This window comes from Candidatus Poriferisocius sp. (genome assembly GCF_965214065.1).
Taxonomy (GTDB): Bacteria; Actinomycetota; Acidimicrobiia; order Acidimicrobiales; family Bin134; genus Poriferisocius.
Genome location: NZ_CBDCAT010000028.1, coordinates 1,197,648 through 1,312,396, shown reverse-complemented (window position 1 = coordinate 1,312,396; position 114,749 = coordinate 1,197,648). Strand labels below are relative to the sequence as shown.

General features: G+C 64.1%; 106 protein-coding genes, 2 tRNA genes and 1 pseudogene (2 of these 109 cut by a window edge). 49 read left to right on the top strand and 60 right to left on the bottom strand.

All coding sequences use genetic code 11. From position 1 onward, the window contains the following. Positions 1-1,115, bottom strand: the 5' portion of a protein-coding gene (locus ACOOGG_RS17535) for a xanthine dehydrogenase family protein molybdopterin-binding subunit (RefSeq protein ID WP_420437415.1). 1,195 nt of this gene lie to the left of the window's left edge; 1,115 of the gene's 2,310 nt are visible here — the first part of the coding sequence; its start codon is at positions 1,113-1,115; its stop codon lies beyond the left edge, outside the window. A gap of 248 nt (positions 1,116-1,363) precedes the next feature. Here ACOOGG_RS17535 and ACOOGG_RS17530 point away from each other — a divergent pair, with 248 nt between their 5' ends. The 5 genes from ACOOGG_RS17530 to ACOOGG_RS17510 all read left to right on the top strand — a co-directional run bounded on the left by ACOOGG_RS17530 (position 1,364) and on the right by ACOOGG_RS17510 (position 7,657). Next, entirely contained in the window at positions 1,364-2,761 is a 1,398-nt protein-coding gene (locus tag ACOOGG_RS17530; protein WP_420437413.1) for an amidohydrolase family protein, read from the top strand. Between the two features lie 153 nt (positions 2,762-2,914). Further along, a complete protein-coding gene (locus ACOOGG_RS17525) occupies positions 2,915-4,042 on the top strand; it encodes a BMP family protein (protein WP_420437411.1) in 1,128 nt (375 codons plus the stop codon). A gap of 111 nt (positions 4,043-4,153) precedes the next feature. Beyond that, positions 4,154-5,608 (top strand): ABC transporter ATP-binding protein, encoded by a 1,455-nt coding sequence (locus ACOOGG_RS17520; protein WP_420437409.1) that lies wholly within the window; start codon positions 4,154-4,156, stop codon positions 5,606-5,608. Further along, a complete protein-coding gene (locus ACOOGG_RS17515; protein ID WP_420437407.1) occupies positions 5,601-6,725 on the top strand; it encodes an ABC transporter permease in 1,125 nt (374 codons plus the stop codon). The genes ACOOGG_RS17520 and ACOOGG_RS17515 overlap by 8 nt, the downstream gene beginning before the upstream one ends. Beyond that, positions 6,722-7,657, top strand: coding sequence for an ABC transporter permease (locus ACOOGG_RS17510; RefSeq protein ID WP_420437405.1), 936 nt, complete (start codon positions 6,722-6,724; stop codon positions 7,655-7,657). The genes ACOOGG_RS17515 and ACOOGG_RS17510 overlap by 4 nt, the downstream gene beginning before the upstream one ends. Here ACOOGG_RS17510 and add read toward each other — a convergent pair. The 4 genes from add to ACOOGG_RS17490 are packed head-to-tail and all read right to left on the bottom strand — an operon-like array spanning position 7,639 to position 13,531. Then, the gene (add, locus tag ACOOGG_RS17505) at positions 7,639-8,640 is read right to left on the bottom strand and encodes an adenosine deaminase (RefSeq protein ID WP_420437403.1); all 1,002 of its coding nucleotides are present in this window, start codon (positions 8,638-8,640) and stop codon (positions 7,639-7,641) included. The genes ACOOGG_RS17510 and add overlap by 19 nt on opposite strands. Then, entirely contained in the window at positions 8,637-9,875 is a 1,239-nt protein-coding gene (locus ACOOGG_RS17500) for an acyl-CoA dehydrogenase family protein (RefSeq protein WP_420437401.1), read from the bottom strand. The genes add and ACOOGG_RS17500 overlap by 4 nt, the downstream gene beginning before the upstream one ends. Before the next feature lie 31 nt (positions 9,876-9,906). After that, on the bottom strand, positions 9,907-11,718 hold the full coding sequence (locus ACOOGG_RS17495; RefSeq protein WP_420437649.1) for an adenine deaminase C-terminal domain-containing protein: 1,812 nt from the start codon (positions 11,716-11,718) through the stop codon (positions 9,907-9,909). Between the two features lie 43 nt (positions 11,719-11,761). Continuing rightward, positions 11,762-13,531 carry an adenine deaminase gene (locus tag ACOOGG_RS17490; RefSeq protein ID WP_420437399.1) on the bottom strand — a complete coding sequence of 590 codons (1,770 nt, stop codon included), beginning with the start codon at positions 13,529-13,531 and terminating at the stop codon, positions 11,762-11,764. Between the two features lie 63 nt (positions 13,532-13,594). Between ACOOGG_RS17490 and ACOOGG_RS17485 the strand changes: the two genes are divergently transcribed. After that, a complete protein-coding gene (locus ACOOGG_RS17485; RefSeq protein WP_420437397.1) occupies positions 13,595-14,965 on the top strand; it encodes an amidohydrolase family protein in 1,371 nt (456 codons plus the stop codon). A 60-nt stretch (positions 14,966-15,025) separates the two neighbouring features. Here ACOOGG_RS17485 and ACOOGG_RS17480 read toward each other — a convergent pair whose 3' ends face one another. From ACOOGG_RS17480 to ACOOGG_RS17470, 3 genes are read right to left on the bottom strand one after another with little or no spacing between them, the layout of a single operon-like run. Continuing rightward, positions 15,026-15,922, bottom strand: a complete 897-nt coding sequence (locus ACOOGG_RS17480; protein WP_420437395.1) for a VOC family protein — start codon at positions 15,920-15,922, stop codon at positions 15,026-15,028. After that, positions 15,919-16,800, bottom strand: coding sequence for an alpha/beta fold hydrolase (locus tag ACOOGG_RS17475; RefSeq protein WP_420437393.1), 882 nt, complete (start codon positions 16,798-16,800; stop codon positions 15,919-15,921). The genes ACOOGG_RS17480 and ACOOGG_RS17475 overlap by 4 nt, the downstream gene beginning before the upstream one ends. Positions 16,801-16,819: 19 nt before the next feature. After that, a complete protein-coding gene (locus ACOOGG_RS17470; RefSeq protein WP_420437391.1) occupies positions 16,820-18,007 on the bottom strand; it encodes an acyl-CoA dehydrogenase family protein in 1,188 nt (395 codons plus the stop codon). A gap of 183 nt (positions 18,008-18,190) precedes the next feature. Here ACOOGG_RS17470 and ACOOGG_RS17465 point away from each other — a divergent pair, with 183 nt between their 5' ends. The 4 genes from ACOOGG_RS17465 to ACOOGG_RS17450 all read left to right on the top strand — a co-directional run bounded on the left by ACOOGG_RS17465 (position 18,191) and on the right by ACOOGG_RS17450 (position 22,003). Then, positions 18,191-19,078 (top strand): TauD/TfdA dioxygenase family protein, encoded by an 888-nt coding sequence (locus ACOOGG_RS17465; protein WP_420437389.1) that lies wholly within the window; start codon positions 18,191-18,193, stop codon positions 19,076-19,078. A gap of 28 nt (positions 19,079-19,106) precedes the next feature. Further along, positions 19,107-21,392, top strand: a complete 2,286-nt coding sequence (locus tag ACOOGG_RS17460; RefSeq protein WP_420437387.1) for an arylsulfatase — start codon at positions 19,107-19,109, stop codon at positions 21,390-21,392. A gap of 120 nt (positions 21,393-21,512) precedes the next feature. Further along, entirely contained in the window at positions 21,513-21,794 is a 282-nt protein-coding gene (locus ACOOGG_RS17455) for a Rieske 2Fe-2S domain-containing protein (protein ID WP_420437385.1), read from the top strand. Next, entirely contained in the window at positions 21,692-22,003 is a 312-nt protein-coding gene (locus ACOOGG_RS17450; protein WP_420437383.1) for a hypothetical protein, read from the top strand. Before ACOOGG_RS17455 ends, ACOOGG_RS17450 begins: the two co-directional genes overlap by 103 nt. Positions 22,004-22,065: 62 nt before the next feature. Here ACOOGG_RS17450 and ACOOGG_RS17445 read toward each other — a convergent pair whose 3' ends face one another. The 10 genes from ACOOGG_RS17445 to ACOOGG_RS17400 form a co-directional block, all read right to left on the bottom strand. After that, positions 22,066-22,506 carry a hypothetical protein gene (locus tag ACOOGG_RS17445; RefSeq protein WP_420437381.1) on the bottom strand — a complete coding sequence of 147 codons (441 nt, stop codon included), beginning with the start codon at positions 22,504-22,506 and terminating at the stop codon, positions 22,066-22,068. After that, positions 22,506-22,727, bottom strand: a complete 222-nt coding sequence (locus ACOOGG_RS17440) for an AbrB/MazE/SpoVT family DNA-binding domain-containing protein (RefSeq protein WP_420437647.1) — start codon at positions 22,725-22,727, stop codon at positions 22,506-22,508. Before ACOOGG_RS17440 ends, ACOOGG_RS17445 begins: the two co-directional genes overlap by 1 nt. Positions 22,728-22,866: 139 nt before the next feature. Next, positions 22,867-24,078 (bottom strand): cytochrome P450, encoded by a 1,212-nt coding sequence (locus tag ACOOGG_RS17435; RefSeq protein ID WP_420437379.1) that lies wholly within the window; start codon positions 24,076-24,078, stop codon positions 22,867-22,869. Between the two features lie 138 nt (positions 24,079-24,216). Continuing rightward, complete coding sequence (locus ACOOGG_RS17430) at positions 24,217-24,597, bottom strand: type II toxin-antitoxin system VapC family toxin (protein WP_420437377.1); 381 nt, start codon at positions 24,595-24,597, stop codon at positions 24,217-24,219. Next, on the bottom strand, positions 24,594-24,851 hold the full coding sequence (locus tag ACOOGG_RS17425; RefSeq protein WP_420437375.1) for a type II toxin-antitoxin system Phd/YefM family antitoxin: 258 nt from the start codon (positions 24,849-24,851) through the stop codon (positions 24,594-24,596). The genes ACOOGG_RS17430 and ACOOGG_RS17425 overlap by 4 nt, the downstream gene beginning before the upstream one ends. Before the next feature lie 44 nt (positions 24,852-24,895). Beyond that, on the bottom strand, positions 24,896-25,252 hold the full coding sequence (locus ACOOGG_RS17420) for a type II toxin-antitoxin system PemK/MazF family toxin (protein WP_420437373.1): 357 nt from the start codon (positions 25,250-25,252) through the stop codon (positions 24,896-24,898). Beyond that, the gene (locus ACOOGG_RS17415; protein ID WP_420437371.1) at positions 25,242-25,469 is read right to left on the bottom strand and encodes a hypothetical protein; all 228 of its coding nucleotides are present in this window, start codon (positions 25,467-25,469) and stop codon (positions 25,242-25,244) included. Before ACOOGG_RS17415 ends, ACOOGG_RS17420 begins: the two co-directional genes overlap by 11 nt. A gap of 132 nt (positions 25,470-25,601) precedes the next feature. Then, a complete protein-coding gene (gene katG, locus ACOOGG_RS17410) occupies positions 25,602-27,785 on the bottom strand; it encodes a catalase/peroxidase HPI (RefSeq protein ID WP_420437369.1) in 2,184 nt (727 codons plus the stop codon). Positions 27,786-27,827: 42 nt separating this feature from the next. Next, positions 27,828-28,274, bottom strand: coding sequence for a Fur family transcriptional regulator (locus ACOOGG_RS17405; protein ID WP_420437367.1), 447 nt, complete (start codon positions 28,272-28,274; stop codon positions 27,828-27,830). A 94-nt stretch (positions 28,275-28,368) separates the two neighbouring features. Further along, the gene (locus tag ACOOGG_RS17400) at positions 28,369-29,262 is read right to left on the bottom strand and encodes an NAD-dependent epimerase/dehydratase family protein (RefSeq protein WP_420437365.1); all 894 of its coding nucleotides are present in this window, start codon (positions 29,260-29,262) and stop codon (positions 28,369-28,371) included. 194 nt (positions 29,263-29,456) lie between these two features. On the opposite strand from ACOOGG_RS17400, the gene ACOOGG_RS17395 reads away from it, so the two are divergent. Continuing rightward, positions 29,457-29,621, top strand: coding sequence for a hypothetical protein (locus ACOOGG_RS17395; protein WP_420437363.1), 165 nt, complete (start codon positions 29,457-29,459; stop codon positions 29,619-29,621). Next, positions 29,618-29,845 carry a hypothetical protein gene (locus ACOOGG_RS17390; protein ID WP_420437361.1) on the top strand — a complete coding sequence of 76 codons (228 nt, stop codon included), beginning with the start codon at positions 29,618-29,620 and terminating at the stop codon, positions 29,843-29,845. The genes ACOOGG_RS17395 and ACOOGG_RS17390 overlap by 4 nt, the downstream gene beginning before the upstream one ends. Positions 29,846-29,904: 59 nt before the next feature. Here the strand turns inward: ACOOGG_RS17390 and ACOOGG_RS17385 are convergent, their stop codons facing one another. Further along, positions 29,905-30,777, bottom strand: coding sequence for a metallophosphoesterase family protein (locus ACOOGG_RS17385; protein ID WP_420437359.1), 873 nt, complete (start codon positions 30,775-30,777; stop codon positions 29,905-29,907). Between the two features lie 130 nt (positions 30,778-30,907). Here ACOOGG_RS17385 and ACOOGG_RS17380 point away from each other — a divergent pair, with 130 nt between their 5' ends. Continuing rightward, a complete protein-coding gene (locus tag ACOOGG_RS17380) occupies positions 30,908-31,843 on the top strand; it encodes an NIPSNAP family protein (protein ID WP_420437357.1) in 936 nt (311 codons plus the stop codon). Between the two features lie 73 nt (positions 31,844-31,916). Here ACOOGG_RS17380 and ACOOGG_RS17375 read toward each other — a convergent pair whose 3' ends face one another. Further along, on the bottom strand, positions 31,917-32,396 hold the full coding sequence (locus ACOOGG_RS17375; RefSeq protein ID WP_420437355.1) for a nuclear transport factor 2 family protein: 480 nt from the start codon (positions 32,394-32,396) through the stop codon (positions 31,917-31,919). Next, positions 32,396-33,058, bottom strand: a complete 663-nt coding sequence (locus ACOOGG_RS17370; RefSeq protein ID WP_420437353.1) for a nitroreductase family protein — start codon at positions 33,056-33,058, stop codon at positions 32,396-32,398. Before ACOOGG_RS17370 ends, ACOOGG_RS17375 begins: the two co-directional genes overlap by 1 nt. A 125-nt stretch (positions 33,059-33,183) precedes the next feature. On the opposite strand from ACOOGG_RS17370, the gene ACOOGG_RS17365 reads away from it, so the two are divergent. The 4 genes from ACOOGG_RS17365 (at position 33,184) to ACOOGG_RS17350 (ending at position 37,407) form a co-directional block, all read left to right on the top strand. Continuing rightward, on the top strand, positions 33,184-34,482 hold the full coding sequence (locus ACOOGG_RS17365) for an NAD(P)-binding domain-containing protein (RefSeq protein ID WP_420437351.1): 1,299 nt from the start codon (positions 33,184-33,186) through the stop codon (positions 34,480-34,482). After that, complete coding sequence (locus ACOOGG_RS17360) at positions 34,479-35,825, top strand: CobW family GTP-binding protein (protein WP_420437349.1); 1,347 nt, start codon at positions 34,479-34,481, stop codon at positions 35,823-35,825. Before ACOOGG_RS17365 ends, ACOOGG_RS17360 begins: the two co-directional genes overlap by 4 nt. Next, positions 35,813-36,862: a WD40 repeat domain-containing protein gene (locus tag ACOOGG_RS17355; protein WP_420437347.1), complete on the top strand. Its 1,050-nt coding sequence runs from the start codon at positions 35,813-35,815 to the stop codon at positions 36,860-36,862. Before ACOOGG_RS17360 ends, ACOOGG_RS17355 begins: the two co-directional genes overlap by 13 nt. A gap of 101 nt (positions 36,863-36,963) precedes the next feature. Beyond that, complete coding sequence (locus ACOOGG_RS17350) at positions 36,964-37,407, top strand: Fur family transcriptional regulator (protein ID WP_420437345.1); 444 nt, start codon at positions 36,964-36,966, stop codon at positions 37,405-37,407. 53 nt (positions 37,408-37,460) lie between these two features. Here the strand turns inward: ACOOGG_RS17350 and ACOOGG_RS17345 are convergent. Together ACOOGG_RS17345 and ACOOGG_RS17340 are read right to left on the bottom strand one after the other, a co-directional pair. Beyond that, positions 37,461-37,545, bottom strand: a tRNA-Leu gene (locus ACOOGG_RS17345). 82 nt (positions 37,546-37,627) lie between these two features. Further along, positions 37,628-38,515: a YceI family protein gene (locus tag ACOOGG_RS17340; protein ID WP_420437343.1), complete on the bottom strand. Its 888-nt coding sequence runs from the start codon at positions 38,513-38,515 to the stop codon at positions 37,628-37,630. A gap of 176 nt (positions 38,516-38,691) precedes the next feature. Between ACOOGG_RS17340 and ACOOGG_RS17335 the strand changes: the two genes are divergently transcribed. Then, complete coding sequence (locus tag ACOOGG_RS17335; RefSeq protein ID WP_420437341.1) at positions 38,692-38,889, top strand: cold-shock protein; 198 nt, start codon at positions 38,692-38,694, stop codon at positions 38,887-38,889. A 52-nt stretch (positions 38,890-38,941) separates the two neighbouring features. Continuing rightward, complete coding sequence (locus ACOOGG_RS17330; RefSeq protein ID WP_420437339.1) at positions 38,942-40,612, top strand: AMP-binding protein; 1,671 nt, start codon at positions 38,942-38,944, stop codon at positions 40,610-40,612. A gap of 28 nt (positions 40,613-40,640) precedes the next feature. On the opposite strand, the gene ACOOGG_RS17325 is transcribed toward ACOOGG_RS17330, so the two are convergent. Both ACOOGG_RS17325 and secG read right to left on the bottom strand, forming a co-directional pair. Further along, positions 40,641-41,747 carry an acyl-CoA dehydrogenase family protein gene (locus ACOOGG_RS17325; RefSeq protein ID WP_420437337.1) on the bottom strand — a complete coding sequence of 369 codons (1,107 nt, stop codon included), beginning with the start codon at positions 41,745-41,747 and terminating at the stop codon, positions 40,641-40,643. 21 nt (positions 41,748-41,768) lie between these two features. Next, positions 41,769-42,002 carry a preprotein translocase subunit SecG gene (gene secG, locus ACOOGG_RS17320; RefSeq protein ID WP_420437335.1) on the bottom strand — a complete coding sequence of 78 codons (234 nt, stop codon included), beginning with the start codon at positions 42,000-42,002 and terminating at the stop codon, positions 41,769-41,771. Between the two features lie 102 nt (positions 42,003-42,104). Here secG and ACOOGG_RS17315 point away from each other — a divergent pair, with 102 nt between their 5' ends. Together ACOOGG_RS17315 and ACOOGG_RS17310 are read left to right on the top strand one after the other, a co-directional pair. Further along, positions 42,105-43,115 carry a M23 family metallopeptidase gene (locus ACOOGG_RS17315; protein WP_420437333.1) on the top strand — a complete coding sequence of 337 codons (1,011 nt, stop codon included), beginning with the start codon at positions 42,105-42,107 and terminating at the stop codon, positions 43,113-43,115. 53 nt (positions 43,116-43,168) lie between these two features. After that, complete coding sequence (locus ACOOGG_RS17310; protein ID WP_420437331.1) at positions 43,169-45,034, top strand: flavin-containing monooxygenase; 1,866 nt, start codon at positions 43,169-43,171, stop codon at positions 45,032-45,034. A 50-nt stretch (positions 45,035-45,084) separates the two neighbouring features. Here ACOOGG_RS17310 and tpiA read toward each other — a convergent pair whose 3' ends face one another. The 4 genes from tpiA to ACOOGG_RS17290 form a co-directional block, all read right to left on the bottom strand. After that, complete coding sequence (gene tpiA, locus ACOOGG_RS17305) at positions 45,085-45,861, bottom strand: triose-phosphate isomerase (RefSeq protein ID WP_420437329.1); 777 nt, start codon at positions 45,859-45,861, stop codon at positions 45,085-45,087. After that, positions 45,854-46,981, bottom strand: a complete 1,128-nt coding sequence (locus tag ACOOGG_RS17300; RefSeq protein WP_420437645.1) for a phosphoglycerate kinase — start codon at positions 46,979-46,981, stop codon at positions 45,854-45,856. Before ACOOGG_RS17300 ends, tpiA begins: the two co-directional genes overlap by 8 nt. A gap of 11 nt (positions 46,982-46,992) precedes the next feature. Then, entirely contained in the window at positions 46,993-48,003 is a 1,011-nt protein-coding gene (gene gap, locus ACOOGG_RS17295) for a type I glyceraldehyde-3-phosphate dehydrogenase (protein WP_420437327.1), read from the bottom strand. 100 nt (positions 48,004-48,103) lie between these two features. Further along, on the bottom strand, positions 48,104-48,880 hold the full coding sequence (locus ACOOGG_RS17290) for an SDR family NAD(P)-dependent oxidoreductase (protein WP_420437325.1): 777 nt from the start codon (positions 48,878-48,880) through the stop codon (positions 48,104-48,106). 55 nt (positions 48,881-48,935) lie between these two features. Here ACOOGG_RS17290 and ACOOGG_RS17285 point away from each other — a divergent pair, with 55 nt between their 5' ends. The 4 genes and pseudogenes from ACOOGG_RS17285 (at position 48,936) to ACOOGG_RS17270 (ending at position 51,174) form a co-directional block, all read left to right on the top strand. Continuing rightward, positions 48,936-49,166 (top strand): type II toxin-antitoxin system VapB family antitoxin, encoded by a 231-nt coding sequence (locus tag ACOOGG_RS17285; RefSeq protein ID WP_420437323.1) that lies wholly within the window; start codon positions 48,936-48,938, stop codon positions 49,164-49,166. Continuing rightward, a pseudogene (gene vapC / locus ACOOGG_RS17280) lies at positions 49,114-49,467 on the top strand (type II toxin-antitoxin system VapC family toxin); the annotation flags it as partial. The gene ACOOGG_RS17285 and the pseudogene vapC, both read left to right, overlap by 53 nt. Further along, on the top strand, positions 49,404-49,568 hold the full coding sequence (locus tag ACOOGG_RS17275; protein WP_420437321.1) for a hypothetical protein: 165 nt from the start codon (positions 49,404-49,406) through the stop codon (positions 49,566-49,568). The pseudogene vapC and the gene ACOOGG_RS17275, both read left to right, overlap by 64 nt. A gap of 103 nt (positions 49,569-49,671) precedes the next feature. Further along, positions 49,672-51,174 (top strand): class I adenylate-forming enzyme family protein, encoded by a 1,503-nt coding sequence (locus ACOOGG_RS17270; RefSeq protein WP_420437319.1) that lies wholly within the window; start codon positions 49,672-49,674, stop codon positions 51,172-51,174. Between the two features lie 16 nt (positions 51,175-51,190). Here the strand turns inward: ACOOGG_RS17270 and ACOOGG_RS17265 are convergent, their stop codons facing one another. The 5 genes from ACOOGG_RS17265 to ACOOGG_RS17245 form a co-directional block, all read right to left on the bottom strand. After that, the gene (locus tag ACOOGG_RS17265) at positions 51,191-52,237 is read right to left on the bottom strand and encodes a hypothetical protein (protein ID WP_420437317.1); all 1,047 of its coding nucleotides are present in this window, start codon (positions 52,235-52,237) and stop codon (positions 51,191-51,193) included. Positions 52,238-53,010: 773 nt separating this feature from the next. Further along, positions 53,011-53,334 carry an AtuA-related protein gene (locus tag ACOOGG_RS17260; protein ID WP_420437315.1) on the bottom strand — a complete coding sequence of 108 codons (324 nt, stop codon included), beginning with the start codon at positions 53,332-53,334 and terminating at the stop codon, positions 53,011-53,013. After that, a complete protein-coding gene (locus ACOOGG_RS17255) occupies positions 53,331-54,659 on the bottom strand; it encodes an acyclic terpene utilization AtuA family protein (protein WP_420437313.1) in 1,329 nt (442 codons plus the stop codon). The genes ACOOGG_RS17260 and ACOOGG_RS17255 overlap by 4 nt, the downstream gene beginning before the upstream one ends. Continuing rightward, entirely contained in the window at positions 54,656-56,974 is a 2,319-nt protein-coding gene (locus ACOOGG_RS17250) for a xanthine dehydrogenase family protein molybdopterin-binding subunit (protein ID WP_420437311.1), read from the bottom strand. The genes ACOOGG_RS17255 and ACOOGG_RS17250 overlap by 4 nt, the downstream gene beginning before the upstream one ends. 4 nt (positions 56,975-56,978) lie before the next feature. Beyond that, complete coding sequence (locus ACOOGG_RS17245; protein ID WP_420437309.1) at positions 56,979-57,746, bottom strand: SDR family NAD(P)-dependent oxidoreductase; 768 nt, start codon at positions 57,744-57,746, stop codon at positions 56,979-56,981. A 135-nt stretch (positions 57,747-57,881) separates the two neighbouring features. On the opposite strand from ACOOGG_RS17245, the gene ACOOGG_RS17240 reads away from it, so the two are divergent. From ACOOGG_RS17240 to ACOOGG_RS17220, 5 genes are read left to right on the top strand one after another with little or no spacing between them, the layout of a single operon-like run. Further along, positions 57,882-59,138, top strand: coding sequence for an amidohydrolase family protein (locus ACOOGG_RS17240; protein WP_420437307.1), 1,257 nt, complete (start codon positions 57,882-57,884; stop codon positions 59,136-59,138). A gap of 9 nt (positions 59,139-59,147) precedes the next feature. Then, positions 59,148-60,227, top strand: a complete 1,080-nt coding sequence (locus ACOOGG_RS17235) for an LLM class flavin-dependent oxidoreductase (RefSeq protein WP_420437305.1) — start codon at positions 59,148-59,150, stop codon at positions 60,225-60,227. Next, positions 60,224-61,036 (top strand): acyl-CoA thioesterase, encoded by an 813-nt coding sequence (locus ACOOGG_RS17230; protein ID WP_420437303.1) that lies wholly within the window; start codon positions 60,224-60,226, stop codon positions 61,034-61,036. The genes ACOOGG_RS17235 and ACOOGG_RS17230 overlap by 4 nt, the downstream gene beginning before the upstream one ends. Position 61,037: 1 nt before the next feature. Next, positions 61,038-62,225: a CaiB/BaiF CoA transferase family protein gene (locus ACOOGG_RS17225; RefSeq protein WP_420437301.1), complete on the top strand. Its 1,188-nt coding sequence runs from the start codon at positions 61,038-61,040 to the stop codon at positions 62,223-62,225. Further along, complete coding sequence (locus ACOOGG_RS17220) at positions 62,222-63,421, top strand: CaiB/BaiF CoA transferase family protein (protein ID WP_420437299.1); 1,200 nt, start codon at positions 62,222-62,224, stop codon at positions 63,419-63,421. The genes ACOOGG_RS17225 and ACOOGG_RS17220 overlap by 4 nt, the downstream gene beginning before the upstream one ends. Before the next feature lie 3 nt (positions 63,422-63,424). On the opposite strand, the gene ACOOGG_RS17215 is transcribed toward ACOOGG_RS17220, so the two are convergent. Both ACOOGG_RS17215 and ACOOGG_RS17210 read right to left on the bottom strand, forming a co-directional pair. Continuing rightward, on the bottom strand, positions 63,425-64,360 hold the full coding sequence (locus tag ACOOGG_RS17215) for an LLM class F420-dependent oxidoreductase (RefSeq protein ID WP_420437297.1): 936 nt from the start codon (positions 64,358-64,360) through the stop codon (positions 63,425-63,427). Between the two features lie 39 nt (positions 64,361-64,399). After that, the gene (locus tag ACOOGG_RS17210; protein WP_420437295.1) at positions 64,400-65,389 is read right to left on the bottom strand and encodes an LLM class flavin-dependent oxidoreductase; all 990 of its coding nucleotides are present in this window, start codon (positions 65,387-65,389) and stop codon (positions 64,400-64,402) included. Between the two features lie 80 nt (positions 65,390-65,469). Here ACOOGG_RS17210 and ACOOGG_RS17205 point away from each other — a divergent pair, with 80 nt between their 5' ends. Genes ACOOGG_RS17205 through ACOOGG_RS17195 form a run of 3 tightly spaced genes read left to right on the top strand, consistent with a single transcriptional unit; the run spans position 65,470 to position 68,978 of the window. Continuing rightward, positions 65,470-66,654: a DUF1214 domain-containing protein gene (locus tag ACOOGG_RS17205; RefSeq protein ID WP_420437293.1), complete on the top strand. Its 1,185-nt coding sequence runs from the start codon at positions 65,470-65,472 to the stop codon at positions 66,652-66,654. A 26-nt stretch (positions 66,655-66,680) separates the two neighbouring features. Further along, the gene (locus tag ACOOGG_RS17200; protein ID WP_420437291.1) at positions 66,681-67,922 is read left to right on the top strand and encodes a sulfotransferase family protein; all 1,242 of its coding nucleotides are present in this window, start codon (positions 66,681-66,683) and stop codon (positions 67,920-67,922) included. A 57-nt stretch (positions 67,923-67,979) separates the two neighbouring features. Continuing rightward, the gene (locus ACOOGG_RS17195) at positions 67,980-68,978 is read left to right on the top strand and encodes an SDR family NAD(P)-dependent oxidoreductase (protein ID WP_420437289.1); all 999 of its coding nucleotides are present in this window, start codon (positions 67,980-67,982) and stop codon (positions 68,976-68,978) included. 24 nt (positions 68,979-69,002) lie between these two features. On the opposite strand, the gene rapZ is transcribed toward ACOOGG_RS17195, so the two are convergent. The 3 genes from rapZ to uvrC form a co-directional block, all read right to left on the bottom strand. Then, on the bottom strand, positions 69,003-69,875 hold the full coding sequence (gene rapZ / locus ACOOGG_RS17190) for an RNase adapter RapZ (protein ID WP_420437287.1): 873 nt from the start codon (positions 69,873-69,875) through the stop codon (positions 69,003-69,005). A 68-nt stretch (positions 69,876-69,943) separates the two neighbouring features. After that, positions 69,944-70,696: a class I SAM-dependent methyltransferase gene (locus ACOOGG_RS17185; RefSeq protein WP_420437285.1), complete on the bottom strand. Its 753-nt coding sequence runs from the start codon at positions 70,694-70,696 to the stop codon at positions 69,944-69,946. Next, positions 70,693-72,552 carry an excinuclease ABC subunit UvrC gene (gene uvrC / locus ACOOGG_RS17180; protein WP_420437283.1) on the bottom strand — a complete coding sequence of 620 codons (1,860 nt, stop codon included), beginning with the start codon at positions 72,550-72,552 and terminating at the stop codon, positions 70,693-70,695. The genes ACOOGG_RS17185 and uvrC overlap by 4 nt, the downstream gene beginning before the upstream one ends. A 225-nt stretch (positions 72,553-72,777) precedes the next feature. Here uvrC and nadA point away from each other — a divergent pair, with 225 nt between their 5' ends. After that, entirely contained in the window at positions 72,778-73,872 is a 1,095-nt protein-coding gene (nadA, locus tag ACOOGG_RS17175) for a quinolinate synthase NadA (RefSeq protein WP_420437281.1), read from the top strand. Here the strand turns inward: nadA and ACOOGG_RS17170 are convergent. The 3 genes from ACOOGG_RS17170 to ACOOGG_RS17160 all read right to left on the bottom strand — a co-directional run bounded on the left by ACOOGG_RS17170 (position 73,869) and on the right by ACOOGG_RS17160 (position 77,088). Beyond that, a complete protein-coding gene (locus tag ACOOGG_RS17170) occupies positions 73,869-75,035 on the bottom strand; it encodes an aromatic ring-hydroxylating oxygenase subunit alpha (protein WP_420437279.1) in 1,167 nt (388 codons plus the stop codon). The two genes, nadA and ACOOGG_RS17170, sit on opposite strands and share 4 nt — an antisense overlap. A gap of 66 nt (positions 75,036-75,101) precedes the next feature. Beyond that, the gene (locus ACOOGG_RS17165) at positions 75,102-76,646 is read right to left on the bottom strand and encodes an AMP-binding protein (RefSeq protein WP_420437277.1); all 1,545 of its coding nucleotides are present in this window, start codon (positions 76,644-76,646) and stop codon (positions 75,102-75,104) included. A gap of 67 nt (positions 76,647-76,713) precedes the next feature. Beyond that, the gene (locus ACOOGG_RS17160) at positions 76,714-77,088 is read right to left on the bottom strand and encodes a hypothetical protein (protein ID WP_420437275.1); all 375 of its coding nucleotides are present in this window, start codon (positions 77,086-77,088) and stop codon (positions 76,714-76,716) included. A gap of 242 nt (positions 77,089-77,330) precedes the next feature. On the opposite strand from ACOOGG_RS17160, the gene ACOOGG_RS17155 reads away from it, so the two are divergent. After that, the gene (locus ACOOGG_RS17155; protein ID WP_420437273.1) at positions 77,331-78,665 is read left to right on the top strand and encodes a hypothetical protein; all 1,335 of its coding nucleotides are present in this window, start codon (positions 77,331-77,333) and stop codon (positions 78,663-78,665) included. 65 nt (positions 78,666-78,730) lie between these two features. Here the strand turns inward: ACOOGG_RS17155 and ACOOGG_RS17150 are convergent, their stop codons facing one another. Continuing rightward, entirely contained in the window at positions 78,731-79,354 is a 624-nt protein-coding gene (locus ACOOGG_RS17150; protein ID WP_420437271.1) for a hypothetical protein, read from the bottom strand. Next, positions 79,338-79,517: a hypothetical protein gene (locus ACOOGG_RS17145; protein ID WP_420437269.1), complete on the bottom strand. Its 180-nt coding sequence runs from the start codon at positions 79,515-79,517 to the stop codon at positions 79,338-79,340. Before ACOOGG_RS17145 ends, ACOOGG_RS17150 begins: the two co-directional genes overlap by 17 nt. A gap of 125 nt (positions 79,518-79,642) precedes the next feature. Between ACOOGG_RS17145 and ACOOGG_RS17140 the strand changes: the two genes are divergently transcribed. Together ACOOGG_RS17140 and ACOOGG_RS17135 are read left to right on the top strand one after the other, a co-directional pair. After that, positions 79,643-80,836, top strand: coding sequence for a DUF222 domain-containing protein (locus ACOOGG_RS17140; RefSeq protein ID WP_420437267.1), 1,194 nt, complete (start codon positions 79,643-79,645; stop codon positions 80,834-80,836). A gap of 458 nt (positions 80,837-81,294) precedes the next feature. Continuing rightward, entirely contained in the window at positions 81,295-81,750 is a 456-nt protein-coding gene (locus ACOOGG_RS17135) for a VOC family protein (protein ID WP_420437265.1), read from the top strand. A 30-nt stretch (positions 81,751-81,780) separates the two neighbouring features. Here the strand turns inward: ACOOGG_RS17135 and ACOOGG_RS17130 are convergent, their stop codons facing one another. Then, entirely contained in the window at positions 81,781-83,310 is a 1,530-nt protein-coding gene (locus ACOOGG_RS17130; protein ID WP_420437263.1) for an alkaline phosphatase PhoX, read from the bottom strand. Between the two features lie 79 nt (positions 83,311-83,389). Continuing rightward, positions 83,390-86,248, bottom strand: a complete 2,859-nt coding sequence (gene uvrA / locus ACOOGG_RS17125; protein WP_420437261.1) for an excinuclease ABC subunit UvrA — start codon at positions 86,246-86,248, stop codon at positions 83,390-83,392. A gap of 80 nt (positions 86,249-86,328) precedes the next feature. Between uvrA and ACOOGG_RS17120 the strand changes: the two genes are divergently transcribed. Together ACOOGG_RS17120 and uvrB are read left to right on the top strand one after the other, a co-directional pair. Beyond that, on the top strand, positions 86,329-88,308 hold the full coding sequence (locus tag ACOOGG_RS17120; RefSeq protein ID WP_420437259.1) for an FAD-dependent oxidoreductase: 1,980 nt from the start codon (positions 86,329-86,331) through the stop codon (positions 88,306-88,308). A 79-nt stretch (positions 88,309-88,387) separates the two neighbouring features. After that, the gene (gene uvrB / locus ACOOGG_RS17115; protein ID WP_420437643.1) at positions 88,388-90,397 is read left to right on the top strand and encodes an excinuclease ABC subunit UvrB; all 2,010 of its coding nucleotides are present in this window, start codon (positions 88,388-88,390) and stop codon (positions 90,395-90,397) included. A gap of 2 nt (positions 90,398-90,399) precedes the next feature. Here the strand turns inward: uvrB and ACOOGG_RS17110 are convergent, their stop codons facing one another. The 6 genes from ACOOGG_RS17110 to ACOOGG_RS17085 all read right to left on the bottom strand — a co-directional run bounded on the left by ACOOGG_RS17110 (position 90,400) and on the right by ACOOGG_RS17085 (position 98,569). Next, complete coding sequence (locus tag ACOOGG_RS17110) at positions 90,400-90,543, bottom strand: hypothetical protein (protein ID WP_420437257.1); 144 nt, start codon at positions 90,541-90,543, stop codon at positions 90,400-90,402. A 189-nt stretch (positions 90,544-90,732) separates the two neighbouring features. Beyond that, positions 90,733-93,255, bottom strand: coding sequence for a leucine-rich repeat domain-containing protein (locus tag ACOOGG_RS17105; protein ID WP_420437255.1), 2,523 nt, complete (start codon positions 93,253-93,255; stop codon positions 90,733-90,735). Positions 93,256-93,270: 15 nt separating this feature from the next. Further along, the gene (rpsA, locus tag ACOOGG_RS17100; RefSeq protein ID WP_420437641.1) at positions 93,271-94,740 is read right to left on the bottom strand and encodes a 30S ribosomal protein S1; all 1,470 of its coding nucleotides are present in this window, start codon (positions 94,738-94,740) and stop codon (positions 93,271-93,273) included. Positions 94,741-94,907: 167 nt separating this feature from the next. Continuing rightward, complete coding sequence (gene polA, locus ACOOGG_RS17095; protein WP_420437253.1) at positions 94,908-97,643, bottom strand: DNA polymerase I; 2,736 nt, start codon at positions 97,641-97,643, stop codon at positions 94,908-94,910. Beyond that, entirely contained in the window at positions 97,636-98,286 is a 651-nt protein-coding gene (locus ACOOGG_RS17090) for an ANTAR domain-containing response regulator (RefSeq protein ID WP_420437251.1), read from the bottom strand. The genes polA and ACOOGG_RS17090 overlap by 8 nt, the downstream gene beginning before the upstream one ends. After that, positions 98,279-98,569, bottom strand: coding sequence for a hypothetical protein (locus tag ACOOGG_RS17085; protein ID WP_420437249.1), 291 nt, complete (start codon positions 98,567-98,569; stop codon positions 98,279-98,281). The genes ACOOGG_RS17090 and ACOOGG_RS17085 overlap by 8 nt, the downstream gene beginning before the upstream one ends. Positions 98,570-98,678: 109 nt before the next feature. Here ACOOGG_RS17085 and ACOOGG_RS17080 point away from each other — a divergent pair, with 109 nt between their 5' ends. Next, a complete protein-coding gene (locus tag ACOOGG_RS17080; RefSeq protein WP_420437247.1) occupies positions 98,679-99,785 on the top strand; it encodes a hypothetical protein in 1,107 nt (368 codons plus the stop codon). A gap of 186 nt (positions 99,786-99,971) precedes the next feature. Further along, on the top strand, positions 99,972-100,817 hold the full coding sequence (gene ppk2, locus ACOOGG_RS17075) for a polyphosphate kinase 2 (RefSeq protein ID WP_420437245.1): 846 nt from the start codon (positions 99,972-99,974) through the stop codon (positions 100,815-100,817). 8 nt (positions 100,818-100,825) lie between these two features. Here the strand turns inward: ppk2 and ACOOGG_RS17070 are convergent, their stop codons facing one another. Then, positions 100,826-102,370, bottom strand: a complete 1,545-nt coding sequence (locus ACOOGG_RS17070) for a carboxylesterase/lipase family protein (RefSeq protein ID WP_420437243.1) — start codon at positions 102,368-102,370, stop codon at positions 100,826-100,828. Next, positions 102,367-104,136: a uracil-xanthine permease family protein gene (locus tag ACOOGG_RS17065; RefSeq protein ID WP_420437241.1), complete on the bottom strand. Its 1,770-nt coding sequence runs from the start codon at positions 104,134-104,136 to the stop codon at positions 102,367-102,369. Before ACOOGG_RS17065 ends, ACOOGG_RS17070 begins: the two co-directional genes overlap by 4 nt. A gap of 108 nt (positions 104,137-104,244) precedes the next feature. Between ACOOGG_RS17065 and ACOOGG_RS17060 the strand changes: the two genes are divergently transcribed. After that, a complete protein-coding gene (locus ACOOGG_RS17060; RefSeq protein ID WP_420437239.1) occupies positions 104,245-104,376 on the top strand; it encodes a hypothetical protein in 132 nt (43 codons plus the stop codon). A gap of 182 nt (positions 104,377-104,558) precedes the next feature. Here ACOOGG_RS17060 and ACOOGG_RS17055 read toward each other — a convergent pair whose 3' ends face one another. Further along, positions 104,559-105,332, bottom strand: a complete 774-nt coding sequence (locus ACOOGG_RS17055) for an alpha/beta hydrolase family protein (protein ID WP_420437639.1) — start codon at positions 105,330-105,332, stop codon at positions 104,559-104,561. An 823-nt stretch (positions 105,333-106,155) separates the two neighbouring features. Here ACOOGG_RS17055 and ACOOGG_RS17050 point away from each other — a divergent pair. Together ACOOGG_RS17050 and ACOOGG_RS17045 are read left to right on the top strand one after the other, a co-directional pair. Continuing rightward, positions 106,156-107,157 (top strand): acyltransferase family protein, encoded by a 1,002-nt coding sequence (locus ACOOGG_RS17050; protein WP_420437237.1) that lies wholly within the window; start codon positions 106,156-106,158, stop codon positions 107,155-107,157. Between the two features lie 101 nt (positions 107,158-107,258). Next, on the top strand, positions 107,259-108,371 hold the full coding sequence (locus ACOOGG_RS17045; protein ID WP_420437235.1) for a hypothetical protein: 1,113 nt from the start codon (positions 107,259-107,261) through the stop codon (positions 108,369-108,371). Positions 108,372-108,409: 38 nt separating this feature from the next. On the opposite strand, the gene ACOOGG_RS17040 is transcribed toward ACOOGG_RS17045, so the two are convergent. Further along, positions 108,410-108,493: transfer RNA gene (locus ACOOGG_RS17040), tRNA-Leu, on the bottom strand. 137 nt (positions 108,494-108,630) lie between these two features. Here ACOOGG_RS17040 and fabD point away from each other — a divergent pair. The 5 genes from fabD to ACOOGG_RS17015 all read left to right on the top strand — a co-directional run bounded on the left by fabD (position 108,631) and on the right by ACOOGG_RS17015 (position 113,015). Next, on the top strand, positions 108,631-109,806 hold the full coding sequence (gene fabD / locus ACOOGG_RS17035) for an ACP S-malonyltransferase (RefSeq protein ID WP_420437233.1): 1,176 nt from the start codon (positions 108,631-108,633) through the stop codon (positions 109,804-109,806). A gap of 13 nt (positions 109,807-109,819) precedes the next feature. After that, positions 109,820-110,752 carry a beta-ketoacyl-ACP synthase III gene (locus ACOOGG_RS17030; RefSeq protein WP_420437231.1) on the top strand — a complete coding sequence of 311 codons (933 nt, stop codon included), beginning with the start codon at positions 109,820-109,822 and terminating at the stop codon, positions 110,750-110,752. Then, the gene (gene fabG / locus ACOOGG_RS17025; protein ID WP_420437229.1) at positions 110,749-111,471 is read left to right on the top strand and encodes a 3-oxoacyl-ACP reductase FabG; all 723 of its coding nucleotides are present in this window, start codon (positions 110,749-110,751) and stop codon (positions 111,469-111,471) included. Before ACOOGG_RS17030 ends, fabG begins: the two co-directional genes overlap by 4 nt. Before the next feature lie 67 nt (positions 111,472-111,538). Beyond that, positions 111,539-111,778, top strand: coding sequence for an acyl carrier protein (gene acpP, locus ACOOGG_RS17020; RefSeq protein WP_420437227.1), 240 nt, complete (start codon positions 111,539-111,541; stop codon positions 111,776-111,778). Positions 111,779-111,833: 55 nt separating this feature from the next. Continuing rightward, a complete protein-coding gene (locus ACOOGG_RS17015) occupies positions 111,834-113,015 on the top strand; it encodes a beta-ketoacyl-[acyl-carrier-protein] synthase family protein (protein WP_420437225.1) in 1,182 nt (393 codons plus the stop codon). Between the two features lie 24 nt (positions 113,016-113,039). On the opposite strand, the gene fabZ is transcribed toward ACOOGG_RS17015, so the two are convergent. From fabZ to trpA, 4 genes are all read right to left on the bottom strand, one after another. Continuing rightward, positions 113,040-113,462 (bottom strand): 3-hydroxyacyl-ACP dehydratase FabZ, encoded by a 423-nt coding sequence (gene fabZ, locus ACOOGG_RS17010; protein WP_420437223.1) that lies wholly within the window; start codon positions 113,460-113,462, stop codon positions 113,040-113,042. A gap of 19 nt (positions 113,463-113,481) precedes the next feature. After that, on the bottom strand, positions 113,482-113,946 hold the full coding sequence (bcp, locus tag ACOOGG_RS17005) for a thioredoxin-dependent thiol peroxidase (RefSeq protein ID WP_420437221.1): 465 nt from the start codon (positions 113,944-113,946) through the stop codon (positions 113,482-113,484). A gap of 27 nt (positions 113,947-113,973) precedes the next feature. Beyond that, entirely contained in the window at positions 113,974-114,252 is a 279-nt protein-coding gene (locus tag ACOOGG_RS17000) for an HU family DNA-binding protein (protein WP_420437219.1), read from the bottom strand. A gap of 113 nt (positions 114,253-114,365) precedes the next feature. Further along, on the bottom strand, positions 114,366-114,749 hold the 3' portion of the coding sequence (trpA, locus tag ACOOGG_RS16995) for a tryptophan synthase subunit alpha (protein WP_420437217.1). It continues 402 nt past the right edge of the window; the window shows 384 of its 786 coding nt (coding positions 403-786); the start codon falls outside the window, past its right edge; its stop codon occupies positions 114,366-114,368.

Genomic DNA, 114,749 nt, shown 5'->3' with positions numbered 1-114,749 from the left:
CGCTCGCGAATGAACGCCGCCTGGGTCTGACCGAATCCCCGATAGGCCCCAGTGGTCATGGTGTTGGTGGCCACCACCCGCCCTAGGCAGCGGACGGCATCCCAACGGTAGGGGCCGGGCACAACACCGAACACGGTAAACAAGGGGCCTCCGCCGAAAACTGTGAACCGACCTCCAGCGTTCCGAGAACCCTCCACTCGCAGCCCCCGCAGCGTTCCGTCATTGTCGAATGCCACCTCGATGTCGTGTATCTCATCGCGGGCGTGGGTGGTGGCTATGAGGGACTCGGATCGGTCCTCGACCCATTTCACCGGGCGGCCCAAGTCCATGGCCGCCGCGGCCACGATGACCTCGTCCTCATACACGTGGTCTTTCAGCCCGAAGCCGCCCCCCACATCAGGGGCGATCACCCGCACCTGGCGCTGAGCCATGCCCAGCGCCTCGCACAGTGAATCGCGCACCGAATGCGGTGCTTGCGTCGAGGTGTAGGCCGTGAGCTTCCCCTGGAGCCCGGGCACCGCGACAATCCCTCTCCCCTCAATGGCCAACCCGTGAACCCGCCCGATCCGCAACTTCATTTGCAGCGTGCGGTCCGCGGCCGCGAACACCGCCCCGGTGTGATCCTCTGAGTCGCCCGCTTCGAACGAGGCCAGTACATTCGATCCGAGCTCGGGATACAACAACATCGCGTCAGCAGCCATTGCTTCGTCGACCCCCAACACCGGGTCGAACTCTTCGATGTCTAGGCCAACTCGTTCGGCCTGGTCTTCGGCCAGATACCGAGAATCAGCGATAGCCACGGCGATCGGCTGGCCCACGTATCGCATTGTGTTGTCGATCACCGGGGTGGAGCGCTGCTGCTGGTCGTCCAAAATCCACAGAACGGGCAACTCGCCGGGAATGAGCTCTGCCAGCCGATCGGGGCCGAAAACCGTGGCCCGGCCGTCGTCGGCAGGATCGAATCCGATAAGACGCCCGTGGGCCACCGGACTCCGAACAATGGCGGCATGGACCATGTCAGGCAGCACGATGTCATCGAGATAGCGGCCCGTGGCGCGAAGCAGCCCGTCGTCGTTGGTACGGGGAACCCGCTGGCCGACCAACCGGTGCTTCATAGGTGCCGCGACATTAGTGGTGTGTCGCAAAAATAATCGCTCGTGTCCTGCTAGGCATCGACGCTCCTCGCGGCGTTGCGCCTCCTTGCCGTACGCTCCGGGTATGGCTGCGTCGGTGCGCCTTGCGAGGAACGCCGCTGCCGTCGCAATCCACGGCGCAATTTCTGCGACACACCACTAGCGAGCGATTGCGAAGCCCATCAGGGGCGATTGCGCTGTCACCGGCCCAAAGGCGAGACTCGCAGGAGATGCCAGACACATTGATCCGCAACATCGGCCACCTGGTCACCTTCGACGAGAGCGACCGGGAAATGGAAGGCGCAGACATCCTGGTGTCCGGCCAGCGCATTGCCGCCGTCGGCCATGGCCTTGAGGTTGATGACTCGGTCGAGGTCATAGACGGCCAAGGGCTACTGGTGCTGCCTGGTCTGATAAACGGGCACCAGCATCTCTATCAGGTGGGGCTGCGATCATTTGCCGAGCTGGAGCGGGCGCCCATTCACCCCTGGCTGACCGCGCTCCATGTGAAAACGCTGTATCTCTGGCGCCAGGGCCATTACACGCCGGCCTCGGTGGGCGCGGTCGCCCGAGCGGGGATGGTGGAGTCTCTGCTGGGCGGGGTCACCACGGTGGCAGACCAGCACTACGTGTTCGTCGAGGGCAAGACCGAGCCCTTCATCGAGGAGATGATCGAAGGCGCCCTCGAAACCGGCATCCGGTTGCACGCCGGCCGGGGCTCGATGACCAAGGGCAAGAACCGAGGCGGCGTCGTGCCCGACATCGCCTGTCAGTCGATCGACGAGGTCCTGCGCCACTCGCAGGAGCTCATCGACGGGTACCACGACCCCGATCCCCTGGCCCGTATCAGAATCGATCTGGCTCCTTGCGGGGTGCACACCGACGAGCCTGAGATGTACCGCGAGTTCGCCCAACTGGCCGCCGAACGGCCGGGAATTGGCATGCACACCCATCTGTACGAGGTCATCGACACCGGGTTCTGCGTCGACACCTACGGAGTCACGCCATGGAACTTCCTCGTCGAAAACGGCTGGGACAATGACCGGGTGTGGCTGGCCCACATGGTCGATCCGCCCCATGAGGAGATCCCAGAGTTTGCCCAGGCTGGGGTGGGCATAGTGCATCTCATCGCCCCGGACCTGCGCATGGGGTGGGGATTGGCGCCCTTGCGTAAGTACCTCGATGCCGGATGCAAGGTCGGGTTCGGGACAACGGGTTCGGCCTCCAACGATGGCTGCAATCAACTCGGCGACATCCGATTGGCGGCTCTGGCCCACCGCGACATGCATTTGCCCGCACACAAGTGGCCGAGGGCGTACGAGTTGCTCCGGCTGGCAACCAGAGGCTCAGCGGCGTGCCTGGGACGCCACGATCTGGGAGCCATCGAACCGGGGATGGCCGCAGACATAGCCGCCTGGGATATGACCACCGTCGACCGGGTGGGGGTCCACGACGCAGTAATCGGCCTGGTTCTCGGTGGGCTCTCTGATAGAGCCTCATTGGTAATGGTGAATGGCGAGATCGTCGTGAGGGACGGACGCTGCACGACGGTGGACGAAGATGCCATAGCCGAAGCGGCGCGGGACGCATACCCCGTGCGTCCAGACCCAAGGCGGCGACGCAGCTGACATCCCGGAGCATTCGTAATCGACGCTCCTGCGAGAAAGGGGTAATGTCGGTTGTTGTCCGACACGAGCGCTGTTCTGGTGGCAGCGCCGTACGAGGGGGAGGTACCCGTGTCACGACGTTCTTCGTTCCTATTCAGGATCTTCGCACTGCTGATGGTCTTCGGTTTGCTCGCCGCAGGGTGCGGCAATGATGACGACGGGGAGGCGGAACCGGCACCCGAACCGGCACCGGCCGAGACTGAGCCGGAGCCCGAACCCGAGCCCGAAGTCGAGGACGAGCCTGAGCCCGAACCGGAACCCGAGCCCGAAGAGGAACCCCTCAGGGTGGCGCTTCTGCTGCCAGGGGTCCGCAACGACAACTCGTTCAGCCAGGCGGCCTACGAGGGGTTGCGCGACGCGGTGGCCGAAGACGGCAACGTCGAGACCCAGGTTCTCGAGGAGATCATCGACCCCACCGATTCGCTCCCGGCCATTCGCGACTTTGCCAGCCAGGGATTCGACCTGATCCTGGGGCACGGCATCGAATACGTGGATCCGATCCAGCAGCTCTACGCGGAGTTCCCCGATGTGTCGTTCTCTATGACTGGCGGCATATTGGTGCCCGGCTCGGTCACGAGCGACAACGTGGTGGACTGGCTCTACAACGTGCAGGACATGGCCTATCCGAACGGCATTCTGGCCGCAAAGGCAGTGGTCGGCGACACCATTGGGATCGTCGGAGGCCCTGAGTTTGACTTTGTGAAGACCATGCACCAGTCGTTCCGCGACGCAGCTTTGTCGGTGAACCCCGACATCGAATTCCTCGAGGGCTTCGCCGGTTCGTTCGTCGACGTTCAGGCCGCCGCCGAGGTCACCCAGCAGCTCATAGACCAGGGCGCGGACTTCATCTACTGCTCTGGTGACGGAATCTGCATCGGTGCGGCCCAGACCGCATCAGCTGCGGGGATTCCAATCTCGGTTGGATTCGGCTCTCAGGAGCAGACGGCACCCGATGTCTATCTGGCCGCCACCGTCATTCGCATGAAAGACCTGTACCTGGATTTCTTCGCCCAGGTTCGCAACGGAACCTTCGGCACCCCCGACGGTGAAGTGCGCGCGGTGGGCGAAGAGGGATACGCGTTCTATCCCGGTGGCATCTTCAACGCCCAAGTTGAGGTCTTGCCAGTCAACACCAATGCAACGGTTGAGACCGCAGCGAGCCTTGACGAACTGCAAGCCGCGCTCGACGAGCTGGTCGCGTCTATCGAGGCCGGCGAGTTCTCGATTCCCTTCCCCGGCTAGCCGGCTGCACAATCATTGAATTCTGAGACTGGCGCGGCGCCCGCATCCGGCACTCCCCTGTCAGTTCGGGGTGTTTCTCGGCGGTTCGGGGTCGTCCAGGCCCTAGGGGGCGTGGATTTCACCCTTGAGGAGGGTGAGATTCACGCGCTGGTCGGCGAGAACGGCGCGGGCAAATCCACGCTAGCCAAGATTGTCGCCGGATCCATCCACTCTGATGCCGGGTCTATGACTCTGTTCGGCGAGCCCTACCAGCCGGTATCGCGCCGGGAAGGCGCCGCTGCTGGGGTCGCCCACGTAAGGCAGCAGCTCTCTCTAGTCCGAGGGCTCACCGTCGCCCAAAACCTGCAACTGGGACGACCGGATGCGCCTGCGGTTTTCAACGCGGGCGCGGCCCGGGCCGAGGTGGAGCGCTGGTCCGACGAATTCGGGCTGGGCGTCCCCGCCGAGACGCTCATCGATGACATGCCGCTAGCCGTTCGACAACAAGCGGAAATCCTCATCGCGGTGGCGTGGGGGGCACGGCTGCTGATCCTGGACGAGCCCAGTTCCGCACTGGGGCCTCTCGAAACCCAGGCCCTCATCGCACTGTGCCACCGTTTGCGCTCTGAGGGCACTCCGATCATCTACATCTCCCATCGATTGCCCGAGTTGACGGAGTTGGCCGACCGGCTCACGGTATTGCGAGCAGGCCGGGTCGTGGTTGAAGGGGCCGATGTGCGGGAGGCCGACCTCCGCGAGGTAGCGACGCTAATGATCGGCGACGTCACGCTGCTGGAAGTCAACCGGCCCGAGATCCAGCGGGGGTCAACTCGATTGACGGTGAGCGACCTCTCGGTTTCGTCCCCGCACGGCGTCGGATGCCACGGCCTCGATTTCGAAGTAGCCGCCGGTGAGATTCTCGGTGTGGTCGGCATCGCCGGAAACGGTCAGGAGTCACTGGCAAAAGCCCTCACCGGACAGGTCAAGCTGGCCACCGGCAGCGTCACGGTGGATGGCACAGACATTTCGGGATCGGCGGGCCAGGCGATAACGGCGGGCGTGGCCCATATCCACGAGGACCGCTCCAACGGTCTCGCTGCGTCATTCACGGTTGCCGACAACGCCACCGCCCGGCATATCGGCAATCGGCGATTCACTAGATTCGGCGTGCGTTTGGGGGACAAGATCGCCCTCCACGCCCGGGAACTGATCGAGCGATTCCATGTCCGCCCTCCAGAACCCGCAGCCATGGCCAGCTCGCTTTCGGGCGGGAACCAGCAGAAGCTGATGGCAGCCCGGGAACTGGAGCAGAATCCCGCAGTGCTTGTAGCCCATGGGCCGACCAAAGGACTTGACCCCGAGGCCGCCAAGGCCATGCGCGATCGCTGTTTTGCCGCGGCCCAGGCCGGGGGTGCCGTGGTGGTGATCTCTGCCGACCTCGACGAGGTGGCCGACCTGGCCCACCGGATCATCGTGCTGTACCGAGGCGTGGTGACCGATGCGTTCCCTTGTGAGGACATGACGCCCGAGCGCCTGGGCGCGGCTATGGCCGGTTTGAGCGAGTCCTCGGGAGCAACCGGTGACTGACATCGCAGCCGGGGGCGAGCGAGGCGAAATCAAGCACGCACCAGCGGGGACCAAAGAGCGCAGCCTCACCACTTCATTGTCGACGAGCAGCCTTGCCGTTCTCATCGCGGTGGTGGTTGGCGGGCTGATCATGCTCTTTTCGGGAGAGAATCCCCTCACTGCCTATGGGGCCATGCTCGACGGCGCCTTTGGGTCGAAGTTCGCGCTGGGGGAGACCTTGTCCCGGGCCGCACCTCTGGCCATCGTGGGGTATGGCACCGCGGTGGCGCTTCGAGCCGGGCTGATCACTATCGGCGCCCAGGGCCAGGTTGTCGCCGGTGCCATAGGGGCGCTTTTGACGGCCCAATTCTTCGAGACTGCACCGTCTTCGGTAGCCATTCCGGCCGCCGCCATCGGAGGCGCCATCTTCGGCATGGCCTGGGTGCTGATCCCGGCGTTGCTGCGGGCCTACTTCAGCGTGAACGAGATCCTCTCAACCCTGCTGTTCACCGAGTTCGCCGCCCTGCTCATCGAGTACCTCCTCAACAACCCGCTCAAGCCCCCCACCGCGATCACCCCGCAGTCCGACCCCTACCCGGACAACGGCATCCTCGGACTGGTCATCGACGGCACCCGCTTCCACACCGGGATCTTCGCCGCAGTAATCATCGGCCTCGCCTTCATCTGGTGGGTGCGCTCAGATCGGGGATTCAGCTACGACCTCTACGGTGAGAACCCGAACCTGGCCCAAAGCCTGGGCATCTCCAGCAATCGGGTCATCATCAACTCGCTCCTCATCTCCGGGGCCACCGCCGGTCTGGTCGGTTGGATCCAGGCCGCCGGCCTTCTCCAGCGGGTCTACGTGGGGATCGCATCCGACATCGGGTTCTTCGGCCTCGTCGTCGCCTTCCTCGGGGGCGCGACCGCGGGCGGCGTGCTGGTGGCCGCGCTCCTGTTCGGGGCTCTCCAGGCCGGCGGGCTGGCCATGCAGTCTTCCGAGGGCATACCTGCCTCACTCTCCGACATCATTCAGGCGCTCCTGTTGCTCGGGTTCTCAATCCGATATGCCCCCCAGATCATTCGCCTCACCCGCGGGGTCATGGCCAACTTCACCCTCGTCGGGAGGAGACGCCGATGAGCCAATTGCTGGAGGCCACGTTTTGGAGTGCCACGGTGGCAGGCGGCCTGCGGTTGGCCACCCCGCTGATCTACGCCTCCATCGGCGAGACCTTCGCCCAGCGGGCCGGCGTCTTGAACTTGGGGCTTGAGGGGTACATGATCATCGGCGCCCTGACGTCGCTCTATGTAGCCGACCCCACAGTGGCCCCGCTTGGATTCTTAGTGGGAGGCCTGGCCGGGATGCTGTTGGCCGCCTTCATGGTCTTGCTTTCGATTCGCCTGTACGCCAATCAGGTGGTCGTCGGTTTCGGCCTGACCATCCTCGGCATCGGGACAACCGGGTACATATTCCGGGTCACCACCGATGTCGGCGGAAGGGACCGCCAGGTGTCTTTGCCGTCAGAGGTCGACATTCCGCTCCTGTCCGACATCCCCTGGCTCGGCGACGCCCTTTTCGGCCACAGCTGGTACACGTGGCTGGCCTTGGGTCTGGTCTTGGTGACCGGATTCATCGCCTCTCGGACCATCTTCGGCCTCGAAGTAAAGGCAGTTGGAGAGGATCCCGATGCCGCGGCGGCCCGAGGCGTGGATGTGGTGCGTGTCCGCACCATGGCCACGCTGATGTCGGGGTTCCTCGGCGGGCTGGGCGGTGCTGCCTTGATGCTGGGCAGCGTGGGGCGGTTTCAGCCCTGGCTCACTGCGAACCGCGGTTTCATCGCCCTGATCGTCATAATCATGGCCAGCTGGAGCATATGGGGTGCCGCCGTGGGCGCCTTCGTGTTCGGTTTCTTCGAGGCGCTGGGGTTCAACCTGAACAATGTGTTCGTCGACGTTCCCGTCGAGGGGCTAAACGCCATCCCGTTCTTCGTGGCCTTGTTGATTCTCACCGCCAGCGCCCGCTGGGCCCGCATGCCCCGGGGGTTGGGCGAGAACTACGTCCCGACTGTTTGATCGAGCAGGGCTCGCAGGACCGCTCTGTCTTCATCCGAGCAAAAGGCGGCGTCAATGGCACGATGCTGGGCGGCGACCAGATCGGCCATGTCCCAGTTGAGATGTTCCACGGCCAGCATGAGCTCGCTGCACAGTGAGATGCCGAGCGTCTCGGGATCATCGGTGTTGATGGTGTAACGCACACCGGCGGCAGCCAACTCTTTGATCGGATGGTCGTCCAGGCTTGAGTACAGCAGGGTGCAGTTGGACGTGAGACAGACGTTCAGCGTGATGCTGTTGTCCAATACCAGGGCCAAAACCGCTGGATCCTCGGCACAGCGAACCCCGTGGTCGATGCGGCTCACGCCCAGAAGCTCGATGGCATCTCGGACACCATCGGCGCCCGACGACTCGCCTGCATGGGCGGTGCGCCCTAGACCGATTCGCGCCGCGTCGGCATAGGCGGGGACGAAACGAGGGCCGGTCCGACCGGCTGCATCCTCGTTGCCGTCTATCGATAGCCCGACAATCCGGGCCAACCCTGAACCCTCGATCCACTCGACCAGTTCTTTGGCTTCCCGCTCGGATTGCTGTCGCAGAATCGATGGGAGTAGGCGATAGTCGCCAAGCCCATCCGCCTGGGCCCGATCGAATCCCCGGGCACACGCGGAGAACAGCCCAGCCGTGGACAGTCCCGACCAGTGGGTGGGGTTCACGATAACTTCGGCGTAGACGATGCCCTGGTCATGGGCGTAGACCGCGAAGTCATAGGCCACCTGCTCGGCGGTCGGCCTGTCGCGTACCAGGCCGCAGACCCAGTCCAGGGTTTCCAGAAAATCGGCGAGATTGTCTGCCTCGAAGAGCCGGTCGACCGGTCGGGGGGGCTCTTCGCCGGCGATGGCAGCCAGTTCGGCGACCCTCGTGGGGCGAAACGTGCCCTCAAGGTGGATATGGAGCTCAACCTTGGGGACGGCGCGGACCTGCTCCGCGGTGAACAGCGTCATGTGTAGATGCCGGGGGGAGGATCCCATCCAGTGAGGACGTGCCGGCCGATCTCGACGTGCTTCCACTCAACCGGATCGTGAAGCGTGAGGGTGCGGACGTTCCTCCACCATTGATCAAACCCCAGGGGGCGACGAGCCGAGCGAGTGCCCATGAGCCCGTAGACACCTTGAGCGGCGGCCAACCCGGACCGGTCGGCCGCTGACCGGGCGGCATAAATGGGAATGGCCAGTTCGGTTCGGCTCATCTCGCCCCGCTCAAATGAATCAAGGGCGTGGCCACACCGCATGGTCAGCTCGTGGGCGGCCGCAAGATCGGCAACCAACTCCCCCATCGTCCGCTGAACCATGGGGTCCTCAGCCGCATTGTCCACCTCGGCTGAGGGCCATGGGCGGCTCTGCTCGTTGACGAAAGGCACTGCGGCCTGAAGCGCGCCGATGCCGATGCCCACGTTCACCGCGGCGAAACCGGCCTCGAACCGGACCCCGGAATGGGGCAGCGGCGCTCTACCGGGGATGCTGGCCACCCACTCGGGACCCACCCTCACTTTCTCAAAGCTGATGCTGCCCGAGTCGGTGGCGCGCTGTCCAAGGGCATCCCAGTCGCGGTGGACCGTCATACCCGGGTTGTCTTTGGCCACTAGGTTCAGTTGGAGTGCGAAGAATGGGTTCTCCGGCGTGAATCGCTCGGGATTGAAGCCCCACACCGCCACGTAGTCGGCCTCCGCGGCGCCGGTGGTGTAGATCTTCTGGCCGTTGACCACGTAGCCGCCGTCTTCTTGCTCGAGGGCCAACGTGGTGAACGGCTCGGCCACCGTCTTGCCCGCCTCAGCCACTGCCAAACCCAGAGTTGCGTTCTCGTCAAGGACCAGCGAGGCCAGGCGGGGCTTGAGGTCGTCGGCGCAGTAGCTGAAGATCTCTCTCACCAGTTCGTCGTGCACCTTGTAGACCTGTGCCACCGACGAGTCAGCCGTGGCCAGCCGCACCTGGGCGTGCAAGCTGGCGGTGTGAGATGCGCCGACGCCACCGAACTCCGCAGGGACGGCCAGCGCGAGGATTCCGCAGCCTTTGAGGGCGTCAACGGCCCGAGTGGGATACCGACCGGCATCGTCGTGCTCGGATGCCAGCGGCGCCACCACCTCGGCAATCACATCGTCCAGCGTCTCCAGAGCGCGCTCTTCATCACCGCTGAGCTGGGGGGGCGCGATCGCCGAGCCCAAGAACCGTGCCAATGTCATCGTTGTCTCCTCGTGGTTCGACCAGCCGGCTTCATCGTGTCACTCCCCCGCCATGATGAATGTGCTGGGGGCACCGACAGCACAACAGCACCGGTATGAACGACTGGGTCATGGTGTCGATGAGCCCCTTCTCGGTGAGGCCGTAGTCGGGCACGCCGGCCAACCCGACGAAAGCCAGGATCATGTAAGGCGACGCGATCTCGCAACCGATCGAGGCCGCGGCATGGTTGGCCTCGATCGACTGGTCATACACCCGCTCCCACGGCTGATCGCTCATTATGCCTCCGAAGGGAAGGGGGACGGTGGCCAGCACCTCGCCATCGGCCACACAGACGTAGCCCCCTCCAATCTCCTGAAGGGTGCGGGCCGCGTGGGCAAGGTCTTCGTCGCTGGTTCCCACCACCACCAGGTTCTGGTTCTCGCAGTTGCTGGTGATGCCCAGCGCGCCGCGGGCAAGGCCGAACCCCCGCACGAATCCCGTGGCCCGGGTGTCGGTTCCGTGGTGGCGATCGAACACCGTGATCTTGGCGATGTCGATTGCAGGATCGGGGATCACGTTGCCGTCCACCACCTGGAGCTCGGTCTCGATGGCCCGTTTGAAGTAGCCGTCGTACATCTCCATGGCCCGAACAACCGCCACTTCGTCGGCCGCGGCGTCGGCTTCCACCCGGAACAGTTCGGAACCGAAGTCCTCCGGCAAGTGCACAGTGTTGCGGACCCAATCCGGCATGGTGTCGGGGTTGACGAAGGTGGCCTCGCCGTCTCTACCGGCGATCTCGCCCCCCACGATGACCACCGACGGCCGCACATCGCTCAAATCGTCGAGGATCATCACATCAGCCAGTCGGCTGGGGGTGATCGAACCGAGAAGGTGATCGAGTCGGTAGTACTGCGCCGCGTTGAGCGTGCCCATTCGATAAGCCTCGATTGCAGGCACACCTTGGGCGATGGCGCTGCGCACGTGATGGTCGATGTGGCCCTCGTCCCGAAGATCCTCGACATGGCGGTCGTCGGCGCAGAAGCTCATGGAGTCGAATCCGCCGGACACCGCGGGCACGTCCTCGAAGACCAGAGGGACGTTGTCGTTCATCGACCCCGACATCACCGTGATCATGACGCCCAGGCGAAGCCGATCGATGACTTCGGCGGTGTTGAATGCGTTGTGGTCGTCGCTGACGCCGCCAGCCAGGTAAGCCCACAGCGGCTCATCAGCGATGCGGGCGGTGTGACCGGTGAGCCTCCGACCGGCGGCCATTGCGGCGTGGGCCTTACGGGCAGCCGAGATATCCAGATCGAAGGGGTTGCTCTCGCCCAGGGTGGCCACATTTGTGGCACTCAGGCGTTCGATCACGTCGGCCTCTGGCATGACCGCTCCGCCCAACTCCAGATCGGGAACGCGGGGAATCTTGTGGGAGATCTGCTGGAAGATGCGCATCGGTGTGCCCGTGGCGGCCATAGCGTCGGCACCCCGGGTTCCGACCACATTGGCCAAACAGTTGGGGTCGGCCAGCACGGTGGTTGTGCCTCGGGGCACGACCAGGCGAGCCAACTCTCCCGGTGTGAGCATGGTGTACTCGATGTGGAGATGGACGTCGATAAACGTCGGAGCGACAAACTGGTCCGTCGCATCGATCTCTGTGTCAGCCTCCAGGCGACCGATGGGCGTTACTGCGGCGATGTGCTCTCCGACGATCAGAACGTCGCGTTCTATGAGCTCGCGGTTGTGGAGCGCGAGCACCGTGCCTCCCCGGATGGCCAAGTCGGCAGTCTGCTCACCTCGGGCCACAGCCTGAAGCCGCAAGATCTGCTCGGGTTCGGGAACGAGGTTGGCGCCGATGAACATCTGGCTCACCGAAGTTCGAATTCGGAGACGGCAGGCAACCGGTTCACGACAACACGAGGTCGTCGACGAGTTGGCTCAATGTGCCGTCCACGACGCCGATGTCGGTCACATGCGGTCCCGTCAAACAGGCCAGGCTCATCAACATGACCGAAAACAGCGGTTGGGTGAGCGGCCCGGGCGGCAAGCCTATGGATTGGGCCGCGGCGCCGACCTCTGATTGCAGCCGAGCGACGTCGGTGGCCGGCAGAGGTGACAGAATCCCAGCCACAGGAAGCTCGAGGATCGAGACGACTTCGCCATTCTGGACCACTGCCACTCCTCCCCCGGTTGCGATCACCGCATTGGCTGCCACCGCCATGTCCGAGGGATCACGGCCGAACACCGAGAGGTTGTGGGTGTCGTGGCTAATCGTGGTGGCTACCGCGCCCGTCCAGTGGCCCCAGCCGCCGAGCAGCCCGGCAACCGGCGTGGCCGGAATCCGCCCGTGGCGGTGCACGACCACGTTCAGCAAGTAGCCGTCGGGAACGGTGACGACCCCCTCGGCCACATCGACCTCGGCCTCGCCCCACTCAGTCATCACGACACCCTCTACCACCTTCATGCGGTGGCGTCCGTCCGGAACACCGGGCAGGCGGAAAACGAAGTCGTCGGCAGTCACCGCCGACAGTCTGATCGTGTCGAGCGGCGGGTTCGACGGAGCCTCGGAGACCGATTCGAGCATCACTCCCCCATGGGCCACCTGACGGCCGTCGAAGAACACATCGTCCACCGCGACTTCTTCCAAGGAGGACAACACCACGATGTCGGCTCGGCGGCCGGCGGCAACCATGCCGAGGTCGGTGCGCTGGAGGCGATAGGCCGCGTTGTAGGTGGCGATTCTCAAAGCACGCGTCGGCTCTAGGCCATAGCGGATCAATCGGCGCAAGAGATCGTCGATGCCTCCTTCTTCCAACAGGGTGGCGGCGAACAAGTCGTCGGTGGCGGCAATGATGTGGGTGGGGAACTCCGGCAGCTTTGCCAACTCCTCGACCAGGAGCGGCAGCACGAAATCGAAGGCGCCCCGCAACTCCACGGTCATGCCGGCGCGGAGCTTCTCCATGGCGTCCACATGGGCGAAGACCTCATGGTCGGAGAAGATTCCCGCGCTGAGATAGGCCTGAAGCGCTGGCCCGGTCAACCCGGCCGCGTGGCCGCTAACCAACTTTCCGCTCTCGTGGCCGGCCGCCACGATGTCCACCATGCGGGCGTCACGGCCCAAGACCCCGCCCATGTCCATGACCTCGGCCAAGCCGCCGACCTCTTCCCAAGAGAGCATCTCGGCAATGTCGGCGGCGTGCAGGTCGTGACCCGATAGCTCCAAGCCCGGTAGCGGCGGGACGCAGGAGGGGGCCTGCACCACGAACCGGACCGGCAGTCCCCGGCTGGCGTCAACGGCGTACCTCACTCCCTCGACTCCGGCTATGTTGGCCAGCTCGTGGGGGTCTATGAAGACTGTCGTGGTGCCTCGAGGACAGATGGCGGCAGCGTACTGACCGGGGGTGAGCATGGAGCTCTCGAAATGCACGTGCATGTCGATGAACCCGGGCGCGATGTACCGGTCGGTGCAGTCAAAGGAGTCGGCAGCGTCGGTGCGGGAACCCGTCGGGTGGATGCTGGCCACGACCGGGCCGACGATTCCCACGTCGGATTGGCGCAGCTCTCCGGTTCCGACGTCGACCACGGTGCCGCCGGTCAGGATCAGGTCGAAGGGTTCGTTGCCGAGCGCGGCTCCAACTGCTCGAGCCCGGGTCTCCTCCTCAAGATGGCTGTACATGAAAAGAAACTAGCCTCTAGCCATTACCGTGACCCGCAGAGGCGGCTTTGAAAGGCAGGCACGGTGACCAGTTTCTTGTTGCGCGGCGGAACGGTGCTCCCGTTGGAGGGTTCGAAGGTCGTATTCGATCCGGGATCGGTATTGGTGATCGATGGCAAGATCGAATTGGTCGGCGGGGTCGCCGATGTCGACCAGCACCCCGCCGCGCCGAATGTCGAGGTGATCGACGCCACCGGCCATGCGGTGGTCCCGGGCTTTCACAACTGCCATCTTCACTCGGGCCTGCTGCGAGGCACGGCCGAATCGCTAGCGCTGTGGGAGTGGCTGGAGGACCACATTGATCCCGCCCACCGGGCGCTCACGCCGGAGATCGCCGAGGCGGCCTCGTGGATGGCCTACACCGAGGGGCTGCGGGGCGGCACCACGTCGGTATTGGACATGTGGCGGCACATGGAGGGCTCGGCGCGGGCCGCAGAGGCGATCGGGATTCGGGCCACGCTGGCTCCCTACACCGCCGATCTGTACGACTACTTCGAGACCTTGGAGACCAATCGGCGGCTGTTGGAAACGCATTTGGCGGCCGCCGATGGCCGGGTTCGAACGTGGGTGGGCCTAGAGCACATCTTCTACTGCTCACCGGACATGTTCCGGCAAGCGGCCGCGCTGGCCGAGGAGTTCGACACCGGGATCCACACCCACTCGTCGGAGTCCATCTGGGAGGTGCAGGAGTGCCTGCGCCAATTCGGCCGGCGCCCCATCGAGGAGTTCTACAACCGGGGAATCTTGGGAAGCCAGAGCGTGATCGCCCATGGCGTGTGGCTCGACGACCGAGAAGTGCAGTTGATGGCCCAGACCGGCACCAGCGTCACCCACTGCCCTTGCTCCAACATGAAGCTGTCGTCGGGTCCGGCCCGGATCGGCTTCTACCGGGAACAGGGCATGACGGTGGCTTTGGGCACCGACGGGGAGAAGGAGAACAACAATCTCGACATGCTGGAGGAGATGAAGTTCGCGTCGCTCCTTCAGAAGGTGAGCACCCTCGACCCCACCACCGGAGACCCCTGGGACATCCTCGACATGGCCACCCTGTCGGGTGCCCGAGCGCTAGGCCTCGACGACGTGACCGGCTCGCTGGAGGTCGGCAAGGACGCCGACATAGTCACCGTGGACCTGGGCGGGCTCCACTTCGTCCCGGTCATGCACGGCGACGACTTCAACATCGCCGCCCATCTGGTGTTCACCGCGTCATCCCACGATGTGGCCAACGTCTGGGTGCAAGGACGACGACTGGTGGCCGATAGCGAGGTGGCCTCTGTTGACGTCAAAGAAGTTGCCGCAAACGCCCAGGCCGCGGCCGAGGAGCTGTTCGAGCGCCGACGTCAACTCCAAGGCGACACCCCCAGCCCCGCCACAACTCTGGGCAAGAACGCCTAAATCAGCCGCACCCAGCGGCGCCATATGGCCAGCTGGGGTGCGCCTACCGTTGGCATTGGGTCAGCCCTCGTCAGCGGGAGTCGGGAAAGGCCGGTGACCCCAAAAGCTCGGGCGGGAGATCTGGTAGGTGCCGGCATGGTCTGGGTCCTCGACCCGTAGCCCACCCCATCCGAACTCGACCATCATCGAGTCGGGCGCTTGGCAATAGAAAGAGATCATCTCGTCGTTGGTGTGACGTCCCAAGCACATGCGGACAGGGACTCCCTGGTCGAGGCAGCGGTCTTGCGCCATGCCGACATCATCGATGGTCGCCGCTTCGACCATGATGTGCCCAAGCGGATGGGTCCGAGGCAGACCGGCGCTGAATCCCAGCGTGTGGTGACGCGGGTTGCAGCCCAAAAACGCCATCGATATCGCACCGACATGCCAGGTGTTCCGCAGGTGGAAGCCGAGCACGTCTCGGTAGAAGTTCAGGACCGGCTCGAGTTCATCGACCTTCAAAACGGCGTGTCCGAAGCCCATGTCTCCGGTCACGAAGCTCGAAACAAGGGGTGTCACCACTGGAATGTCGTTGCGAATAGGGCCGTGGTAGAGCTCTAGCGGCGTGCCGGCGGGATCTTCGAATGAGACGTAACCGGTCACGAGACGGGCGGCGGCCTCTTCGTCGGAGCCTGCTCTCACGTCGACACCCGCCCGCTTGAGGCGAGAGACCTGGGCGTGCAAGTCAGTGTCGTCGATGACTTCGAACCCGATGGCGTCGACTCCCGCGGTGTCAGCTTCGGCGACGACCAGGCGGTAGGGGTAGTTGTCCCATCGGAAATAGGCCGCGGTCGCGTCGGGGCCGGGTGTGGGCATGAAGCCGAGCACGTCGGTAGCGAACCTGCGCCACTCGTCCAGGTGTGGACTGGCGAGCCGGACGTACCCGAGGGACAGGACAGCGCTCTTTCGTGTGCTCATAGGGTGGTCTCCGACTCATCGCGGGTGAGGAACTCGATCACGACCCGCTCAAACTCGTCCTTGCGTTCGATCATCGTCCAGTGCCCACAGTCCGGGAAGATGTGAACTTCGCAGTCGCGAATCAGGCGCATTGCGGGGATCAACCCGTCAGGGGGCGTGACCCGGTCGTCTCGCCCCCAGGTGACCAGCGTCGGCGCCTGGATCCCGCGCAGCGTCACGAACTCGTTGGTGTTGTCGAGCATGATGTCGCGTAGAAACGACAGCATTTCCCGGCTGTAGATCTGGCGGATACCGGCGAGCGCCTCGGGCTCGGTTGCTGCCTCCCAGCGACGGTCGATCATCTCCTCGGTGAGGGTGGCGGTGTCGAAAACCATCGATCGCATCCAGGCGATGAGCAGTTCTCGGGTGGGGTTCTCAACGAAGTCGACGAGCCGACTGATGCCTTCCGACGGCAACGGGCTGAACAGCGGAAGTCCGACCCCGCCGATGGTCGCCAGCCGCCGCACCTGGTCGGGGCGAGCCGCCGCCACCTGAGAGGCGAACTTTCCCCCGAGTGAATTGCCGAGCAGCGAGAACGAATCCAGGCCGAGCCCGTCAACGAAGGCAGCAACGGCCTCGGCCCCGTGAAGTACAAGATTGGTGGGCGGGGTGTAGCTGCGACCGAAGCCCGGCAGATCCAGCACCAGGCAACGGAAGTGGGTAGCGAACGCCGCGAGGTTCTCGCCGAAGTTGGCCCAGCCGGTAGCCCCCGGGCCAGAGCCGTGCAGCATGACCAACGGCGGACCATGGCCCACCTCGTGAAAGTGCAGGACACCGTGCTCGGTGCGTAGCGTTCGGCTGGTGTCCTCTTCGGTGAAGGGTGGCGTCGTTGCGTTCATGGACTGAGAACCTCTGCGCTCAGATGGTGACCGCTGATGGACCGGTGGGCGGCAGGCCCATCAGGACCCCTCCGGCAAGGTCGAGCAGCGGGCCTCGGAGGAAAATGCCGTGATGGAGCCCGGCGTGCATGCCCCGCCAGAATCGCTGCACCGGCTTGTCGAGACGGATCGCGTTCCCACCGCAGATGTCATAAACGGTGTTGGCTGCCTCCGCCGCCCGCCACGCCGCGCGGACCTGATCGCGCCGAAGCGCAACCCGCTGGTCGATCCCAATCGTGTGGCCGGCTCGAACCGCGTCGTATGCCTCGCCGATGTTGTGGACCAACTGAATGCGAGCGCTGGCGATTTCGGCGGCCGCCTCGCCGAGCACCCGCCGAGAATGGGGGTCGTCGGCCTGCACGACCCCTAGGTTGGAGACCCGCCCTGCCTGGTATTCAATGCCCCGCTGGAGTACGCCTTCGGCGATTCCGATCAGCCCTGCTGCCACCCCACCGGGAAACACGGCTGACCACGGCACGTTGAACAGGGGATCGCCGCTGCGGACCGACTCCTTGGCGGCGCGACCGTCGAGGAGCTTGCGCACATCGAGTGTGCGATAGTCGGGCACGAACTTGCCATCGACGATGACGTCTTTGCTCCCGGTCCCTTCGAGTCCAATCGTGTTCCACGAATCCTCGACGATTTCGTAGTCGGCGCGAGGCAACATGACATGGAGACTGCCGATGGGCGGATCGTCCGGTCCGGCGGAGGCCGCCTTGACCATCGCACCCAGCACGATCCAGTCGCAGAGATCGGTGCCGGAGGAGAACGACCAGCGGCCATTGACGATGAAGCCGCCGTCGGTCGGCGTTGCGACTCCCGAGGGTGCGTACGGCGATGCAACCCATGTGTCAGGGTCGTCACCCCAGACCTCCTCTTGCAACCGAGTGTCATTGAGGGCCAGCTCCCAGGGGTGAACGCCGACCACACCAGCGGTCCAGCCCGCCGAGGGGCAGTAGTTCCCGATGTCCATCACGGCGTTGAGGAAGTCGCGGGGATCGGCCTCCAGGCCTCCGAAGTCCCGCGGCTGCAACATCCGAACGACTCCGGTCTCCTTCAGCAACTTGCCCGTGTCGTCGGGAAGCCGTCCGAGTGCATCGGCGTGGCTCGAGTGGTCGGCCAGGTAGGGCCCCAGCTCGGCGATCTGTTCGATGGTGGGATGGGCCATGCGTGTGTGTCCTCCGGATAGCACGATGGGTCAAGGGGCGGTCAGTAGCGTCACGCAGGCGTCGATGAGAATAAGCTAGTAACTTATCGCGACGTCTACTGCGACGGGACGCAGCCCTGCATGAAAGTGATCAATAAGGCCCAGGGAACGATCGATGCTGGCGACCGGGTCGAGGTTCTTCCGATGTCTCAGCACACGGGTGCGGAGATTCACGGCGTCGATCTCCGCGAACCGATGGATGACTCCACAATTAGCGCCATCCGCGCCGCTCTCTTGCGGTGGAAGGTCGTGTTCTTCCGGGACCAGGAACTCACCCGAGACGAGCACGTGGCGTTTGGCCGCGGCTTCGGATCAGTGATCTCTGGCCATCCGACGCTGGCACCGCGGTTCCCGGAGCATCCGGAAATCGTGATGATCGAAAAGGAACACCACCGCGACGACCCAGACGCCAACGAGATCGAGCACCGCTGGCACAACGACCTGTCGTACACGGCCGCGCCGCCGATGGGGTCGATTCTTCGCGCAATTTCCGTGCCGCCGTTCGGTGCCGATACCGAATGGACGAATCTCGCGGCGGCGTACGCGACCCTGTCTGCCCCCATCCGGGAGCTCATCGACGGGCTTACCGCGGTCCACCACAACGTCTTGCACGTCGTGAAGGGGGAACCGAACAAACTCGCCCGCGAGTTCATGGCCACTCCTCTCCGAGCCCGGCACCCCGTGGTGACCGTGCACCCCGAAACTGGCGAGCGCCAGCTGTACGTGAACCCCGACTACACAAGCCACATCGTCGAACTCTCACGCCAGGAGAGCGGCCATCTGCTCGAAATGCTCAACGAACACGTGTGCAGCCGAGAGTTCACGGTTCGGTTCCGTTGGCGCCCAGGCAGCATCGCATTCTGGGACAACCGGGCGACGGCCCACATTGCGCCGGCGGACGTGGTGCCGGGCCATCGGCGCGTCATGGAGCGCATCACGCTCGACGGTGCTTCGTTCGTCGGCCCGACCGGCTTCGAGTCGGTGACGGTGGACGAGTCAGGTGCTCCCGTGGTCGGCACCCGGAGCCCGTGAGCAACCCGGAGTACACAATCACACGAGCATGAACGACAACCATCGGGACCAGCCGCAGCCCTTCGGCGGCCACATTGCCCGTCTGGCCGGCGATTCGACCCCATGGTGGCCCGAACCGGTTCGGCCCGCTCAGGGCAACCCCAACATCATTGTCGTCCTACTTGACGATCTCGGCTTCTCCGACATCAGCCCCTACGGCTCGGAGATCTCCACCCCTACCCTCGACCGCCTCAGCGCCGGGGGCCTGCGCTTCACCAACTATCACACCGCCCCGCTGTGCTCACCGTCTCGTGCGTCCATCCACACTGGGATGAACCCGCACCGGGCCGGGTTCGCCGGAGTCGCCAACTTCGACCCGGGCTTTCCGGGTTGGACGATGGAGATCGATCCCTCGATCGACACGCTCCCCCACCTCCTTCGCAACGCGGGGTACGCCACCTTCGCCGTCGGCAAGTGGCACTTGACTCGCGACGGGGCGATGCACGACGGCGCTCCCCGCAATTCGTGGCCGCTACAGGTCGGCTACGACCGGTTCTACGGCGTGCTGGAGGGCTGGACCAACATGCACCATCCCCATCGGCTCGTGCGCGACAACTCACCGGTGGCGGTCGACACGTACCCCGACGGCTACTACTTCACCGACGACATCACCGATGAGGCGATCTCCTATCTCAAATCGCTGCGATCCCACGACTCGACCCGCCCTTACTTTCTGTACCTGGCCCACGGGGCGGTCCACGGACCGCTCCAGGCCAAGGCGAACGACATCGCCACGCATCGGGGCCGTTACCAGCAGGGGTGGGATGAGGTCCGAGCACGCCGATTCGCAAATCAGATCGAGCTGGGCTTGTTCGACAAGGGCACGGCGCTACCGCCGCGCAACCACGAGCCTGGCTACGAGGTTGAGGCTTGGGCCACCCTCCCCGCTGAGGCTCAGGACAGGTACGCAAGGTACATGGAGGTCTACGCCGCGATGGTCGACAACGTCGACCAGAACCTCGCCCGCCTCTTGGCTGCAGTCGAAGCGCTGGGCGACCTGGACAACACGGTCGTCTTGTTCACCTCCGACAACGGCGCGACCCGAGAGGGCGGGGCGCAGGGAACGCGGAGCTACTACCGCCAATTCGGAAACCCAGCAGGGTTTGGACGCGACTTCGACATCGAGCGCGATCCCGATCTCATCGGCGGTCCTCAAGCGATGGTGCACTACCCCCGCGGATGGGGGATGGCGTCTAACACGCCGTTTCGGCTCTACAAGTCCTGTACCCACGCTGGCGGCGTGCGGGTGCCCATGATCGTTTCGTGGCCAAAGGGCATCGGACTCGACCGCGCCGGCACGATCCATCGCCAGTACCAGTACGTCACCGACCTCCTCCCGACAATCCTCGAACTCGCTCAGGTCGAGACGCCAAAGGACCTCGACGGCGCCAGCTTCGCCTCCGCCATCACCCATGGAGCCAACGAAAGCACCCACCTGGAGCAATACTCGGAGTGCTTCGGCAATCGAAGCTTCTACCGCAATGGATGGAAACTCGTCACGCTCCACCAGCGTGGGGCCGCGTATGACGACACAGAGTGGGAGCTCTACAACATCACCACTGACCCCACCGAGGTCAACGACGTCGCCGCCCAGTACCCAGAAGTCATCGCGGAACTCGCCGATGCCTGGGAACGCACCGCCTGGAACAACCAGGTGTTCCCGCTCGACGACGGCCTCGGGCTTCTCCAAGTGTTGCGCCGACCCGATGAAGCCTCGCTCAACGAACCCGTCCGTCTCCTGGCGGGCACACCGTCACTCGAGCGCTACCGGTCCCAGAAGCTCGTCGCACTCCGGGACTTCGACATCGAAATCGACATCGTGCACCAAGACGCCGACGGTGTCCTCGTCGCCCACGGTGACCAGGGAGGCGGATACGTGGTGTACATCGAGCATGGCATCGTGCATTTTGGATATAACGAGTACGGCATCGAAAAGATCGTCGCGGCGAACCTCTTGGACCCGGGCCAGCACCAGATCCACATCGCGGCTCGTTGTGGCGAGCCCTACACCTGGAATTTCACGATAAGCGTGGACGGCCGCCCGCAGGCAACCCTCGACGGAGTAGAGATGCTGATGGGCTTTGCTCCATTCCAAGGCATCGACGTCGGCATCGATCGCCGCTCTCCTGTCCTGTGGTCGACGTTTGAGACCCACGGCGCCTTCGCCTACCCCGGCGTCATCGAAGCGGTTACCTACCTACCTGGCCCCCCGGCACCCTACGACCCGGCCGAACTCATACAGCTGATGCGTAGCGCAGGAAGACGAACGGAATAGCAGTGATGTCGGAGGGGGACCCACGAGGATCTCACCAACTAGAGCCGTCGTCTCCGTGTTCGTCGGGAAGGGACCGGTGAGAAGCGCTTTCCCTTCCCGGTCCCGAACTGATGGTTCGTCGTGGACGAGTCCCGAGTGCTCGCTGTAGGGGAGATCAAGAGCTTCTATGCGTTCGGCAAGGACCTCGTGCTGTACCGGACCGAGAGCGGCGAGGCTCGGCTGATCGACGCCTACTGTCCCCATATGGGTGCGCACATCGGCGCGGGTGGCAAGGTGGACGGCGACGGAACGGAAACGACGTGTTCACGGTCGAGAACTACGGGCTCGGATGCACCCACGTATCCGTCGGCGACACGGTACGAGCCGTTACGTCCCTCCTGCCGATTGATGAGGAGAACGTGAAGATGACCTGGTGGTTCACCATGCCTCGCTCGATGGGCGACGATGCCGCCAAGACGCTGGGAGAGGGCTTCACGAAGGGCACAACTCAGGACTTCGCCATCTGGGAGAACAAGCGCTACCAAACCAAGCCCCTTCTCACCGCAGACCAACGGGTCATCCGTGAGTTCCGCTCGTGGGCGCGCCAGTTCTACTCCGACCTCGACGCCTGATCGACGTCAACTCCAAGGCGACACCCCTAGCCCCGCGACAACTCTGGGCAAGAACGTCTAAATCAGCTGGCCAACTGGCGAATTGGAATGCTCAGCACCTGGGCTGCCTCCAAGAGCGGTCGGTTCTGATCGGCGGCAGCAAGGCAGATCTCAGCCTCTAGGTAACGGGCGGCCGCCAGTGCTTCCAACGACAACAGGTTGAGGCGTATACCGCTTCTAACGAGTTCAGCCATCGGCCACCCCAGCGTGCGCAGCGTAAGCAGTTCGATGTTGTCAGGTAGGTCGACAACCGCGGCAATGACGTCGGCAGCCATAGCCGAGTCCCCGCTGCCGAGTCGACGCGACATCGATCCCACAACGGTCTGATCCGCCAGGGCTCGACACAATCGGTGGTACCACAATCCAGTGGTTGCTAACCCAGCCCCTAGTGGTCGCAACTCGTCGGGCTCGTCGTCCAGGAGGATCCTTAGCAATACATGGTCGTCAACCAGGACGGTGCCCATCACGCCAGATCAGGATCACCGGCTGCAACCCGATCAGCGAGCAGTGCGTACCCCCCGGCGTCGTGGATAGCCCCCTGGAGAAGTGCCCGCAGTCCCCCCCGGCCTGCGGGGACGATGACCAATGCATCACCGAGGTCCGCGATCTCCACCTCGCCCCCGTCGAACAGATTCCATCGACGGCGGGTCTCAGCTGGCAGCGCCATCTGACCCCTCCCCGACACTCGATAGCTCGCTACTGTCACACGCCTAGTTTACAAAGCTACAAAGTACAAGCACACATGTCCCTTGTAAACCGTCCGACTTGCAGCGACGGGGACGCAGGATTCGGCAACCTACTCTGGGGACTCGCGATCGTCGGGGCTACTTGCCGGTGGGGGTGAAGGTGAGCGGCATGGTTTTGGGGGCCCGGGTAAACACGCCTTCTGGCGTGGGTAGGAGGCCGTCGAACGCGACATTGTCCATGGCATCCAGCAGTTGGTTGGTGGCGATGTCGACCTCGGTCTTGGCCAGCATGGCCCCGATACAGAAATGCCGGCCCAAGCAAAATCCGGTGTGGTTGGCGGCCCCCGAGAACGCTTTGGACACGTCAAGGTCCTCACGGAAAATGTCGAATTGGTCGGGATCGTCGTAGCGGCGGGGATCGCGGTTGGCCCCGGCGATGAGGCAGGTCACCGTGGAGCCGGCCGGGATGGTCACGCCGTGCATCTCCACGTCCACTTCAGGCTGGCGCATGATCATCTGCACCGGTGGCGAGTGCCGCAGCGTCTCGGCGAATGCATTGTCGATGAGGCTGCGGTCGTTGCCAACGGCCTCCAGCTGATCTGGGTTGGCGATCAGGTTCATCATCATGTTGGCCATGGCCTTGTCGGTGGTCTCTCCCCCGGCCACCAAAAGGAGTGATACAAACGCCTTGATCTCTAAATCAGTCATCTGCTCGCCGTCGATAACCGCGGTGCATAGCGTGCTGAGGAGGTCGTCGCCGGGATTGGCACGCCTCTCGGCGATGATCGGCATCAAATAGGCCTGGAGCTCGTCTTTGGTCTGGAGCCCTTGGGCCATGACTTCCTCGTCGCCAGTGAGGTTGCTGAGGAACATCATGATCGAGTGGTACCACTTCTGGAATCGCTCGTGATCCGACTTGTCCAACCCCAGCATGTCGACGATCACATTGATCGGGAAGCGGATCGAGAACTGGTCGACCAGGTCGACCTTGCCGTCGGTGCGGAAGCCGTCGATGAGGTCGCGGGCATTGGCCGCGATGACCGGGACGAACTTTGCCGTCAACTCGCTGCCCCGAAAGGCGGGAGCGATCAGATTTCGGTGGGCGGAGTGGTCGCGCCCCTCCATCTGGAGGATCGTCCGTCCGTGGACCGGCTCGAGCTGCCACTCATAGTTCTTGTTGGTGAAGGTCTTGTCCTTGAAGGCCCTCTCGACGTCGTCGTAGCGACAGATCAGCCATGCCTCGGTGGCCTCGTGATACACGACAGGGTATTCCTCACGCATCACCGCCAAGACGGCATTGGGGTCTTCGGCAAATGCGGTGGACAGAATGTCCGGTTCGATGGCGGCCACAGGCCAACCTTACAGATCGAAGCGATCCAGGTTCATTACCTTGACCCGGCCTGCCGAGGAGTCGTTGACGAACTTCGCCTCGCCGTCGTCAACTCAAAGGCGCCACGCCCAGCCCCGCGACGACGCTGGGAAAGAACGTCAGCGTCGGGCGTCGACGATTTCAACATCATAAGAACCCAAGGCTTGGTCAGCAGTCACAAGAGCCAACGCCTCTAGTCGAGCCTGCGCAACGAGCATCCGGTCGAAGGGGTCTTGATGGTGGGCGGGAAGCGCCGGGGCATGCTCGGCGTGTTCCGCTGAAATGGCAAGCGGAACAAAACCCCCTGACTGGAGCGCAGCGACAAGTCCATCGGGCATGGTCAGCTTCCCGAGTGCCCGCTTGATCCCAAGCTCCCACGGAGTGACCGCCGAGAAGTACACCTCATCGGCCTGATCGATCAATTGCCGGCACTGCGACCCCAGGGAGTCACTGCCTTCGAGCCACCAGAGGGCTACGTGGCTGTCCACCAAGATCCTCACGGCACGTCTGCCTCGGCCGACTCCTCGAACATGGCCGCGATCTCTGCATCGGAGCCGACCACATCGCCGCGGTAGCCAACCCGGCCAGCCCATGAACCAGCCACTCGTACCGGACGGTCGGAGTGCCAGGGAATGATCTTGGCGACAGGATGGCCATTTCGGGCCACGATCACCTCAACACCCGCCTCGGCCTCGCGGATCAGCTCCGAAAGCCGCGACTTCGCTTCATGAGTGTTTACCACCCGGGTAGTCATAGTCTTAGCTTAGCTAAGAGCACTACCAACCTCAACATCCGTCATCACAGGCTGAGTGCGTTTCGCAGGATCTCGTCTATAGCCCGCAAGCGCACAGGATCGAGCCGACCCAGCCGTTCCACGAAACGATGAGTCGACACTGCCCGGACCTGTTCGACTTGGAACGCAGTGGCGGCAACAAGCCCAGTGCCAACATCGGGTTCAACCACGACATGCAGCGGCACCGAGCGAATCGTCGATGTGCCCGGCACCACGATCACCATCTTCAGATTTGGATGGTGCAGCCGGTCGTCGGAGACAATCAGCGCTGGACGGCGAAAGGCCTGCTCAGGATGCTCAGGGTCGGCGCCGAAATCCACCGACCACACATCACCCCGAGCGAACCGCCCCTCAGAGTTCATCCAAACCGTCTATTGCGGCAGCATCCAACCGCCTGCTCTCCATCTGGTAGGCGTCAACCTCCGACGGGGCCAGATCATCAAGCGCATCCCGGACCGACGACCACCACTCGTCACGGCCAAGCCGATGTACCGCGTCGGCAACGACGTCAACCATGGACGTGCCTCGCTGCTCAGCGATCCAGGCGATCTCATCCCGCAACTCGCTCGGGACCCGCAATGTTGTCGTCTTTGAAGGCGCTATAAAAGTAGACTATCACGGCTACCCAACAGGCTTCTATCCAGTAAGTCTACGAAGGCGGCCGGCCAGCGGGAGAGGGGGATCCCGCTGGCCGGCTGGCCATCACTGGGCTCAGGTCAGGTCGAACCGATCCAGGTTCATGACCTTGGCCCAGGCTGAGGCGAAATCGTTGACGAACTTCGCCTCGCCGTCGTCGCAGCCGTACACCTCGGCTATGGCCCGGAGCTGGGAGTTGGAGCCGAACACCAGGTCGGCGGCCGTCGCGGTCCAGCGGAGTTCGCCGGTGGCCCGGTCGTGCCCTTCGTATACCCCGGCATGATCAGTGGAAACCCGCCACTCGGTTTCCATGCTCAACAGGTTGGTGAAGAAGTCATTGGTGAGGGTGCCCGGCCGGTCGGTGAACACACCGTGTTGGGACTGGCCGGCGTTGGCATCCAGCGCCCGCATGCCGCCCACCAGCACAGTCATCTCCGGCGCGGTCAGATTGAGCAGGAACGCCTTTTCCACCAGTAGCTCCTCGGCGGGACGCTTGTGGAAGTCGGCCAAGTAGTTGCGGAAGCCGTCGGCGGTGGGCTCGAGCACGGCGAAGCTCTCGACGTCGGTCTGATCCTGGGAGGCGTCAGTGCGGCCCGGCGAGAACCGAACTGACACGTTGTGGCCGGCATCGCTGGCTGCTTTCTCCACTGCGGCGCATCCGCCGAGGACAATCAAATCGGCCAGTGATACCTGCGGGCCACCTTGGGCGTTGAAGTCGGCTTGGATCTGCTCGAGGACGGCTACCACGTCAGCCACGCCCGCTTGGAGGTTCACATCCCAGCCGCTCTGCGGGGCAAGCCGGATACGGGCGCCGTTGGCCCCGCCTCGCATGTCGGTGCCCCGGAACGTGGAGGCCGAAGCCCAGGCGGTGGAGACCAGCTGGGAAACCGACAGCCCAGAACCGAGGATTCGGCCCTTGAGGTCGGCTACCTCGGCGTCGCCCACCAGATCGCCTACCGGCGCGGGAACCGGGTCTTGCCATATCAGCTCCTCGTCGGGGACCTCGGGGCCGAGGTAGCGGGCCACCGGACCCATGTCGCGGTGGGTGAGCTTGAACCAGGCCCGGGCGAAGGCGTCGGCCAGCTCGTCGGGGTTCTCGTGGAAGCGGCGGGAAATGGGCTCGTAGATCGGGTCGAACCGCAGAGCCAGGTCGGTGGTCAGCATCATCGGCGCGCACCGCACAGATGGATCATGGGCATCGGGAACGGTGTCATCGGCGGCCCGGTCGGTCGGGCGCCACTGGTGGGCACCGGCAGGGCTCTGGGTCAGCTCCCACTCGTAGCCGAACAGGTTGTCGAAGAAACCGTTGTCCCATACCGCGGGGTCGTTGGTCCATGCTCCTTCGAGGCCACTGGTGATGGCATCGCCGCCCACGCCGGTTCCGAAGGTGTTCCTCCAGCCCAAGCCCTGCTCTTCGATGCTGGCTGCTTCGGGATCATCACCGACGTAGGTGTCGGGGGCGGCTCCGTGAGCCTTGCCGAAGGTGTGGCCGCCGGCGATCAGCGCCACGGTCTCCTCGTCGTCCATGGCCATTCGGGCGAAGGTCTCCCGGATATCGATTCCGGCGGCAATGGGATCGGGATTGGCGTTGGGGCCCTCGGGATTGACGTAGATGAGGCCCATCTGCACTGCGCCCAGCGGGGTCTCCAGGTCGCGTTCTCCCGTGTAGCGCTCGTCGCCGAGCCACTCGTTCTCCGAACCCCAGTAGATGTCCTCCTCCGGGGCCCAGATGTCGGGGCGGCCACCGCCGAATCCGAAGGTCTCAAGGCCCATCGACTCGAGGGCCACGTTGCCGGCCAGGATCAACAGGTCGGCCCAGGAGAGCCTGCGGCCGTACTTCTGTTTGACGGGCCACAGCAGCCGGCGGGCCTTGTCCAAGCTGGCGTTGTCGGGCCAGCTGTTCAGGGGGGCGAATCGCTGGGCGCCGGTGCCGCCACCGCCCCGGCCGTCGCCGATCCGGTAGGTGCCTGCCGCGTGCCAGGTGAGCCGGATCATCAGCGGGCCGTAGTGGCCGTAGTCGGCGGGCCACCAGTCCTTGGAGTCGGTCAGCACGTCGGCGATGTCCTGTTTCACCGCCGCCAGATCGAGTGTTTCGAACTCTGCGGCGTAGTCGAAGCCGTCCCCCATCGGATCGGCTTCAGGGGAATGCTGGTGCAGGATCTTCAGATTCAGCTGCTCGGGCCACCACTGCTCGGTGGCCGATGTGCCCTTGGCGGTGTTGGCGCCCGAAAACGGGCACTGGCTGGTGCTCTCAGTCATAGGACTCTCCTTTGAGTTGTTGCTTGGTTGTTGGTTGGCTCATCAGACGGCCGGCTCGCTGTCGGCGGCGAAGCACTCGGGACAGCGGCCCCAGTAGATGACCTCGGCCTCGTCGATCTCGTATCCGGAGTCGTCGGCTGCGGTGAGACACGGGGTGTAGCCCACCGCGCAGTCGACGTCGACCATCCGATTGCATGAGCGGCAGATCAAGTGGTGGTGGTTGTCGCCCACCCGGTCCTCATAGCGGGCTGGCGACCCCGCGGGCTGGATCCTTCGGATCAGGCCCTTTTCGGCCAGCATCCCCACCGAGTCATACACCGCCTGGCGGGATATGGCGCCAATGTCGTTGTGGACCACCTCGGCCACGTCATCCACCGTACCGTGGGGACAGGCCGAAACGGCACGGATGACGGCAATCCTCTGGGCAGTGACTTGGAGGCCGTGCTGGCGCAAGAGGTCAGCGGGGGCGGGGGTGTCGCTCGACGGCATGGGGCCATCATAACGACAAGTTTGGACTTAGTCCAATATTTGTTTAACTCTGATTACTTTATTTGTCCCGTACCCGAATCTCGGGGAAATCCAGTCAGGCCGGGTGGTTCTCGACGAGGCGGCGGATCCCGTCTTTCCAGTTCACCAGGCGGTCGGGCCGCAGGGCCTCAATGCGGCTGGTGTCCATGACGGTGCTGGGAATGGCGGTATCTGACTCCACGATCTTGGGCGGGTCGCAGCCGTCTATCTCGGCCATGAACGCGCACCATTCGGCCACTGACACCAGTCCGGGGCTGGCCCAGTTCAGCGTGGTGGCCGGTACCGAAGCCTGGTCGAGCAATACCGGCAGGTCGGCGGCGATGTCCTCGTCGTGGACGAGGTTGTAGCGGGCGCCGTCGGTGTGGACTTCGATGTCCATGCCCGCCCTCATCATCAGAAGATGGAAGAAGGGCCAGCCGGTGGTGTCGCCATAGGGCACGTTGAGCCGGGCGATCACCGTAGGCAGGTTGAATTCCTGAGCCCCGAACCGGGCCACCGACTCCCCCGCGATCTTGCAGATAGAATAAGTCGGCATCATGTGGGCGTGGTGGTTGCCGTGAGGGCTGTCCTCGGTGAACGGCTGGCCGCCGTTGGGCTGATAGACCGCACCGGACGAGCAGTGCAAAAACGCCTCGGCGTCGCGGAAATGGCTCATCAAATGGCCGGTGGCCTCGGAACACACGGCCAGATCGGTTTTCCAGTCGCCGGTCTTGATCACCGCCAAGTTCACCACCACATCCACTTCCCGGGGAACCGCCGAGAAATCAGCTTCGACGAAGTCCACGGCGATGCACTCCACTCCCCCAGCCTCAAGATCGGCCCGAGCATTGGCATCCGAGAACCGAGCCAGCGCGAGCACCCGATTGTCAGCCGCCAAGGTCTTGCACAACGGCGGCCCCACCATCCCCGTCGGCCCTGTCACCACGATGGTCTTGTTCTTCAACTCCACAATTGCTCCTCACGGTCTGGTCGGCAACGCAAGCGTAAGTGCCATCGCCGCGGCTCGACGGTAGGTTTCCGTTGACTCTACAAGCAGAGCACGTTCCGCCGTTTCTTCAGCACCTGCTCGCGGTCCAGTACGTTCCAGGGCGCGACCAGTGTGATCGCTCGCTAGACATTTTGTCCATTTGCTAGACTAAGGGCGTGCTGATAACTCTGGATCTCGACGAAGCAGAGCTAGCCCATGCCCTTGAGGCGCTAGGTGGTGTTGTCGAGATCCTTGAGCGCCGGAGCGATGAACTGGTCGCGGCCATCATCCTTCGCGACGTTATCGCCAAAATCTTGCGAGCAATTGAGGAGGCGAGATGAGTACTGTGAAATCGCGCTGGGATCTCTCTGAAGTCGAGGTCTCCAAGAGTGCTGAGGACGCCGCCTTGAGTGTCGTCCAACGCCTCACTCGCCAGAAGGAAGACATCGCATCGCAGTGGGCCACCGCGATCCGCCTCGCCCAAACGAACGGGGCGTCGCTGCGCGACATCGCCGCGGTAGCCGATGCCTCGCCTCAGACCATCGCCAAGATCTGTAAAGGATAGGGAAAGGTGCCAGCGGTCCTTGCCCTACCGGCGGGTCCTGTTGGCCACCCCGCCAGCATTTAGGCCCGTTCAGCGGCTAGCTGGTCCATCATCTCCTCGAAGCTGATCTCGCCGCGGAGCATGCGCTGGGTGACTTCGGACAGCGGGCTTCTGGGCCAACGGTCTTCGCCCACCAAGTGGGCCTCGCTGGTGACCGACCCGTCTTCAGGAAACTGGTAGGTGCGGTAACCGGGCGGCATCGTGGTGAAATTCTCAAGGTCGATATTGACGGACAGTGACGGGCACTGGTGGATGGGACGACCGGCAATCTCCAAAGTCGTGTTGGTGTGGGTATGGCCAGCTCCGATCCCACGGATCGCCGGGGCCATGTCAATGAGTCGGGCGAACTCAGCGTCATGGTCGGCCATGTGGAAGAAGCCGAACGCCCCCGGGGGATGGTGGGTCCAGACGAAGGCATGCTCCGCGTCGCTCTGCTCGACGGTCTCGGCCATCCACGCCACTTCAGCATCGCCGAAGCGCCCGTGCTTATGGGTCCGATCCTCGCGATCAACCAGAGACCCGTCTGGGCGCAGATCCCGACCTTCTGCATTGGAGTCGGCAAACAGAAACAGCCAGCTCCCGACCCGCAGAGTACGCCCGTTGCCCACCCCCGGGCGGGGCAAAATGGCATCGAAGGGCACCTGCCGGTCGTGATTGCCTGGACACACCACCGCAGGCACCGGCAGACGGGCAAGCTTCCCAGCGGTCTTCTGGTATTCGTCCTCGGTGCCGTTGTGAGCGATGTCTCCGGTGATCACCACCAGATCCGGAGTGGGCCGGCCCGAATCGAATGCCTCGTCGAAAACCGCATCCCATGAGTCATCGGTATTGCGCGGCTCCCCCTCCGGCTCGGTACAGAAGTGCATATCCGAAAACTGAGTGACACGAAACACGTCCTGAGTCTTCCAAACTCGCCAAGGCTGCACCACTATCGTTTTTCCAGCACCGGCTAGCGGCCGAGTAAGTTCGAGCCCCGTGACGAGCATGATCCGACGGTTTTACGTCTTGCCAATAATGCCCGGGGTGCCTGACGCGAAGGTACAAGAGATGATCGCCGTGTTGGGCGCCGCCGATCGTTTCATACCGGGCCTGTTGGACTCCTCTGCCGGCATCGATCTCGACTCGCGCACGGTGCTGTGGGAGAACACCTTCGTCGATGAGGCAAGCTACTCCGGGCCCTACATGGTGCACCCCTACCACATCGGGGCCATTGACAATTACGTGATGCCCGACAGCCCCGAGTGCATCACCGACAACACCTACGCGACGCGCTACACAACGCCCGACGCCACTCAGGTGGTGCGAGGCGGAATCCGCCGGGTGCTGCTGTTGAACGCCAGCACCGACGCCGACGCAGCAGCAATCGAAGCCCTCGCGGCGCAGCCCCAGGAGATGGCGGCGTCCATCTTCGGCGCCGACGACGTGGGTTGGGTGTCGGCCAAGGGCCGGGCCTGGACCCATATCTGGGAGCAGGCCTTCACCGACATGGCCCAGCTAAAGCGCCACCTTGGCACACAGGAGGGCAAGGCCTGCTCGAGTGTGGAGGGCTTCGACAGCCTCGGCATAAGCCTGGGCTCGCTGAAGATCTTCACCTGCCCGTTCGAGCTCTCACCGGTCGAGAACCAGTCGCCACCCGCCCCTCCGCCGGACACCTCCCCGGTGCTGTACACCATCACCGCCCGCACCCCGGTGGCCGACGCCGACACCTACGTCGAGTTGCTTGAACGCTGCTATGACGCATTCATGGTCGAGGGCGGCTGCCCCCTCCTGAATCGCTGGCGCACAGTCGATCAGGGCTATCTCGAGGCCGAGGTCCACTCCACTTGGCAGATCGACTCCCTTGCCGCCTACTGCGACCTCCGGGCAACAACCATTGCCGACCCGCAATGGACAGCCTTTGTCAAAGATGCCATGGCCTTGGTGCAGGGCGGCTCTCGACGCTTCCACCGCGCTGTCTGAACACCAACGCCTGCTGGCACTGGTCAGCGGGGAACGAAGGCGTCCAACTCCGCGTTGTAGACGAAGAGCCAGGTCAGCCTTCAGGGTGGGCGGGCTCCATGTCGAAATTATTAAAGAGCACGTTGTAGGCGTGCCAGGTATTCCAGTGCTCGGTGAGGTAGGCGATCTCGCCCCGGTCGTTGAATCGGAACACAAAACAGTAGACGTTGCTGTAGTCCTGGCCCCGCAGGGTCGTAGCGGAGAAAGTCTGTTGCCGGACGACGTAGTCGCCGTCGGCCAGCATGACGACGTCGCTGATGGCCATCGTGGCCAAGTCGTACTTGTCGCCGCCGGGCCTCGGCGGAGCCTTCGACTGGGAGGGCAATATGTTGCGGAGCGCCTCGCGGCCCTTGTGCTCGGTAACGCCTTCCGCCCCGGGAATGAGCGGTAGCCCGTTCCACCAGACGGCGTCCTCGGCGAAGAGTTCAGACTTGTCGGCCGGACCGTTCTCCTCGCCGAGGAACTGGCGAACGACGCTGAGGTTGCGCTCTTCGGTATCGGTGTAGTTCGGCATCAGCCCGCTCCGTTCCAGCGGATCAGGTCGGCCAGGTCCTGGCGCGCTCCCGCTCCAAATTCTGTACCCACTGTGTAGGCGATCGGGAACAGGCCGACCTGGGTGTGCTTGGCGGCGTCGATGCCTAGAAGCTCGGCCATCTCGGCTTCTTTGTGCAAGTGGATCGTCGTCCATGCACTTCCGAGCCCCCGGGCCCGCAGTGCCAGCATGAAGTTCCAGACCGCGGGCAGGATCGACCCCCACACACTGGCTTGGAGGAAGATGTCGGCTTCGTCCATCCGACCTCCGACGGTCGGGATCAACAACGCCGGCACCTTGTGCAGGTGGTCGCGGAGGTAGGCCACCGAAGAGGCGATCCGTTGTTGCTCCTCGGTGCTGTAGTCGATATCACGGGTGGCCCGGTTCGGATCGGCCTGATGGCCGCTCATTCCACTCCGGTAGACCTCGGCGACCTCAGCCCGCAGGTCCGGTTCGTCGACGACGTGCCAGTTCCATCGTTGTTGGTTCGATCCGTTCGGCGCCTGCACCGCGATCTCGAGGCACTCTGTGATCAGCGCCCTCGGCACCGGCCGAGTCAGGTCGAGCCGCTTGCGCACCGTCCGCGTCGTCGTAAGCAACTCGTCAAGGGACAGGTCGAGCAGGTCCACATCATTTCTAGCCATCTCGCCACCCTAGTGGTGGCCAACCCGATTCCATCTGCCCGCGCTGGGCCACCGCCATGATGATGTGAAGATCGCTAGGTATGAAGTGCGAATAGGTCCCATTCCTATTCTATAGTGAGGCCGTGATGGCAGATGAGCGCTCCTCGCCGCCCCAACCCGATCGGGAGGCGGCGGTTTGCATTCTCGGCGCCGGCCCTCTTGGCCTGGCTGCTGCCGTCCATCTGCTGGCCGCCAGGCCTGGCCTTGCCGATGGGCTCGTGGTCGTCGACCCCGCGGGTGTCTGGATGCGCACCTGGCACGAGCAGTTCGCTCGGCTCGAGATCGGCAACCTCCGGTCGCCGGGGGTCCACCACCCCGGCACCCGCTCGGGCGAGCTGGCCGAGCACACCGTACGACGCGGCCTCGACGGGTCGGGCCTGCCCTATGACCTGCCCACGACCAAGGCGTTCGCGGCGTACTGCGAGGACCTCGTCGCCCGCATGGACCTGGATCGGCCGCTGGCCGCAGCGGCAAGACGAGTCGTCCCCGTAGGTGACCACCTTGCCGTGGAGACCGACGCCGACACCATTTTGTGCCGCCATCTCGTCGTCGCCACGAACCCACATCGCCGGGAGATCCCCGACTGGGTCGCACGGATACTCGGCCGGTTGCCTGGCGCCATCGACCACGCCACCGACATCGACTTGCGCACCATCGGCGACCTCACGGGCACCACGGTGGCGGTGATCGGCGGCGGACTGACCGCAGCGCACCTCGCCGTCGGCGCCGTCGAGCGCGGCGCCCACGTTGAGCTCGTCAGTCGGCGTCCCATCGAGATTCGCAGCTTTGACACCGATCCGGGCTGGCTCGGCCCGAAATACCTGCAGGCTTACTCCGCCGAGCCCGATCCCGAGGTGCGTCACCGGCAGGCGCTTGCCGCCCGAGGCGGAGGCACGATACCTGGCTGGATGCACCAACGCCTCGAGGCGCTCGTCGCGCTAGGCACGGTGCGGCTCCACGAGGGCCGCAGGGTCGTTGCCGCCGGCGTGACCAACGACCAAGCCGAACTTGATCTCGACGACGGCACGGCGCTCGACACCGGCCTACTCTGGCTCGCTACGGGAACCACGCCCGACATCGCCGCCCAGCGGGCCCTCGAACCGGTCCTGCCCGACATCGCCACCGTCGCCGGCCTGCCCGTCTGCGATCGCGACCTGCGCACCGGCCGTCACCCCATCCATGTCATGGGCCGCCTCGCCACCCTGACGCTCGGCCCCGCCGCCGGAAACCTCTGGGGCGCGCAACGCGCCGCACGGGCAATCACCCGGGCCATCACCGGCGTCGACCTCGAGTACGACGCCATCACCACCATCCCCCACCCACGACCACCCCGGAGGCAACCCGCCATGTCCACCACCGAATATCACACCAACGCGGCCCGATGAGCCGGGTACCGGTCACGATCCTCACCGGCTTCCTCGGAGCCGGCAAGACGACGCTGCTCAACCGCATCCTCACAGAGCACCATGGCCGACGCATCGCGGTCATCGAGAACGAGTTCGGCGAGATCGGCATCGACCAGGGCCTGGTGGTCAACGCCGACGAAGAAGTCTTCGAGATGTCCAATGGGTGCATCTGCTGCACCGTGCGAGGCGATCTGATCCGGGTGCTCGGCAACCTCGGCAAGCGGCGCGACAAGTTCGACTACGTGCTGGTCGAGACCACGGGCCTCGCTGATCCGGGGCCGGTGGCACAGACGTTCTTCATGGACGACGACATCGCCGCCGAGTACGCGCTCGACGGCATCGTCACCGTCGTCGACGCCGTCCATGTCGACCAACAGCTCGGGCGCAGCCGCGAGACCGAGGAACAGATCGCGTTCGCCGACGTCGTCGTGCTCAACAAGACCGACCTCGTCGACGATCGCCGGCTTGACGAGCTCGAAGCTCGTATTCGGTCGATGAACGGCGTCACCGCAATGCATCGCGCGAGCTTCGGCTCGGTGGCCGTCGACGTCCTGCTCGACCAGCGGTCCTTCGACCTGACGGTCGCGCTCGACCGCCGGCCCACATTCCTCGAACCCGAGTACCCGTTCGAGTGGACTGGCGTCTACCGCCTCGACCCGGGCACCCACACCCTTCGTTTCGACGCCGGGCCCGATCCCACGATGGGGCTGGCGGTGCTGCCGCTGCCGGAGGCGACGAGCGAGGCCCTCGAAGCCGGCGCCGAGAGATGCGTTCGCGTGTTCGCCGAGCCGCCGGCATGCGTGAGGGTCGGTGACCAGGTGACCCCTGGCCACCATGTCGATGCGGCGCTCGATGCCGTCGACCAGACCGCGGTGACGCTCCTGATCGGCGAGGGCACCGGCGAGCAGCTGTACGGCCTGTTTTGCGAACACCTGGCAGAGGAGTACCACCCCACCGTCACGACCGCCGACGGCGCCACCATCGCGCCGGTGATCGAGCGGGCCTGGGTGGCCGCCCACGAGCACGACGAGAGCGTCACGTCGGTCGGGATTGAGGCCGATGGCAACGTCGACGGCGATCGCCTGAACGATTGGCTCGGCAAGTTGCTAGACGAGAAGGGCACCGACATCTTTCGGATGAAGGGCTTCCTCGCCGTCGCCGGCGAGACGGACCGTGTCGTGTTCCAGGGCGTGCACATGCTGCTCGATTCTCAGCCGGACCGGCCATGGGGTGATGATCCTCGCCGCAATCAGCTCATCTTCATCGGCCGCGACCTCGACGCCGACGAGCTGCGAGCAGGATTCCAGGCATGCCTGGTCTGACCGGCCGGGTCGCACAACGGCGACGTGCGGGTGTGCTGCGGCAGGGTTGGTCGCATCTGCTCGACGACTACCCCACGGCGCTCGCCTGGGCGTGCGGGGGCAGCCTCGTGATGACGGGCGACTCATCGGGCGCGCTGACCGCCGTCGACGCGGCGCGCAGCGACATCGTCTGGAGTGTCGCCGACGCGCACGAGCCCGGACCGGTGCACCTCGCGGTGGGCGGCCCGTCGTTCGTCGTGAGCGCAGGCGCCGACGGCGTGGTGGCCTCACGTGATGCCACCTCGGGTGCGCCTCGGTGGCGTCACGAGCTGGGAGCGGCCTGGCTCGACACGATCTCGGTGTCACCCGACGGATCGCGTATCGCGACCGCCGCCGGTCGGTACACCCATAGCTGGTCCGCCGACGGCGGGGACGCCTGGACCTCCTTCGAGCATCCGAGCACGGTGGCCGCCGTCGCGTGGACGCCGGCGAGCGAGTTGGTCACGGCATCGTTCGGTGCAGTCTGCGTCTTCGGCGACGATCCCGAGCCGAAGGCGCGTTTCGAATGGCAGGGCTCGCTGGTGTCGCTGGTACTGAGCCCCGACGGCGAGGTCGTCGCTTGCGGCAGCCAGGACAACACGGTGCACTTCTGGCGCACCTCTACCGGCACCGATGCCGCCATGTACGGCTACCCGGCCAAACCCAGCGCCTTAGCATTCGACGACGCGAGCCGGCTGCTCGCCACCGGCGGCGGCGAAGACGTGACCGTGTGGGTGTTCGCCGACGGCGGCCCCGAGGGCACCACACCTGGTGTGCTCGACGCCCACGCCGGCACCGTCACGAGCCTCGCGTTCGCGCCGCGGTCGACGACCCTCGCTTCGGGCGGGCGCGATGGCGGGGTACTGGTGTGGCGTCTCGGGCCCGACGGCAACGGCAAAGCCGTCGGCTTCGACGTCTGCGACGGCCGCATCGAGGCCGTAGCCTGGCGCCCTGACGGCCGGTCCCTGGCCGCCATCGACGCATCGGGGCACCTCACAACCTGGCGCACCGGAAGCTGATCCTTGATGTGTCCCTGTCGCCCCTTCTTGGTTGCATATCGCGAGCTCCAGCCGCAGGGACTCCCCGGCCGCGTTGGTGCCGGCCGATAAGGTCCCGGCTCATGGGGATCGATGCCGCAGAGGTCCACGACCTGATCTCGGGTCGGATGCGGGAATCGGGTCAGATGTACACCAGGGGCCGCCGCCATCTGGTCGAGTTGCTCGCGGCAGCCGGGCGACCGGCAACGATCGCCGAACTACTCGAGGCAGGACCCCGGCTTACGCAGAGCTCGCTGTACCGCAACATGGTGGACCTCGAGTCGGTCGGCATCGTACAACGGGTGGTGGGCACCGACGATCTCACCCGCTACGAGCTGTCCGAGGAGATCATCGGGCATCACCACCATGTCGTCTGCACCGAGTGCGGCACAGTCGACGACTTCGTCGTGCCGGCTCGCGCGGAGCGCTCGCTCGATACCGCGATAGCCAAGGCGCTCGAGGACACCGGCTTCGTGCAAACCGCACATCGCCTCGACGTACTGGGCACCTGCGCCGCCTGCGCCTGATCCAGCACCGGGGCGAGGCGCCGGTTGGTCAGCGCCTCGAAGGTGCAGCTTCGTGTCGGAGGGGGGACTTGAACCCCCACGCCCGTAAAGGGCACTAGCCCCTCAAGCTAGCGCGTCTGCCAATTCCGCCACTCCGACGTGGGCGCCTTGAAACCGGCGCAGAGGGCACACTATCGCGCCAATACCCTGCTTCACTAGGAGATAGGTGATCCCGAAACCATCATGGGCTCCGGGCGAAAAACAGCTGGAGTTCGACAATGCCGTGGTCTTCGGCTGACAACACGATGGGGACTCGGGGGACCGATACGTCGTAGTCGGCGAAGACAATCTCGGTGGAGCCGACTACGACGACAGTGTCGTCAACCAACTGGGCCTCCAGCGCAATCTGCACGGGTTGGGTGGTGCCTTTGACGGTGAGTTCGCCTACTGCGGTGGTGGCAATAGGATCGCCGGAGTTAGGGTCGGGGCCAAGGTCGACGGGCTCGGTGAGAGTGAACACCGCGGTCGGAAACTCAGCAGTGTTGAGCGCGGATTGCACCGGTCGGTCTCGGCGTGAGTCGTTGGTGGTGATGGCGCTCATGTCGGCTTCCACCGTGACGGCGGTCACAGTCTCGCCGTCAATGGCGATCGATCCGGTTACCACCGGGGTGCGGCCCACAGCGGTGGTGGAACCGATGCTGGTCAGCTCCTCGTCAACCCGGAAGCCAACGAATGTTCCGGTGGAGTCCTCATAGCTGAATTCGCCGATAGAAGTATCCACCGCCCAGAGGCCATTCACCCCCTCTGGGGCTGAGACCGCCTCGGGTTCGTCAGCGGCCGGTATGGCAGTTGGCGCAGCGGTGGTGCTTAGCGCTGCTGCGGTGGGTTCGCCAATGGTCGGTGTAGCGGCCGGCGCAGCCGTGAGAGCCGACGTTGGTGTGGAAGCGGGTTCTGATGTCGCCGCGCCTCCATCCTCGTCCAATGTCGAGACCGCGGCCTCAAGATCGACCGCGGGTGGTGCGTCGTCCCTGGTCAACCACCAGATGAGGACGACAGTCAAAACCGCCACAACAACCACGGAGGGCACAACCACCCACAGGACGCGTCGCCGTCTCATCTGCTTGAACATGGAGTCAGGGTACCCGTGGTCCGGAAGAAGGACTCATGGGACAGCAACATCAACGGCTCTTGGACCAAACAACGAATTCGAGCAAAGTTGGCTTGGCTTAGGAGTTACGACCCATTGCCGCCGTACAGTCTTGGGCGAGTAGGTCACGGGACCGACTCGAATGAGAGCAAAGGGTCATGCAAGGAACTGTCAAGTTTTTTAACAATGAGAAGGGCTACGGCTTCATCTCACGAGAAGGCGCCGACGACGTCTTCGTCCATTACTCGAACATCGCCGGCGAGGGCCACAAATCTCTCAACGAAGGCCAAATGGTCGAGTTCGACGTCGCCCCAGGCCGCAAGGGCGAGGAAGCACAAAACGTACGGGTCATCTGAAAAACCGACGCTGTGACCTCCACAGCGTAACCATCTTGCCGGGTCACCTCTTATGACTCAGTACTACGACGAGTACACGCCCACCTATGAGGACCGGGCGTGGTGGAGCTCTCCTAGGGTGCTCCGGGATCGGGCGGCTCGGCATCCCCACCGCATATATCTCGACGTGCCGTGGGCCGGCGAGTCGTACACCTTTGCCGAAACCCTGGATTTAGCTGAGCGCGTCGGCTCGGGAATGCTGGCTGCTGGGGCCCAAACGGGCGACCGGGTCCTAGTCATGATCCCGAATTGCTCGGCCTACATTCTCGCGTGGCTGGGTTCGTCGGTGGCCGGCCTCGTGGAGGTGCCGATCAACACGGCCTACCGAGGGTCGTTCTTGGCCCACCAGGTCCGGACCACAGAGCCGGTGCTGGCCGTCATCGCGCCCGAGTTCGTGGAACGCATCGTCGATGTCGGAGACGCGGTTACGTCCATCCGGCACTACTTCGTGGTCGGAGAAGATGCTGAGGTTGCGGCCGGGATCTCCCAACTGGCGGCCGCCGGCTACGAAGCCAGCCCCTGGACCTCGCTTGTCAACGCTGCAAAAACCGAGTTGCCCGATGTGGAGGCTCGCGAGCTTGGCTCGATCTTCTTCACGTCGGGCACGACCGGGCTGTCGAAGGGCGTGATGATGCCGCACGCCCACATGCACCTGTTCGCTGACCAATGCGTGTCGTTGACCCGGCTGACCGAAGCCGACACCTACATGTCGGTGGGCCCGCTGTTCCACGGCAACTCGCAGTTCCTGGCGGCCTACCCAGCGCTGATCGCCGGCGCCCGTTATGTGTTGCACGAGCGCTTCAGCGCGTCGGAATGGATCGAACAGATCCGAGCAGCCCGAGCGACGGTCACCAACTTCGTCGGCGTGATGATGGACTTCGTCTGGCAACAGGAGCCCCGGCCCGACGATGCCGCCAACGACTTGCGCTGCATCTTCGCGGCGCCCACAGCCAGCTCCATCCTCGACCAGTTCAAGGAGCGCTTCGGCGTCGAGGCCTTCGTCGAGGTGTTCGGCCTCACCGAGACCTGCATGCCGATCCTCACGCCCTATGGCGTCGAGCGTCCCCCGGGCGCGGCCGGGCTCCTCAACGCCGACTGGTTCGACATCCGCCTGGTGCACTCCGATACCGACGAGGAGGTGCCGGTCGGCGAGGTGGGCGAGCTCATCGTCAGGGGCCGCTACCCGTGGACAACCTGCCAAGGGTATTTCGGGATGCCCGACAAAACGACCGACGCCTTCAGAAACCTGTGGTTCCATACCGGCGACGGGCTCCGCCGCGACGATGACGGCTGGTACTACTTCGTGGATCGTCTGAAGGACGCCATCCGGCGGCGGGGCGAGAACATCTCGTCGTACGAGGTCGAACAGGGTCTGGTCTCCCATCCGGCGCTCGCCGAAGTTGCTGCCATCGGCGTCCCCGCCGACCAGGAGGCCGGAGAAGACGAGGTGATGGTCTTTCTGGTGCCCGAGCCTGGGGCTGAGATCAGCGCCGAGGAGATCTGGGAATACGCCGATAAACAACTCCCGTCCTTCGCGGTGCCCCGCTATCTCCGGGTGGTCGACGAGCTGCCGAAGACCCCGTCGGAAAAGGTCCGCAAGATGGTTCTGCGCGAGCAGGGTGTGGATGGCGAAACCCACGACCGCGGCCCCCAGCAGCGTCGTAGAAGGGGCCGGAAAGGCTGATCCCGGAACACACCCGGTTCTGATGAACTCAGCGGGGCTCGCGCGGCAACCCCAACACCCGTTCGCCCAGGATGTTGCGCATGACGTTGGAGGTGCCGCCGGCGATGGTGTACGAGGAGGCGTAGCAAATGCCTCTGGTCCACTCGTCGTCGAGCAGAGCCGCCGGACCTAGGCAGGCTGCGGCGAAATGGGCTACCCGCTGTTCGTGCTCGGTGCAGAACGCCTTGGTGGCCGCGCTGAATCCGGCGGGGGCCTGGCCGAGAGCCTCTCGGTATACCAGCAGGCGTCCTACCCGATATTCGCTCTCCAATCGGGCGATCTCCTGGCGGACCCGGGGATCGGATCGGTCGGCCTTGGCGCGGGCGTGCAAGAACAGCGCCCGGTTGGACACCAGGCGGTCGATACCCCCCCGCTCGTGAGCCAGTTGCGCCATGGTCTGTTTGAAGGCATCCCCCTCGGTGCCAACCAGGTTCCCGGCCGGCACCCGCACACCGGTGAAGTAGATCTCGCAGAAGTGGCGGTTGGCGATCATGTCGGTAATCGGGCGCACCTCGATGCCCGGTGTGTCCATCGGCACGATGATCTCGCTGACCCCCCGATGGGGCGGCCCCTCGTCGCTGGTGCGGCAGATCAGATAGCAGTAGTCGGCCACGTGCCCGAAGCTGGTCCAGATCTTCTGGCCGTCGACCACGAAATCGGCGCCGTCCCGCACCGCCCGAGTGGAGATAGAGGCCAGATCCGAGCCGGCGTCGGGTTCGCTCATCCCGATGCACCAAGTGCTCTCCCCCGACAGCATCTGGGGCAAGAACTCCGCCTTCTGCTGCTCAGTGCCGTAGGCGATCAGCGTTGGTCCCATCTGGCGGTCGGCGAACCACATGGCAGCCACCGGCGCCCCGGCGCTGATCATCTCCTCGGCCACGATCAACCGCTCGATTGGTGGCCGGGCCTGTCCGCCGTATTCGGTGGGCCATCCCATGCCGATCCAGCCTTCTTCGGCCATGACCCTGGCGAACTCCTTGGAGTAGCCATTGATCCACGAGTCGTTGTGGCGCCCGAAGCGGGCTACCCCGTCAGCGGCAACCGCCCGCGCTCGGTCGCGCAGTTCAAGCAATTCGGGGCTGAGTGCGAAATCCAAGCGACAGCTATTGGCCCGCTACTAGCTGGAATCCAGCAGCAAAGCCAGCGCCAGCGTGGAGAAGGCGAATATCAACGCGGCCACGATGGTGAGCCGGTCGAGGTTTTTCTCGATGACCGTCGACCCGGCTGCCTGAGTGCCGAATCCGCCGCCAAACATGTCAGAGAGGCCGCCGCCCCGGCCGCTGTGCAGCAGCACCAAGAACAACAGCCCCAACGCGGAAACCACGTCGATCACCACAAGCACAATGGTCACAGCGGTGAATTCTACCCGCTGCACTCCTCTGCTGACCTACCCAGCACCCATAGTTGGGCGGTCCACTTTTCGGGGCTCTCAAATCGTTAACCTGACCCGATAATGATGGGTGTTTTCCGCCGCAGCTGGAAGCAGGTCGGCGCAGTCAGGAGGTACATATTCTCTCCCCGCGGACTCGCAGTGCTCGCACTCATCGCAGTTGGGTTTGTTCTGGGAGTATTGATTGCCCAGGTTTGGACCTCCGATGGCTCCAACGGCGACAGTGCTACCCGGTCTACTGTTGATGCCGCCGAGCCGACGGCTACCGCCCCTCAATCCGATGCCGACTCGGGGGCCGCATCAGATTCCACTGGGAGTGCGAACGAGCAGGCGCCGACTGATTCCACCTCCACAGGACCCGTCGAAGATCAGGCTTCGACTACGCCAGGAACGGGCGCCGAGCCGGGGGCCGCAGCACCCGAAGCATCTGCCGAACCGGTTGTCGTTGTTTTGGAACAGGAGCCGCTGTCTTACGAAGCGGCTCTGGCCATAGCTGCCGGCCTCGCCCCTCATACGATCTATCCCAGCGACTGCAAGTCCCCGCTCCCCCGTCCAGACCTGCTTCCCAACGCCCCTAGGGCCTATCGCTTCGGCATCCACCAAGGCGTGGACTTCCTGTGCTTCTCGCTGGGCCGTCATGCGGTAGCCGCGCTCGACGGACGGGTGGTTCTAGCCGTCGGCGACTACCAAGACCCCGATCCCGACGATCGCGATGAGCTGCTGGAAGTAGCCAGCGCTCTTGAGGCAACGCCACCTTTCACGCTCTTGTCGCTCTACGGAAACTATGTGGTGATCGACCACGGTGTTGTCCCGTTCGTCGGCCATGTGGTCACCCTCTACGCCCACCTTCATGAAGTAGACCCTGACATCCGCGTCGGCGAGACAATCAGGGCAGGAGAGCGAGTGGGCGAGATCGGAAACCGGGGAACCCACGCAGCAGCCAACGGGGACTTTTACGAAGATCCCCATCTCCACTGGGAGCTGCACATCGACAATCAGTTCCTAGGAGCCGGCCTGAACACGGAGCAGACCCGCGAGGTGTACACCACGCTGTTCTCGGAGGCTTTGGGCTAAACGCCCCTCTGAGGACTAAAGAAATCCAACTTGGCTCTGCCAAACTTCCGGGTATGGATTCCGAGTTCATCAGACGAGCAGTGGAGCTGGCCGATTTGGACGCGGTGAGGGTGGCGCTGTTCCACCACACCGACGACCCCGAAATCGAAGCGCTGCCCCGAGCCCTTGAGCTCGACGACGACGAGCGTGAATTGCTGATCACCAAGACCGTGGCCTGGTTGGAGGAGAATGCCGGGCCGGGGATGCCCGATGAGCCGCCGATGCCCCGGCTTCGCCAACTGATGAACCTGGCCACCAAGGAGGAGATGGGCGATCTGGAATTCGAGTCACGGCGCGACTTGATGGCTTTCAAGTCCTTCCCCTGGACCGTTGACTGGACCAACGGCAAGCCCGAGTTGCCCGAGGGCTTCCAAGTGGCGATTATCGGCAGCGGGTTTAGCGGCCTCGCTGCGGGCATCCAGATGGAGCTCTTGGGAATCCCCTACGTGATCCTAGAGCGCCGGTCGGAACCCGGTGGCACCTGGAGCCGGCACCGCTATCCCGACATCAGGGTGGACACCATCTCGATCACCTACGAGTTCGCCTTCGAGAAGAACTACCCGTGGCCCGAGTACTTCGGGAAGGGCCAACTGGTGCGGGAGTACCTGCTCCACATCTCCCGCAAGTACGGGATGCATGACAACACTCGATTCGACCACGACCTGAAGCGGGCCACCTTCGACGAGGTTCGCGACGTATGGGTGCTCGAGGCCGACACTCCCGACGGAATCGAGACCATCGAGGCCAATGTGGTGATCAACGCAGTCGGCGCTTTCGCCAACCAGAGAACCCCCAATTTCGAGGGCCTCGAGGACTTTCCCGGACCGGTCATCCATCCTTCACAGTGGCCCGAGGACTTCGACTACCGCGGCCGCCGGATTGCCGTCATTGGCAACGGCTCGACCGGTGTTCAGCTGCTCTCTCCCGTCGCTGAGGAAGCAGAGGAGGTCTACGTCTTCCAACGCTCGAAGCAGTGGATCAGCCCGCGTCCCAAGTACGGCCAGCCCATCGAACCAGAGGTGCGCTGGCTGCTGGACAACTTCCCGGGCTATTGGAACTGGTGGCGCTACATGGCCATCGCTGCACTGTTTGCCACCCACAACTACCTCTACGCCGACGAGGAGTGGCAGGCGGCCGGCGGCCACTGGAATGAGATGAATGACCAGCTGCGCGACTTCCTCACCAACTACATCCACGAGCAAACCGACAATCGCCCAGAGCTCGTCGAAAATCTCGTACCCGACTACGCGCCATTCTCCCGGCGGCCGGTGGTGGACAATGGCTGGTATCGGGCGCTCACCCGCGACAACGTCGAGCTGGTCACCGACCCTATCGCCCGGCTTACACCGAAAGGCATCGAGACCGACGATGGCACCGTCCGCGAGGTCGACGCCATCATCACCGCTATCGGCTTCGATGTCGTCCAGTTCCTGTGGCCCGCCGACTACTTCGGCCGAGACGGCCTCAATGTGCACGACTTCTGGTCCAAGGACGGCCCCCGCGCCTACCTCAGCATGATGGTGCCGAAGTATCCCAACATGTTCATGCTCTACGGCCCGAACTCCCAGCCTCTGTCGGGCGGCACCGGCCTTCCCATCTGGTATCAGGTGTGGTCCGGTTACGCGGCCCAGCTGATCGTGAAGATGCTGGAAGAGGGCAAGACCAGCGTCGAGGTGACGATGGACGCCTATGAGCGCTACAACGAAGCGCTGGACGAAGAGGCCTCCAAACTCCTCCTAATGCACGAGGAGGGAGCCCCGGACAAGAACTACTACCTCAACCAGACCCATAACCGGCTTCAGATGAGCGCCCCGTGGTACGGGCCCGAGTACCACCGGCTGTGCACTGAGGTGGAGTGGGACGACCTCCAGATCACCTGACCACTCACTAGCCGGCGACTGCCCTCAGGGGCGCAACATATGTCTTGCCGCTACTGGAGTCGGAAGCGGATGATGCGGGAGAAGCTGTCGACTTCGAGGGATGCGCCGCCGACGAGGGCGCCGTCGATGTCGGGCTGGGCCATGAGCTCGGCGACGTTTACGGGCTTGACCGAGCCGCCGTACTGGATGCGGACTCCAGCGGCAGCGTTTGCACCGAAGTTGGCCGCCACCCGCTCTCGGATGAGCCCACACCCGGCCTGGGCGTCGGCGGGGGTGGCGGTTCGGCCGGTGCCGATGGCCCACACCGGTTCATAGGCGATAACCATGGCACCCACCTGATCTCGCTTCAGCCCGGCCAGTCCGCCATCAACCTGGTCGGTGATGCGGGCCTCGGTCTGGTCGGCCTCCCGCTCATCGAGGGTCTCCCCGCAGCACATGATCGGGGTCATGCCTGCGGCCAAAATGGCCTTGAGCCTCAAGTTCACGTTGTCGTCGGTCTCTCCGAAGAGCTGGCGGCGCTCGGAGTGTCCAGCGATTACGTAGCTCACCGCCAGCTTGGCCAGCATGGTCGGGGACACTTCCCCGGTGAATGCTCCGCGCTCCTCCCAGTGGCAGTGCTGGGCTCCCAGGGCGACGGGGATGTTGTCGGCGTCGAGCACCGTTTGGGCCGAGCGTAGGTTGGTGAACGGCGGATGGATGGACACGTCGGCAGACTTGTAGTCGGCTTGATCGAGGGCATACGACAGCTTCTGGATGAACTGGATGGCCTCCAAATGGTTCATGTGCATCTTCCAGTTGCCGCTGATCAGCGGCTTGCGCTCAGCCATTGCGGTTCTCCTCATGTGTCTCAACGGATTCTCTCAGTGCTCGCAGACCGGGCAGGTCGCCCTGCTCGATCAACTCCAGCGAAGCTCCTCCCCCGGTGGACACGTGGTCCATTTCCCGATCCAGCCCGAACTGGCGGACCGCAGCCGCGCTGTCGCCCCCGCCCACCACGGAGAACGCCCGGCTCTCGGCCAGAGCTTGAGCCACCACTTTGGTTCCCGCCGCGAACCGAGGGTCTTCGAACAGCCCCATGGGTCCGTTCCACAGCACGGTACCGGCTTCAGCGATGAGATCGCTGAACTCGGCCGCGGTGCCCGGGCCGATGTCCAGCCCTTTCCAGTCAGGCCGCAGGTCTACACCCGCCTGCACCACCCGCTCCCCCGGCGCCAGTGCGGTGATGTCGGAGGGAAGACGGATGGGAGCCCCCGAGTTCAGCAGTCGGCCACAGGCCTCGATCTGGTCGGCCTGGAGCAGCGAATCACCCACACTGTGACCCAACGCGGCCAGAAAGGTGAAGCACATGCCTCCGCCGATCACCACCTCATCGGCGGTCGCCAGCAGCGCGTCGATCACCCCCAGCTTGTCGCTGACCTTGGCCCCGCCCAGAACGGCGACGAACGGCCGCTTGGGCTTGGCTCGCAGTCCAAGCAGCACTTCGGCCTCTTGGGCCAGCAGGCGGCCGGCTGCGCTGGGCAGATATCGGGGCGGTCCCACGATGGAGGCGTGGGACCGGTGCGAAGCCCCGAAGGCATCGTTCACATAGCTATCGCAGCCCTCTACCAGCCGATGCACCAGGCGGTCGTCGTTGCCGGTCTCCCCCGGGTCGAAGCGCAGGTTCTCCAGCAGTTCCACGTCGGGGGCGAGCTCGCCCAGTCGAGCCTGCACCGGGGCCAGGGAATACCGGGGGTCGGGCTTGCCGTCGGGGCGTCCCAAGTGACTGCACGCCACAACAGCGGCCCCTTGATTGGTCAGCCACCGGATGGTGGGCAGCGCCGCCTTGATGCGGAAGTCGTCGGCGATCTGACCGGTGGCGTCGAGCGGGACGTTGAAGTCAGCGCGCAGCAGTATTCGCCGGCCGTCCAGCCCGCCCAGGGCCTCGCTTAGCGTTTCAAGGGTGGGCAGCACCTTTGTGCTCAGCCGCCCGCTGCGCCCACGATGGCGACCAGGTCGACCAGCCGGTTGGAGTAGCCCCACTCGTTGTCGTACCAGCCCGACACCTTGACCAGGTTGCCCAGCGACATGGTGAGGCCAGCATCGAGGGTGCAGGAGGCGGGCGAACCAACGATGTCTGTCGACACCAGAGGGGCCTCGCTGTATTCCAGCACTCCGGCCAGCGGTCCGTCGGCCGCCGCGGCGGCAAAAGCGGCGTTCACCTCATCGACAGAAGGCTCGCCCCGCACCACTGCGGTGAAGTCGGTAATGGAACCGTCGGGAATGGGCACCCGCAGGGAAATGCCGTCGAGCAGCCCGTTCATGGCCTGGAGCACCAGCCCGGTGGCGCGAGCGGCGCCGGTGGAGGTGGGAACGATGTTCACTCCGGCGGCCCGGGCCCGGCGCAGATCAGAGTGGGGGCCGTCCACCAGCGCCTGGTCGCCGGTGTAGGCGTGGACGGTGGTCATCAGGCCCCGCTCCACCCCGAAAGCGTCGTCGAGCACCTTCACCATGGGCACAAAGCAGTTGGTGGTACACGAGGCATTGGACACGACCAGGTGGTTCTCGGGGTCGAAGTCGCCATCGTTCACCCCCACCACAAAGGTGGCATCGGCCCCCGATGCCGGAGCCGACACGATCACCCTCGGGGCACCGGCGTCGAGGTGGGCGGCCGCCTTGTCGCGGGCGGTGAAGAACCCGGTGGACTCCACCACCACGTCCACATCCAAATCCTTCCAGGGCAGATCTGCCGGGTTGCGCTCCGACAGCACGTGCAGGACGCGACCGCCGATGTCGAGCCCGCCGTCGACCACTGCAACCGGGTCGGTGAACCGGCCCATCACCGAGTCGTACTGCAAGAGATGGGCCATGGTTTCCAGGCTGCCCAAGTCGTTTACGGCCACGAATTCCAGGTCGGCGCCGGCCTGACGAGCCGCCCTGAAGAAGTTCCGACCGATGCGGCCGAACCCGTTGATACCCACGCGAATGCTCATGCGGCTGACACTAACGAACGACCCGGCACATTCTGATGATGGGGCCTACGAAATTGGCCAAACGAGGCGCAACTCAAAGTCTTGGCCTTGAGGATCGGTTCTAGCGCACGTTCCCCTGTCCGCCGTCGACGGGGATGAGTTGGCCGGTTATGAACCGGGACGCCTCCGAGGCCAGAAACACCATCACGGGACCGAGGTCACGATCGGGGTCGCCGTATTCCTGGCCCAACGCGATGCTGTGGATGTTGCGCCAGAATTTCTCGGTTCGCTCCTCGTCGGTGGCCTGATCCCAAGATGCCTGGAACATAGGAGTCCTGATGGCGGGAAGAACAGCGTTCACCCGCACGCCGTCGGCCCCCCACGCGCCCGCCGCCGTGCGGGTCCAGGCGTGTACCGCACCCTTGGACGCCGAATAGGCCGCAGCCAGCGGCTCGGCCCGCTGGCCGGAGATTGACCCGAAATTGATGATGGCCCCGCCCCCGGCAGCCTTGAGCCGCTGGTAGGCCGACTGGTTGGTCAGCACGGTGCCCCGAACGTTCACCTCAAATATTCGGTCCCACGCATCTACGGTGACCTCTCCTGGCGTGGACGCGGCATGGATGGCAGCCGGGTGCGCCAGCGCATCCAACCCGCCCAAGAGGTCGTCGGCATCCGCAAATGCCGCCTCCACCCGAACGCCATCGGCGACGTCAACTGAGACATACGCAATTTCTCCTGGCCCGCCTGCCGCCGCATCAGCGCAAACCGCCCGTCCCGCGTCGTCGGCAATATCCATCCCCACAACCTGGGCCCCCGCCTTCACATAGGCCCGCACCGTCGCCGCCCCCATCCCACTCGCACACCCGGTGACGATGATCCTCTTACCGCTCAACTCCACAACGGCCTCCCTAATCTCAAGTCGAATATTACACATTGAAGTGTATGATGGTGTCATGAGCCGCACGAACATCGATATCGACGATGAGCTCATTGAGCGCGCCATGCAGACGTTCGGACTTCGCACCAAGCGCCAAGCGGTCCATCTAGCCCTGGAGCGCCTGCTGGGCGGAGGACCGATGACCATTGAAGAGCAACTGGCCATGGAAGGAGTCGGCTGGGACGGCAATCTCGATGCCATGCGCGCCGACCGGTTTACCGACTGGGACACCAGTGCTGATAGCTGACACCTCTGCCTGGATCGACTTCTTGTCGGCGACGGGGTCAGCCCAGGCGCAGAGGATGCGCCAGGCAATCTCCAGTAGAGAGGTCATTACCCTCGACCCAATCCTGTTGGAGGTAATGGCCGGCGCCCGCCGAGATGCTGTAGCCCGAACCCAACGGCTTCTTGAGGCACAGCAACACGAAGCGCTCTCCCCCAAGCTTGATTGGCTCGATGCCGCAACTATCTACCGAGAACTCAGTTGGCGGGGAATCACCATTCGTTCTCAGACCGATGCCCTCATCGCGGCCGTCGCCATTCGCCTCAACGTCCCCGTGCTCCACCACGACCGCGACTACGCCCACATCGCCCAGCACACCGCCCTCCAACTCGTCGGGGTCTGACACCACCGCCTCTGGGCCTTTGAAGGTATGCCTATCGGGCGGCGTGGGAGTACGTTGCCGGGTGAATGAGGTGTTTTCGGTGGGCTTGGACGGCTGGATTGCCTGGGCCTGAGTTGGGGAGCGGTCGTGCGGATAATTGACCTGTTGGAGCGTGATGCGGCGCTCTATCCCCAGCGGACTGCTGTAGCGGTCCACGGAGGTACTTCGGTTACGTTTGCCGATCTGAGCGACCGGGTTCGCCGGCTGGCGACCGGTCTCGAGGCCGCTGGAGTGGGCCGAGGCGATCGGGTGGGGCTCATGGCCGACAACGGGTTGGTCTTTTTTGACGTCTATTTGGCGGTGGCCTATCTGGGCGCGGCGGCCGTGCCGCTGAACACCCAGCTCACCGATCCCGAGCTGTCCTTCATCCTGTCGAATGCCGAACCCACCCTCACCTTGGCGACCAGCGACTATGCCCAGCGGCTGAAGTCCGTCGGCAGCACCGGCCCGGTGATCGACGTCGAGGGCGACGACTACGCCGAGCTGCTGGCGTCGGTGCCGTTCGGCGATCTGGACCGGGCCGCCGAAGACAACACGGCGCTGATCATCTACACCAGCGGGACCACCGGGCGGCCCAAAGGGGTCTGCCTCACCCAGCGGGGGCTGGCGTTCAACGGGCTCACCATGGCGCTGGTCCAGCGGTTCCAGCCCGATGACGTATTCTTGTCGACCACGCCGCTTTACCACGCGGCCACTGGCACTCGGGTGTGCTCCATGCTGGCCGACGGCCAGACCCACGTTGTGCTGCGCTCCTTCTCGCCGGAGTCGTTTTTCGCCGCGGTGGCCGAGCACCAAGTGACAATCTCGATCCTCGTCCCCGCCCAGCTGCGCCGCATCCTCGATCATCCCGGCTTCGACGAGGCCGACCTCTCCAGCCTCCGCCTCATCGTCTACGGCGCGGCCCCCACCGCCGGGCCGCTCATCCGACAGGCCTACGAGCGCTTCGGCTGCGGGCTGTATCAGGGCTACGGCATCTCCGAGTGCGTCACCAACCTCACCGGGCTGCTCCCCGAGGATCACGACATGGCCATTGCCGGGCGCCCCGAGCTGTTGGACTCGTGCGGGCGCGTCGTGCCCGGTGTCCGAATCGACCTCCACGACGACGATGGCACCCTCGTGCCCCCGGGAGAGGTGGGCGAGATCTGGGTGCAGAGCGAGAAGGTGATGGCCGGTTACTGGCGCGATCCTGCTCAGACCGCCGAGGCCCTGGTCGACGGTTGGTTGCGAACCGGGGACCTCGGTCGATTCGATGCCGACGGCTACCTCTACATCGTGGGCCGGGCCAAAGACATGCTGATCAGCGGCGGCGTCAACGTCTACCCCAGCGAGATCGAAGCCGTGCTCCACGACCACCCGGCTGTCGCCGAAGCGGCGGTGGTCGGTCGCCCCGACCCCGAATGGGGCGAGCGCCCGGTGGCCTTCGTTGAACTGCAGCCAGGAGAAACACTCGACGGAATGTCCGATTGGTGCTGCGACCGCCTGGCCAAGATCAAGGTCCCCGACGAGTTCATCGCCGTCGACACCTTCCCCCGCACCGTCACCGGCAAAATCCGCAAAGTCGAACTCCGAGAACACCTCTCCGCCGACTGACCGGGAAAAGGGCGCCTCAGGGCAATCTGATGATCTCCACCGCGTTGCCGGGCCATTCGGGATGAGGTGAGACAACTACTTCTTTGGGAACAACCTCAACTGATTCGTCGGCGCTACAGGCAACCGCGGAACTGCTGCAACCGCGTCTGACTACGAAGTCGGGATACGAGACCATCATCTGCGAGGGGACCTCGTAATCTTCGGCCCACCGCAACGGCGCCCGGAGCTCGAACGCCGGGAGGCCCGATTCATGGGGCGGTTCATGAGCGATGATCGAATCCAACAGGTCCGAGTTCGCTGATTCTCCCAACTCTGCGATGACGTCGTCATAGATGTTGAGAACCATGTTCCAACTCCCAGAAGCGACGACAACCAGATCATCCCGGCCATAGAAAGCCCTCGGGGTCGTTCTCACAGGGTGGAAAGTCGCGATGCCAACGATTGGCCCCTCAATCGGCACCTCGCCGTCTTGTAGGTCAATCACAATTGCCGCGTAGGCCCCCTCGACAGTGTCAGAGAGCGCTGGCTCAGCGCTCACCAGGTACCGGTCGCCATTGAGCAACACGCCCGAGATCTCAACTTCAGATGCCAGGTCGGGCTCCAGGACAGATTCGGCTCCAGCGGATTCGTTTTGCGATTCGCTGCTGTCCATGGAACCCCATTGGGGCTCAGAGACGAAAAACGCATCGACATCGAATAAGGCCAGTCGGTTACCAGCCACCATGCCTGTGGCGTTGTACCCAGAGACTGGTGAGATTCCCAAGAGTTCCCAGGTTTCGTTACGGGGCTGGTAGCTCAGCAGCAAGGACTCCGCGGTGCCTAGGCCGGTTCCCAAGTGACCAGTCGAGACGATGAGCTCGGTTCCGGTCCATATGAGCGTCTGACTCCCCAAGTTGCCTTCAAAGCTCGCTGGTTCGGGAAGAGGTTCAGGCATCGCAGTCCACGCATTTGTCGAAGGGTCGTACGACGAACCGACCGCACGCTCTGAGTAGTCGACATTGGCAGAGCCGGGGAGACCACCCCATACGATGAGCTCTTCGCCGGTCCACACGGCATCGGGCATCGCCGGCCATTCGGGCGGATCGGGCAGCGTTCTCCAGGTGTTCTCAATGGGGTTGTAGGCAAGTCCCCTCCTTGTCGCTCGTGATGTTCCTGTTGGCCAAACGACAAGCTCAGCGCCAGTCCATGCAGCTTCGCGGTTAGGTCCCAGGGAAGTTGGTGACTCTGCGGCCAACTCCCAGGCGTCTGTCATGGGCCGATAGACGGCAACTCTGTCTCCAGTCACAAGCAAGATCTCAGTGCCATTCCAGAGGATGTCGGCAGAAAGCTCACTGCTGATGGGAGCGTCGGGCAGTGAGCGCCATGTGTCAGATCGAGGGTCATAGGCTGACACCGAGGGTGACTGGTTCCCCCAGAAGACGATGACCTCGCCATCAGTCAGGGCGCTCGCAGTGCCGTACATTGCAGGCCTGGGACTGGCAGCTAGCCGCCGCCAGAGTGTGGTCTCAGGGTTGTATGCAAACCCAAAGCCGGCCCGGCTACCCCACAACAGCAATTCGCTACCGGACCAAGCGGCAACCAAATGCGGCCCCACCAGTGAATCGGGAAACTGGACTCTTGCCCATCCGGTGACCGGGAGGGGTCCGGACGCCACCGGAATTTCAGAGCTGTCTTCGACAACGCCAGTCTCGACTTCACCTTCAACCGATGGCTGAGCCACCGGTGATAACCCCACTTGATCGCCAGCGCTTCCACAACCGCCCAAGACAGCCCCAACCCACACAATCACCACTAGCGTGCCCACTGCGCGAGCGGCAGCGATGGTCATGAACCAAGCTACCGCTTGATCTCGGTGTCGGCGTCTATGTCGATGTCGAGAATTAGGGATTGGTAGGACTTGCCGTGGGGGTCGGTGCGCAGACTGCGGGACACTCCTCCACCCAGCGCCTCGGTCATGACGAAGTTGAGGCCCTTGGTGCCGGGTAGTTGGTAGCGGGTGATCTCGCCTTTGACCAGGCCGCCGAACTTCTCCCGTACTTTTTCGACGGTGAGCTCGCGTCGCAGTACGTCCCAATTGTCGTCGTCGTAGACAAATACGCAGAGGTTCGATATGTCGCCCTTGTCGCCGGAGCGGCTGTAGGCGAACTCCCGCAGCTTCATGCGTCGATGACCTCGGCGATCAGCTTCACATCATCCCGGGGCAACAGCGCGGGTGTGACCCCGATGGCCGGCGCCATCTGGGTGTTGACCCCGCCGCCGCCCGCCGGTCCCATCCACAGGAATTGGCCCTCAAAGGCCACCGCATCAGCAGTTTCTCGGTCATCGCAGCGGGCGGCGATGCGCAGGCGCACCTCGGCCGGCTCGCCACCGGGAAGCTGGCCCTCAAACAGGGCGCTCATGCCGTGGAGGTCGTAGCGGATCTCGTCGATGCCCGACTGGAACGGCTCTAGGCGTTTGGCCACCACTTCGGCGCCCAGCTGGGCCCGATCCACGCAGCCCGAGCCGCCGTAGGAGATCTCGGTAACCACCTTCCATCCCTCGTCCACGCCTACCAGCACCTTGAGCGTGTCGGGGCGGGGGCGGCCAGCCGCACCGCCGACCCGCACCCGGTTAGGGCCCACCTCTTCCACCCATACTTGGGTGAAATCCGCGGTGCTGTCGGGGGTGAGATAGGCGGCCGGGTCGTGGATCTCATAGGCCAACTGGGTCTTCATGGTGCCGATGTCCACCGCCCCGCCGGTGCCCTCCAGCTTGGTGATGATCAGCTCGTCACCGCTCACGTGGGCTAGGGGAAATCCGAGGTGGACGATGTCGTCGAGCACCCGGTGCGGAGGATCGACGTAATTCCCGCCGGTGGCATGGGTGCCGCATTCCAACAGATGGGCGACGAGGGTTGCGGTGCCCATCTTGTCCCAGTCGTCCAGCGCCCAACCCATCTCATAGGCGATTGGCCCCACGTAGAGAGAGGGGTCGGCAATGCGGCCGCCGAGAATGAACTGTGCGCCCTCGTCCAGGAGATCAACGATGGGATCGGCACCTATGTAGGCGTTGGCCGACACCACCCGGGCGGCGATGGCCTGGGCGGTCACCCCCATCTCGGGAAGCTCCAGATCCTGATCGAGTACATGGTCTAAGACGTCGTCACCGTGGATCACCCCGACCCGAACGCCGGTGACGCCGTTTGCCTTCAGCCCCCGCATTACATCATCGGCCGCAGCAGCCGGATTGGCCGCGCCGAAGTTGCCTACCATCTTCCCGCCCCGCCCCAAGAACCCGGCGAAGCGGCGCATGAGCTCGGGAATGCGCTGGTCGTGGCCGGTGGTCTCGTCATCCAGGCGGCGCACATGGGCTAGCGCCATGGTCCGCTCGGCCAGGCAGTCGAATCCCATGTAATCAACCAGCCCGCTGTCGGCCAGTTCCTGAGCCCAGTCCAGCCGATCGGTGGAATATGCCGACCCGCTGCCGATGGAAATGCCCTTGCTCATTGCCGAGCGCTCCGGATGAGTTCGAAGACTTCGCGGGGACCGAGGGGAAAGGTGTCCACCTGCACGCCGAGAGGGGCCAGAGCGTCGGCAACCGCGTTGGCCACCGCGGCGGGGGCTCCTATGGTGCCGCCCTCCCCCATCCCCTTGAAACCGCCCTCGGTATTCGACGGCGTCTCGATGTGGCAGCACTCGATGGGCGGGAGTTCGGGGGCGCTGGGAATGAGATAGTCCATGAAGGTCGATGCCAGGGGGCTGCCCTGGTCGTCGTAGGCCATGTTCTCCCACAGTACGCCGCCAATGCCCTGCACAACGCCGCCGGCAATCTGGCCGTCCACGACCATCGGGTTGATCATGCGCCCGCAGTCCTCGCTGACCACGAAGCGATCCAAGCTGACCAGCCCGGTCTCGATGTCCACCTCGCAGATGCAGATGTGAGTGGCGTTGGAGAACGTGAACACATTGGGCGGCTGATAACGGTGGCTGGCCTCCAGACCCGGCTCCATTCCCGGAGGCAGGAGGTCGGTGCTGCGGTAGGCCATCCCGGCGATCTCGGCCAGGGTGATTTGGCGGGCCGGCGTGCCCACCACCGAGGCCACCCCATCGCTCACCTCGATGTCGGGAGGGGCCGCCTCCAGATGATGGGCGGCAATCTCCACCACCTTGTCGTGCAGCTGACGAGCCGCGCCGATACCCGCCCCGCCGCCGATAACCGCTGATCGGCTGCCTCCGGTGCCGGCCCCGAAGGGAGTGGCGGCGGTGTCGCCCTGCATGAACTCGATGTCATCCATTGCGCAGCCCAGATGTTCGGCCACCAACTGCGACATGGTGGTGGCCAAACTCTGCCCGTGGTCCCCGCTGCCCATGAAGATGCGCACCTTGCCGCCCGGATCGATCCGGAGCGAGATCTGCTCGGTGGCCAAAGAAGCCCAGGCCATGCCCGACGGTTCTACATAAGAGCTGATGCCCAGGCCGAGGTAGCGGCCCTCTTGTCGAGCGTCCCGCTGACGCTGGCGGAATTCGTCGTAGTCCACCGTTTCCGCGGCCTGGTCCAGGCACTCCAGCAGCGACACGTTCTCGTACACCATCCCGGTGGCGGTGGTGTAGGGAAGCTCGTCGGCAATGACGGTGTTGCGGCGCCGCAACTCCAGTGGGTCGATGCCCAGTTCGCGGGCCACGTGGTCGATCATCTGCTCCCGGGCAGTGGTCTCCGACAGCCAGGGACCCCGGTAGGCGGCCCGCCCCACGGTGTTGGTGTAGGCCGACCGGCTGGCGAACCCATAAAGAGGGATGCGGTACGGGCCAGGGAAGAAGCGGGCCAAGTTACCCGAAGCGCTGCTGTGACCACCTACCGCATAGGCGCCGACGTCTTCCACATGGCGCACCCGACAACCGAGAATGCGAGCTTGGTCGTCCAGCGCCATCGACACTTCAAGCACCTCGGCCCGAGCTTGATTGGCCGCGATCAGGTTCTCGCTGCGGTCCTCGATCCACTTGATGGGACGGCCCAGGTACCGGCTAGCCAGCACGATGCAGTCCTCATCCCGGGTGACCATCATCTTCTGGCCGAACCCTCCGCCGATGTCGCCCATGCGCACATGAACCTGGTGATTGGCTATCCCGAGCAGGTTGGCGAAGTGAACGTGATACTCGTGGGGGTTTTGCGACGAAACCCAGGCATCGAGGGTGTCGGCAAACGGCGTCCAACTGGCGATAATGCCGCGGGGCTCCATCGGCGCGTTGGTGGCCCTCGACTGGGTGAACGTGCGGGTCACCACATGGGCGGCGGACTCGAACACCGCGTCTAGGTCTGGCGGGTCAGTTGACGGCATCGACTGGGCTTCATTGGAGTCGCGTTCGGGGTGGACCAGTTCGGATGAGTTGTCCAGTGCGGCCTGCGCTCCGATCACCGGCTTCTTCGGATCGATGTCCACTTCAACCAGATCGGCCGCATCCCAGGCGGCATAGGGGCTGTCGGCCACCACAACCGCGATGGGCTCGCCCACATAGCGGACGTCCCCATCAGCCAGTGCTCGCAGCGGCGGATAGGGCACTTGGTCGCCGATCAATGCGGCAAACATCGGCCCCGCCAACCGATTCAGCTCCGCGGCGGTCAGTACATCGACAACGCCAGGATGGGCCTTGGCCGCCTCGGCATCGATGGTCCGAATCACTCCTCTAGCCACACTGCTGCGAACGAACCGGGCATGGAGCATGCCCGGCACTCCCATGTTGGCGATGTAGGTGCCCCGTCCGGCGGTGAGCCGCCGATCTTCCCGGCGGAGAATACGCTGTCCTACGAACCTTCCGGCGTTCACTGGGTCATCGAGCCAGGTAGCCGCCGTCGACCGGCAGAGTGACCCCGGTCACGAAGCTGCTGGCGTCGCTGGCCAAGAACAGGGCCACTTCGGCGATCTCCTCGGGTTGGGACGGGCGTTGCAGTGGCACTGAAGTCTCCAGGAACTCCTTCATAAGGGGCTTGACGTCGGTACCGGGCTCCCGCCCGAAGAACAACGGCAGCATGGGGGTGTCTACCGGGCCGGGGCAGATGACGTTGACCCGGACCTTGGGGGCCAGCGCCAAGGCAAGAGATTTTCCGTAGGTGACGATTGCCCCCTTGGTCATGGAGTAGAGCGGCGAGAAGGGCGAGCCCACCACGCCCGACGTCGAGGCTGTGAGGATGACCGATGCGTTGCCCGACGCCTCCAACAAGGGCACGGCACGGGCGACGGTGAAAAATGCCGACTTCATGTTGATGGCGGCCGTCTCGTCGTATTCGGCCTCGCTCATATCGAGCCCGGCGGGACCGGGAATGCCGGCGTGGGCGTAGAGCACGTCGATCTTGCCGTGGATAGAGCCCACCTCGGCCATCAGCGCCTCTATCTGATCCACTTTGCTGACATCAATGGTGAAGGAGCTGGCCGCTCCCTCGGCTTTGGCGATCAGATCTACTGTTTCAGCCGCGGCATCGGCGCGAAGATCGGCCACCACCACATGGGCGCCTTCGCCTGCCATGCGGAGGGCTGCGGCCCGGCCCATCCCCGAGCCCGACGCGGTGATCACTGCCACCCGTCCTTCCAGCACTCCCATATCAACCCCCATGCGACGCAGCCGCGGCGCTGGCCGATTTTCCAATGTGTACGGGCAGGGATGCTACCCGAACAGCGAGAACCTACTATTCGCCTTGACGGCGCTCCCCTAACTGTGCCCACGAGAGAGAACACCATGGACCCACAAGACCCGCTTGGCGGCTTGAAGATCATCGACTGCGACTCCCACTTCACCGAGCCGCCCGAGCTGTGGACATCGCGGGCACCAGCAGCGATGCAAGACCGAGTACCGGTGCAGAAGACCGTCAACGGCGTCACCGCCTGGTACCTCGACGGCGAGCTGTGGGCCAGCACCGGCGGCAACACCATCCAGACCGGCCACGAGAAGATCCTCGGCAGCCATGTGGTCCAGCCCTTCGACATCATCGACACCAGTGCCTGGGCGGTGAAGGAACGACTTGAGCTATGCGACGAGATGGGGGTCCATGCCCAGATCCTGTACCCCAATGGCGTCGGCTTCTCCTCGAACCACGTCTTTGCCATCGAAGACCTGGCCCAGCGACAGATGGTCCTGGAGACCTACAACGACTTCTTCGTCGACGTGCAGCTCGAGTCCAACGGCCGGCTTTTCCCCCAGGCCATGCTTCCGATCTGGGACATGGAATTCACCGTGGCTGAGATGACCCGGCTGCTGGACAAGGGCATCACCGGGTTCACCCTCTCGGACAAACCCGAGATGGTGGGCCTTCCCGAGCTGTGGGAGCCGTATTTCGAGCCCATGTGGGACGTGTTCAACCAAACGGGAGCGGTGGCCAACTTCCACATCGGTGCCGGCATGAGCCGGGCCGAGATGGAGACCATCCGGGGCGCCCGCTTCCAACAGGCCCGGGTAGGCGGCGAGATCGGCCCCGAAGACCTCCCTCGTCCCATCCCTTCCGCCCCCAAGACCTGGTGGGGCCAGTTCGACCACCAGAGGCGGCTGGCCATCCACGCCACCCAGATGTACATGAGCAACGTGCGCATCATCGTCAATCTGTGCATGAGCGATCTGCTCGACCGCTACCCCAACCTCAAGGTCGTCTCCGCGGAGAGCGGCATCGGCTGGGTCCCGTTCATCCTCGAAGCCCTCGAGTACCAGTACGACGAGATGGTCACCGAGGCCCACGAGGTGGCCCTCAACGCCCGCCGGCCCCGGGAGTACTTCAACGACCACATCTGGGTCATGTTCTGGTTCGAGAAGTCAGCCCCGGCCAAGCTCATCGAAGACGTCGGGGTCAACAACGTGCTGGTGGAGACCGACGTCCCCCATCCGACGTGCCTGTACCCCTCCACCAGGGAGCACTTCGCCCGGGTTTTGGCCGACGTCGACCCCAATGTGAGGCGCCGAGTTATCCAAGACAACGCCGCCGAGCTTTACGGCATAGCTGTATAAGGGGTTTCCATGCAGTTCGGCATGATCATCAGCGACGTGCCGCGTGAGGTTGACCCGATCGAGCAGTTCGACGGCATCCTGCGCCAAGTGGAGGCCGGACAGCGCAACGGTCTCAGCCATTTCGTAATCGGCCAGCACTTCCTGTATGGCGACCTGCGATGGCTCCAGCCGGTTCCCCTCTTGGCCCGCCTGGCCGCCGAGATCGATGACCACGTGCGGCTGGCCGCCACCGTGCTGCTGGCCCCCAAGTACCACCCGGTGATCCTGGCCGAGGAACTGGCCACCCTCGACATCGTTACCCGGGGAAGGCTGGACGTCGGCCTAGGACTCGGATACCGGAGCGAAGAATTCGACTTGATGAACATCCCGTTCAACAAGCGGGTGAGCCTGTTCGACGAGTGCCTCGACATCATGAAGCTGTGCTGGGCCATGGAGGACTTCGACTACCAAGGCCAGCATTGGCAGATCCAGGGCGCTACCCCTCATATCCAATGTGTGCAGCAACCCCATCCCCCCATCTGGATGGGAGCGCACTCCCGCAAGGGGGCTCGGCGGGCCGGTCGAGTGGGCGACCGCTTCATCATCCCGCCCGAATACGACATCGAAGAGATGCGGGTCCGCTTGGGCATCATGGCCGCTGCATTTGCCGAACGGGGCAAGCCGATGGGCTGCCAACCCCTGCGGCGCAACGCCTTCGTCGGCGCCACAACAGAGGAGGCCATCGCCAGCTTCGTGGAAGTCAGCAAAGACCGCTATCTCACCTACGCCCGCAAGGAGCTCGACATATTGGACGAGGAAGCGCTGCTGAACAACTTCTTCGACGAGGTGAAAGGCTCGGTTGCCGTTGGCACGGCCCAAGAGGTGATCGACCACTTCACCAACGTGGCTCGAGAACTGCCGATAGATCCGTTCGTGGTCAAGCCCCAATGGCCCGAAATGCACATAGACGAGGTGGTCGAATACCTCGACACCATGGGCCGCGAGGTCATACCCGCGCTGGCCGAAGTCCCGCCTATGCCCGTCGAGGACATTCCTGCTTCGCTGGCTCCCGCGGCCGGAGAGGTCGCCGAGGCATTGGAGGCCATGTGACATCAGCTTCATTCGACGAGGCCATCGCCCACACGCCGCTGGGCAATGGCCTGTTCCGCACCGCCACTCCCCCGTCGTGGATGGCTTCGGGCCGTGTTCCCGCCGGGCTCGTGGAGGCGCAATTGATGGCCGGGCTGGCGGCCGCGGTCACCGACCCCCAGTACCGGCCGCTGTCGTTCACTGCCCATCTGCTACGGGCGCCCGGCGAGGGCGACTACGAGGTGCAGACCGAAGTGCTGCGCACCGGCCGCACCCTGGTAAGCACAGCGGCCAGAGTGGTGCAACAGGGCAAGCTGATCGCCACCGCTCTGGCCAGCTTCGCCACTGACCGGCCGAGCCCGGAGTTCGACGAACTGCCCATGCCCGAGGTGGCACCGCCCACCCCAACACGGGAGACGGACGGTTTTGTGCCCGAATTCGCCTTTCCGTACGGCGACAACGTGATCATGCAAGACCGACTCGGGCCGAAACCATTCACGGCGCCCCATGGGCCCATGGAACGAGTGGGTTGGGCCGGCTTTGCCCAGGCCCGCCCTATTGACGCCCCCGGCCTGCTGATGATCGGCGACATCGGGATGATGGGGTGGTGGGTGCGCCTCGACCGCATGTACACCACCGCCACCTTGGACCACACCACTTATTTCCGGGCCGACCTGGCCACCGTGCAGGCCGACGACATGGTGCTGTTGCGGTCGCGCACCGGCCTGGTGCGGGGCGGCTACCTCGATTGGGACATCGACATTTGGGCCCCAGACGGCACCCTGTTGTGCCAATCCCGCCAGATCCTGGCCATCCTCGGACCAAGCTGACATGACCCAGCCGGAGCCGCTTCGCATCGTGGACTTCTCGACCCACATGTCGGGGCCGCTGGCCTCGCACCTGCTGGTGGAGATGGGCGCCGATGTCATCAAGGTCGAACATCCTGTTCAGGGGGATGGCAATCGGGGAAATGAGCCCAAAATCGCCGGGATCAGCGACCTGCACTTGGCCCTCAATCCCGGCACCCGCAGCATCGCGGTCAGCACCCGCTCGCCCCACTGGGCCGACGTAGTGGCCGGGGTCACCGGGTGGGCCGACGCGGTAATAGTCGGCGCCCGCCCAAAGGACGCCGTGAACCGGGGTCTCGACTTCCACACCCTGCTGGAGGCCAATCCTGAGCTGGTGTACTGCGTGATCTCGGGCTACGGGCTGGCGGGACCGTGGGCCGAGTACAAGGCCCACGGCCAGAACATGGATGCGCTGGCTGGACGGGTTGACATCGAGTGGAACGACGGCCAGCCCCAGACCCGTGTCGGATGGCGCTCGGCCGGTGTGCTGTTGGCCGGAGTATTCGGCGCCATGGGGGTGCTGGCCGCTGTCGTGAAGCGAGACCGGGGCGGCGGACCGCAGTTCGTGCACACCTCTATCTGGAACACCGCGCTTTGGTGGAACTGGCGCGACGTGAACACCTGGGCCAACAACGACGAGCCCTGGCACGAGTACCGCTCCCTCGGGTCGCGCTACTCCATGTATGCCACCTCCGATGCCCGGGCACTGCTCATCTGCCCATTGGAGAAGGTCGCTTGGGAGCGGTTCTGCGATCTGGCCGGGCTGGACGGACTGCGAACCCGGGGTGAGTGGACCCACAGCATGGACTTCGGATACGACGACGAGTGCCCACTGATCGCCGACGCCTTCTGCCGGCGGACTTTCGACGAGTGGAACCGCCTCCTCGATGAGGCCGAGATCCCGTTCGCTCCCATTCTGACCCTTGATGAGGCAGTGAGCAGCGAGCACGCCCAGCTCAACCGGGTTCTGCGGGGAACCGAGGTTCCTGGAGGCCGGGCCCAAATGGCGGCCTCGCCGGTGCAGCTCTCCTCCGACCCTGATGAGGCTGCTCAACCCGAACTCGCCGACCTGCCCCCGCCCCCCGACCTCGGTGCCGACACCAACGAGGTCCTGGCCGAAGTCGGCTTGGACCATCTCGTCGGAGAGGACCTCTCAGGGGGGATCACATGACAAGGCCCCTCGACGGCATCCGGGTGTTGGACTTCACCCGTCACATGGCCGGCCCCTACGGCACCATGATCTTGGGGGACTACGGGGCCGACATCATCAAGGTGGAGAGCCTCCCCCACGGCGACGGCAGCCGAGGCGTCGGGACCGCGTTCGTCGACGGGGAGAGTGCTCTGTTCCTCATCTGGAACCGCGGCAAGCGCAGCATCGCTCTGGACATGAGGAAACCAGAGGGCCTGGCGGTCATCCATCGCTTGGCCGCCACTGTCGATGTAGTGGTCACCAGCTACCGGCCCGGTGTAGCCGACGAGATCGGCATCGGCTTCGACGCCCTGTCGGCCATCAACGACCAGATCGTGTACGTCTCCCTGACCGCTTTCGGCCCCGAGGGTCCGCTGGCCCCCTACCCGGGGACCGACCCGGTGGTCCAGGCGGTTTCGGGGGTGATGTCGGTGACCGGTGAGCCTGACCGGGGACCCAGTCTGGTCGGCGTCCCGATGGCCGACTTCACCGGAGCCTTGGTCAGCGCCCAGGCAGTCATGCTCGGGCTGTTGGCCCGAGAGAAAACCGGCAAGGGCCAGATGATCGACGTCTCGATGCTGTTTGCCCTGTTGTCGTCGCTGACCACCCGGCTGGCTTCGCACTGGGTGGACGGCGACGATCCGGAGCGCCACGGCAGCGCCCACAGCGTGGTGGTGCCCTATGAGGCGTTCCAGACCGCCGACGGCTACGTAGTGGCCGGCGTGTGGGGAGGGGTAGACGGGTGGGAGCGCTTCTGCCAGTCCATCGGCAAGCCGGAGTTGGCCGCCGATGAGCGCTACTTGACCAACCAGCAGCGGGTAGACGCCCGAGCCGAGCTCACCGAGTACCTGCAAGGCATCTTCATCACCCGGACCAGCGCCGAGTGGGAGGAGTCGTTCAACCAACACCGCGGGCTGTTCGGGTCGGTCAACAGCTTTTCGCAGATCCTGAACCATCCCCAGGTGCAGCAGGCCGGACTAGTGCAGTGGGTGGAACACGCCACCCTGGGAGAGATTCCCCAGTTGGGCCCGGTGATCGGCCTGCACGACACCCCCGGCGCGATCACCGGTCCCCCGCCGGTGCTGGGCCAGCATAGCGAGGAGATCCTGGCCGAAGCGGGCTACAGCCCAGAGGAAATCGCTGCTCTGTTAGACGCTGGGGTGGCGGGCTCAACCTGATCCCTAAGAGCCTGAACCCAGATGCTGGCCCAGGGCTTCGGCCGCCTCCAGGGTCTCGGCGGGGTCATACGAGACGACCACCATGTTGATGGCATCGGCCCCGGCTTCGCCCAACTCGGTCAGAGTTCCCAGCGTGGCGTCCCGATCGGTTAGGTCGAGCACGTTGGGGTTGTGACCCCCCACCGCCGCAGGCCAGGTGGTGGCCACAGTGAACGGCTGGTCGGCCCGGGCCGATTGCTTGCGCTCTTCGCGCAGGAAGCTCACATGGTCCCGCAACCCATCCGGAGTCATCCGGGAAGCCAGCCAGCCGTCTCCCACCGCTGCGGCCCGGCGAAGCGCGGGCCGGGAGTGGCCGCCCACGAGAATGGGCACCGGCGACTGCACCGGCTTGGGCCTCATGTTGAGAGGTGGAAACGAGTGGGTCTCCCCCGCATAGGAGGGCTGGTCTTGCTCCCACAACGTGCGCAGGATCTCGATGCCGTCCTCCAGCGCCTGGCGACGCCGGGGGTAGTCGGCACCGAGGGCTTCGAACTCCTCTCGAAGCCAACCGAGCGTCACCCCGAAAATCACCCGTCCCCCCGACAGGTAGTCGAGGGTGGCCACGGCCTTGCCGACGATCACGGGGTTGCGCTGGGGAAGCACGCAGGCGTTGACCGCGAGCCGAATGGTGGACGTCGCTCCGGCGACGAAGGCCAGGGTGGTGAGTGCCTCCATCCGGGGGTTGTCGGTGGGATATGGGTACTTGCCGTCGGCCGTGGTGGGGTTCGGCGAGGAGAACTCCACCGGGAAGGCGATGTGGTCGCCCACCCACACCGAGTCCAGCCCGGCCGACTCTGCCGCTTGAGCGACATCGATTATGTCCTGGGCCGAGGCGGGACCTTCATAGGGCAGGCAGAGGCCGATCTTTGGACCCCGGTAGGGCGTGTTATCCGATCCCATAGGCTCTGCTTTCGGTGGTTGGGGTTTTCGGTATCCGGGCTAGCCGGACAATAGCGGGATCACCTCGGCGCCGAACCGCTTGAGTTGAGCCATGGCGTGGGCATGGTCGTATCCCGGCCACTGCGGTTTGTAGATGAAGTGCGAGTGCTCGACCTGCTCCATGAGGTAGGAGAGCCCCTCGGCCACATCAGAAGAGCTGCCGAGTACGAACCGACTGTCCAGCCAGTCGCTGAAGCCGAGACCGTCGTCCACGTCGAGCCCCCACGAGCGATAGGTGCCATAGCGCGACGCCGCCCCCGACGACACCGCTGTTTCGGCTTCAGCTGGGCTGTCGGCGATATAGACCTCCCGGCGGACCGGGATGGTTGGGCGCGCCCGATTGCCATGGGCCGCTCGTTCTTCCCGATACGCCTGGTAGAGCTCGACGAGCTGTCGGTGGGTCGGGAACGGCGCCGCGTACCAGGCATCGCCCACTCGGGCGGCACGGCGAACCGACGCCTCCACCTGGGCCCCGACCCAGATCGGGGGGTGGGGCCGCTGGACCGGAAGCGTCGAGAGCTCGACGGCGTCGAGCTGGTAGAAGCGGCCATTGTGGTTAAGGGGCTGGCCTGCCCACAGCGCTCGGATGATCTCCACCGACTCTTCGAACCGCGCTGTACGAGTGGTGCGGTCTACGCCGAAGGCGTCGAATTCGTTTTGGCTGTAGCCGATCCCCACTCCCATTATCACCCGCCCGCCGGTAACCGCGTCCATTGTGGCCACTTCCTCGGCGACGGTGAGGGGATGGTGCAAGGGCAGCAGCAGGATGCCGGTGGCGACTTCGACCGACGGGAACCGCATGGCGATCGAGGTCAGATACGGGATGGGCTGGAGGTAGCGCAGCGTCGGCGCGGCAAAGTGCTGGCCCGCAACCACCAGGTCAAACCCATGATCCACAGCCACGGAGATCAGCTCGTGGTGTTCGGCGATCTGTCGGCTTACGGGCACGGAGCGATCGTGTACCGAGGTCAACAGCAGGCCGAATCTCACCGGGCCATCTTTGTTCAAGCAGACCTCAGTGTGCTGGACCCGTGTTGTCTCCGGCCCTCCCCCATCGGTAGACAGTCGCCATGCGACGGATTGCCATACGACTGCTGGGCGCATTTAGACGGATCACCCTTCTGATTCGGAAAATGCGGGGCAAGACCCTCGACGACGTGGCCGAACAGCGGGTGGTGAGCGGCAAGGCGTGGGAGGAGTTCTGCGATTCATTGAAAGCGGCGGGAGCGGCGATGAATTTCCCCGGCGCGCCGCGGGACCCGTTCAACCAGGCGGAGGGCTACCGGCACCTGAGCCGCCTGGCCCGTGCCGGGCTGTTGGCGTTCGTCGAACACGCCGATCCCAAGGCGCCGGTGATGCATCGCGTGGCCAACGAGACCACCAAGCTGGGCGCCGACAACCCCGACAACTACTACTACACGGCCTCGTTGGACGGGAGCTACGACTACAAGATCACCGGGCGGCGCAACACCATCGCCTACCTGAGCATCGGAACACAATCGGGCAATTACGGCCAGGGAGGCGGCTTGCCCCCCACCGGACACATCGAAGCCGACCAGATCGAGATGGATGCCGACGGTTGTTTCGAACTGATTCTGAGCAGCACCCCCCAAGATGGCAACTGGCTGCCGATGACCCCCGAGACCGGCACGTTGGTGGTGCGTCAGACCTTTGCCGACCGCAACACAGAAGTCCCCGCTGATCTGACCATCGAGCGCATAAACTCTGCTCCCGACGAACGCCAACCCTCACACCTCACCGCCAAGGCCTTGGATGAGGGGTTGAAGAAAGTCGGGGCGCTGGTGATGGGCGCACCGCTGCTGTTCACCAAGTGGGCTCGAGACTTCTCCAAGCACAGCAACCAACTACCGCAGTTCGACCCCGACGTGTCACTGAACGCTGGCGGCGACCCCAACATCACCTACTACCACAGCCACTGGGCCCTGGAACCCGACAAAGCGCTGGTGATCGAAGCCACTCCTCCCGAATGCGAGTACTGGAACTTCCAGCTCAGCAACTACTGGATGGAATCGCTGGACTACCGCCATTACACGATCCACACCAACAGCCATCTGGCCCAATGCGAAGCCGACGGGTCGGTGCGGCTGATCGTGGCCCACCGCGATCCAGATCTGCCCAACTGGATCGAAACTGCAGGCCACTTGCTCGGCACAATGTCGTTCCGCTGGGTGAGGGCCGCCGACACTCCCCAGCCTCAGTGCCGTGTGGTGCCGCTGAGCAGCCTGCGGAATTAGCGTGAGCAGCCTGCGGAATTAGCGTCTTGACGTCCACCGACTACCAGAGCCCCTATCGACCGATCCCCATCCGGGCGCTCAACCGGCTAGCCCGCGCCGGGGCGCGCATCGGGCTCTCCGGCCGCTTGGACATCGACAAATTGGTCAAACACGCGAGGCGCAAGACCGGGCTCTCCGACTTCGGCGACGACGGGCACTTGGAGGCCTTGCGAGTGCTGGTGGAGTCGATCAACGACGAGGCCCGGCTGACTCCCACTGGCCTGCTGATTCAAAAGTCCAGGCTGACCGGCGCGTTGATTCAGCGGCTGCGCATTCAAGACCTGCTCAAACGACACCCCGAAATCGACGACATCGACCTCGGCACGGTCATCGTGATCACCGGGCTTCAGCGCACCGGCACGACGCTTCTTCACCGCCTCATCTATTCCCACCCCGAGATCCGGGGCATCTCTGGCAAGGAAGCGCTTATACCCGTGGCAGCGGCTGATGCGCCTGAACGCGCCGAGCGATCCCGCAGGCGGCGGGCGGTGCTGGCCGAGCGGACCATCTCCTACCTGTCGCCTGATTTCATGGCCGTCCACCCCATCGACCGCGAACAGCCCGAAGAAGACGTACTGCTGCTCGACCTCAACTTCATGAGCCAGTCAGCCGAGGCCATCCTGCACGTTCCGAGCTATTCTCGCTGGCTAGCGGAACAGGACCATACGGCGACATACGAGTACTTCCGCCGAGTGTTGAAGGTGCTGACTTGGCAGCGGTCGGCCCGGGCCTGGGTACTCAAGACTCCTCATCACCTGGAGTATCTCGACGTATTGCTCAAGGTGTTCAGCGGTGCCACGGTCGTGCAGACCCACCGCGATCCCCGGGTGGCCGTCACCTCCTTTTGCAGCATGGTGGCCCACGGTCGGGGCATGTTCAGCGATCATGTGGACCCGACCGAAATCGGACGCCACTGGTGCGACAAGACCCACCGAATGCTCGAGCGGGCCATGACGACGCGAGCAAAGACCCCCGGCGGTCGATTTGTCGACGTTTCGTACTACGACCTGACCCGCGACCCGATGTCCCAACTCCGGCGGATCTACGCGGTGTCAGAAATCGACTTCGGCGACGAAGCCAAGGAACTGGCTGATCATTACGTGGCCGCGAACCCACAGAACCGCTTTGGAAAGCACCACTACCGGCTCGAACACTTCGGCCTGAGCGAGCAGATCATGGACGAGACATTCGCGACCTATCGGGACGCCTATGCCATCCCCTTCGAATAGGCCACGCCACGCTCACAGAGGGCCAAACCGTCCATGGCCAACGAGGTACCTTTAGCCATGGGTCAAGCACCGAAAAAGCGCACTGTGGCCAACGCGATCACCGAGGCTGTCCGCGACTTCCGCAATCTGAAGACACCTGATGTTGAACCAGTCCCCGACGACGTGCGGATCGACGGCAAGACATGTTTGGTGACCGGGGCCAACAGCGGCTTGGGCCGGGCGGCGGCCATCGAGCTGGCCAGACGGGGCGGCAACATGATCCTGGCCTGCCGTCCTGGCCACGACGACACCTGCGACGAGATCAAGGATGCGTCAGGATCGGACATCGTGGAGATGGTCGAGGTGGACCTGGCCGATGTCCGCTCCGTGCATCGTTGCTGCGACGAACTGAAGCGAAGCGGCGTGCGCATCGACATCGCCCTAATGAACGCCGGCCTGATGACGCCTACCGCGAGGGAGACCCCGCAGGGGTACGACACCATGTTCGCGGTCCACTTCTTGTCCAAGCGAGTGATGATCGACCGCTGGCTGAAAGACGGCGTCATCCGTCCCGCAGAACAGGGTGGCGAGCCGCCGAGGATCGTGTTCGTCTCATCGGAGTCGCACCGATCCGCCGACGCCATTGAATTCGATCGCTTAGGCGAGTACTCCGAATACGGGATCAAAGAGAGCATGCGGCACTACGGCCTCAGCAAGCTGGTGTTGAGCACCTATGCCACCGAGCTGTCGCGCCGCCTGAACCCGAGCGAATCAGCCGACGTAGCCGTGCACGCTTTGTGCCCGGGTGGGGTCTCCACGAGAATCGCCCGCGACGCTCCGGCGTTGCTGAAGCCGATCGTCAACCCGGCGTTGCGGCTGTTCTTCCGGTCCCCCGAGAAGGCCATCGCGCCGATCATCTATCTGTGCTGTGCTCCAGAAGCAGGAACATCTACCGGGATGTACCTGCACCTGATGAATCGCAAACAGGTGTCGGACAGCGCGGCCGATCCTGACAACGGTGCCAGGCTGTGGGAGGCCAGCGAAGCCATAGTGGCGAAATACCGGAACGCCACCTGAACCCTGCGCCGCTGCCGAACCGAGCTATTTGTCGATGTCCCGGTGTATGACGAGGGGGCGGACACCAAGTTCTTCATTGTCGATGAGGCGGCGGTTGATGTCTTCGGCCACGAACACCGAGCGGTGGTGGCCCCCGGTGCAGCCGAAGGCGATGGTGAGATACGACTTGCCCTCCCGCACATAGGCGGGCACCAGCATGGTCAACAGGTCCTCAGTCTTTTGGAGGAAGGTCTCGGCCATGGGCTGACCGTTGAGCAGGAAGTCCTTCACCGCCTCGTGTTGGCCGGTGAGCGGGCGGAGCTCCTCCACCCAGTGGGGGTTGGGCAGAAAGCGGCAGTCCAGCACCAAATCGGCGTCGAGCGGGATGCCGTGCTTGAAGCCGAACGACATGATCCTGGTGGTAACCGACCCGGGGCCAGCGTCGAGGTCGAACACCTCGTCGATGAAGCGGTTGAGCTGATAGATGCTGTACTCGGAGGTGTCCACCACCACGTCGGACTCGCTGCGGAGGTAGCCCAGAGCCTCCCGCTCGGCCTCGATGGCGTCGGACACCCCCATCGGCGAAGTGCCGGCGAACGGGTGTCGGCGCTTGGTGCTCTCGAACCGCTTGACCAGCTCTGGGGTGGAGGCGTCGAGAAAAAGGATCCGCACCGAGCCATCCGCAGATTCTTTGAGATCGGCCAGGGAAGGGGCCACCTCGTCGTGGTAGAGGTTCAGGCCGAGCACTAGGCCCACCCGGGAGACGCCGCTGTCGGGGGCGTCGGCGAACTCTCGAACCTTGGGCAGCAGGGCGGGGGGCAGGTTGTCCACCACGTACCAGCCCAGGTCCTCGAAGTGGTTGGCAGCCTGTGATCGGCCGGCCCCCGACATCCCGGTGATCACGACGAACTCGGCCACCACTTCAGGCTAATGGCCGAGATGAGGCCGCTCTGGCTATTCCCGAATCGCGGGGTTGAAAGGGCGGACTAGGCCGACTGGGTCTCTTTCCGGCACACCAGCACCAGCAGGCGGGGAATGGTCTGGGCCTGGGAGTATTCCGGGGCCGCAGCCAGAAAACCCGGTGGCGGTGCGGGCTCCAGCATGCGGTCGATGGCCAGCCCTGCGTCGCGCAGTGCATTCACATAGCGGCTCAGCGGGCGGTGTACGAACGGTAGGAATACGTCCTTTTGCACCTCTTCGATCATCACGCTCTCCCGCAGGTACGGACCGATCCGCCAGTATTGCTCGGGCGGGTCGAGAACGTGGTCGTCGATCCAGCCGCTATCGGGCGTTTGCAGCAGCGGATGGTTCAAGAACAGCAGGAATCGCCCGCCGTCGCGCAGTATCCGGGCAGCCTCGGCCACTGCGCTGTCCATGGCGTCGATGTGCTCGAACACCAAGCAGGCCACCGCGGCGTCGAACGACTGACCGGGCAGCGGCAGCGCTTCGGCCTGGCCTTTGGCGTAGACCGGTCCCCCGGCCCGGCGGGCGGCCTCGGCTACCTGGGCTCGGGTGGGGTCGACCCCGACCACCAGGGACGCTCCCAGCCCGGCCGCCAGTCGGGAAAGCTGCCCCTCCCCGGCGCCGATGTCCAGCACCCGGTCGTACCCGGCCAACAGCTCAGCGGCCAGCGGGACGATCAACTCGGCGTACTCGGGGTCGGCTCCTTCGGTGCACTGTTCTTGCCACCATCCGGCGTGTTGCTCCCACAGGCTTTCGCCTGGGAGTTCTGAACTCATTGCAGGCCGTGGAGCTTTTCGTACACGGCATAGGCCACGGTGTCGGGAAGCCAGCTCAGCGCCAAAAGGTCATCCAGCGAGGCCTGCTCTACCGCTCGCACCCCGCCCAGTTCTTTGACCAACCGGGTTCTGCGGGCCGGGCCTAGGCCATCGATGCCGTCCAGCGACGATTTGGTCATCCGCTTGCCCCGCAGTTGGCGGTGGTAGTCGTTGGCGAAGCGGTGGCTCTCGTCCCGGATTCGCTGAAGCAGATAAAGGCTCTCCGACGGCCGGGGTATCTCCACCGGGTGGGCCTGGCCGGGCACGAAGACCTGCTCGAACTCCTTGGCCAGCCCAGCCGGAAAGATCTCCCCATCGAGGCCCAGCTCGGCCAGCACCCGCTCGGCCACGCCTAGCTGGCCCTTGCCGCCGTCCACCACCAGCAATTGCGGCGGATAGGCGAACTTTCCCCGCTCCTCCACCGGGCGTTCTCGCTCAGCCAGGTAGTTGGCCAGCCGACGGGTAAGTACTTCCTCCATAGCCGCGTAGTCGTCGTTGCCCTTCACCGTGCGCACCTTGAACCGTCGGTACTCAGATTTGCGGGGCAGCCCGTCTTCCATGACCACCATCGAGCCCACGTAATCGGACCCCTGTAGGTGGCTCATGTCGTAGCACTCGATCCGCAGGGGGGCCTCGGGCAGGCCCAGGCACTCTTGAAGGTCGTTGAGTGCCCGGGCCCGGCTGTTGTGGTCGGAGGTCCGCTTGAGACGGTGGCGGGCAAACGCATCGGCAGCGTTTCGGGCCACCGTCTCTTGAAGCTTGCGCTTGGCCCCCCGCTGGGGAACCGAGATGCCCACCTTGGAACCCCGCTGCTCCCGGAGCCACTCCTCGTACAGATCTTGGTTGTCGGGCAGGTCGGGCACCAGCACCTGCTTGGGGCCGCCCAGCGGGTTCTCCTCGAAATACAGACGCTCCAGCACCCGGCTCACCAGCTCGGGGCGGCTGAGCTGGCCGGCTTTGTCCACAATGAACCCTCGGCGGCCCATCACCCGGCCCTTGCGTACGTAGAACACCTGGCAGGCGGCCTCCAGCTCATCGTCCACCAGGCCGACCACGTCATAGTCCTCCGAGCGGCCCCCCACCATCTCTTGGCCCTCGATGGCCTTGCGCACGCTGGCCAGCCGGTCTCGGCAGCGGGCGGCCTGCTCGAACTCCAAGGCGGCTGCGGCTTCGGCCATGTCGTCCTCCAGCCGCTTCACCACCTCGTCGGTGTCGCCGCCGAGGAAGGCCAGCAGGTCGTCCACCATCTGGTCGTAGCGCCCCCGCTCCACTTCGCCCACGCACGGGCCGGCGCACTTCTCGATGTGATGCAGCAAGCACGGTCGTCCCAGCCGGGCGTGGTGGTTAAACTTATTGTCGCTGCATGTGCGGATGGGGAAGGTGCGCAGCAGTTGGTCGAGGGTCTCGCGGATGGCGTAGGCGTGGCCGTAGGGGCCGAAATAGCGGTTGCCCTTCTTCTTCCGTCCCCGGATGACCATGGCCCGGGGCCACTCGTCCACCATGGTCACGCACAGAAACGGGTAGCTCTTGTCGTCCCGGTAGCGGACGTTGTACCGGGGCTGGTGCTCCTGGATGAGGCTGTACTCCAGCATCAGCGCCTCCACCTCCGTGTCCACCTGAATCCACTCGACTGATTCGGCCTCGGCCACCATCTGGGCGGTGCGGGGTGGCAGGTAGGCCGGGTTCTGGAAATAGCTGCCCAGGCGGGACCGCAGGTTCTTAGCCTTGCCCACGTAGATGAGCCGTCCGTGCCGGTCCTTGAACTGGTATGAACCCGCGGTGCCGGGGATGGTGCCAGGGGGCGGGCGGTTCAACATGCTGGTTCCATCCTATGAGCCGAGCAGCCGTCGCCTGTCTTCTGGTAAGGGCTCAACTTTCCCCTTTTCTTTGGGGGATTGGGGCGGATATGATTTCTATCCACGCCGGCCAGGTATCCGGCGACATATCTAACTCTGAGGCCGACATCCCCGTGGCGAGGCGACCTGGCTGTCCCCACCGGCCGCTAATTGGAGTTCTCCTACCTCACGGAGGTTCTCAATAAAATGTTGCGCCTGCAGCGACCGCTTCCTGAGCGGTACACAACGGCATCGTCCGAGCAGTTGGCGGCCTGGATTGGCGACGCCAAGAAGACTCTGGGCGACCGGCTGTTCATTCTCGGGCACCACTACCAACGCGACGAGGTCATGGCGTGGGCTGATGCCCGGGGGGACTCCTTCCGCTTGTCGGTGCTGGCCCAGCAGCGCCCCGAGGCCGAGTACATCGTGTTTTGCGGCGTCCACTTCATGGCCGAGTCGGCCGACATCTTGACCGGCGACCACCAACAGGTGGTGCTCCCGGATTTGAATGCGGGCTGCTCCATGGCCGACATGGCCGACATTGATCAGGTGGAAGAGGCCTGGGAGGAGCTGGACCGAGTGACCGACATCGACCGAGTGGTGCCCATCACCTACATGAACTCGGCCGCCAACCTGAAGGCTTTCGTGGCCCGCCACGGCGGTGCGGTTTGCACGTCGTCCAACGCCCAGGCGGTGCTCGACTGGGCGCTGGAGCGAGGCGACCAGGTGCTGTTCTTCCCCGACCAGCACTTAGGGCGCAATACCGGGTTCGACATGGGCTACGACGAGAGCAACATGGCGGTGTGGAATCCCCGCTTCGACCTGGGCGGGCTAACCGAGGCCCAGTGCAAGGAGTCGGTGCTGTTGCTGTGGAGGGGACACTGCTCGGTGCACCAGCGGTTCCAGCCCGACCATGTGGCCGCCTTCCGGGCCGAGCACCCCGACGGGATTGTGGTGGTCCACCCCGAGTGCAGTCGGGAGGTTTGCGCCCTGGCCGATCAGGTGGGCTCCACCGACTACATCATCAAAGCGGTGGCCGCGGCACCGGCTGGCTCGGTGATCGGGGTGGGCACCGAGATCCACCTCGTGAACCGGCTGAACGACGAGACCCCGGACAAGGCGGTGGTGTCGCTTGACCCGCTGATCTGCCCGTGCTCGACCATGTTCCGCATCGACGCCGCCCACCTGGCCTGGACGCTGGAGGGACTGGCAGAGGGCAAGATCCGAAACCGCATCACTGTGGATCCCGAAATTGCGGATGATGCCCGCATCGCCCTCGACCGGATGCTGAGTATTACCTAGTTCTCTCGCTCCACGCTCAGCTCGGCGTAGCGCTCCACCGCGTGGTGGTAATGCTGCAAGCTCGGCTCGTTGCGCCCGAAAAGCACCTCGGCGGTGGCCCCGCTCTTGAGGGCATTTTGGATCTGGAAGCCCACCCAGTAGTCCTCGTCTCGTACGGCTTGCAGCACTAGGGCGCTGAACTGCTCGGCTATTTTCCGCTCCTCATCAGAGGACGGCTCGTGGCGGCACAGCACCGTCTGGATGGTGAGGCTGGTGTCGACGGTCGGGCCCGGAAACAGCTGGCTCAGCAGGCAGAAGTCGCCCAGGATCCCGGAGATGGATACGTTGGGGAAGATCGAGTGGATCAGGCGGATGTGCTCATCGAGGTTCCACTCGTCCTCGGCTTGGTCGACCAGCTTGGGCAGCGACTTGCGGCCGAACACGATGCGCTGGTGGGGACCCCAGGTATCGTGGGCCATGAGATTGCCGATGGTGTTCAGCCCGACGGTCTTGGGGTGGAGCCGCTCCTGGTGGTAGCCCTCCAGATATCCGTCCCATGCCACCTTCCAGCCGGGACCGTCGAGGGTTCGCTGCTCGAAGATGTGCCACTGGTCGAGGTCGAGGGCGGCGACGTAGGGGGCGAAGTCGCCCAGAAAGGTGTCGATGTCGAAGGTGACGCCGGGGGTAAGGCAGGCGAACACGAAGCCGGCCTTCTCGGCACAGGCCAGCGGGGTGAGCGAGAGGTGGTCCCGATCGACGTCGCCGAAGGTGTGGGCGCCGAACATGCCCACCAGGTCGCCGGCGGTGTCGTAGGACCAGGCGTGGTAGGGACAGCTCAGCCGTTGAGCCGACCCCGACCCGGGCTCGCATAGCGGCGAACCCCGATGGCGGCAGACGTTCAGAAATGCCCGGGCCGCGCCGTCGGCCCCTCGAGTGAGCAACACCGGAACGCCCATGACGTCCATGGCCTTGTAGGTGTCGGGGCCGGGGAGCTCTGACCCGAGGGCCAGCGCGAGGGGCAGATGCTTGAAGATTCGGTCGGACTCGAATTCGAACCGGTCTTGGTCTGAGTAGGCCTCGACCGGCTGGCGCATCACGTCGGGGGCCAGATCGGTGGTGTTGTCCTGCCACAGATCGAAGACCCGGCGGGTCAAGTCCCGTATCGCGTCGTCGGTGTAGGCCATCAGTCAACCCTACCCAGTGGGGAAATCTGATTTGGAACCAGACTGGGCGGCTGTTGCGGCCCTTCTCTACGGCTGGCAGGCCAGGTATTCCTCGCGCAGGGGCTTCTTGTAGAGCTTGCCGGTGGGCAGACGGGGGAAATCGGACCGGAAGTCCACCACCCGGGGCACCTTGTAGCCGGCAAGGCGCTGGCGGGCGTAGCTGCGCAGCTCCTCGGCTAGGGATTCGGACGGCTCGATTCCGTCCTCGAGCTGCACTACGGCGTGGACGTACTCCCCCATCTCGTCGTCGGGCAGGCCGAACACCGCCACGTCGGCCACCTCGGGGTGCAGCGCGAAGCAGGCCTCGATCTCCTGGGGGTAGATGTTGACCCCGCCGCTGATGATCATGAACGTGGCCCGGTCGGTGAGGTAAAGATAGCCCTCCTCATCGAGGTATCCGACGTCGCCTACCGTGGACCAGTTGTCGTGCTGGCGATGGCGGGAGTCCTTCGTCTTCTCGGCGTCGTCGTGATACTGGAAGGTTGTTGATTCCTGCTCGAAGTAGACGATCCCCGGCTGTCCTGGCCCCACCTCGCGGCCGTCGTCGTCGCAGATGTGGGGCACCCCCACCACCGCCTTGCCCACCGACCCCTTGTGGCTGAGCCAATCTTCAGCGCCGATGAAGCACAGCCCGTTGCCCTCGGTGGCGGCGTAGTACTCGTGGACGATCGGGCCCCACCACTCGATCATCTGCTCCTTGACCGCCACCGGACAGGGTGCAGCAGCGTGGACCGCCATCTTCAGCGATGACAGGTCGTAGCGGTTGCGGACCTCTTCAGGCAGCTTGAGCAAGCGGATGAACATGGTGGGCACCATCTGGGTGTCGGTCACCGAGTACTGCTCGACACAGGCCAAGAAGCGCTCGGCGTCGAAACGGTCCATGATCACCAGCGTGCCGCCAAGCTCGTGTACACCAGCGCTGAACAGGAGCGGGGCCGAGTGGTACAGCGGCGCCGGGGTTAGGTACACCGAGTCTTCGCCCATTCCCAATAGGAGTTGCTCAAGCATGCCGATGCCCGAAATGCTGGCGTCGTGCACCTCGACGCCGGTCAGGGGTCTCAGGATTCCCTTGGGCTTTCCGGTGGTACCCGACGAGTACAACATCACCTCCCCTTTGGGCAGGCGGGCCAGGGGCTCAGCGGGCATGGAGGCCACTGCTTCTTCGTATGACTCGAAGCCGTCGGCGACGCTGTCGATCATCAGCTTGTGATGGCAATCGGGTATCAGATCGAGCAGTTGTTCGGCGGTGCTGGCCATGGCTGCGGTGGTGATCAGCATGGTCGAGCCGCTGTCGTTCACCAGATAGGCCGCCTCCTCGGGTGAGAGGTAGCGGTTGATGGTTGTGAAGTAGAGCCCCGAGGTCACCGCCGCCCAGTAGACCTCGTAGTAACGGGGATGGTTCTCGGCCAGGATCGAGATGTGGTCGCCCTCCCGCAACCCCCGGTTATACAGCAGCTGGGCCAGCCGGTTGGCCGCCTCATCCAACTCGCGGTAGGTGGTGACCTCCCCCGTTGCGGCCATGATCTGCGCCGCCTTGTCCGGCATGGTTTGGGCGTGCTTCCCCGGATACATGTGGTGGGTACTCCCCCTTGGTCAACTGCCAGAGGGAGAGTAGTGGCCCGTACTTGAAGCAGTCTTCCTACATCTCGTTGCAGCCCCGGAACCCGGGGTCGGGGCCACCGCGCCTGGGAGGGGCGAAGAAGTCGTTCTCGTCGTCATCAAGCCGGTTGCACTTGCGCAGCATCGCCCGCCGCTCAGCCTCCAGGAACAGGTAGCGGGCCACATCCTCAGGCGTGTCGTCGCTGGCAAACAGGTCGCTAGCCACCGGATCCCGCATGAGCTCGTGTCGGATGTCGTCCTTGGTGACCACCGTTCCGTCTGGACCAACGGCCCGCACCTTCTTCAACTTCCGCCGGTACCACTTGTTCCTCAAGAACGGGTACAACAACCCCAGATTGAACATCATCAACCCGATAGACCCGTACGACGCCACCATCAGGCCCGTGCCCATCATCAGCTTTCCTCGTTGTGCAAATTTCCTGGGCGCCCTGATCACGGGGTGCGATAGTCTTTGAGATTTACTGATATTACAGATATTATTCTATAAGTCAATAGCCCAGCTGGGAGAACGACATACTTGATGAGCAGATTAGACCCGCAAGTTGTCTCACCAGAGAAACACTTTCGCCCGCGGAGACCGCGACGAAAGAGCTTGGGCGACACCAGCTAAGGGCAGTGCACAGTTAGCCTGCCCGTGTGCCCGATAATGGTGAGAAGCCGAATAACGAGAGCGTGAAGACGTTAGGCATCTTCATAACCGTCATCTTGGCAGGAGCGGGGCTTTTGCTGGTGGCCGCCGCGTTATTCACAGATGTGTTCGACCGGGGCGGCTCGGACACTCCCGAAGATGCTGTGTCGCGGTTCCTCGGAGAAGACACAGACCAAGGTCTGATGGCCAGGGTGGTAGCGGTTGCTCCGTCGGAGCTCACGGCTGCTGTCGGCGTGGTCATGGACACCGCCCAAAGCGACGGGGAAGGCATCGAGGACGAGATACTCGGATTCCTTAGCAGCATCAGATTGAGCGCATCCGACATGGAGATGGACGCCGAAGAGCTTCACGAAGACGTGGCCAAGGTGTCGGTCACCAGCGGGACGCTCACCGTCGGCTACGAGGAAGACGGCAATCCACAGGAAACAGCGATCTCCGTAGAGCAGATGCACGGAGACATGGTTGAGATGATCGAGGACATCAACAAGGCCGCCGACACGTCATGGCTCCGCCTGACCCCTCCCGCCGAGATGTTCCTGATGACCGTGAAAAACGGCGGCGGATGGTACGTGAGCCCGACCTATACGGCAGCCGAATACGGGCGCATAATCCTGGACCTGCCCGAAGCCGACTACTCGCGCTCTCGGGAAGCCGCCTCGCCAGGCGCCGATTCCCCGTCCGCTGTGATCGAGGACATCGTGGACCGAGTGAACGCTCTGCCCGTGCAGGCCCACTGGGATGCTTTGACCTCCAACGATTATGAGCGGTACGGCGATGCTGGCGCCGCGCTCATCCCGCCCAACGAGCTCGGAGCGCTGATCGACTACCTGCCTGCCTATCGGGCGTTGGAAGACAGGCTCGAAGACGCGCTCTCTGAAAGTCTGGAAGGCATCTCCGACCATGCCATCGAAGACCAGACGGACATTCTCTCCGCCATCCGCGTGACGGGGACGCTCTCACTGGAAGTCGATATAGCAGAGGCCATGCAAAGTGGTGGCACGGCCACGCTGCACTTCACATCTGGGCGACTCTCTGGGGACGTGCTCGTAGACATCGACGATGCCGCTGCCCAAGACATAGGAGGCACAGGTCCGGTGGGCGTGGAAGTCGAGGTCGAATGGCAGGGACTGTGCCTCTGGGGCTCCGCCACATTCACCGATGCCTCACAACCTTCGGAGACCTCCACTTTCAATGAATGCCTGCCCGAGGACTCCCTGCCCGACGGCTTCAACGAGGTTTTCGTCGTGGTCACCGAAGTGGACGGAAGCTGGCATCTCAGCTGGCTCCGAACGTTCGAGGAATACGCCAGGCTGTTCTTCTAACTCCCCCGACTAGGAACTAGAGGTCTACAGGGGTACGGATGTCAGCGACTTCGGCATCAAAGGGGTTAGGCCCCAGGCCCTCGCTTGCCTGCAACCAGGAGCCGCACGCTCTTTCCGAATTCCACCTGCCACGCAGCCGTGCAAGCTGTTTCCGGGTTGACGGTGATCCCCTTGGCGAGCAGTCGGCTGGCAACCTCCCGTTCCTGTTCTTCGGGGGTGTCGTATTCGAGGGCTGCGAGCACGCTGCGTTCTAGGCTTTCAGTGGTTTCGTACAGCCACGGGTCAATCTCGGGGACGGCGTATTTGCCGGTGAGCATGTTGACTATGGTGAGCGGCCCGGATGAGAGGCCGCGGTCGCAGCGCAACAGGATTCGGCGTCCGTCGTCCAACATGGCGTACTCGGTGAAGTCGAAATGCAGAGTGGTTCCCCCACCCTGGCCGGGAGTCTCATTGGCCAGTTCGCAGAACGCGGTCAGGGCGACGACTTTCAGCATTGCTTCCGCTAGTCGAAGTGCCGGCAGTTGATGTTCACGGCGTCCGTGTACTGCTTGTTGGGCGAGTCCGGCATGTCGACCGGGCCGAGTCGATCTCGCTCCGCGGGCCTTGCGGAATACCACTCCGAGCATGTCGTCGGCTGATCCGAGTTCCGTAAGGGTCTTGTCGTATTGGGCTTCAATCTGCTCTCCCAACCGGTCCAGCCTCAGTGGGCACCTCCCTCACCGCCACTCCCCTGGCGGCGGCCACCGCAGCGTGCTGGTAGTCCTGCACCTCCCAACCGCACTCTGCCAGCTGCTCGTCGATCGCCATGCGGGCACGCGCCTCTGGGTTGAGGTATTCAGACGAAGCGGTCATCTGCTGTTAGGACTATCAGCCCGAGAGTCTGGGCGCTGACTGTTGTGCCATCGGGTAGGCGTGCTGACGGGCAAGTGTAGATGAGTCAAGACAAGCTGTCACAGGTGGTGGATATAGTTCCATTTATGGCTGATGAGGCTTTGACCAGGGAGTTTGAGGTCACTGTGGAGGTGCCGGAGACGGACCCGACGGAGATGTCGGGGGCCGAGCGGCGGGTTGCATTGGTTTCGGTGGGGCGGGTTGAGGCGCAGTTGGCCGGATGGAAATCCCGTCTTATCAGGGCGGAGCGGGAGCAGCACGGCGAGGAAGCCGCCGAGCGGGTCTTGCGTGATGAACTCCAATCCTCTCGGCGGGAAGCCTCACGGGATGTGAAAACCTCGACCCAATTTGCGGAACTGCCGGCAACCTCGGCGGCGCTGGAGACGGGTTTGATCCCTCCGGGTCATGCTCGATTGATTGCTCGTGCAGCTTCGGAGGGCCCGATTGATGAGGCTGTGCTGACCGAGGCCGCCAAGCGGGAGTCCTTTGACAAATTCGCCAAGACAGTGCGCCGAAATCAACAGGAGATGTCAGAAGACGACGGCCAGTCGATCTTGGACCACCAGAGGCAGAAGCGCTCGGCCAAGGCATTCCTCAGCCGAGAGTCCGGGATGTTTGTGCTCTCAGGCGAGTTCGACCCAATGACCGGCGCTCGCATCGACACGGTTCTGGCAGCCAAAGAACGCGAACTGTGGAACGCGGAGGATCCCAGAGCTCGCCGTACTCCACGACAGCGCATGGCCGACGCGCTGGCCGAACTGATCCTTGAGCCCGGCAAGGGCAAAGCCAAGGGGACCGCTTTGATGGTGGTGGCCGACTACGACGTGATCAACCAAGAGCTGGTCAACGCCCGCCTGGCCGACGGCACCCCGATTCCGACGGCTGAACTGATTCGGCTGGCCTGTGAGGCCGACCTCCTGCCGGGCGTGTTCCGAGCCGCTACCCAGGAGATGAACCTCGGACGCAAGCGACGCACGGCTTCTGACCTACAGCGTGCCGCTTTGATCTACCGAGACAAGGAATGCATCGGCTGCGGGACCAGCGCCCACCGATGCTTCGCCCACCATGTCCGGTTCTGGAACAACGGCGGGCCGACCGACATGCCCAACCTGGTGTTGGTGTGCAACAAGTGCCACCACAACATTCATGACGAGCACTGGGAAGTCACCCAAGATCCCGAATCCATGCGCTTCAACGTCGAGCCTCCGCCTGACCCTTTCCCCGACACCGGAGTCGACTCATACCGACCATCCCAGTGCAACCCGATTCTTCTCAGCTGAGAAACCGATTGCAGGGCATCCCGGCAATGCCCGCGGCCCAGTATTTCAATGAATCCCAAGATTCTGCATAGCTGCTGGCTCCAAACCGGAAATCGCACCTTGAAAACTGATTGGTGGCCTTGACTACCAGGAGCAACACCGAAATGGCATGCTTTCCTCAATGACCAAGCCACAGGGAAAAGAGGATTGGTGGACCGTTCGCTACCGCACCCCCCGCGAGGCGCTAGCCGCGTTTCTGTCGACGTTCATCATTTGTTTCTTGATGGTTTTCTTGCGCCAGTGGTTTGAGTGGAGCTCCCCTGCCTATCTAGGAATTGTCGTCCCCGTCTTCGTTCTCAGTATCGCAGGGTGGCTCACTTGGCAGCGATGGGGCCGTGCCGCATTCCCGCTGCGCCCTCCTTCGGACCATTTAACATGACGCCATGGGACAGTTTGTGCCCACGCGGAAGGTTTCGAGAATGCTGACGGCGGGGATTGATCATGTCGCCACCATCACGAAGGACTCGGATCGGCTTCAGCGGTTCTATGTGGAGAGCTTTGGGGCCACGATTGAGTTTGACGGGCCGGAGTTTCCGGGCGGGCCCCGGATGTCGATTATCAACATCGGGCCGGACTGCGAGCTGAACGTGTTCGAGATCGAGGGGAATGCCGAGGCCGACACCCAGACGCCTATGTATGGCCGGGGGCGGATCGACCACATTGGGTTCTTGGCGGCCAGCTTGGAGGAGTTCTCGGAGATCAGGAACCGGTTGATGGCATCTGGTGCTACTGATGGGATCGTCACGGTGTTCGGGCGGAAGCTCAGCATGTTCTTCCGGGACCCCGACCGGATGGAGTGCGAGGTGCTGGTGGCCAATCCCGATTTCGACCCCGGGAACGTGATATTCGGCGAGCCTTCGGCCCTGTTTCAGTAGAAGCGGAAGGACCGGGCTAGTCGGTACTGGCTACTCGGCTGCGCGCCTTCGTCGGACCGTCACAAGTGCGGCGGCCACCGCAGCTGCTGCCGCCACCCCCACGCCGACGAAGATTCCGGCGTTCCCCCCTCCGCCGCCGTTCTTGCCGGTGCTGGCTGCGGCGGCGATGGTCTCGGTTGGCGCGGGAGTCGGGGCGGGGGTCGCAGCCCTGGTGGGGGTGGGCGTTGGCGCAGGGGTTGGGGCAGCCGTGGGCGCCGGGGTTGGGGTTGGCGTCGGGGCAGTCGTTGGGGTTGGGGTTGCGACCACCGTTGGAGCCGCCGTGGGGGTTGGCTCTGGCTCTGGCACGATGCCGCGGAAGGGGCCGGTCACCTCGTAGGTGACGCCAGTGGACTTCCCGGTTATCTCCGAATCGGGGAGGACTTCTTCCGCATTGTTGAGAGCCGGACCGCGCTGGCTGGAGAAGTAGAGGCGGTCGCGCCGGGGGTTGAAGACTGGGCCGGTTATCTCTGACCCATCCTGGTCCAGGATGCGCAGGAACGGGGCGACTTCGCCTTCGGGGGTGATGATGACGATTTCCATGTTGCCGCCGTCTTCAGCCACGTACACGTCGCCGCTGCCTGCGTCCACGGTGAGGTTGTCGACTCCTGAGAGGATTGCGGTGCCCTCCGAAACCATGGCCGGGTCGGCCTCGTAGACCCGGCTATAAGTCTGGTCGGCGGTGTTGATGGCGTGGATGATGTTGTCGAACTTGGTCGACCAGAACACGACATCGTTGTGATACCAAATGCCCTCGCCGCCCAAGAATGCTGTCGCCTCACCTGGCAGCTGTTGGCGGGTGAGCGTTTCGGTGGCCGAGGGGTCGGGCACTTCTATCCAGCTGACCGTGCCGTCTTCGTCGACGCGGGCGGCCTCGAGCAGGCCCTCGCTCAGATCGGGGTAGTTGGCGGGGGTGAACCGGTAGAAGAGGCCGTCGAATTGGTCTTCGGTCATATACACCTGCTGGCGGTCGGGATCTACCGCGGCCGCCTCGTGGGTGAAGATCCCCATCGCCGGACGCGACACCGACGGTGTGGCGCCGGTGGGGTCGCACTCCCAGATCACCCCGTAGCCGTTGAAGTCCTCCTCGCCCGACAGGAAGGTGCCCCATGGGGTCGGCCCGCCACCGCAATTGGAGTTGCTGCCCTCCAAAAGTTGGTAGGCATCGAGGATCTCCCCTTCGGGGCCGTAGTGGATGGCCGAGACACCGGCAAACCCGGGGAGGAACACCTCGCTGTTGACCGTGTGGTACCAGCCGCCCTCTCCGTCATCGAACACGGCCGCCCCATCGGGGTAGACGCGCCATCGGTAGTCGCTGTCCCCCACCGGCTCGCCGGCTATTGCCACGATCCGGGAAGTGAACCCAGGGGGAAGGAGGATTCCGTTCTCGTCGGGTTCGATGCCATTCAGGCTGCCGTAGGGGCCAGACCCGGGCTGGGCGCCTACTGCACTTCCCACCAAGGGCACAGCGACCGTGCCGCCAGCAGCGACAACGGCACCGCGCAAGAAGCTGCGGCGATCCATGGGCTCACCATACCCATTTGGTTTGATGGCTGCTCTTGTACCCACACTTGGGCACCGTCAAGGGCGGTCGGAGCCGCTTTCAGATGCCCAGCACGGGGCGGAGGAACTTGCCGGTATAGCTGTGGTCGGAGCGGGCAACGAGTTCTGGGGGGCCTTCGGCGACGACGGTGCCGCCGTTGTCGCCGCCTTCGGGGCCGAGGTCCACAATCCAGTCGGCCGTTTTGATCACATCCAGGTTGTGCTCGATCACCAACACGGTGTTGCCCTGCTCCACCAGGCGGCTGAGCACAACAAGCAGCTTGCGGACGTCGTCGAAGTGGAGACCGGTGGTGGGCTCGTCGAGGATGTAGATGGTGTGGCCGGTAGAGCGCTTGGCCAGCTCGGAGGCCAGCTTCACCCGCTGGGCCTCGCCTCCCGACAGGGTGGGGGCGGGCTGGCCCAAACGGATGTAGCCGAGGCCCACGTCCACCAGGGTCTGCATGTGGCGGGTGATGGCCGGCTGGTTGCCGAAGAACTCCAGGGCATCGGCGCATGACATGTCCAGCACCTCGGAGATGGTGCGGCCCTTGAACTCGATGTCGAGGGTGTCGCGGTTGTAGCGGGCCCCTTTGCACACCTCGCAGGGCACGTAAACGTCGGGCAGAAAGTGCATCTCGATCTTGATGGTGCCGTCGCCCGAGCAGGCCTCGCACCGGCCGCCCTTGACGTTGAAGGAGAACCGACCGGGCATGTAGCCCCGCACCCGGGACTCAGGCGTCTGGGCGAACAGCTTGCGGATGTGGTCGAAAACGCTGGTGTAAGTGGCCGGGTTCGACCGGGGGGTGCGGCCGATGGGCTGCTGGTCGATGTTGATCACCTTATCGAGGGCCTCGGTGCCGTCGATGCCCTTGTGCAGTCCGGGCGGGATCTTCGACTTGTAGATGCGCTGCATCAGCGACCGGTACAAGATGTCGTTTACCAGGGTGGACTTGCCCGACCCCGACACCCCGGTGACGGTCACGAAGCAGCCCAGCGGGATGTCGACGTCGATGTCGGCGAGGTTGTGCTCCCGGGCACCCCGGATGGTGAGCCAGTCGTCGCCGGGATTCCGGCGAGCTTCGGGCACCGGGATCGACTTGCGGCCCGACAGGTACTGGCCGGTGAGCGACTTCTTGTTCTTCAGCAGGGCGGCCACCGGCCCGGAGTGGACCACGGTACCGCCGTGCTCGCCGGCGCCGGGGCCGATGTCCACCACGTAGTCGGCCACCCGCACGGTCTCCTCGTCGTGCTCCACCACCAAAACGGTGTTGCCCAGGTCGCGCATCCGCTCCAGGGTGTCGATGAGGCGGCGGTTATCCCTCTGGTGCAGCCCGATGGAGGGCTCGTCCAGCACGTAGAGCACGCCCACCAAGCCGCTGCCGATCTGCGATGCCAGACGGATGCGCTGGGCCTCTCCCCCGCTGAGGGTGCCGGCTGAGCGGCCCAGGGTCAGGTACTCCAGCCCCACGTCGAGCAGGAACTTGAGGCGAGCGTTGATCTCCTTGAGCACCTGCCCGGCGATGGCTTGATCTCGCTCCGACAGCTCCAGTGAGGCCAAGGCCGCAGCCGCATCCCGGATCGACTGCCCGCACACCTCATCGATGGTCCGGCCGTCCACAGTGACGGCCAGCGACAGCGGGTTGAGGCGGGCGCCATCGCACCCCGAACAGGGCACCTCCCTCATATAGCCCTCGATCTGGGCCCGCACCGCGTCGGAATCCGACTCGCTATGGCGGCGCTGGAGGTAGGGGATGACCCCCTCATAGCGGGCGTTGTAGCGGCGGACCCGGCCGTATCGGTTCTTGAAGCGGACCTCGGTGCGCTCATTGGCGATGCCTTTGCCGTACAGCAGCAAGTCGTGGTGCTGGCGATCCAGGCTCCCCCACGGCTGGTCCATGGGGATGTCCCGGTCCTCGGCCACCGACTCCACTAGGCGCTTGAAGTACTGGTTGTGGCCCTTGGCCCATGGGGCGATGGCGCCGTCCTCCAGGCTCAGGTCGGGATCGGGGATCACCAGCCGGGGGTCAACCTCGAACACCGATCCCAGCCCGTCGCAGTGCGAGCACGCCCCATACGGGGAGTTGAAAGAGAAATTGCGGGGGGCGAGCTCCTCGAACGACTTGCCGTCAGAAGGCCGGGACAAGTGCTGGGAGAAGGTGATGGTCTGGGGTTCTTCGTCAGAGTCGGGGGCCTGGGGCATGACCATGAGCTCGGCCACGCCCTCAGCCAGCCCTAGCGCGGTTTCCATCGACTCGGTGAGCCGGCGCTCGATGCCCTCTCGCATAATGAGCCGGTCGACCACCACCGAGATGCTGTGCATCTCATAACGGGCCAGGTCCAGTTCGTCGATGCCGTTGCCCAGCTCGATCAGGTCGCCGTCTACAATGGCCCGGGCGAACCCGTCGGAGGCCAGCTCGGCCAAGAGCGTGTCGTAGGTGCCCTTGCGGCCCCGCACCACCGGGGCCAGCACCTGGAATCGGACTCCCTCGTCCATCTCCATCACCCGGTCCACGATCTGCTGGGGGGTCTGGCGCACCAGGCGCTCCCCCGTCTCGGGGTCATGGGGGATGCCGATGCGGGCGAACAGGAGCCGCAAGTAGTCGTACACCTCGGTGATGGTCCCTACCGTGGAGCGGGGATTGCGAGATGCGCTTTTCTGGTCGATGGAGATGGCCGGGGACAGTCCGTCGATGAAATCCACGTCGGGCTTGTCCATCTGGCCGAGAAACTGCCGGGCGTAGGCCGACAGCGACTCGACATAGCGGCGCTGGCCCTCGGCGTAGATGGTGTCGAAGGCCAGCGACGACTTGCCAGACCCGGAGATGCCGGTGAATACGATGAGCTTGTCGCGGGGTATCGTCAGATGGACGTCGCGCAAGTTGTGCTCACGCGCCCCATGTATGACGATCTCGTCGGCCACGCAGTGAACTTATCGGCCAGCGCTGGCAACTGAGACAGGAGAGACGGAAAGAGCCGGAGAAAAGCGATCTGATCAGCCCCATGCCCTATCCCCACGTGTTCCAGCCTCTTGACATCGGCGGCTGCACCCTGCCCAACCGCATCGTCCGGGCCGCCCACAGCACCGGCGCGGTCGGCGAAGAACTGATCGCCTACCACGAGGCCCGGGCCAAGGGGGGCGCGGCGCTCACCATCCTCCAGATCGCCGGCGTCCATCCCACCTCACCCACCGACATCCCGGTTTACACCGACCGAGTGCTGCCGTTCTACGACGAGATGGCGGCCCGCCTCCACGCCGCGGGCGGCAGGGTATTCCAGCAGCTTTGGCACGGGGGGGCGGCCATCGAGCAGCGATCTCTCAGCAATTTCCAACAGCCGCTGGCGCCCAGCCCTATTCCCAGCCCCATGGTGGGCGTGGTTCCCCAGGCGCTGACCACCGCCATGATCGACGAGCTGGTGGGGGCGTTCGCCGCCGCTGCCCGGCGCTGCGAGCAGGGCGGGCTCGACGGGGTGGAACTCCACGGCGCCCACGGGTATTTGATCGGCCAGTTTCTGTCCCCTGCCACGAATCTGCGCGACGACCACTACGGGGGCAGCCTGGAGAACCGCACCCGCTTCTTGCGGGAGGTCCTGGTCGCCATCCGGGCCGAGACCAGCCCAGGCTTCCCCGTCGGCCTCCGCATCTCGGCCGACGACCAGATCGAGGGCGGGGTCGACCCCGAGGAGGCAGCCGCCATCGCCAAGCTGGTGGAGCCTGACATCGACTTCCTGGACGTGTCGTTGTCGTCGTACTGGCGCTTCCACCGGCTGCTGTCAACGCTCGACGAGGGACTGGGTTATGAGGTGCCTACCAGCGAGGTGGTCACCAAGGCGGTGGACGTGCCCACCATCGTCACCGGCCGCATCACCACCGTTGACCACGCCGAGCACCTGATCAAAAGCGGCGTGGCCGACTTGGTGTCCATCGTGCGGGGGATGATCGCCGACCCCGACCTGGTGGCCAAAGCCCGCGACAGCCGGGAAAGCGAGATCCGGCCGTGTATCGGCACCTCGGTGGGCTGCGTGGCCCGGTTCATGGTGGCCGGCAAGATGCGCTGCGTGGTCAATACAGCGGCCGGCCAGGAGACGAAGGTGCCGTTCGAGCCCATCGACCGAGTGGCCGAGCCCAAGCGGGTGCTGGTGGCTGGGGGTGGACCAGCCGGCTTGGAGGCAGCTCGCACCGCTGCTCTTAGAGGCCACGAGGTGATGCTCTATGAGATGACCGGCGAGCTGGGAGGGCAGGTGCGGATGGCGGCCTCAGTCCCGCCCCGTTCCGACCTGGGGGCGATCACTGCTTTCTTGGCCGACGAGCTCGACCGCCTAGGGGTGACCGTGCGGCTCCGCTCCCATGTCGATCCCGATGTGGTGGCCGAGGAACAGCCCGATGAGATGGTCATCGCCACCGGCACCACACCTCGTCGGGGCTTTCAGATCTCCGCTCCGTCGAACCCGATCCCCGGAGCCGACCTGCCCCACGTCTACACGAGCTGGGAGGTGCTGGGGTTCGGCGGACGGGCCGCCATCGGCCAAAGGGCAGTGGTATACGACGACACCGGCACGTTCGAGGCCATCTCGGTGTGCGACGCACTGATGGCCGCCGGGGCCGAGGTCGCCTTCCTCAGCCGCCACGAGCAGCTTGGGGCGACGATCCTGTATCCGGCTGCCACTGTGGAGGCCAGCCGGGAGCGGCTGTTCAGCGGGCCGTTCTCATTCACCCCCACGATCGCGCTACGGGAGATCACCCCAGAGGTAGTCATCGCCCGCGACCTGGGCACTTACACCGAGCGGAGTTTCGACGCCGACACCGTGGTAATCGTCAGCTATCACGACTGCAACAACGAGCTGGCCGACTACCTTCGCGCAGAGATGCCTGGCAAGGCTGGCGCCCCGCGGTTCAACATGCACCTAGTGGGCGACGTGAACGGCACCAATAGCATCATGGCCGCCATCCACGCCGGCGCCCGGGTCGGCCGGGAAATCTGAGAGATCACCAGAGTCATTAACAGCCAACACAGTAGGTAGCATCAGTTCGGTGAGCAGCTTGGGGGACTCGGCCTTTCGGATGGTGTCGTCGTTCGAGCCCGCTGGAGATCAACCTAAGGCGATTGCGGCGCTTTCTGAGGGATTGAGGCGGGGCGACCGGTTCCAGACCTTGCTGGGCATCACCGGGTCGGGCAAGAGCGCCACGGTGGCCTGGACCATTGAGCAAGTGCAGCGGCCCACGCTGGTGCTGGCCCCCAACAAGTCGCTGGCGGCCCAGTTGGCCAACGAGATGAGGGAGTTCTTTCCCGACAATCGGGTGGAGTACTTCGTGTCGTACTACGACTACTACCAGCCCGAGGCCTACATGCCGACCTCCGACACCTATATCGAGAAGGACTCGTCGGTGAACGATGAGATCGACAGGCTGCGCCACTCCACCACCGAGGCGCTGCTCACCCGCCGCGACGTGATCGTGGTGGCGTCGGTGTCGTGCATTTACGGGTTGGGGGCGCCCGAGGAGTACGAGAACCTCCTGTGCATCTCCAGAGTGGGCCAGAACTACGACCAGCGGGATCTGCTTCGTCGGCTGGTGGACATGCAATATGAGCGCAACGACGCCAACCTGGTGCGGGGTCGGTTCCGGGTGCGGGGCGACGTGATCGAGGTCCATCCCGCCTACGAGGAATATGTGGTGCGCATCCAGCTATTTGGCGACGAGGTGGAGCAGATCACCACCGTCGACCCGGTGACCGGTGAGCGGCTTGACACCCTGAGCGAGGTTGTGGTGTTCCCGGCCACCCACTATGTGGCCGGCGAGGAGCGGATGCGGCGGGCCATCGAGGGCATTGAGGCCGAGCTCCAAGAGCGGCTGGCCTGCTTCGACAAGGAGGGAAAGTTGCTGGAGGCCCAGCGGCTGCGGATGCGAACCACCTATGACCTGGAGATGATGCAGGAGATCGGCTTCTGCAACGGCATCGAGAACTACTCCCGCCACATCGACGGCCGGGCTCCGGGCGAGCGGCCCTTCACACTCCTGGACTACTTCCCCGACGACTTCGTCACCGTGATCGATGAGTCGCATGTGGCCGTGCCTCAGCTCCACGGCCAATTCGAGGGCGACCGGAGCCGCAAGCTGACCCTGGTGGAGCACGGCTTCCGGCTCCCATCGGCAGCCGACAACCGACCGCTGCGGTTCGAAGAGGTCATGGAGCGGGTGGGACAGGTCGTGTTCTTGTCGGCCACGCCCAGCGACTACGAGCTCAACGTGTCCGATCAGGTGGTGGAGCAGATCGTGCGCCCCACCGGGCTGGTGGACCCCGAAGTGCAGGTGCGCCCCACCAAGGGGCAGATCGACGATTTGATGAAGCTCATCGAGGGCCGCATCGATCAGGAGCAGCGGGTGTTGGTCACCACGCTCACCAAGAAGATGGCCGAGGATCTCACCGAGTATCTGCTGGAGCTGGGAGTGTTGGTCCGCTACCTGCACAGCGAGGTGGACACCATCGAGCGGATCGAGATCCTGCGCGACCTGCGGCTCGGGGAGTTTGACGTGCTGGTGGGCATCAACCTGCTGCGGGAGGGCCTCGACCTGCCCGAGGTGTCGCTGGTTGCTATCCTCGACGCTGACAAAGAGGGGTTCTTGCGCAGTGAGACCTCGCTGATCCAAACCATCGGCCGGGCGGCCCGCAACGTGGACGGCCAGGTCGTCATGTACGCCGACATGGTGACCGACTCCATGAAAAGGGCGATCTCGGAGACCCACCGGCGGAGGGGGTTGCAGCAAGCCCACAACGAGCTGCACGGGATCAACCCCCAGACCATTCGCAAAGCGGTGAGCGACATCCTGGCCGAGCTGCGCCCCGCCGAGGACGGGGCGCCCATCCCCGGCAGCGCTCAGCGATCCCGCACGATGGACCGGTCTCGGCGCAGCGTCGAGGTGATCGACCTGGACTCGGGGGGAATCGAGCGGCTCATCCACACCCTCACCGAGGAGATGAACGAGGCCGCCGCCGACCTGAAGTTCGAATATGCCGCCCGCCTGCGCGACGAGATCAAAGACTTGCAGCGCGACCTGCGGGCGATGGCCTGAGCTCAGCCTTCTTCCAAGACGGCGTCATCCTCCTGGGACAGCCACCGTTCGGCGAATTCGCCCGCGGTCAACTCGCTCAAGTCTTGGTTGAGGGCCAAGCCTTCCGACCAGCCGAAGTCGTCGAGAATCTCGTTGGATCCTTTCATACGGACCTGAAATCTCCGGCTAGCTGGGGCCGTCGCTGGGTCGCCTACCAAGAATCCGAAAAGGAGAGCACCAATGACCCGAAGGGCATTCCTAATCCGGGGAACCCGAACGGTATAGACCCGAAAGACCGAGCCAGCAGGCGCTTCCGCATCGAAGTTCACGACGTCAAAATTTCTCATGGGGTGGGCTCACTCCAGGCATAACTCCAACTCGAGTGCCTGAAGATCATCACCCGCGAAATCAGCCGTCTCCCAGGCAGCGGGCAAACAGCCGGTCAGTTGGTTCCCGCTGAGGTACAGATACTCGAACTTGTGGAGAGCAGCTAGCTCGGAGGGAATCTCCCCAGTCAGCAGGTTGTCGCTGATATCCAAGTGAGTCAATTTGCCGAGAGCACCCAACTCGGAAGGTATCTCCCCACTCAGCATGTTGTCGCCGATATACAAGTGCGTCAGCTCGCTGAGATTGCCGAGCTCGGAGGGAATCTCACCTGTCAGCTGATTGCCGTACACCCACAATCGCGTGAGGTTGATGAGTCCACCGAGTTCGGCGGGAATCCCACCAGTCAATTGATTGCGGTCGAGGTACAGGCGCGTCAGCCTGCTGAGAGCGCCCAATTCGGCGGGAATCGCCCCGCTCAGCTGATTTCCGTTCAGCCACAGCTCACGCAAGTCGGAAAGGTTGCCCAGTTCGGCAGGAACCTCTCCCGACAGTTCGTTGTTATCGAGGTCCAGCCTTGTGAGTTTGGTCAGACTGCCCAACTGGGCGGGAATCTCCCCCGACAGCTGGTTGGCCCACAAGTTGAGCCGTTCCAGGTTGGCCAGTTGGCCCAATTCAGCAGGTATCTCCCCCTCCAGCTGGTTGCGGCGAATCATCAGATGCTTCAGGTTCGCCAGCCTGCCCAGATCGGGAGGCAACTTGCCGGTCAGGCGGTTGTAGCTCAGATACAGCGCTTGGAGATTGGCGAGTCGGCCGAGCTCTTCTGGGATCTCCCCCGACAATAAGTTGATGCTCAGGTCGAGCCACCGGAGGTTGGTGAGTGCGCCCAACTGGGCGGGAATCTCCCCAGATAACTGGTTGTCACGCAGCAGCAGGTGGGTAAGTGTCTGGAGGTCCGCGAGGCTGGTGGGGATATCTCCCGAGAGCCGATTGCCGCGCAGGTCCAGGTACTCGAGGCTCGACAGTTTGCCGATTGCCGCTGGAATCTCACCGGTCAGCCGGTTGTTGGACAGATCCAACACCCCCAGCCGTCCCAAACTGCCGGTTCCCGCTGGAATCTCACCGGTCAGCCGGTTGTTGGACAGATCCAACACCCCCAGCCGGCCCAAATCGCCAATTCCCGCCGGAATATCTCCCGACAGCAGGTTGTCGTGGAGCAACATGCTCTTGAGCCCGGGCATCGAGGAAAAGCCCTCGGGGATGGTTCCCGACAGCCAGTTCTCGCTGAGGTCGATGTTCTCCATCTCGACGAGATGGCCCAGCTCGGCGGGAATCTCTCCCGACAAGCGGTTGTCTTGGAGGAACAGCTGCGCTAATTCCACCAGATAACCCAATTCAGCAGGAATTTCTCCCGACAAGCCGTTCTTGCTGAGGTCCAGTTCCCTGAGGTCCGTCAACCTGCCCAGCTCTGGGGGTATCTCCCCTGACAGGCCGTTGTCCTCCAACCCAAGCACTTTCAGGCTTCCCAGGATGCCCAGCGTGGCCGGAATGGACCCGGATAGTTCGTTGTGCCCCAGTCGCAAGGTCCGCAATTGGCCGAGCGCTCCGATCCAGGGCGTGATCGGGCCTGTCAGGTTGTTCGACGACAGGCTGAGATGCCGCAGATCAGAGAGCTTCACTGTCCACACCGGGAACTCCCCGGTCAGGTTGTTCGCCGACAGGCTGAGATGCCGCAGTCTGTTGAGACCAGCCAGCTCTCCGGGGATCTCACCCGACAAGGCGTTGTCCGCTAGGTCTAGCCAAGTGAGGCGGGTCAGATTGCCAATCTCTGAGGGGATCTCACCCGACAGTCGGTTACTGCTGAAGTCCAGCCACTCAAGCCGTTGGAGATTACCCAGCTCTACGGGGATATCACCTGACAAGCGGTTGAACCTCAGCATCAGATGGGTCAACTCGTACAGGTCGCCGAACTCAGCGGGAATCGACCCTGACAACGCGTTGCCCCGCAGATCCAAGGTGCGAAGCTCCGAAAGCTGGCCGAGTTCGGCAGGGATCGACCCCCACAGGCCGTTGTATTTGAGGTCGAGAACGGTGAGCTTGGACAATCCAGCGAATTCGGGGGGAATGGCGCGCTCCAGGCGATTGTCCTGTAGGTCCAGCTTAACAAGGTTGGCCAGATCTCCAAGCTCGGCTGGCAGCTCGCCCACCAGATCGTTGTTGCCCAGATTCAGGTGTTCCAGGTTGTCGAGGCTTCCGATCTCGGCTGGCAGCTCGCCCACTAAACCGTTGGACGCCAAGGACAAGCCGGTAACCCGCCCATCTCCATCGGTACTGACGCCGTACCAACTGCCCAGCGGCCCGTCACCGAGCCAGCCGCTCGAGTAATCCCAGTAGTCTCCGCCGGTGGCCTCATATAGGGAAATCAGCGCATCGCGGTCGCTTGCCGAGCCTGAGTTCTCAGAGTTCCCCTGCCCGCTGGCCGGCATGGCCAAGAGCGTTGCCGCAATTGAGATAACAGCGATCAGGGCAAAGGCGATGCGACCGATGTGTTGCATCCGTTCAGGCAAAGATTAAGCCGGCTCTTCCGCCGGTTCTTCGAGAGGCTGGTTGCCGCCGCCTTGGGCGCCGTCGAGTAGGCCTTCCTCATAAGGAGCGGGAGCTTCGACGGCGGCTTCTCCAGCCCCGGGCTCGGGAGCGGGAGCTTCGACGGCGGCTTCTCCAGCCCCGGGCTCGGGAGCGGGAGCTTCGACGGCGGCTTCTCCAGCCCCGGGCTCGGGAGCGATGGCTTCGCCGGTTTCGGAGTAGTACTGGGCCCAGGCTTCGTCTTCGTCAGCGGCAACTTCCTCGTTCACCGCTCCGATGTAGTTGCCCTCGGCGTCGTAGGCGTGCTCGCCGAAGTGCTCCTGGAACTCGGCGGCCACCACGCCGCCCTCGGCCGCCTGCTTGATCGACAGGCTGATGCGGCGCCGGTTGACGTCCAGGTCGATGATCTTCACCCACAGCTCCTCGCCCGGAGTGACCACCTGTTCGGGCAAGTCGATGTGGTGGGAGGAGATCTCGGAGATGTGGACTAGGCCCTCGATACTCTCGCCCACCTGGACGAAGGCGCCAAACGGCACCAGCTTGGTGACCCGTCCGTACACCAGCTCGCCCACCTGGTGGCTGGAGGCGAATTCCTGCCAAGGATCTTGCTGAGTGGCCTTCAGCGAGAGGCTGATGCGCTCCCGATCGAGATCCACTTCCAACACCTGGATCTCGATTTCGTCGCCCACCTGCACCACTGCGCTGGGGTGGTCGACGTGCTTCCACGACAGCTCGGACACATGCACGAGGCCGTCCATGCCGCCCAAGTCCACGAACGCCCCGAAGTTCACCACTGAGGAGACCACACCTGTGCGGCGCTCGCCCGGCTTGAGATTGTCCAGGAACGCCTCGCGCTGTTCTTTCTCGGTCTCTTCCAGCCAGGCTCGGCGAGACAAGACCACGTTGTTGCGGTTCTTGTCCAGTTCAATGATCTTGGCTTCCAGCGTCTGGCCGATATAAGGCTGGAGGTCGCGAACCCGGCGCAGCTCCACCAGCGAGGCGGGCAAAAAGCCCCGCAGGCCGATGTCGACGATCAGGCCGCCCTTGACCACCTCGATCACCGGGCCTGTGACGGTGCCCTCGTTCTCCTTGACCTCTTCGATGTTGCCCCAGGCCCGCTCGTACTGGGCCCGCTTCTTGGACAAGATCAGCTGGCCGTCTTTGTCCTCCTTCTGGAGGACCAAAGCCTCGATCTCCTCCCCGAGGGTGACGATCTCGCTGGGGTCGATCACGTTGCGGATGGACAGCTCACGGGACGGAATGATTCCCTCTGCCTTAAAGCCGATGTCCAGCAGCACCTCGTCGCGATCCACCTTGACCACCTTGCCGGAGACGATCTGGCCGTCTTCCACTTGGACCATGGTGGCGGTGTAGGCGTCTTCCAAGAACTGCTCTTCGATGTCGTGATCAGTGATCTGACGGGGGACGTAGTTGCCCTCGGGGTCAAAAGTTCCCACGCCGTCGGGGGTGTCTAGCACGGCGGTGGCCGATGGCGGGGCGGGTGGGGCGGTAGCGGGGTCGGACACGTTGGATTGAGCCTCACGGGAGGAGATGGATAGTTCAAAGGGCGCGGCACAGCAGCCTGAACCGGCCGATTGATGCTAACAGCCTCCATCGCGTTGGGCTACTTGGCGTCAGCCCAGGTGCGCCCCGAAGAGAGGTGTACCTCGAGGGGGACCCTCAGCTGGCAGGCCCCGGCCATTGTCTCCACCGTGAGCTCGGCCGCAGCGTCTTGCTCGCCCTCGGGGACTTCCAAGATTACCTCGTCGTGCACTTGGAGGATGATCCGGCTGTCGAACCCCCGGTTTTCCAAGGCGTGGTCGAGCCTCACCAGGGCCACTTTGAAGATGTCGGCGGCCAGTCCCTGGATCCCGGCGTTCATGGCCTGGCGCTCGGCTGCCTGGCGAAGCCGGAAATTGGAGGAGCTGATCTCGGGGATGCGCCTTCTTCGGCCGAACAGGGTCTCGGTGTAGCCCCGGGCACGGGCCTCGGCCACCGTTTTTTCCATGTACTCCCGCAGCGCAGGAAACGCCGCGAAATAGGCATCGAGAATTATCGCGGCCTCTCCGGTAGGGATGTTCAGCCGCTGCCCAAGTCCGTAGGCTTCCATGCCGTAGGCCAAGCCGTAAGACACCATCTTGGCGGTGGACCGCTCCTCGATCCCTACCGCGCCGGGGTCGATGCCGAAGACCTGGGCGGCAACGGACGTGTGGATGTCCTGACCCGACTCGAAGGCGTCAATGAGTCCGGGGTCCTCGGCCAAATGGGCGATGCAGCGCAGCTCGATCTGGTTGTAGTCGGCCACCAGGAACTCGCAGCCGACATCGGCCACGAAGACTTCCCGGAAAACCCGCCCGGTTTCGGTGCGGACCGGGATGTTGTGCAGGTTGGGGGCGTCGGAGCTGAGCCGACCGGTGCGGGCCACTGTCTGGTTGAACGTGGCCCGGATGCGGTTGTCGGGCTCGATCCCCACCGCAGCCACCAACCCTTCCCCGTAGGTGGACCGCAGCTTTTCCACCTCGCGGTAGTCCAGCAGTTCGTCCACAACCGGGTGCTCGCCGCGAAGCTTCTCCAGGGTGGCGGCATCGGTGCTGTAGGCCCCGCCTGGGGTCTTCTTTTGGGGAGTGAGCCCCAGCTTGTCGAACAGTAGCTCGCTGATCTGCTTGGAGGAGTTCACATTGAACTTCCCCCCTCCGGCCGCCTCGATCACCGATGCCCGAAGCCGCTCAGCGTCGGAGGCCAGCTGGTCTCGGAGACGGGTCAGGGCATCCACATCCACCCGGATGCCCACATGCTCCATGCGGGCCAGCACCCGCACCAACGGCACTTCCATGACATCGTTGAGGTGGCGAAGTCCTTGGGCGTCCAAAGCCTTCAACAGCGGTGCGGCCAAGTGGGAGACGGCCAAGGCCTGGAGTCCGGCCTGCATCGACGGGTCTGCCGGATCGCCGGAGCCTTCTCCGAAAAGCCGGGCCTCGTCGGGCTGATCGGCGTCGGGAAACTCCAACATCGAATGGGTCCGCAGCAAGTCGCCTAGCTCGTAGCGCCCGCTGGCCGGGTCGAGTAGATATGCGGCGATCCTGGTGTCCAAGACCAGCCCGGCAGCGTCGATCCCCTGCCCGAGCAGCCATACGATGAGCGGCTTGGCGTCATGAGCGCTGAAGCGGTTACCCCCGCCGAAGTATTCGGCGAGCGCGCTGCGTCCCGATGATTCCAGCAGGTCGGCCGGCAGCCACACGGCCTTGCCAGCCTCCAAATCGGCCGAGAAAGCCAGGCCCAGCAACTGGCGGCGGTGGGGTTGGCGCGGATCGAGGGGATTGCCCCATGCTGCGGAGAGAGCAACCGGATGGGCGCTGGCCGCGAGCACCGTGAGTGCCTCTGCTGCCGCCTCTGCGGTCGATACCTCGTCAACGGTGACCGCCAACGCCCCGGCACCGTCTTCCATGCCGTCCAGTTCCACGTCCAACACGTCGGCTACGAATTCGCCGAACCTCCTGAACTCCAAGAATTCGAACAGCTCTTTGACCTCGGCGGCATCTGGTTGGCCGAAACCAAGGTCGTCCACGCCAACATCGAGGGGCACGTCTCGCAGCAGCTCCATCAGCTCCAGGTTCAACTTCACCCGCTCTTCGGCCGCGCCCAGGTTCTGCTGGAGCTTGGGAGTCTGGTCGTCTAGGTGCTGGTAGAGCTCCTCAATCCCGCCGTAGGCGTTGATCAGCTTGGCCGCGGTCTTCTCCCCCACCCCGTCGACGCCGGGGAGGTTGTCGGACGGGTCACCCCGCAGGGCGGCATAGGCCACGTAGTCAGCCGGCTTCACCCCGGTGCGCTCCTCGATGCCGGCCTCGTCGTAGAGGGCATAGTCGGAAACGCCCCGCTTGTTGTAGAGAACCCGAATGTGGGGGTCTTCCACCAGCTGGTAGGCATCCCGGTCGCCGGTCACGATAATGACGTTGTCACCTCGGTCGCGCGCCTGGGTGGCCAGGGTGGCGATCACGTCGTCGGCCTCCACTCCAGCGTGGTCCACTGCGGTGATCTGAAGGGTGCTCACCAGCTGGCGTACCAGCCCCAGCTGCTGGCGCAGGGTGTCGGGGGTTTCCCGGCGGTTGGCCTTGTAGCTGGTAATCCGCTCATGGCGGAACGTGGGCTCAGGCCGATCGAAGGCGACCGCTAACCGATCCGGACGGTGATCACGTAGCAGGGTCATGAGCATCATGGTGAACCCGTACACCGCATTGGTCACCTGCCCGCTGGCGGTGGTCATGTCTTCGGGCAAAGCGAAGAAGGCCCGGTAGGCCAGTGAGTTGCCGTCTACCAGCATCACCGTGCCCAAGTCGTGGGCGACGGAATCCCGCTCAGCCATCGGCCCTGTCTCCACTGAGAGCTCTCAGCTGGTCTGCGCTCATCTCTATGATCTCAGCGGCCACATCAGCCATGGAACGCCGTTCGCTCATGGCCCGGTGCTGGATGTGGCTGTAGGCATCGGCCTCTGACATGGAGTTGATATCCATGAGTCGCCCCTTGGCCCGGTCGATGGCCTTGCGGGCTTCCAGCATGGCCTCGGCTTGCTGCACCTGGTGGTTGAGCTCAACCAGCTCCTGGAAGCGCACTAGGGCGACCTCCACCGCGGGCACCAGCTCGGCCCGCTCGAACGGCTTGACCAGGTAGGCCAGCGCACCGGCGTCTGCGGCCCGGGCGATCAGATCCCGCTGGCTGAACGCGGTGAGCAGCAGCACGGCGCACAGCCGCTCGTCGCGGATCTGGCTGGCGGCGGTGATGCCGTCGGTTCCCGGCATCTTCACGTCAAGGATGGCCACGTCAGGGCGGAGTTCTCTCACCAGGTCCAGCACCTGGTCGCCCCGGCTGGTCTCCCCCACCACTAGGTAGCCCTCCTCCTCCAGGGTTTCTCGCAAATCGAGGCGGATGATCGCCTCGTCCTCGGCCAGCACGATTCGCACTGGATTGGAGGACTCCGTGCCGCCAGGCTGGGCTGATGGATCAGACATCCGAGTAGAACCTGTCCAGCAGATCGTCCTGCTCCTCCTCCAAGCTGCGAATCTTCTCTTGTAGTCGGGCACGGTGCCGGGCCATGGTCTCTGCTTGGCGGGCTGCGTCGCGATGCTGGCGTTCTGCGGCGGGAGTTTCCGAGACCAGCGCCCGCAGCCGGGCATCTTCGGCCAGGTCCTCAAAGTGAAGGCACTGCTCCTCGGCCACGTCCAGGTCGGCGCGGAATCGCTTCAGGCGGTTGGCCACATCTGACAATCGGCGTTCCACCCTGCTCTGGGTCACGAGCCGATGCTACCCAGCCTCCGCGGCAGCACACTGCTTCAGGTGTCCGATAATGCGGTGGCTCCATTAGCCTCCCCATGAGCAATAACGGCCTAAGTGGGAGACTCTGGTGAGCGACGAGATTCTGGAGAACGCGGTCAACGGAAAGGCATGGGCCGACTTCTGCGACAACCTGAAAGAAGCCGGTCAGATCATCCTTGACAACAGTACCGACGACCTCGATCGGCTCGAGGGCTTCCGATACCTGAGCCGCCTCACCAGAGGAGAGCTCGGACGCCTGGAGAATCAAGGCCCCGCCTACACCCAGATCTTGCCTATACCCCACAACGTGAAGATCGGCTGTGACAACCCCGATGCCCTCTATCAAAGTGTCACCATCAGCGGCGCTCTCGATTACCGCATTCGTGGGCCGCGGGGCACGGTCAACTACCTGAGCCTGAATGCGTTTTCGGGCGGCTTTGCGGTGGGGTCGGCCCCACCCGACCGGCAAGGGGCTCTGGCCTTCAACGACCCCCAGCCCGGCGAGCAGGTCGACGTGATCGCCAGCGTCAACGAGCCCGATCATCTTGAGCCCGGACAGCGGTGGCTCCGGCTTGCGCCCGAGACCAATCAGATCGCCATCCGCAACTTCTACCTCGACCGCACCGCCGAGCGTCCTTCCGAGCTCCAGATCGAGTGCCTCAACGGTCCTGACGAACTACCTCCCCCGCTGAGCGCGCAACGCCTGACGAACGGCCTCGCCCGGGCTGCGCTTGGGGTGCACGGCATCGCCCGGCGATTCGTCGACTGGCTGGACATGTTCCAGGAGCGGCCCAACACCCTTGAGTTCCTTCCGAAGCGGGAAGGTCCCGGGGGGTGGGGCGACCCCACCCAGTTATTCCGCCACGGCTACTGGACGCTGGCGCCCAGCCAAGCCCTGGTGATCGACGTGCCGCCCATCGACGCGTACTACTGGAACTTCCAGCTCAACAACATCTGGGAGGAGTCGCTCGACTACGACTGGCTCCAGGTGACGGTCAACAAGCACACCGCGGTGTACGAGCCCGACGGCACGGCCCGCATCATCGTGGCCGACGATGACCCCGGCTTCGCCAACTGGATCGACACGGCATACCGCCGCCACGGCACCATGGGCCTGCGCTACAACCAGGTGGTCGAAGATATCCCGCCGTCGCTGCGGGTGATGGATGTGGCCGATTTGCCCAACCTGCGCTAGAGAGACAAGGCCGCTACCAATTCGTCGCCTCGCCCGGTAGTGATGGTGAGCTTTCGGTCTTTATCGAAGTTGAGAGATGAGATACGCGACATGGACAACCATGTGCTGGTCGGGTCTCCCGCTGTGGCTCGGGCACGATCAATTGGCCCAATTGTCGGAAAAAGGTGCTGGAACTACCCTCAAGACATGAGTCCGGAACCTGGCGGAAACGCTCTGGGAATCTCGGGAGCAGATACGCCGTCTGGCGAGCCCCGCAAGAAGCTCAAAAAGAAGGACTACGAACGCGAGCTGGCCCGCCTCCAAGAGGAGCTGGTGCGGTTGCAGCGCTGGATCCGCCACAAGGGTCTCAAGGTGGTGGTGATCTTCGAGGGGCGCGACGCCGCCGGCAAGGGAGGGGTGATCAAGCGGATCGCCGAGCGGACGAATCCCCGGGTAGTGCGGGTGGTGGCGCTGGGCACGCCTAGCGACCGGGACAAGACCCAGTGGTGGTTCCAGCGCTATGTGGCCGAGCTCCCCGCCGCCGGCGAGATGATCCTCTTCGACCGTAGTTGGTACAACCGGGGAGTGGTGGAGCCGGTAATGGGGTTCTGCACCGAGGAGGAATACCGCGAGTTCCTGCGGTCGTGCCCGGAGTTCGAGCGGATGCTGGTGCGGTCAGGGATAATTTTGATCAAGTACTGGTTCTCGGTGAGCGACGAGGAGCAAGAGCGCCGGTTCCGCAATCGGATCAGCGATCCGATGAGGCGCTGGAAGCTCTCACCGATCGACATCGAAGGCCGCACCCGGTGGGTGGAGTTCTCCAAGGCCAAAGACACGCTGTTCGCCCATACCGATATCAAGCAGGCCCCGTGGTATGTGGTCAACGCCGACTCCAAGAAGGCGGCCCGGCTGAACTGCATCGCGCACCTGTTGTCGATGATCCCCTACGAGGAGGTGCCTTGGGAGGAAGTAGAGCTCCCCAAGCGCCAAGACCGCACCGGCTACGTGCGCCCGCCTCTCGACGACCAAACCTTCGTCCCCGAGATCTACTGAAGTTCCTCTCAGGTGGCTGGCCGCCACCTGGACCGCTCTTGGCGATATGGGTCGGTTGCCGGAGCCGAGTTGGAGTCGAAGATCATCGTCAGGCGCTGGTCGAGGTCGTAGCGGGGCCAAGAGCCGAGGTCGTCAGTTGAAGGATCGCCGGAACGGGCGAAGGCAGCCCATGCCGATCGCATTCCCCGGCCCAGCGCCTTAGCGGTGTGATCGGCGCCGATGAACTCACCCCAGCCGTCTACGTGGAAGCTGTCGAACACGAAGGGCAGGTCGATGGCGTGGAACGCTCCCCGATCTGGGTCGGCTAGCGAGCACCACCGGAAGTCGTACAAGTAGGTCTGGGTTCCCGCTGCGGCTCTGAGGCCGGCGATTCGCTGAATGGGCTCGCGCATGGAGACATCAGTATTGACAGCAGTCAAGACGTCGGAGTCGGAGATCCAGGAAGTGCCCTCGGCCGCTTGCCGATATTCCCCCACCACGGCCTCCACCTCACTGGCGGCGGGCTGGGCGCCGGTTCTCTCTGCGATGTAGCCGCTCACCATCCCATGCAAGATCTGCTCGGAGCTTTGGGTGGGCAGCTCCTGCTTGAACAATCGCAGCTCGTGGGCCGTTGCTCCGACCAGCACATCGATGTCGGTGGCTGCCGAGGTTCTGAGCAGTTCTGAGGGCTTCGCCGGTATGAGCGATCCATCGACGACGGGATGGAACGGCATCGGCCCCACTTCTGCGAGAAGGTCCACCACTGTCTGAGACTGGGCTGCGACCACCGCCTCAGGATCGAGTTGCCGCAGCTCCACGATGTCGCTTGCCCCGGCGTGGTCCATGAAGACCCGGGCCACCTTGGCCGCCACCTCCGGAGACTGGGTCATGTCTACCCCGGGGCTTTGCATGATGGCCCGTTTCAGCACCTCTGAGATGCCCGGTGAGCCGAGCAGGTGTAGTATCGATCCGGCCCCTGCCGACTCGCCGAACGCGGTCAACATCGCCGAGTCGCCGCCGAAGCTGGCCGCGTTGGCCGCAATCCACTCGAGCCCGAGCCGCACGTCTAGGAGACCGCAGTTGGGAGTAGTGCCTCTCCCGCCGGGGACCTGCCGCAGGTCCATGAAACCCAGCGCCCCCAACCGGTAGTTCACCGACGCCACCACCACGTGCTGTTCTGCCGCCAGCCTCGCTCCGTTGTACAGCGGAAAGGAACTTCCCCCGGTGAGAAAGGCACCCCCATAGACCCAAACCATCATCGGCAACCCAGTCTCAGCTCCCGCCGGCACCCACACGTTCAGATCCAAGCAACTCTCTGATACCGACTCTGTGCTAGTCCCCGGAATCACCCCGGTGAACCGCCCGTCGACCGCCTGAATCGGATCAGGCCCGAACGCAGTGGCCTCGAACACTCCGTCCCACGGCTCCGCGGCCTCGGGGGCGCAGAACCGCCGCTCCCCCACCGGGGGCCTGCCGAACGGAATCCCCAAGAACTGTCGCACTGCCCCGCTAGGCGTGTCGACAACTGTCCCCCCGATCGGCCCGTGGGTGGTCTCAACTACGCCGGTGATCACTTGGGCCGCTCCTCGGTCGCCTCGCTGGCCGGGTTGACGTGGACTGTAACGATCTCGAGCTCGTGATACTGCTGGTGGATCACTGAAGTGGCGTAGTGCTGAAGCAGCCGCAACGAGACGTCGCGTTCGACGGGCCGGTCTGCTGTTGGCTCGTCGAGCACTGCTAGGCGGTCCTCGATGTTCTCCCCCTGGGCGGCAGCCACGAACTCGAGCACAGCCCGCCCATCCTGCTTGCTGGCGGTGACCCGCAGCGCTCGCTCGGCTGAGGAATCTCCGGCCTGTTCGGCGCCGAGCAACGTAGCCAGTGTCTCCTCGGCGACCGCGTCGAGCCGCTGCGACATCGGCGTCGCCCACCCATGGCGGGTTGCGAAGGCGTTGAGGAACTCCTGGATGCGGGGAAGCTCCCCCAGCGCCAAATTGGTGCTCAGCCGATGGCGGCGGGGTTGGGTGACCTCGGTGAACAGGGTCAGCACGATGGCCACGAGCCCGCCTGAGGTCATGCCGTTCTCCAAGAAGCCGCCGGCAAACCCCTCCAGGTATTCCGGGAAGATCAGGTTGTTCTGGAATCCGACTCCCAGCCAGAAGGCGACACCTGCGATAAGACCCTTGCGGTAGTCCGCGGCCTCTTCGGAGACGATCCTCATGCCCACTACGAACAGCAGCGCGATCAAAACGGTGACATACGCCGCCACCACCGCTTCGGGAATGGCGAGCACCAGAGCCAAGAACTTGGGCAAGAATGCGAACACGAGGAATATGGCGCCGATGGCGACGCCCACCCGGCGAGCCGCCACGCCGGTCAGCTCCGCTATGGAGACGCTCGTCGAGTAGGTGGTGTTGGGCATCGTGCCGGCCAGCCCCGACAGCAGATTGCCGGCGCCGTCAGCAGCCACCGCTCCCTGCACCACGCGGTAGTCCACCGCTCGGGGCTTGCGCCACGACACTCGCTGTATGGCCACCGAGTCGCCGATGGTCTCGACCGCTCCGATGATCGTGACCAGCACGAACGCGGGCAGCAGGCTCCAAAACGCTGAGTCGAATGAGAAATCGAATCCGGGCCATGCGCTGTCGGGCACGCCGACCCAGGCGGCGTCGGCCACCTGATCGAAGTCGTAGAGCCCGAATGCGACCGCGGTGATCGAGCCGGCCACCACGCCGATAACGGGCGCCCACAGGCGCAGGCCGCCGGCAGACTTCAGGGCGATGGCGATCACCACAACGATGGTGACGAGGGCGCTCGTCGGTGCGCTCCAGTCGGAGCTGTCTTGCGGCGAGGCTCTCACCATGTCGAAGATGAGCGGCATCACGGTCACCGCGATGAGCATCAACACGGTGCCGGCCACTACGGGCGTGACCAGTCGCCTGAACAGCGAGAGCCTCGCCGCAAGCAAGAACTGGAACAGCGACGAAGCCACCACCAGCACGGCCAGCAGGCCGGGACCCCCCTCGACCAATGCCGTAACGCACACGGCGATGAAGGCCCCCGATGTGCCCATTAGCAGCACATACCCGGCGCCGATGCGTCCGAACCGCACCGCCTGGAGAATTGTGCTGACGCCGCTGACCATCGCCGCCGCGAACACCGCCCAAGTCAGATACGAATCGGTTTCGCCCGCGGCTCGAATGACGATCGCCGGCGTGAGCACGATGCCCGCGATGCTCAGTACCGCAAACTGAAGCCCCATTCCCGCAGCCAGCACCACCGGCGGTTTGTCATCAGGCTCAAACCGGACGTGCCGTTGCCCCGCGGGGTCGCCATTTTCCACTGCGCCTATGTTTGCCAGGTTGGGCTGCCGTTTCAAAGCTCGGAGTCCTACGCGTCGCTTACCGAAACCGCTGCCATTCCGGGCGGATTGCCATCACCGTCATTGTCCGTGATGGTCAGCCTATGGACCCTTGCACTGCCCAACCTGCAACCCGTATCGCCAGTGAGGGTCAGGATAACCGCCTCGGCGTTCTCGTTGGCGCTGTCGTCGCTGACCGTGACCGCGGCGATTCAGGTCTAGGAACCGACTTGCGGGGTGTCGGGCTCGCTTGGACTCGGGTCGTCACTGCTGCACGCTACGACGGTGAACAATATCGCTGCCGCCAGCAAACCGGCGACGAGCCACTTCCTCAGAACTGACATCGGCCTAACCTACCTTTGCGGGGCAACTCGCACCGGTGCCTTTCGACCGGGCGAAATTGGCTAGCGGGGATCGCTTGCGAACCACCGTGCACTCGCATTGTAAACCATTTCGTGGCTTGACTGGAAGTAGACAAGCAAGGCTCGACCCGACTGTCGGGCGAATACGGGGGCTGGGTCTCCGTCCCCGAAATAGGTCTTGGCTGTGATCGACAGATGGTCGGGAACCCTCCCCCGACCGAAGAACTCCACCTCTTCAGCGCTGAGGCGGTCGGCGGGGTCGGCCAGTTGATTGAACACCTCTGCGCCCACACTCGGGGACATGAACTGATCCCGGATGCCCTGAGCGATGAAGATCGGAACCGCCTGGTCGCGGGCCGACTCCAGGTAGGTCGCCGGACTACGGGTCAGACATTCATCCTGCGCCGAGCCGGCGGCCCTCGGGTCGCCTCCGCATGCCCGCCAAATGTCGCTGGCATAGCCCAGACCCTTCCTCATCGTATCCTCGAAGAACTCCACGAGATCATGCGGCGGCCCCCAAACCGAGACCGCGCTGACTTTGTCAGGGTGTCGCCCAGCAAGGAGGAGTCCCATCATCCCGCCGCTGGAGTAGCCGACGACGTACACCCGATTGGCGTCCACCCCTGCTTGGGCGACGGAATAGTCGATCGCATCCACCGCGTCCTGGACCGCCAAGTCGGATCCAACCGCGTCGGCGTTGTCGTTCCTTCCTCTGAACTCAGGGACGATAACTGCCCAACCATTTTCCTGGGCCCACATGGCAAAGGGAATCCCGGCGTGCTGGGTGTACGAGGTGCTCCAGGAGTGCAAAATCACCAACAAGGGCTGATCGCGTTCGCCGCTCGGAGCCAGCCAGAAGACAGGTTGTTCGGCGCCGTCCGCGGTCGAAATAATCCGAAGCTGCTCGATTCCTGGGACCGACCGCTCCCAACGGGACCGACCGGAGGACGCATACTCGCTGAAGTCGCGGATCAAATTGATCCGGTCAAGCGATTGGAATGTCAGAGGATCGCGTGGCGGCAGAGTTGTTTTTGTAGTGGTGGTCGGGGAGGTGGCGGCCTCCACCGTTGGGGCAGCCGTAGCCGCAGGGGCAGCCGTAGCCGCAGGGGCAGCCGTAGCCGCAGGGGCAGCCGTAGCCGCAGGGGCAGCCGTAGCCGCAGGGGCAGCCGTAGGGGGAACGGTCGCCGCAGGGGCAGCCGTAGCCGCAGGGGCAGCCGTAGGGGGAACGGTCGCCGCAGGGGTAGCCGTAGCCGCAGGGGGAACGGTCGCCGCAGGGGTAGCCGTCGCCGTAGGGGGAACGGTCGCCGCAGAGGTAGCCGTCGCCGCAGGGGGAACGGTCACGATCCGAGGAGCCTCCGTAGTCTCCACAACTTGCCGCGCGAATTCGGCGGCAGTCGGGGACTCGACGGCATCACGGCCACTGGTGGACAGCAGGCTCAGCAGCAAGAGAACCGTAATTGTGACCCCTATGCGTCGGATGGTTTCCATACTGGTGGGCATCCCGCAGCGATCATAACCATTGTCCGTGGTCAAGCATCTAAGACAGGTTTCTTGCCTTTTGGCTAGGTGGTGGAACACCACCGACAGCGGCTAAACCAAGCAGCATACGAAGAGTGTCCAGCCAACAGGAGCAGGCTCAATGCGTTACCGTCGGGTGATCTGCGCTTCGAAGGCAGCACTAGGGGGTGCGATTCAGCGGGTCCCCGCGCTCGATGGATTGCGCGCCGCAGCAATTGCGGTAGTGGTCGTTTACCACATCGACAGTGCCGTCTTGCCTGCGGGGCACTACAGCGTCACCCTGTTCTTCGTCTTGTCGGGCTACGTTGTTACCGGCTCGCTGTGTGCCGAGATGGACCGGACTGGTCGGGTCGACCTGGGCTCGTTTTATCGAAGACGCGTGCTCCGGCTGGTTCCTGCCCTTCTGGCCGTCTGTCTCGCAATGGTCGCAGTAGGGATCGGCTGGTCCCGCTTGATTGCGGTGCTCGGCTTCTACGCCAACTATGCGCGAATCGAAGGGCTCGACCTGGAGCGGCTGACCCACACCTGGTTCATAGCGGTGATCGTCCATTTTTACCTGCTGTGGCCGCTCGCCATCGCTGGACTAAGAGCCAGGCATCGGACCCTCGTCGTCGGAGGCCTGGCGCTGGCCGCTATTGCCTGGAGAGCAACAGCGATCGAAGTCATGTCGCCGGGCTGGGTATACAACGCGACCGACACCAACGCCGCGGCACTTCTGGTGGGGTGTTATCTGGCCGTCGCTCAGCCCACCCCGTGGCGGTTCGCGAAGTGGTCGGTTCCGGCCCTGCTGGCACTAATGCTGGTCCCCGCATTCGACGTCACGGGCACAACTATTTTCTGGGGCGGTTTCCTAGCCCTGGCGCTCAGTGCGCTCACGGTCCAGTACGCGCTGACTGGCCCCGTATGGTTGGCGAACTCGGTCCTGTTGCGGGTCGCCGAGATGTCCTTCGGGCTCTACCTGTGGCATTACGTGTTGATCCGCTCTGACATAGCCCTCTGGCTGGCCCTCGCCCTCACCTTCGCGGCTACAGCCGCCTCCTGGTACCTCCTTGAACGGCCGGTACTGCGCTGGGCGGCAAGGCGAAAGAGTCAGGCTCGGACACTTCCAGCGCTATCAGCGTAGTGGCAAGGACGATGAAGAATTTTTCCACCTTTCGGCAATCGCTAGCTCTGGTTGGTGCTGCGTTGTTCTTCGCGGGCTCCGTCCTGTTGGTGTACGAAAGGGTGATCACGGCAGACGATGATGCGCCTGCCGTTCTCGTCGACAGTGATCCTCCAGCCACTCCCGTCGACGGTGACGGGGCGGTCGACGGGCCAGCACCAGACGAGACGAACGGCGTGGACATCGACGCGGAGGTCGAAGGGGACATCGGCACGGAGGTCGAAGTCGCGGACAGCGGGGTTCCTTCCGCCGACGAGGGCACACCGACGGCCGAACCGGTAGAGAACGTGTCCGCGGCGCCAGCAACACCTACTCCGTTGTCGGACCGGTTTGAGCTTTCGCCCAATGAGGTGCAGGCCGACGCCAAGCGGCTCGGCGCCGAGGTGGCCTACCAGATAACGAACTACGGCCCGGACTCATCGGTGATTGAACTGACGGCGGGCATGACAGCCGATCCCGCTCGCGCCGATGCGCTCGCGAGAGAGGCGGCGACCGTGCATAACCCCGGGATGTGGTCACGCGGCACGATCGAGTACGCCCAACTCGGTGGTCACCTTGACGACCGGATCTCGATAATGGTTGTGGTCCACCAGGAGCTGGGTGGGGAGGGCACAGCGGATGCCGAGCGAGCCGAGACCCGGACGATGGACGTGCGCCTCGTGAGGGGCGCATCGGGTGCATGGGAGTTCGAGGAACTCGCTTCGGCCGGAGGTCAGCCGGTCGCTCGGCCTGCGGACCTCTCGCCCCTCGCCGCCTCAGTGGTCGACGATTCCCGAATCGATCTCCCCGATACGGCGGTCTGGGACATCTACTCCGGGTATACCGATCAAGCGCTGCTCGAGGCGATGCTCGACATCGCCGAGCGAACCCCCTACTCCGTCATCGTGTTGAAAACGGGACACCCGCACAACGTGTTCGGAACGGACAGGTTAAGCAATCACACAGTGGGTAGGGCAGTCGACATCCACGAAGTGGACTCGGAGCTGGTCATCGACTCGCATGACGTGACGTCATCGATCTATGCGCTAGCAGAGTGGCTGGTGTCGCGCGACGACGTCAGGGAGTTCGGAAGTCCGTGGCTGTTCGACGACGCGGTCGCGCATAGCTTCACCAACGAGGTTCACCACGATCACCTCCACGTGGGCGTCTTCCCGGCGGGTCACACCTCGGGGTGAGTCCCGACGAAATGCGGGCCTGGATCTCCGATGTCCAGTGCCCGGGGAGGGACTCGAACCCTCACTCCCTTGCGGGAACCGGATTTTGAGTCCGGCGCGTCTACCAATTCCACCACCCGGGCGGGTGGCCAGCGTGCTGGCTGGGGAAAGGGCAGTCTATCCAGCGCGATGGCGGGGAAGCTCGCCAGATACCGTGCCAGTGGCCCCGTCTCTCCTAGAGTGTTGAAACCCCGCTGTCGTCTGAGAGGTCTGACACCTGATGATCTGTTTCACCTATCCCGGCCAGGGGTCCCAAAAGGCCGGCATGGGTTCGGCCTGGGTTGACCATCCCTCGTGGGAGTTGGTAGCTGAGGCCTCTGAGGCAGCGGGGCGAGATGTGGGTCGGCTGTTGCTCGACGCTGATGACAACGAGCTGCGCCACACCCGCAACTCGCAGCTCGCCACGTTCACGGTCTCGATGATCGCTCTAGATGCTGTTACCCGGGTGGGTATCGAGACCGCGGGCCACGCCGGCCACAGTCTGGGCGAGTACTCGGCTCTGGTGGCAGCTGGGGTGGTGGACTTCTTTGACGGGGTCCGGCTGGTGTCAGAGCGGGGCGAGGCCATGCAGGTGGCCGCCGAAGAGCAAGACGGCACCATGGCCGCGGTCATGGGCCTCGACGACGACTTGGTGGAACAGGCCTGTGATCAGGCCGACGGCAACGTGTGGGTGGCGAACTACAATGCTCCCGGACAGGTAGTGATTGCTGGGTCCCCCGCAATGGTGGAGAAGGCCGAGGCAATCGCCAAGGAGCTCGGCGCCAAGCGGGTTATGGCGCTGCCAGTGGGTGGCGCCTTCCACACCCCATTCATGGCGTCGGCCCGCGACCGACTCAGCAAGGCAGTGGACAAGACCGAGTTCCGAGTGCCCGACCACCCGGTGTACGCCAACGTGGACGCTACCGCCCACACCGGAGCCCACAGCTGGATTGACCTGCTGAGCTCGCAGCTGACCAGCCCGGTGCGCTGGCGCCAGTCGGTACACAATATGTGCGACGCTGGCTACACCACGTTTGTGGAGCTGGGGCCGGGCGCGGTGCTTACTGGAACGGTGAAGCGAACCGCCAAAGACTGCCAGTCGCTCAAGGTCAACGCCCCGGCCGACATCGACGCGGTACTCGAGGCACTGGCCGGCCCCCCGGTGGCCGCGGCGGGCCCGCTGGAGGGCGAGGCTCTGTTTGCCACCGAGCGATTGGTGGTGAGCCCTGAAGTCGGCGTCTTCCAACCAACCGAGGACAATTTGATGGGCACCGGGGTGCCCGCCGGACAGCTCTTGGGCCATGTGGGCGATACCGAGGTGCGCACTCCCTGGGCCGGAGTGATCATGGGTTTCTTGGCCGTGGGCGGCGAGCGGGTCACCGCCAGTCAGCCCATCGCCTGGCTGCGGACGCAATGAGGAGAACGGGCTGATGACGAGAGCGGCAATCACCGGCCTGGGAACTGCGGCCGGCCACAATGTGGTGACCAATCACGACTTGGCCAAAACCCTCGATACCAGCGACGAGTGGATCGTGGAACGGACCGGCATCCACGAGCGCCGGATCGGAGGCAGTTGCCTGGAACTGGGCGCCCAAGCGGCCCGGACCGCCCTGAAAGAAGCCGAGATAGACGCCACTGATCTCGACCTGATCATCTGCTCCACCTGCACCCCCGACCAGGTGTTCCCTGCTGTGTCCAACCGCATCCAGAACGAGCTAGGAGCAACATGCGGCGCCTTTGACCTGAACGCGGCCTGCTCGGGCTTTACCTACGGCGTCTCGTTGGCCCAATCCCAGATCACCGCCGGGATGAAACGGGTGCTGGTGGTAGGGGTGGACACGCTTAGCCGTTTCACCGACTGGGATGACCGCACCACCGCTATTTTGTTCGGCGACGGGGCCGGGGCGGTGGTGATGGAGCCAGCCAGCAGCGAAGACCGGGGCGTGCTTAGCACCTACATGGGCTCCGAAGGTCGCTTCGCCGATCTGCTGACGTGCGATTTCAGCGATCTCTTCATCCGCATGGACGGCAAGGAGGTTTTCCGCCAAGCGGTGCGGGTCATGGTGGCAGCCAGTCAGCGAGTGCTGGCCGATGCCGGGCTGAAAGCGGCGGAAGTGGACGCAGTGGTCCCCCACCAGGCCAATTTCCGGATCATCGAGAGTGCTATGAAACGCCTGGGCATCCCCCTGGAGAAGGCGGCCACCGTGCTCGACACCACCGGCAACACCTCCTCTGCGTCCATTCCCCTGGCCATGGACTCCGCTGTCTCCAAGGGCAGTATCCGAGATGGCGACTTGGTGCTGCTAGTGGGTTTCGGTGCGGGCATGAGCGTGGCCGCCGCGCTGCTACGCTGGGGCAAGTGAGCACATCCAGGGTTGTCCTGGTTACCGGAGGGAACCGGGGCATCGGGTTGGCCACAGCCACGGAGCTCGCCGAACACGGCCACCGGGTGGCCGTGACCTATCGCAGCGAGCCTCCATCGACAAACGGCCAGGTCGATCTATTGGGCGTTCACTGCGATGTGACAGACGAGGGCCAGATCGACGTCGCCTTCGCAGAAATCGAAGAGAACCTGGGACCAGTGGAGGTGCTCGTGTCGAATGCGGGCATTACGCGGGACAAGTTGGTGATGCGTATGAGCGAGAACGACTTCACCGACGTGATCGACGCCAACCTGACTGCGGGCTACCGGGTGGCCAAGAGGGCGGCCCGGTCGATGATGCGCAACCGCTGGGGGCGCATCGTGTTCGTATCGTCGGTGGTGGGCATCATGGGACAGGCTGGCCAGGCCAACTATGCCGCCTCCAAAGCCGGGCTAGTCGGGCTAGGCCGATCGCTGGCCAAGGAACTGGCCAGCCGGAACATCACCGTCAATGTGGTGGCGCCCGGCCCTGTGGGCACCGACATGCTCAACGAGTTGGACGAAGAGCGCCGCTCGGCCATCATCGACGCGGTTCCGCTCGGACGATTGGGCGAGCCATCCGAAGTAGCTGCCACCATTTCATTCTTGGCCTCTGACGCTGCCGGATATGTCACCGGAGCGGTAATTCCGGTAGACGGGGGCCTGGGCATGGGAGGATGAGTGCCCGTAAATCACACGATCGAACCCATCCAAGGACTTCAAGTCCACGAATAGGAGAAGAATCAGCGTGAGCGACGACAACTTCACCCGTTTCCAGAACTGCACCGTGGAGGTGCTTTCGGTGGAGGCTGGCCAGGTCACACCTGAGGCCAGCTTCGCCGATGACTTGGACTCGGACAGCCTCGACTTGGTCGAGTTAGTCATGGCGCTCGAAGAGGAATTCGACATCGCCATAGACGAAGAAGAGCTTGAGGGCATCCAGACTGTGGGCCAAGCATTCGACTTGGTAACCGTCAAGCTGGGATGACCTCGCAGCCATCTGACCGGACAAGTACCGACCCCCGGCTGAGGAGCATCGTCCGATGACTGCTCCGCGCCGGGTCGCGGTAACCGGCATCGGTGTCTTGGCTTGGCCCGGCCTCGGGCGCGACGCCTTCTGGCAGGGGCTCTTGGAAGCCCCCGCCGAGGGTCGACGGGTGATGGACCACTTCGACCCCTTACCCCACTTCGACAGCCCCAAAGAAGCTCGCCGCACCGACCGCTTCGCCCAAATGGCCCTGGCCGCAACCGCAGAGGCGCTGGAGCAGTCGGGCGAGCTCAGCGCCGACCCGGACCGGATCGGTGTGTGGGTGGGAACGGGCGTGGGCGGCCTTCGGACACTGGAGGATCAAATCCAAGTCCGCATTGAGCGGGGTGAGCGCCGGGTGTCGCCATTTCTGGTGCCAATGCTGATGGCCAACGCCGCGTCGGCGGCTATCTCCATGCGCTATGGCTACTCCGGGCCGTGTGAGAACACGGTCACCGCTTGCGCTGCGGGCACCCAGTCGATTGCTAACGCTGCCATGCTGATCCGCTCCAATCGCTGCGACGCAGTCATTGCCGGCGGCAGCGAGGCGTCCAACTCCATAACAGGCGAGGCCACCTTCAAGAACATGACAGCAGTCTCCAGCTGCCACATCAGCCGCCCCTTCGATTTGGAACGCGACGGATTCATCCAAGCTGAGGGAGCGGCAGTGTTGGTGCTGGAGGAGATGGAGACGGCCCAAAGCCGGGGAGCGGTCATTTTGGGCGAGGTTTTGGGCGGGGCCAGTACGGCCGACGCTTACCACATCACCGCCCCGGCGCCGGGAGGAGCTGGTGCGGTGCGATGCATGGAGCTGGCCTTGGCCGATGCTGGGCTGGACCCTGGAGACGTTGTTCACATCAACGCCCACGGCACCTCCACCCCGCTGAATGACGCCGCCGAGGCCGAGGCCATCCAAAAGGTATTCGGCACTCCGGGGCCTCTGGTCACCTCAACCAAGGGGGTGACTGGCCACGCCTTGGGCGCGGCGGGCGCGATCGAGGCAGCGGCTGTTCTGTTGGCCATGGAGCACGGCCTTGTTCCACCCACCTATGGATACGAGACCCCTGATCCCGACATGGCCCCCATTCAGATCGTGGCCGGAGTACCGGCCCCGTGGACTCCCGGCCCGTCGCTGTCCAATTCCTTCGGCTTCGGCGGCCACAACGGATCCATCGTCATCGGTCCCCCACCCGAATAGCCGGCTACTGCGGGGCGACGTCGATCAGCTGGCGTCGACCACCACGAACAGCAACTCGCAATGGCAGGCCAGCTCTCCGTTCACCGATGCCTTTCCCGCCCCCCGTCCTCCTCTGGCCGATAGCCGGGTCATCTCCACTTGGAGGTCCAAGCGATCACCGGGGTTGACCTGGCGGCGGAAGCGGGCACCGTCGAGGCCGCCGAACAGGGGCAGTTTGTCAGCGAATCGGTAGTCGTGAAGCACGATGTAGGCCCCAAGCTGGGCGATGGCCTCGGTCATCAACACTCCGGGGAGGGTGGGTCGACCTGGAAAGTGTCCGGCAAAGAACGGTTCGTCGCCCGTGAGCTGCCAGTAACCCTCTGCCTGCTCTCCGGCCACCATAGAGGTGACCTCGTCCAAGAACAGGAATGGAGGGCGGTGCGGGAGAACCTCGACCGGAGGCCTCATAGAAGACGCTCTTGTTCCGCTATTCCTCGGGCAGCACCGCAGCTAGGTTGGCGGCGGTGCTTTTGGGGCTGATCTTGTACCAGGTGTGCTCTAGACGACTGTCGGCCCCCACCAAGAAGGCCGAGCGGACGACACCCCAGTAGGTCTTGCCGTACATTTTCTTCTCCCGCCACACGCCGAAAGCCTCGGCGGCCTCATGGTCGGGATCCGACAGCAGGGTGTAGCCGAGATCGTACTTCTCATCGAACCGCTTCTGGCGGTCGGGCTTGTCTCCACTGATGCCCACCGCGGCGATTCCACGTTCTACGGCGATGTCACGCACGCCGATTGCCTGGGTGGTTCAACCCGGGGTCAGCGCCTTCGGATAGAAGAAGAGCGCCAGCCTCTGACCGGCAAAGTCGTCCAGCGACACGTCATTGCCGTATTGATCTTTCAGGGAGAATGCTGGCACAGGATCACCGGGAGATAACAGCCAATCAGCCATGGGGGAAACTTAGCCGACAAATGCGGATCAGGTTCCCTTGACTGCTGCCTTCAGCCGGGCCCCGGCGCTGACTTTGCAGCCCCTGGCTGCAGCGATCTGAATGGTTTCGCCCGTGCGGGGGTTGCGGCCGGTGCGGGCACCCCTCGATGTCTGCTCGAAGGAAACAAAACCGGTGATCGCTACCTTGTTGCCCAGGATCACCTGCTCTGTGACAACGGTCTCCAGGCTGTTGAGCACAGCTTCCACGGAGCTCTTGGTCTCGCCGGTGCGCTCGCTGATGGCACTGACCAACTCTGACTTGTTCATGGTGTCCTCCTGAATTGTGAATTACCAAAGTGTAATTCAGTTGGCTTCTTACACAAAGTTCCAAGAGTCAAGCAGCCCACATGGGAAAAATGCCAAGTTCGAGCGTGGAAAGCTCAGCTTGAATCCAGAGCTCGGCGGAACCTTCCGATCAACTCGCCCACAGCCATCGGACCCCCGTCATCCAGCATCCGGCGCACCACCGCGGAGCCCACCACCGCACCGTCAGCTGCTTGGCACACTTCCTGGGCCTGCTCGGGGGTACCCACGCCCACACCAACGAGTACGGGCACGTCGGTCATCTGCTTGAGCCTCTTGGCCATGACCACCGCCGATTCCGCCAACTCGTCGCGCACGCCGGTCACCCCCAAAAGCCCCACGCCGTAGACGAATCCCCGGGTCCGGGTGCAGATCCGAGCCAGCCGCTCGTCAGAGGCGGTGGGCGCGGTTAACAGCACGGTCTCCACTCCGGCCGCGTCGGCGGCCTCGGTCCACGGCCC

Coding starts and splice junctions, on each gene's coding strand:
- ACOOGG_RS17530 (WP_420437413.1), top strand. CDS start 1,364: ATGCCAGACACATTGATCCGCAACATCGGCCACCTGGTCACCTTCGAC.
- ACOOGG_RS17525 (WP_420437411.1), top strand. CDS start 2,915: ATGGTCTTCGGTTTGCTCGCCGCAGGGTGCGGCAATGATGACGACGGG.
- ACOOGG_RS17510 (WP_420437405.1), top strand. CDS start 6,722: ATGAGCCAATTGCTGGAGGCCACGTTTTGGAGTGCCACGGTGGCAGGC.
- add (WP_420437403.1), bottom strand. CDS start 8,640: ATGACGCTGTTCACCGCGGAGCAGGTCCGCGCCGTCCCCAAGGTTGAG.
- ACOOGG_RS17500 (WP_420437401.1), bottom strand. CDS start 9,875: ATGACATTGGCACGGTTCTTGGGCTCGGCGATCGCGCCCCCCCAGCTC.
- ACOOGG_RS17495 (WP_420437649.1), bottom strand. CDS start 11,718: ATGTTCATCGGCGCCAACCTCGTTCCCGAACCCGAGCAGATCTTGCGG.
- ACOOGG_RS17490 (WP_420437399.1), bottom strand. CDS start 13,531: ATGTACAGCCATCTTGAGGAGGAGACCCGGGCTCGAGCAGTTGGAGCC.
- ACOOGG_RS17480 (WP_420437395.1), bottom strand. CDS start 15,922: ATGAGCACACGAAAGAGCGCTGTCCTGTCCCTCGGGTACGTCCGGCTC.
- ACOOGG_RS17475 (WP_420437393.1), bottom strand. CDS start 16,800: ATGAACGCAACGACGCCACCCTTCACCGAAGAGGACACCAGCCGAACG.
- ACOOGG_RS17470 (WP_420437391.1), bottom strand. CDS start 18,007: ATGGCCCATCCCACCATCGAACAGATCGCCGAGCTGGGGCCCTACCTG.
- ACOOGG_RS17465 (WP_420437389.1), top strand. CDS start 18,191: ATGTCTCAGCACACGGGTGCGGAGATTCACGGCGTCGATCTCCGCGAA.
- ACOOGG_RS17460 (WP_420437387.1), top strand. CDS start 19,107: ATGAACGACAACCATCGGGACCAGCCGCAGCCCTTCGGCGGCCACATT.
- ACOOGG_RS17445 (WP_420437381.1), bottom strand. CDS start 22,506: ATGGGCACCGTCCTGGTTGACGACCATGTATTGCTAAGGATCCTCCTG.
- ACOOGG_RS17425 (WP_420437375.1), bottom strand. CDS start 24,851: ATGACTACCCGGGTGGTAAACACTCATGAAGCGAAGTCGCGGCTTTCG.
- ACOOGG_RS17420 (WP_420437373.1), bottom strand. CDS start 25,252: ATGAACTCTGAGGGGCGGTTCGCTCGGGGTGATGTGTGGTCGGTGGAT.
- katG (WP_420437369.1), bottom strand. CDS start 27,785: ATGACTGAGAGCACCAGCCAGTGCCCGTTTTCGGGCGCCAACACCGCC.
- ACOOGG_RS17405 (WP_420437367.1), bottom strand. CDS start 28,274: ATGCCGTCGAGCGACACCCCCGCCCCCGCTGACCTCTTGCGCCAGCAC.
- ACOOGG_RS17390 (WP_420437361.1), top strand. CDS start 29,618: ATGAGTACTGTGAAATCGCGCTGGGATCTCTCTGAAGTCGAGGTCTCC.
- ACOOGG_RS17375 (WP_420437355.1), bottom strand. CDS start 32,396: ATGCCGAACTACACCGATACCGAAGAGCGCAACCTCAGCGTCGTTCGC.
- ACOOGG_RS17370 (WP_420437353.1), bottom strand. CDS start 33,058: ATGGCTAGAAATGATGTGGACCTGCTCGACCTGTCCCTTGACGAGTTG.
- ACOOGG_RS17365 (WP_420437351.1), top strand. CDS start 33,184: ATGGCAGATGAGCGCTCCTCGCCGCCCCAACCCGATCGGGAGGCGGCG.
- ACOOGG_RS17360 (WP_420437349.1), top strand. CDS start 34,479: ATGAGCCGGGTACCGGTCACGATCCTCACCGGCTTCCTCGGAGCCGGC.
- ACOOGG_RS17355 (WP_420437347.1), top strand. CDS start 35,813: ATGCCTGGTCTGACCGGCCGGGTCGCACAACGGCGACGTGCGGGTGTG.
- ACOOGG_RS17350 (WP_420437345.1), top strand. CDS start 36,964: ATGGGGATCGATGCCGCAGAGGTCCACGACCTGATCTCGGGTCGGATG.
- ACOOGG_RS17340 (WP_420437343.1), bottom strand. CDS start 38,515: ATGTTCAAGCAGATGAGACGGCGACGCGTCCTGTGGGTGGTTGTGCCC.
- ACOOGG_RS17335 (WP_420437341.1), top strand. CDS start 38,692: ATGCAAGGAACTGTCAAGTTTTTTAACAATGAGAAGGGCTACGGCTTC.
- ACOOGG_RS17330 (WP_420437339.1), top strand. CDS start 38,942: ATGACTCAGTACTACGACGAGTACACGCCCACCTATGAGGACCGGGCG.
- ACOOGG_RS17315 (WP_420437333.1), top strand. CDS start 42,105: ATGATGGGTGTTTTCCGCCGCAGCTGGAAGCAGGTCGGCGCAGTCAGG.
- ACOOGG_RS17310 (WP_420437331.1), top strand. CDS start 43,169: ATGGATTCCGAGTTCATCAGACGAGCAGTGGAGCTGGCCGATTTGGAC.
- tpiA (WP_420437329.1), bottom strand. CDS start 45,861: ATGGCTGAGCGCAAGCCGCTGATCAGCGGCAACTGGAAGATGCACATG.
- gap (WP_420437327.1), bottom strand. CDS start 48,003: ATGAGCATTCGCGTGGGTATCAACGGGTTCGGCCGCATCGGTCGGAAC.
- ACOOGG_RS17285 (WP_420437323.1), top strand. CDS start 48,936: ATGAGCCGCACGAACATCGATATCGACGATGAGCTCATTGAGCGCGCC.
- ACOOGG_RS17265 (WP_420437317.1), bottom strand. CDS start 52,237: ATGCCCGATGCCGTGTGGACCGGCGAAGAGCTCATCGTATGGGGTGGT.
- ACOOGG_RS17260 (WP_420437315.1), bottom strand. CDS start 53,334: ATGAAGCTGCGGGAGTTCGCCTACAGCCGCTCCGGCGACAAGGGCGAC.
- ACOOGG_RS17255 (WP_420437313.1), bottom strand. CDS start 54,659: ATGAGCAAGGGCATTTCCATCGGCAGCGGGTCGGCATATTCCACCGAT.
- ACOOGG_RS17245 (WP_420437309.1), bottom strand. CDS start 57,746: ATGGGAGTGCTGGAAGGACGGGTGGCAGTGATCACCGCGTCGGGCTCG.
- ACOOGG_RS17240 (WP_420437307.1), top strand. CDS start 57,882: ATGGACCCACAAGACCCGCTTGGCGGCTTGAAGATCATCGACTGCGAC.
- ACOOGG_RS17235 (WP_420437305.1), top strand. CDS start 59,148: ATGCAGTTCGGCATGATCATCAGCGACGTGCCGCGTGAGGTTGACCCG.
- ACOOGG_RS17225 (WP_420437301.1), top strand. CDS start 61,038: ATGACCCAGCCGGAGCCGCTTCGCATCGTGGACTTCTCGACCCACATG.
- ACOOGG_RS17220 (WP_420437299.1), top strand. CDS start 62,222: ATGACAAGGCCCCTCGACGGCATCCGGGTGTTGGACTTCACCCGTCAC.
- ACOOGG_RS17215 (WP_420437297.1), bottom strand. CDS start 64,360: ATGGGATCGGATAACACGCCCTACCGGGGTCCAAAGATCGGCCTCTGC.
- ACOOGG_RS17205 (WP_420437293.1), top strand. CDS start 65,470: ATGCGACGGATTGCCATACGACTGCTGGGCGCATTTAGACGGATCACC.
- ACOOGG_RS17195 (WP_420437289.1), top strand. CDS start 67,980: ATGGGTCAAGCACCGAAAAAGCGCACTGTGGCCAACGCGATCACCGAG.
- ACOOGG_RS17185 (WP_420437285.1), bottom strand. CDS start 70,696: ATGAGTTCAGAACTCCCAGGCGAAAGCCTGTGGGAGCAACACGCCGGA.
- uvrC (WP_420437283.1), bottom strand. CDS start 72,552: ATGTTGAACCGCCCGCCCCCTGGCACCATCCCCGGCACCGCGGGTTCA.
- nadA (WP_420437281.1), top strand. CDS start 72,778: ATGTTGCGCCTGCAGCGACCGCTTCCTGAGCGGTACACAACGGCATCG.
- ACOOGG_RS17170 (WP_420437279.1), bottom strand. CDS start 75,035: ATGGCCTACACCGACGACGCGATACGGGACTTGACCCGCCGGGTCTTC.
- ACOOGG_RS17165 (WP_420437277.1), bottom strand. CDS start 76,646: ATGTATCCGGGGAAGCACGCCCAAACCATGCCGGACAAGGCGGCGCAG.
- ACOOGG_RS17160 (WP_420437275.1), bottom strand. CDS start 77,088: ATGATGGGCACGGGCCTGATGGTGGCGTCGTACGGGTCTATCGGGTTG.
- ACOOGG_RS17145 (WP_420437269.1), bottom strand. CDS start 79,517: ATGACCGCTTCGTCTGAATACCTCAACCCAGAGGCGCGTGCCCGCATG.
- ACOOGG_RS17140 (WP_420437267.1), top strand. CDS start 79,643: ATGGCTGATGAGGCTTTGACCAGGGAGTTTGAGGTCACTGTGGAGGTG.
- ACOOGG_RS17135 (WP_420437265.1), top strand. CDS start 81,295: ATGCTGACGGCGGGGATTGATCATGTCGCCACCATCACGAAGGACTCG.
- ACOOGG_RS17130 (WP_420437263.1), bottom strand. CDS start 83,310: ATGGATCGCCGCAGCTTCTTGCGCGGTGCCGTTGTCGCTGCTGGCGGC.
- ACOOGG_RS17120 (WP_420437259.1), top strand. CDS start 86,329: ATGCCCTATCCCCACGTGTTCCAGCCTCTTGACATCGGCGGCTGCACC.
- uvrB (WP_420437643.1), top strand. CDS start 88,388: ATGGTGTCGTCGTTCGAGCCCGCTGGAGATCAACCTAAGGCGATTGCG.
- ACOOGG_RS17110 (WP_420437257.1), bottom strand. CDS start 90,543: ATGAAAGGATCCAACGAGATTCTCGACGACTTCGGCTGGTCGGAAGGC.
- ACOOGG_RS17105 (WP_420437255.1), bottom strand. CDS start 93,255: ATGCAACACATCGGTCGCATCGCCTTTGCCCTGATCGCTGTTATCTCA.
- polA (WP_420437253.1), bottom strand. CDS start 97,643: ATGGCTGAGCGGGATTCCGTCGCCCACGACTTGGGCACGGTGATGCTG.
- ACOOGG_RS17090 (WP_420437251.1), bottom strand. CDS start 98,286: ATGTCTGATCCATCAGCCCAGCCTGGCGGCACGGAGTCCTCCAATCCA.
- ppk2 (WP_420437245.1), top strand. CDS start 99,972: ATGAGTCCGGAACCTGGCGGAAACGCTCTGGGAATCTCGGGAGCAGAT.
- ACOOGG_RS17050 (WP_420437237.1), top strand. CDS start 106,156: ATGCGTTACCGTCGGGTGATCTGCGCTTCGAAGGCAGCACTAGGGGGT.
- fabD (WP_420437233.1), top strand. CDS start 108,631: ATGATCTGTTTCACCTATCCCGGCCAGGGGTCCCAAAAGGCCGGCATG.
- ACOOGG_RS17030 (WP_420437231.1), top strand. CDS start 109,820: ATGACGAGAGCGGCAATCACCGGCCTGGGAACTGCGGCCGGCCACAAT.
- ACOOGG_RS17015 (WP_420437225.1), top strand. CDS start 111,834: ATGACTGCTCCGCGCCGGGTCGCGGTAACCGGCATCGGTGTCTTGGCT.
- fabZ (WP_420437223.1), bottom strand. CDS start 113,462: ATGAGGCCTCCGGTCGAGGTTCTCCCGCACCGCCCTCCATTCCTGTTC.
- ACOOGG_RS17000 (WP_420437219.1), bottom strand. CDS start 114,252: ATGAACAAGTCAGAGTTGGTCAGTGCCATCAGCGAGCGCACCGGCGAG.